The sequence below is a fragment of the Photobacterium iliopiscarium genome (assembly GCF_003026395.1).
In the GTDB taxonomy this organism is placed as follows: Bacteria; Pseudomonadota; Gammaproteobacteria; order Enterobacterales; family Vibrionaceae; genus Photobacterium; species Photobacterium iliopiscarium.
In genome coordinates this window covers 1-115,343 of the sequence record NZ_PYOO01000005.1, presented here as the reverse complement: position 1 = coordinate 115,343, position 115,343 = coordinate 1, and the positions used below count along the sequence as shown (strand labels likewise).

Here is a 115,343-nt window from a genome sequence, read left to right as displayed (position 1 = left end):
GCTTAGAATATTATACGAATCATCAGTGGGTAGCCGTTAAAGACGATGCTGTGTATACCTCAGTATCATCAGGGTATACCGCGACAGGAAAAGAAGGCTACGCTCCGTTGCTTGATTATGTTATAGAACCCCAAGCCCTTAATGTAACAATGGCTGAAGCGTTTGAAGCGTTTGCAAAACAGCAGCATGAGTTTAATAAACCAAGTGAGAATTTAACGGTATTTATTCCATGCGATAATCATTGCCATTGAGTGTTGTTCGTTATTATTTTGTAAGTTTAAATGGCACATTATTCGCTGTTAATATGGAGTGTTGTAGATTTAATAGTTAGATATTCTGTGCTGGTGGCGAAGAGTAAACGTTGGTGTTTAGGATTAGATTATCTAATCCTAATCGTTAAATAATGTCATTACTCAATCGCTTTGGTGTTACGTTATTATGCTGCCAATTTCATTGATAACGGTTAATCCGAAGAGGCAGTATGGCACAGGTATTTGATTTCGATTCTATTCCAACAGCAGTAATGGACGATCAAAAAACGTACTCACTGACGTTAAAAGGCTTGCTCGTCCACGCTCGTGATATTCTATTTAGCCGTTCAGTTTCAACGCCAACATTACGTAATGTTTCTGATTTACCATTACATATTCAAAAAGACATTGGTCTTTATCGTTAATTCTGTTGTATCGTTAATAGTATGACTATGTAAGCGTTGTGATTACGTTAATTATGAATCAAGAATACAAGAAACCAGCCGATGTGCTGGTTTTTTTATACCTGCAATAACGGTGGTCAGCCGTATCTGATTTTTTACATGTGATTATGGGGTTTAATTTATCACGATGAGATATTGCTATACATTGCCGACAAAGTGATTTGCTACAGTAATGGAAACATATAATATTGATTTTGTGATATAAAAATAATAGTTAGATCTGTTTTTATATCACAAGATAAAAGGATCCGTTAGCGTGGATACCATTGATAAAAGATGTTATTGATAAATTAAGATGAGGTAATGATGGGATTATTTTCTTGGTTATTTGGTAAAAAAACAGCAACAGAAACCGCAACAATTGAACCGATTGAGTATAACGGTTATTTGATTTATCCCGAACCGCAAATGGAAGGTGGACAGTTTCGTATTGCTGGACGCATTTGTAAAAAAAGCAATGACATTACGCAGACACATCACTTTATACGTTCTGATATTTTACCGTCACGTACTGATGCTGAAACATTTATGCTAAAAAAAGCACAAATGTTTATCGATCAAACGGGCGATCGAATGTTTAAATAAATACGCATATACAACATATTTCATTGCAATCATGTAATTAGCTGGGTATCTTATTTTCAGCGCTAAAATTTGACCGTTAAGTGTTATTTTTTTGTTAAATTAAGCGTGTTTTTAATATATTTAGAATCCGATTTATAGAAATATTAACTAAGTTGTTTTTTGACTTGTTTAATATAACTAACATTCTGTAATACATGTTTTTTAAACTATTTATCATGGATGAAAAGGTGCTTATATTTCAATAAAAAATGACGTCAATGTTATTTATTAATGAAATTTGTGGGATTTTTTGCTTTTAACTGTAAAAAGCTTGCTATTGCTTTTAAGGTTAGATACAAAATATTTATCTATAGCCAATGTTCAGGGAATAATAATGCAGATTGGTGTACCAAAAGAGGTTCTCGCGAATGAAACGCGAGTTGCTGCCACGCCTAAAACGGTAGAACAGCTATTAAAAATGGGGTTCAGCGTTGTTGTTGAACATGGAGCGGGTGCATTAGCGAGTTTTGATGATGCGGCCTTTGAGGCTGCGGGTGCTGAATTAGCAACAACTGAAGCTGTATGGCAAGCGGATCTTATCTTAAAAGTGAATGCCCCGCAGGTAAATCCTGCAACGGGTGTTGACGAGTTTGAACTCATCAAAGATGGCGCAAGTTTAGTGAGCTTTATTTGGCCGGCACAAAATGCTGAGCTATTAGAAAAATTAGCCACAAAAAATATTAATGTGATGGCGATGGATTCAGTGCCACGTATTTCACGTGCGCAAGCCTTAGATGCATTAAGCTCAATGGCGAATATTGCAGGTTATCGTGCTGTTGTTGAAGCCGCCCATGAATTTGGTCGTTTCTTTACAGGTCAAATTACTGCCGCAGGTAAAGTGCCACCTGCAAAAGTGTTAGTGGCGGGTGCTGGCGTCGCTGGTCTTGCTGCTATCGGTGCTGCCGGAAGTTTAGGTGCTATTGTTCGCTCGTTTGATGTTCGCCCTGAGGTGAAAGAGCAAGTTGAGTCAATGGGTGCTGAATTCCTTGAAGTAGATTTTAAAGAAGATACGTCAACGGGTGATGGCTACGCCAAAGAAATGTCGAATGAATTCAACCAAGCGGCTGAGCGTTTATATGCTGAGCAAGCAAAAGATGTTGATATCATTATTACTACTGCGTTAATTCCTGGTCGCCCTGCGCCTAAATTGATCACCAAAGAAATGGTTGATTCGATGAAGTCAGGCAGTGTGATTGTTGATTTAGCGGCTGCTAATGGCGGTAACTGCGCTTATACCGAAGCAAACAAAGTTATCACAACCGCGAATGGCGTTAAAATCATTGGTTATACCGATATGGTGGGGCGTTTACCGACACAAGCCTCGCAACTTTACGGTACTAACTTAGTTAATTTATTAAAACTGCTGTGCAAAGAAAAAGACGGTACGATTGATATTAACTTTGATGATGAAGTATTACGTGGTTTAACGGTGATCAAAGAGGGTGAAATTACATGGCCTGCACCGCCTATTAAAGTGTCTGCTGTTAAGCAACAACCCAAAACAGTAGAAAAGGTACAGCCTAAAAAAGCGGAGCCAATGTCACCGCTTAAAAAGTACGGCATGATGGCTGCTGGTATTGCATTATTTGCGTGGGTTGGTCATTACTCGCCACCAGAGTTCCTCGCTCACTTTACTGTGTTTGTATTGTCATGTGTTGTCGGTTATTACGTGGTATGGAATGTTAGCCATTCCTTGCATACACCACTGATGTCAGTAACAAATGCAATTTCAGGCATCATCATTGTTGGTGCATTACTCCAAATAGGACAAGGCTCAGGAATCGTTTCCGTGTTGGCTTTTGTTGCTGTTCTCATTGCTAGTATCAATATTTTTGGTGGCTTTACTGTCACTAAACGGATGCTAGAAATGTTCCGTAAAGATAAATAAGGAGTAATACATGTCTGCAGGAATCGTACAAGCGGCATACATTGTTGCTGCCGTATTGTTTATCATGTCACTTGCTGGATTATCCAAGCAAGAAACCGCCCGAAAAGGTAACTATTTCGGTATTGCGGGTATGGCAATCGCGCTTATTGCCACTATTTTTGGTCCAGACTCTCAAGCGACAGTATGGATCATTCTGGCGATGATCATTGGTGGTGCAATTGGTATTTTCTACGCTAAAAAAGTAGAAATGACTGAAATGCCAGAGTTGGTTGCAATGCTTCACAGTTTTGTGGGTATGGCAGCGGTACTGGTTGGTTTTAATACATTTTTACATCATCAGCCGCTAGAAGGTGCATTGTTAAACATTCACTTAGTGGAAGTTTTCCTTGGTGTCTTCATTGGTGCGGTAACCTTTACGGGTTCGTTGGTGGCTTTTGCTAAACTACGTGGCCTAGTGTCATCATCAGCATTGAAGCTTCCACATCGTCACAAGCTTAATCTTGTCGCATTACTTGTTTCTGCGGCATTGTTAGTGTGGTTTGTGAAGGCTGAAGGTTCACTTGCTGCATTAATTTTAGTGACATTGATTGCGTTTGCATTTGGTTATCACTTAGTTGCATCTATTGGTGGTGCAGATATGCCTGTTGTGGTTTCTATGCTTAACTCATACTCAGGTTGGGCAGCAGCAGCAGCAGGTTTCATGCTAGCGAATGATCTATTGATTGTTACGGGTGCATTAGTGGGTTCTTCAGGTGCTATTCTGTCTTACATCATGTGTAAAGCAATGAACCGTTCTTTTGTCAGTGTTATTGCTGGAGGTTTTGGTTCTGATGGTACCGCTCCTGCATCTGATGAAGAATACGGTGAACACCGTGAGACAACGGCAGAAGAAGTAGCTGAATTACTGAAAGATGCAAAATCTGTCATTATCACTCCTGGATACGGTATGGCGGTTGCACAAGCTCAATACCCTGTCCATGAGATCACGGATAAATTACGTGCGCAAGGTATAGAGGTTCGATTCGGTATTCACCCTGTAGCAGGGCGTTTACCAGGACACATGAACGTATTACTTGCGGAAGCTAAAGTACCGTATGATATCGTATTAGAAATGGATGAAATTAATGATGATTTCCCTAAAACTGATGTGGTATTAGTCATTGGTGCTAATGACACTGTAAACCCAGCCGCAATGGAAGATCCAAACAGTCCAATTGCTGGAATGCCTGTTCTTGAAGTATGGAATGCAGCCAATGTGATTGTATTTAAACGTTCAATGAATACTGGCTATGCTGGAGTACAAAACCCATTGTTCTTTAAAGAGAATAGCCAAATGCTGTTTGGCGACGCGAAAACAACTTGTTCTAAAATTTTAGAGCATCTTTAGTGTGTTTTAGATAAAATAAAGGAGAGCATATGCTCTCCTTTTTTCTGCTTGTTATTCAGTCCCGTATTTCTTGAAATCATACGCACAAAGTAAACGGCGATAATGGGTATCTTTCTTATCGGTCATTCCAAGCAAAAATTCTTCAACTTCATTTAAGTCTAAATTTTCGTACCATACAGACCAGAAAATTGCGTTAATTTTGTTAGCTCTGGTGATACTTTCTTCATTTATGATGTCAACAAGACTTGTTAGAGTGTTTTGAACATTAGAATTTAAAGTTCTAAGGTGTGTTTCAAGCTTCGCTATTTGTTGTACTTTTAGTGCTTGCGCTTTAGCTATATCAGGACAGACTCTATGAAATCCAAAGATTGGAAACCACTGAGTACTAGCAATGTTGATTTCGTTTATTAGAGTCAAAAGCTGAACGTTCGCTTCGTCTATAATATCAAAATAATTACTCATCATTCCTGCAGAATCTTGATGAGTATAAGTAATAGTCTTACTTGAACCGATAGCAAGAATCTTTGCATTGTTATCAAGTGAATCTAAGTCCTCCGTAATGTTGACTTTAATGCTGCCCCCTGAGTAAATTTCTTTAACAATGCTTTGTACCTTTCGAATGTCCATTGCAGAAACAGGTAAATTCAGATTAGAAAGGGCTTCGTATATTTCCACGAAATCATCGGTCTTAACCTTGTTGATTCGAATTGTAGCAAAGCCTTCAAGAACAATATCATGCTCACAGATTACATGTGAATTTGAACCTTCTTCGTATTCAACTAATAAAAAATTATTGCGAATTCGTTCAGCGTCTTCTGAATTATGTTCAACGTAAGTGAATATTGTCTTTAACAAGCTCTTTATGTTCTCGTCACCGATACCGTAGCCCAGAAAAATTATTGGGTTATGAATAAAGATAGACAGCAGTTGAGCACGAATAAGCTCGTACTTATCGTTGAATTTATTATAATCCTCTGTTGTGATAATCACTTTTGATGGATCAGTGTGGCAGCCATGAATCTTGTACACAGATCCGTATGGGTTACTTAATAGAATGTCATTACCTACTAGCGACTGAAACCCAAATACGTCTTCAACCAAACAGTCGTAATTAGTTGTGATAACTGAACCGATGTTCTTACGAATTTTCTTCAGCTCGGCAATTTCATGCGCCATTTCTTCACGATAATCTAGCTTACCTAATAGTTGTGAGATATAGATTTTAAAGCGGCTCAAGTTGTTTTCTTTGTCCATCTCCTCATAGAATATATCATTTACAGCCTTGAATTTACCATTACGATCTTCACTCAATGCTTGGTTGAACGCTTTTTCAAGCTTAGAAGCAACCATAGTGAAGTCGTACTTACCATCGACTTGGCACTGTGACTTAATATCTAGATAGAATTCACCGTTGCCAGTTAGCTCAATAGCAATTTTTTTGAGTAAGCCATCCCATGTGTATGAGTTATTCAAATATCGAAGACTAACGCCAGCACCAATAAAAAGCACTGGATGATTTCGATACTGTCCAATAAATTCGCGTATGTCCACGTTAGCCTCTGAAATTAATGATATTTGCTAGTAGAATAATACGCTAATCATTAGTCGCATAGCACTAGTTTGTATATTAGTGTTAAAAATGGTTATCTTGTTGGCTGCAAGTAGTTACTAACCGTCTTACAATTGATTTAATCATGTGGTTGATACCAAATGAACCAGTAATAGTTAAGTGGCTTATAATGGTTTTTAGCAAGATTGATAATGATGGTTTCTACTGAGCCATTGATTTTAAAAGGTGAGTGAGTCTATTTTACTTTTGGCAATGCAAAGCATCATACTTATCTATTCTTGAACATTTATAAAAATATCAGTAGTATAAATAAGGTCACTCAAGGTTGAGTGGCCTTTTTTTTAATGAATAATAGAATGTATTTTTAACGTAAATGTTACAGTTGAAAGCTATTGATTCAAGTCATTGCCGCTCTGACATTTTATTGACAAAACACGGTTCTACAATGTTAAGCTACAAGCATGAAAACGTATGTGTTAGTCTTTTCTTTATTTTTTTCTGCCGCATCATTTGCAGAATCTCAAACATTTCCAGAACGGTTAAATGCGGTTCGTTCTGATCTATTGAAACATAAGCCTTTAGCAACATACGATTTTCGTAAACTTCAGAGCTTATATCCAGGGCCCTTGTTAGTGCCTGAAACGTTATTACCGCAAACGAATGAATACCCATTGAGTGCATTGCGTCAGTTGTACCATAATTCGTTAAACTGTAAAGGGCCATGGCCATTATCACCATTAGTGACTCAACCTGTTGTATTTACTCGTGCTATTTGTTTTAAAACGAAATTACCGTCGAGTTGGTTTGTGCGTTCAGGGTATATTCATCCCGGTGGTGGTAGTTATGCATATCGTTATATTCAAAAACATCCGGATATGGCGATAAAATACAGTAAATATTTACATATAAAAGAACGTCCAATTGCGGCAGCCGCAACGATTCTAGGCCGATTGCAGCGAATGAATAATGATGAAATTCATGCATTTCTTTCAGGCGCTCAATTTTTTATATCAAATGGCGAACTGTGGGTTCGCAATGATAATGAATACCGCGTTTTTGGTCAGGTAACATGGACAAAAATGCTTAATCGCTATCAATTGCATTTTAAGCGTTTAGATAAAAATGATTTTTGTCTAGCGAAAAATGGTAATATTTGTTGGCGTGAAGATAATAAATCTCATGTAACCTATTATTTATTAATAGGCTTACTTGTGATGAATGCTGGTTTGTTATTGAGTTGGGTTATTTATCGATTCCGAATTCGTCGTCGAACGATGGAAGAGCGGATGCTAGTATTACAAATATTAACCCATGAATTACGAACACCTATTGCGAGCTTAGCAATGACGGTTGAAGGTTTTAGACGTCATTTTGATGAACTACCTGAAGGTTTATATGATGAGTTTCGTCGTTTAACTGAGGATTCTCGTCGACTCCGTCAATTAGCGGAAGCGAGTAAAGATTACCTTCAAGCAAACCAGCAACAGTTAAGTGTACAAAACGTTGAGTCATTGAATGAATGGCTAGGTTATATAACCGAAAAATATAACGTTATACTAAAATTAGAAGAAGATAGAAGTGTCCTTGTTAATATTTATTGGCTTGGTACTTGTCTTGATAATGTGTTATCTAACGCTCATAAATATGGCATAGCGCCAGTTAGCTTGTCGTCATCGTATAAAAATGGGACTTTGAAATTGGTTGTTCAAGATGAAGGACAGCTTAGTGCTAAAGATTGGTCTCGTTTAAGAAAACCATTTGTTAGTTCTCAAGGTTTAGGTCTTGGTTTAACAATTGTTGAATCGATGATTAATAGAATGGGGGGCCGTATGAAACTTATTGGTCCACCGACAACATTTATTTTGGAGATTCCGTGTGAATCAAACTCTGCTGCTGGTTGAAGACGACCGGAACCTTGCTGATGGTTTACTCGATTGCTTAAAGCAAGCCGGATACAATTGTTTATATGCTGATTGTGCCACTAAAGTTGATGCATTATGGCGAGACGCAGATCTTGTTGTACTTGATCGCCAATTACCAGAAGGTGATTCGCTTGACTACTTATCTGGTTGGTTAAAAAAGAAATATGTTCCTGTTATTTTGTTAACAGCGATGGTTTCAATTAACGACAAAGTGATCGGTCTAGACTCTGGTGCAAAAGATTATTTAACCAAGCCATTTGCTGAAGAAGAACTGCTAGCGCGTGTTCGTGTTCATTTACGTGGTGAAGATGGCGATATGGCTGCCATTAATATTATTTCTGTCGGTAATATTCGAATTAACCAAGAAAGTCGTGAAGTTTTTCATGGTGAAGAGAGTGTGACATTAACCCGCACTGAATTCGAATTGTTAGTATTTTTAGCTAAAAATGCAGGCCGTGTATTTACTCGTGATGAATTATTAGATCAAGTATGGGGTTACAATCATTACCCAACAACGCGTACTGTTGATACTCATATTTTGCAATTACGTCAAAAGTTGCCAGATATTGAGATTGAAACGTTACGTGGGGTTGGATACCGAATGAAACCATAAGGTTTAGGTACCGTATTCCATGAGAATAAACAAGCCAAAACGCTGGCTTATGGGATTATTGTTAGTGCACTCGACGTTATTTTCATCGAGTGCATTTGCAGCATCTGATTGGTTTATTTCAAAAGATCTTTATACGATGGCGCATAAAGAATTACTTGAAGATAATACAGCTGCTGTTTTTCAAACTATCATCCAAGCATGGCAACAATCGCCTAATAGTGTCCAAGCTAATAATCTCGATCAATTGCTTAATTTAGCTATTAGTGAAGATTGTGGGCACAGTCTTGAACGTAAAGTGTTACCTACTTGGCTGCCTAAGTTGTCAATTGAACGTCAGGTAGAGCAAAATCTTAATCAACAACTGTTAAAAATCTCTGTTGTTGGTCTTACGCGCAGTGATATTACTAATATTAGCCTGACCAAATGGCCCAATAAGCCGTTATTACAAGGTGCACCATTTATTGATGATGGTGGTTTTTTTTCTGTTGAAACACAACGATTAGGTGAACCTGTATCTGCGGGCTTATACAAGCTTTCAATTACAGCTGTGAATCAACCAGAGTGGGTTGGATGGATTGTTTTAACGGCACCCGCCGATAAACAAGAGATCAGTTGGAAAGACAGTAAGACATGGCGTATTGATAATATTGATAAAAATAGTGGTAACTGTCCATCACCGACGTTAAGCACTAAATTATATGATCTCAATGATACAACGTGGCATGCAATCTGGAGTCAAGAATCTGATTCTAATTGGCCAACAACGTTACCTAAATTAAGTTTTCCTGAAGGACGTTATTGGCTTAGTGTCGGTGTGATAAAAACACGTTGGCAAGGTGAAATATCAATCTTAGATATACAACGTATTACTCGTCCTGTTGATTATGTGGGCGATGATGATTGAGACAATTTATTATCGAACGGCTATTACATTAGTGTAATAGCCGTTTTTTTTCTTTAAATTCAGATAAATAAAAGTAAATCGAGAAAGAGTAGAAATAGAACTATAAACATGTATAATTTACACATGTTTATAGTGAGGCAATATAATGCAAATTATCGATCGAGCACAAGAAGAAAAAATCCCCCCATTATTTAGACTCGCTTTTCGTCCATTTTTTATTGGGGCAGCTATTTATGCTGTTATTTCAATTGCATTGTGGGGGATGTTTTGGGCGGGTAATAGTCATGTTAGTCAGTTTATGTACGGTAATCCGTTGTGGTGGCATAGTCATGAAATGTTATTTGGATTTTCGGGTGCGGTGATTGTTGGTTTTCTATTAACGGCAGTACAAACATGGACCGGACAAACAGGAGTAAAAGGGGCGAAGTTAGCCTTTTTATTTAGTTTATGGCTTATTGCTCGTTTAGGGTTGATGATTGCGACACCCAGTTATGTTTGGATGATCATTGATTGTGCTTGGATTATTGTGGCAACGCTTTTTTTAGCTATGCCTATTATTAAAGTAAAACAATGGCGTAATTTGTTTTTTGTACCTGTTCTAATAATGTTTACGTTGTTGAATATAAAATATCATTTGATGGTGCTTAAGGTGATCCCTTACGATTTAAAAGCAACCGCGTTAATGACATTAACGATCATCGCCGCTGTTGTCATTGTTGTTGGCGGTAGAGTGATTCCATTTTTTACGTCACGAGGAACAAAAACGGAAACAATTACCCGCATACCAATGTTGGAATATGCAGCCTTAATACCTATTTGGATATTGTTAATATTCACACTTTTGCCGGTTACAGTTCCTTCATCTCTATTAGCGGCAACATATCTTATTGCAGCAGTGACCAATTTAGTGCGCATGTGCCGCTGGCGTAGTTTTAAAACAATCACCGTGCCGTTATTATGGTCGCTACACGGGGCTTATTTATCAATGATCATTGGCTTAGCATGGCTTGGTGGAAGTTATATTAACCATAGTATGAACCCAACAATCGGCATTCATATCATCGCTATTGGTGGCATTGGTGCGATGATTCTGGCAATGATGGCTCGCGTTTCATTAGGGCACACCGGGCGGAAATTACAGATTGGTCGTTGGATGATTATTGCGTTTATTAGTCTATTCGGTTCGTTATTAGCGCGAACATTATTCGTCGTGGTTATGCCTGTAGCAACAATAGATGCTTATGTTATTTCTGCTGTTTTATGGGTAATCGCATTTACCATTTTTGCTATTGTTTATTTTCCGGTATTGACGAAAGCACGAGTTGATGGTCATCCCGGTTGATTTGTATTCAGTAAGGATAAACAGTGACATTGTTTCACTTTACTCCTAGAATACCTACCCGTTTACGAAGTTAAGAAGAATGATATGTATAATCACACGCCGACATTAACACACTCAGAGCAGCAAGTAGCTGCGGAGCGTATCCATGATCTTATGGCTACAGGTATTAGCAGTGGTGAAGCTATCATGATTGTCGCTAATGAGATTCGTGAAGCGGATATGAAGCGTCGTCAAGCTGCCGGTGAATTTTCAGCAGATGAAGAAGAATAACGCTGAGTTATCATTCCTAACGATGTAATTAATAGAAAGAGCCGAAAGGCTCTTTTTTTATTTTTGAATTATTTTATTCCAAATAAATGACTAGTAACAAGGAATGTATTACTTCTACAATGATCCAATAGAATAAGAAAGTACTGAGGATATAAAGATGGATAGCCGTTATTTAGCAGCACAAGAATTTGCAAAAGAACGCCATGGTGAGCAAAAATATGGCGATTTTCCATATACCATTCATCTTAATACTGTTGCAAAACTGGCTCAACCATTTGGGGTTGATGCAATGATTGTCGCTCAATTACATGATGTTATTGAAGATACAGATACTAATTTTAATGAATTAGTTGATCTCTTTGGTTTTACTATTGCTGATGCAGTTAATTCTGTTACTGATGTGAAATTAGAAGATCGTGCTAAAAGAAAATTAGAAATTAACCAACGTTTAGCTGCGTTAAATATCGAAGAAGATGCTGCACGTTTGGCTTTGATTGTGAAAGTTTGCGACCGTTTATCTAATGTACGATCAAGCAGTAAAAGTTCGCCACGACATTATAAAATGTATCAGCATGAACATTCGGCATTTAAAGATGCAGTATATCGTCCTGGCCTTTGTGATGATTTATGGAGAGAGCTAGATGCACTCATTATTGATCAACCAGAAACAGCGTTATGTGAGTAAATTATTTGTTGTTCGACGAAATAGAGGCCTAACATGATGTTAGGCCTTTTATTTTGGTGTTAACTCATCACAATATATAGATTGGTGTTAATCAATATCGTAAATAGTTGGAATAGGTTGACGTTTATGTTGGGTGGCACGATAAATATTGACTAGACGTTCGCGTACAAAATCATCAACGGGTTTACCTTCAAGAAAGTCATCAATTTGGTCATAAGTAACCAATAATGCGTCTTCATCTGCTTTTTGTGGTGCTAATTCTTCTAAGTCAGCCGTAGGTACTTTTGCAACAAGATGATTTGGAGCACCTAATGTTGCTGCAATAGAACGAATTTGACGTTTATTTAAGCCAAAAAGTGGAGCTAAATCACAAGCACCATCGCCAAATTTAGTGTAAAAACCAGTGATATTTTCTGCTGAATGATCGGTGCCAATAACAAGTCCACCAACTAAGCCTGCAATTTCATATTGAGCAATCATTCGTGCTCGCGCTTTAACATTGCCCTTTACAAAATCGACTTTAGCGGCATCGGTTGGAATTAACTTTGTAGCGTCTAATCCTAATAGAGCACTTGCATGTAACGCATCAACACCTGCTTTGATATTTACGCTAATAGATTGACTTGGTTGAATAAACTTTAGAGCTTGTTGTGCTTCGTCTTCGTCTTGTTGTTCACCATAAGGAAGACGAACAGCAATAAATTGATACTCATTATTTGTTGTTGTATTTAACTCATTGATAGCAAGTTGTGCTAAACGGCCACAAGTTGTTGAATCAACACCTCCGCTAATACCGAGTACTAAAGACTTACAACCAGACTGTTTAAGTTTTTTCTGGATGAAAGCAACACGGCGTTGAATTTCAAACGCAATATCGATAGTGGGTAGTACGCGCATTTGTTCACGGATAAGTTGTTCCATGGGTCATGAATCCTTAAGGCTTTTGCCCAAATATTAATCACTTAAAACGACATAATGGAAAAATGAGAACTCAGCCATTACACCTTTATCAAAATCATGCGATAACTCTAACCAAGTAAAGATTAATGCTCAAGCGTAAATTATTTTAAATAATGCTATTTTGGTGTTAGAACAATACGATACGAAGTGATTTTTCGCTATTTAGTGGATTTGGTAAGTTTATTTAGTAAGTTTTGCAAATAAGAGGTTAGTTGATTGAGATATGAAACAAACACTGGCAGTTTTTGGTAGCGCATTTAACCCCCCTAGTTTAGGTCACCGTTCGGTATTAGAGCGACTAAATCAGTTTGATAAAGTGCTATTACTTCCAAGCTATCAACATGCGTGGGGAAAAGTAATGCTCGATTATGAAGCTCGATGTGATCTTGTGCGTGCATTTATCGGTGATATTGGACAACTTAATCTAGAATTATCAACATTAGAGCAACAAATTGCTATTGATGATAATGCAGTCACAACATTTGCGGTACTTGAGGCTTTACAATTAAGGCATCCCGATACGAATATTACATTTGTTATTGGTCCTGATAATTTTCTGAATTTTCATCGCTTTTATAAAGCAGATTATATTCTTAAACGCTGGCAGATTATGGCGTGTCCAGAAACGCTTCCAATACGAAGTACAATGATACGTGAAGCATTAGTACATAATGATGACATTACTCAGTACACGACACCTACAGTGACAACAATGCTAATGAACGATGAGCGGTTTCAATTTACTGAATAACAAATGGATACTTAACATTGCGTATGAATAAAATTAAAGCCTTGATACTTATCATTATGAGTAACTTAATTTATTCATCATCTGCATATGCTTTTCCTTGTGATTTGACGCACAGAAGCACTATAAAAACAGACAATCAATTGTTTCAGCTTGATGATTCTACTTGCCTTTTGCCGAAGAATATAAGTACTGTTTCTTTTTCGCACATTAAGGATAATCCTTATGAGCGTGCTCAACGCTTCAGCGATTGGAAACAAGATCATCGTTATAACACTAATGAGTTTTGGAATCAGTGGAGCGATGATTTTGCTGATCATCCCGTTTTTACTGAACATAATGATTCAATGTATTACGGCTTAGGTTTTTGGTTACCAAGAAAATACGATAATGAAGACGTTGAAGATATTGTAGGGGCTGAACAATGGGTCTTAAATCATGGTGTACAAATGAGTGTCGGATTTGGTGATCCTGATGATGATAGTACCCGTGTACGATTAGATTATCGTTGGCATACTAAGAGCAGTGTCGATGATGGCATCTCTGTACAGGTACATGTACCGTTAAATTAGAATAATGCCCATTATGTTAATGGGCATTATTTTGAATAGCTGATTTTATTATTGGAAGGATTTACCTAAAATTGCAATAGCAAGTGCATCAAGTAATACGTCTGATGTTTTTAGCTGCGTTGCAATTTGCGGTAATTTTCTTCCTGAGCGGATTAACTTCACTGTTTCACGCATAATAATGCAGGATTCAAATTCTTTTAATGTCATCCCTAATACGGGCTCTATTGCTTGAATAGCCGATTTTTCGGTGATTTTATTACCATTACACAATAACGCCAGCGCACTATGGTATTGCTTGTTTATAGCAGGAGATAACGATTGTGTTGACGCTGATAGGGTTGATACTTGATCTGCGAGAACTTTAAGTAAGCGTCCTTCCACACCATCCCAATCATGTTTTTCAGCGGGTTGTTTTTCAAGTTCAACTAACAAAGCATCAATGAGTGGCGTAACCACAAAGAACCCTGTGTTACGGCATAGTGGTTGTCGTAAACGGATTGAAAAAGCAACTTTGAAAAAATGCGTACCCGGTAAAATAGTGACTGCATGTAAACAATCAAAGGGAACCCAAAAGCCATGCCCTTTGGACACGAGATGCTCATGTTTACCTAAGCGTATTAATATGCTGCCGCTAGTAACAACAATAAAATAGGCGTTGTTACTTTTACGACGAGAACCGACGAAAAGGAAAGGGTGCTCGTTTTTAGAAAACTCAATGGCTTGTTTCATAATGTCTCTCTAACTCGATATCTGGCACATATTCGGCTGTTTTTACTACATCGTCAACATTGCATAGGCGACAATAATCAAAATCAGTGTATGATTGGTCGTTTTTGCATTAGAACGCACTTTTTATGATTAATAGTGGTTGAAATTTCAACGACTAGACGTGGTTAGAACTCCAACCATATTCCTTATTGATTTAGGTTATTAGGTAAAATAATATTTGCCAATAAAATAACCAATTTTTTTCAAGATGAAGCCTTATTGTGTGTATAGATAACGATATTTATAAAGAAATCCGCCCTTACAACGATAACGAAGTTAAAGGGGCTATTAAACGCCTTATTGATGATAAAGATTTTATCAATGCTATTTTAAAATACCGCTTTCCTCATGCGTCAGGTATGTTTGGTTGGCTACTTATTCCATTAATAAAACGCTTTCTTGTTAATAAATGGTCAAATGTAGCGAGTGTTAAAGACGTACAAGATTATGTTGCGAAGTATATGCGAGCAACAATAGATCATTCATGTGACGGTGTAACTATAACCGGCTTGGATAAGCTCGACCCAAATAAAGCCTACTTATTTGTTTCTAATCATCGTGATATTGCAATGGATCCTGCGATGGTGAATTGGTGTTTATTTAATAATAATTTCACTACAGTTCGTATTGCGATTGGTGATAATTTACTCAAAAAACCATGTGCCACTGAATTGATGCGTTTAAACAAGAGTTTCATTGTTAAACGTTCATCAAAAGGCCCTCGCGAATTAATGAAGTCATTAGGTCTACTTTCTAGTTATATTTCTCATTCTTTAATGACAGGTAATAATATTTGGATAGCACAAAAAGAAGGCCGAGCAAAAGACGGTAATGATAAAACTGATCCTGCCATATTAAAAATGTTTTTTATGGAAGGACGTAAGCAGAAATTACCTTTTGCTGAGTTTATGAGTGGCTTAAATATTGTTCCTGTTGCGATCTCATATGAAAACGATCCTTGTGATTTGGCTAAAGCACAAGAGCTTTACCAAAAAGAGACAACCGGCACATATGAAAAATCTGAATTTGAAGACATTGAAAGTATTGTTCAAGGCATTGTTGGCCAGAAACGACGCATTCATATTAGCTTTGGTGATGTGATCACCGATGCACCAGAAACCCCCGATGAACTTGCGGCAATAATTGATAAGCAAATAACTGAAAATTATCATTTATTCCCGTCTAATTACATCGCTGCCGAGATTGAATCTGATCAAGTAACCGCAGCAGAAAAGCAGTTATTTTCTCAAAAGCTAGCAGATCAACCGCAAGGCGTACAAACTATATTACGTCGCATGTATGCTTTGCCAGCACAAAAAAAACAAGCGATAGAATAGTATTATTGATGTAACAATAAAAACGCGGCTATGATGGCCGCGTTTTTTATTGCTTTTCGAATTAATAAAATATTACGGTAGTATTGGCCGTGGTGTTTTATACGGTGCTTGTGCCATTCGCTCTGCCATAAAATCGATAAAGCAGCGGACTTTAGGTGCTAAATACTTTCGACGAGGATAAACGGCATAAATAGGTAAATCGACCGTCGTTTTCCATTGAGGAAGTAACTGAATTAATTTGTTGTTTTCAAGTTCATTAGTCATTAAATACGTTGATAAATACGCGATGCCTAAGCCGCTTACCGCCGCATCTAAGACCGCAGGTGCATTATCGATACGGTAATTACCTCTCACTCTAATCGATTGTTGAACGCCATCACGAGAGAAAGCCCAGTTAACATATTTACGTTCGCGGCTTTGGTAAGTAATGCAATTATGACGACGTAAATCGCTCGGCGTTTCGGGTTGACCATGTTGAGCGATATAATCGGGTGATGCCACTACAACAAACTCACAATTAGCTAACTTTCTGGCGACCATACCTTCAGGTGGATGTTCATGAATCGCTATCCAGCAATCAAATCCTTCTTCTAGCAAATTAGGTCGATGATCAAAGAGGCTAATTTCTAGTTCTAATTCAGGATTAGTCTTTTGAAATTCAGCTAAAGCGGATGTGATATGAATATTACCAAATGATTGTGCAATACCAATTCGTAGTACACCTTTAATTTCATTTCGATAACCGGCTACCATCGCTTCGGCCTCATTGACCGTATCTACGAGCTGTTGACCATAATCTGCATATTGTAGCCCGATTTCAGTCAAAGCAACGGTGCGAGTGCTACGTTGGACTAATTGACAACCTAAGCGTTCTTCTAAGTAACGTACTTGTTTACTTACTTGTGATTTAGAGATGCCTAATCTATCTGCTGCTCGAGTGAAATTTTGCTCATGGCCGATAGCTGCCAAGATGACCATTTGTTGAAGATTTTCTAACATAAGCATCTACTCTTGAAGAGAAAAGCAAAGTAGGGGAACGGTATATGACTTTGCTTGTTATTACATAAGAAGTATATGATTTCTATCATAGAGGATTCTGTTCATTATTAAAATGATATGGTGCAATAAAGCGATTAAACATCGATACTATTAATAATATGTATCTGTATAAACGATTTCAATAATAGAGGAGCAATCGTTACAATTATCACTTCACTATAGGAGATGTGATTAATGATAACGGTTTTTTGGCAGTTTTTAGTGTTAGGGCTATGTAGTTTCGGTGGTCCAGCTGCGCATATAGGTTATTTTCAACAAACATTTGTCGTAAAAAAGAAATGGTTGAGTGATGAAGATTTCACACAAGCGATTGCATTATGTCAATTTTTACCCGGTCCTGCGAGTAGTCAACTTGGAATGTATATCGGCTATAAAAAGTCGGGTCATCTAGGTGCGATTGTTGCCTTTATTGGTTTTACTTTACCTTCTTTTGCATTATTAACCTTTCTTGCTATTGCCAATAATAAATTTGGTCATTCTGTTATTGTTGAACATATTATTACGGCTGCAAAATTATTAGCGGTGGTGGTAGTTGCTGATGCACTATGGGGAATGGTAAAAAAGAATTTAACATCAATACCAACAGTGGTAACTGCGTTATTAACCATGATATGGCTTATGGTGAGTCATGGTTTACTTGGGCAAATATTCCCGATCCTTCTTGCGAGTATTGCAGGGTATTTATGGTCATTTAAAACACAACCAGTCCTTAATCAACATTTAATTAAACCTATTCGACCTCATATTGGATTAGTGGCTGTTTTTTTAGGGGTATTAATATTATTACCTTTAATCGCAACAACTAACGATGGGCTAAAATTATTTAGTATTTTCTATCAAGCGGGTAGTTTCGTTTTTGGCGGTGGGCATGTGGTATTGCCGTTATTACAACCTATGCTTGATGGAATGGTAACCGATAATACGTTTTTAAGTGCTTATGCTTCAGCACAATTAGTACCTGGACCTATGTTTACGATGGCGAGTTATCTAGGAGCGTCAGCAATGCCGTCAATGCCTCTTTGGGGGAGTGTGATTGCAACCATCGCTGTTTTTCTTCCTGGTAGTTTACTCTTATTCGCCTTTATTCCTGCATGGAAGGCATTGTTTAGCCATCCCCGTTTAACTCACGCTATTTTATTAATTAATGCTTGTGTCGTGGGTTTGTTAGGTAGCGCATTTATTAACCCAGTGATAACCAGTTCGATAAAATCAATAAGTGACATTGTTTTGGTTATTATTGGGTGTATTTTAATCAAAAAATACCAATGTCCAGTATGGTTATTAGCTGTTTTATTTTTAATCGCAGTAATTACTATTGTTTAATTTAACGCAGAGTTTTTATGACTCTGCTTTTCAATATAACTAATGCACTATAACTTTATATTGAAACAAAAAATAACACTCATCACAAAATTAAACCTAAGTAAGCTTAAATTCAGAAATGCTTGCTAGAATAAGATCGCTATTAATTAAACTGAATGTTTAAGATGGATAAAAATCAAAGAATACGTTCAAACATCACCAACTATGATGTATTACGGGCTGTAAAAGCAGAAGTTAAACTAAGTGAAGCGCGTATTACTCGGAGAATATATACCGTTGCTATTTTATCTGTTGCGACAATTATTTTTGTACTAATGCTTATTATTACCAGCCAAACCCCAACGACAAGAGATTATGCAGCAGAAGCCATGAAGCGTTCTTTTGAAGCAGAAAGATCTGTAAAAATGATAGATGAAACCTTGAATGAGCGTATTTTAAAACAGGAAAAAAGTAATGAATAAAAAGCTCTTATGATAAAGAGCTTTCTATATAAATATTAACTGATTACCAATCTAAAACTAATTTATGATTTTCAATAACTAATTCAGGCTTGGTTTTTTTCAAAAGCGCTTGTTCTATTTCATTATCATTCAATTTATAAACGGGTTTTGTTGATAACACCTGGCTTAAAAAAGAAACAATTGGAGTAATAACGGGTTTAGTTAATACATTATTTAATCGTTCAGGCGTGATCGCTAATGATTTTAAATGCATAACAAACCTTAACTATAACGATAGAAGAGCACCTAATGTGCTCTTCTAAATAATAGTAAACAATCTATCATGCTGTGTCAGCAAATAGTATCGAGATATCATAATTATCACGTTGAAGGTAATTACGAAGCTTTTTCAATGAAATAACTTGCAGCTGACGAATGCGTTCACGCGTTAATCCTACTTCATCAGCCACTTCTTGAAGCGTTTGTGACTCATAGCCAAATAATCCAAACCGGCGACAAATAATCTCTTTATCACGAGGAGGTAAAGCATTTAAAACAGAAGTGGTTATATTTTTAATATCCATTTGATCTAAATGCGCATCAGGTTGAATTTCTTTATCATTAGTGAGGAAAGCGGCAAGTGATTGTGAATTAGCATCATCATTGATTGTTTGATCATAAGATATTACTGGAGCATCGTAAGCTAACAGGGCTGTAATATCATTAACGTTACGATTTAATGTTTGAGCGATATCTTCATCGTTAGGTTCTTTATTCTGACTCTTCAATAACTGTTTGTGGGTACGTAAAATAGTATTAATTTCTTTGGACACATGAACGGGTAAGCGAATAGTACGACTTTGATTATGAATAGCACGCTCTATCGTTTGCTTAATCCACCATGTAGCATATGTCGAAAATCGAAAACCTTTTTCTGGATCAAATTTATCGACGGCTGTAATAAGACCGATATTTCCTTCATCAATGAGATCGCTAAATTGAATAGAACTACCACGGTAACGTTTCGCTATATTTACAACTAAACGTAAGTTACTCTCAATCATTATATTCTTTGCACTTAAATCGCCAGTTAATGCTTTGCGGCTATAAAGGATTTCTTCTGTTTTTGAGAGAAGTGGCTTCATTGAGATATCATGAAGATATAATTGAATGACGTCTGTTTCAAAAGTGCGTGTTTTGAGGTTTACTTCGGCTTCCATATTACATCCTTTTTCAATATCCATTTTGAATCATACTTACAGCGATTGATGTATATAATAATATTTATTCTTCACAAGAAATCTTACAAAAAGATGACTATTTTTATTTAGCCAATGTAAATAACCTTATATTTAATAAGTATTAATCTTTAGTCATAGAATGCGCTAAAGATATATAAATCAATATGACAATATCGATTTTTTAAAAAAGATAAAACACTCTTATACTTATTCTTGAAAAACGATCACAAAATTTTGAGGTCGATGACATTTTAAGCACTAAAAATGATAAAATTTACATTCTTTAACCAAAGGCATTAATACAATCAATAGGATTAAACTATCGTTATCTGACAACCCATAAGTGAAATCTAAGCAATCATATTTATTTATCAAATGATATTGATTCTCATTTGCATCTTGAGTAAAGTAAGCTCAAGACAAAGGAGTCGTTTATGAATAAAGCATCTATTGCACTTTATATGCAGCCAATCCCATTTAGCTTAAAGTTAAAAAAGAAATTACTTTTATTAGGCCCTGCATTCATTGCTGCTATTGGTTATATTGATCCAGGTAATTTTGCAACAAATATTGAGTCAGGCTCAGCCTTTGGTTATCAACTTTTATGGGTCGTTCTGTGGGCTAATTTAATGGCGATGTTGATCCAATATCTGTCAGCTAAATTAGGGATAGTCACAGGTAAAAATTTAGCTGAACATTTACGTGATCATCTTCCTAAATGGGCAATTGGTCCTTATTGGATTCAAGCTGAAATAATAGCGATGGCAACCGATCTTGCCGAGTTTATTGGTGCGGCTGTTGGCTTTCAATTATTGTTTGGTATTAGCTTAATGGAAGGGGCTATTATCACAGCAATAGCAACAATGATGATATTAATGCTTAATAACAAAAGTCAAAAACCACTTGAAGTCGTTATTGGTGCTTTATTATTATTAGTTGCCGTTATTTATATATTTGAATTATTTATTGCACCGCCAGCATCACATGCTTTAGTCACTGGATTAATTGTTCCAACATTAAACAGTCCTCACCAAATATATTTAGCCGCAGGTATTCTTGGTGCAACGGTAATGCCTCATGTTATTTATCTACACTCAGCATTATTTAAAAACACGTATGGTGAAAAAGTATCGACACGCTTACGGTCAACAAAATATGATGTATTAATTGCAATGGTCATTGCTGGATTTGTCAATATAGCTATCGTCGCTATGGCTGCCGCAGTATTCCATTATTCAGGTAATCAAGATGTCGCTGAAATAGAGACAGCATATAAAACATTAACACCATTAGTCGGTAAATCAGCATCTATATTATTTGGTATTTCATTGGTGGCATCAGGGCTTTCATCAACTGTAGTCGGTACAATGGCTGGCCAAGTTGTAATGCAAGGCTTTGTTAAATTTAGCATTCCAATGTGGGTACGTCGTTCAATTACCATGATCCCGTCATTTGTTGTTATCGCTTTAGCGGTTAATACAACTGAAATTTTAGTCATGAGTCAGGTTGTTCTAAGCTTTGGTATCGCACTCGCAATCATTCCCTTATTATATTTTACTAATAGCAAAGTCATTATGGGAAAATACAAAAACAATAAAATAGTTTCAACACTAGGATTAATTATTGTAGCTATTGTTCTCGCACTAAACTTATATTTAAGTTATACATTACTGGCTTAATTCTATTGTTCTGACTCCTTACTTAGCTCCCGTTAATATTATTATTAGCGGGAGTTTCGTTTATGACAATTCTTTTTCTTATATAATTCATTAAGTGCTTTATATTCTCGTTTTAAATCCTCATATTCTCTTTTAGATGCCGTCGATAACATCATCGATAATCTTTTTTCAAAGCTATCGATTCTCGTCTCTAACCCGGTGCAAGGTAATAAAGCATATTGCTGGGTATATTGTTGAAGTGTTAGAGCTGAACTTGATGCCGTAAAAGTAATGAGTGTCATCAATAATAATGTACGTATAAATATCAACATAATCAATCCAATTTGTTATTTTTCATACGATAACATTTCTTTTAATATATAGCAGAATATGATGCTGTTATTATACTTAGACTCAATTTTTCATAATAAATACTGAAACAAAAATTCTATAATGTGACATATTAACGTCCCGGTGTAACACCTTGTAATTCATCATCAGTACGACGGTCATAACGCTGGGTTGTTGTAATACTACTATGCCCCATAAACTTACTGACTAATAATAAATCATACCCTGAACGTAATAAATTAGTTGCGACTGAGTGACGAAAATCATGGGGAGAGATTTGTCGCGAAAAACCAAGCTGATATATCTGTTTGCAAAGGTCATTTAAGGTTTGAGTCGTTAAACGTTGCGATGTTAATTGTTGATACCGATTAACACCACAAAAGAAGCTCGATATTTGTTGTGGATGTCGAGAACGTACAATTAGCCATTGCTCAATTGCCGCATAAAGATCACTGCTTTTTGAAAAGGGGACATAACGTTCTTTATTACCTTTACCCATGACCCGTATCTTGCATAAATAAAGATCAATATCGTTAACATCTAGCCCGATCACTTCTGCACGGCGTAAGCCAGATTCATACATTAGCCAAAAAATAGCATTATCTCTTAATGCTTTTATTTTATTTGATTGTACCAAAGTTAGTGCCGATATTTGGTCAACATCTGAATAACTTAGGTAACGACCACTGGATTGTCGTGATCCTCGTGGCAGTTTTATGGCCTTAATTCGCTGCAATGTTTCAATCGAAATCGACTCAGATAGCCAAGCATGATAAGCGACACCACGTAACATTCTTAATAAGTTATCGGCAGTAGCGGGGGCATAATCTTGTTTTCTATCGCTACTTTTCATGGTTAAGCGTGAAGATAAAAAGGATTGCATTGACGTTTGTAGGACTGGTGCATAAAGAACGCTATACCAATCCATCCTTTCTATACACGGTCTTATACAAAAACAACTGAATGCTTCAAGCATAATTTTTGCTTGTGATGTAAATTCAATCGCTAAATTTTGCTCTATTATAAGAGGGGGAAGCCAACCTTGTTCTAAGGTAGTTGTTTGATTTTGAATTGAAAACGTCTCAATAGCATATTGCCAATCATGATACTGCGATAATGAAATTTGTCGCTGCTGATAAAAATAATCACCAACAATTAACAGTGCTTTTTTTAAAGGATTAATGTGCAAGTTTTTAAGTGATCGCTGCGGATCATAAAATAAACCTTTCATCTTAGCTTTTGTTTTTGCACGATGAATCAAAAAAGCCGCCATTGCTTTTTCAATCAGTGTTGGTGTCGTTAATACCATGATCCAATCAATTCGATCGAATGTTGATCCTAATAAAAACCGACTAAAACGTTCTATTGTATAGCGCGCATTTGCCTGACCACCGGTGGTATCAGTCGCTGCTAATGAATGTATATACGCCAATGCCGGATTTGTCATAAATTGATCACGTTGACGGATCTGTTGACTAACAGCAGTTTGTTGACGTAGCGTTCCAGGTCTTAAATTGAAGTCATTATGTACTAGCGCATTTGAAGGGTCGATCGTCATTACTTTTAGTCTTTATTCTTGATCTGCTATAAGAGATATTATATAAGACTGACAAATTAAAGCTATATAAATCTGTTAGTTAGCGAAAAATGAGAAGATCAATGGAATATCTGAAATAGGAAATTTTTGCTTAAAATAGCAGCAATCAATAGCGTCGATTATTTTTATATTGCCCATAATCTGTCGCTATTTAAATAAATATTAAAGTGTTACGTTGTCACTAACTGTAAGATCGTTAGCTCTAATCATGAAATGAGGTAGAAAGCGGGGACGGTTTAATATTGCGTGCGTAATATTAAACCGTATTAAAATCTGATTATTTAATATCATGATAACGGAATTTATATGATATGGGTGTTACATAGCAAGATCATCACTGGTGGTCATTATTTAAAACATCATCAATAAATGTTCTTTTAGCGAGTGAACTGCATACGGCACCAAGGCGCATTGCGGCATCAATACTTTTCTCAGTTTCGTTACGTTCTAACAAACTATTCACGTGAGAAGAAAGGCACATATGGCCACCATTCATTAATGAAACAACCACACACGCATAATGATAAGCGGTTTCATTTTTTATATTCAGTGCTTGTAATGGACGAAAATGAAGGCTGTTTAATGATCCACCTTGTTGAATATCAACAAATTGTCTAGACATAAAATAAGGATTGGTAACACCCATTCGTGAAATAGCATATTCAATATCTTGTAACGTATTCACATCTGGACGTTGAATATGTTGACTAATATTTTCAACAATATACTTACTTTGAGAATTGAGCGCCGCAGCCCAAGCTGCATAGATCAAATTATCATTATTTAATTCTGTTTGCTTTGTTAATAGCGATGACAGAAGGGCTATTTGATCAGTAATAACTAGCATAAATTAATACTCATTATATAAATGTAAGCAGATTAAAGAAATGTTGGTTGGATAAACCCAGTTAACGATTTAATGTTATTAAGCCAATTTTGAATATTTTTATAGTTATCTAAACTAAAAGAAGCCTCATCAATATAGAGCAGTGTTGAAGCCACAGCGATATCAGCAATGGTTGGCATGTCATTGACTAAAAATGCTTTATCTTCTAATTGTGTGTTTAGGATATTTAAAACGTCATAAGCAATAGTTTCACATTGAGGTAATAATGTATCAGGCAACATTTTAAAAGCTGTAATTAATCGCGCTTTTTCAATTCCTTCATATAATTCGTTACTGACTAAAGATAATAACGTATCAATCTTAGCGGCTGTTGCGATATCAGATTCAGGATACCAATGCTTGGTTTGAGATTTTCTGGCTAAATAACGCAATATAGCCATTGAATCACTGACAATTACTTGGTCATCAGCCATTACTGGAATTTTACCCAATGGATTAATAGCTAAGAATTCCGCTGATTTTTGCTCATTTTTACTTAAATCTATCACATGCTCTTCAGCATTGAATCCTAATAATGATGCAGTTAATCGAACACGGTAGCTAGGGATTGAATATGGGAAGCTGTATATTTTCATGTTATTCTCTTTTTACACAAGTCTGTGTAAATTATTATAGGCTGCTTTTTTTAAAACACAAACATTTTTACACAGATCTGTGTATAATTATTGGTAATAACATTAAGGTGATACAATAAATGACAAAACGACAAAAACTAATCACGGGGTTTCTTGAGCTAGCACAAAAAGAAGGGATCACTCTAACCGGCGTAGATACAATTGCAGAACATACTAAAATATCAAAGAAGACTATTTATAATAATTTTGGTAGTAAAGAAGGTTTAGTGATTGAGGCATTAACGTTATTTAGCAATAACATTCAACAAACTTGGGCTGAAGAATGGGATACCATTGAAGATAAAAGAGAATTGGTTCTTGCTAGGTTTAGCGAACTAGAAATGCTAGTTAAAAGTAATCAGTTTTATGGGTGTATTTTTATGTCCGCTTGTCGTGAATTTTCCGATGAGCAACATCCATTACATCAATTAGCCGTAAATCATAAGCGAGCGTCCTACACTGAAACGCAAAAAAGATTGATCGCATTTGGCATTGAACGTTCTCAATTAGCTTTCCATATTGAATTACTTTATGAAGGGCTTATTGTTAAATTAGTTGCCAATAAAGAGATAAAACTCATTTCTGACACTAAAGAAATAATACGCAGCCTCATGATCTAAAGAGGGAAGCTATTATTTATTATTGCAAAAAAGAATACCCACTCTAAAGAATAAAAATCCTGAGCGGTATTCTACTATCTATGAATAAGCTTACTTATGCTTTTGTGTACTCAGTATGATAACCACAAACACACAAAAGAATGCCTCTTCCTTCAAGATAATTTGATTGTCCACATTTGGGGCATATAAATTCTTTTATTAAAATATACATAAACACACCATATTATTTAACATATAATCAATATATAGCATTGAGTTATTGAGTCAGAATAGTTTTAATAACATGCGATAAAAACCACAAAATTAAAATAAATGATGCATTTTTTTCCTAAAGAATAACAAATGTATCCAAAAGTTATTACTAATCAACATAATAACTTTTGGATACATTGGATAGATACAAAAACTCTCACTAAATAGGTGAGAGTTTTATACAGACTAAGAATGACGGTTAATCATTACTTATCAACCTCAAAGCCGAATGTTTTATTTTGAATATAAACCATGTCGCAATCAGTAGTGTATACAACACTATGAATACGATTAGCTTTAATGTAGCCAGTTTGACCAGCAGTTAAGATCATTGGCTCGCCATCATCAACTAACTCGCCATCAACACGAAGGTGGAATTGAATTGCAATTTCACCAGTAACAATAATGGACATATCATCATGTGGATGATGATGGGGATCTTCAATTGTACCTGCTTGCCAACGTTCAAGTAATGCCGTTACACAATTAGCATTACTTTCATCAGTATCTCGAAAACTAAAACCCGGAAACTCAGGATCAGCAGTAAAATCTGACCAAATATCTTTTGAAATAAACGTGCTCATAATAAAGATTACCAATAAATAACAGTTTTACTATTATAGGCACTTATAGATAACGTCATCAGTATTAAATTAGCAAGCTCAATATGCAATTATAACGTACTACATATCGTAATTTGGCTGTTCTAGCCAATCATCAGCTTCATCAAACATTGCTTCAAGTTCTGATTCGACATGCTGTTTATCTTCTTTTAATCCACCTAATACGCTTAATTCGTTAGCTCCACCTAAACGTACTCGAACTAATGCGTCAGGCCAAGAAATTGCCATACGGCGAGTAAATTCAGATTCAACTTGGTAAAAAACATTTTCAGGGACGTTATTTTGATTAACCATTAATTCAATACGCATATAAGTCCATCTATTATACTGGATAAAATAACACTGATTATAAACACAGTAACCCTGAGTGACTAATTTAAATTATTTATGGTCTTGATTGGTAGTACTGATTAACGCTAAATTTTCACGCTATGGCATAATATTTAAAGTTAAACCTAATCAAAAAAAAGACGAAAAGTGTCATATCGACCTTTATATAAGATAACAATGACACTTTAAGGCTAAAAGTGATCGTGAAAATCTCGTATAGTAACGGCATAGACAATTAATACGAGAATATAATCATGTCAACATTTACAATGACAAGTAACAGCATTACTGAAGGTCAACATCACGAAAAGCGTTTTTCATTTAATAGCTTTGGTAATGATGGCGATAACATTTCCCCTCAACTTGCTTGGAAAAATGCCCCTGAAGGTACGCAAAGTTTCGCTGTAACATGTTTCGATCCTGATGCACCGACTGATTGTGGTTTTTGGCATTGGCAAGTTATTAATATTCCAGCATCAACACACGAATTAGCAGAAGGAGCATCAGCTAATCTTGCTGCGGGTTTAGAAATGCGTAATGACTACGGCTTTAATGGCTACGGCGGTGCATGCCCACCTGAAGGTCATGGTGTTCATCGTTATATATTTACAGTATGGGCATTGCCTTGTGAAAAACTAGAAGTGCCTGATGACGCATCATGTGCATTAGTCAGTTTTATGCTTAATGGTACAGCTCTAGCAAAATCATCTATTACCGCACATTATCAGCGTTAATAATAGCCATGCTAGCGTTAAAGAAAAGTCTCATTAGTAGTTATCTATTATGGGACTTTCTTTTTTGGTAGCATCAATAACATCACTTCGCCTAGAAAGAGAAATAGCATGTCAGCGCTTGTTCAGTGTATTCATTACACGGGTCAAAAATCACAATCATTACGTAATGTGCCATTTATCTATCCTTCCATTGTTTGGGTACAAGCCGGTGTGAAAAAATTACAATGGCAAAATGATTGGATCAATATTGATCCTAAAAATTGGCTACTCACAGCCGGACACTCACAACAAACATTTATTAATCAACCATCACAGACTGTATTTTCATCACTGCAATTATGTTTTTTAACACGACCCACCACCGAACTTATCACCCGTTCTCGCCAACAGAATAATCGTCATACCACACCTAATTACCAATTTGATAAAGCAGGAGAGTATTTGTTTATGAATCTGGTTAACATGCCAGGCACGTTACCGCGTAACGTTCAAGAATGTATGGTTAATGCTTTATTTGAATTCTTAGCCAATATAGGAAGATTACATCAACTCTTCAGTTATCAAGATTTATCATGGCGTGACAAATTAGTTGAATTATTTAGGCAACAACCAAGTGAACAGCATAATATCGAATCAGCTTGTCAGCATTTGGGTTTAAGTAAATCGACATTAATTCGTCGTTTACGTGAAGAGTCGACCCAGTTTAGAGAAATATTAGCAGAATTAAGAATGGGTTACGCGTTAACCTTATTACAACAGCAACACTACACACAGCTTGATTTAGCACAACTTTGTGGTTATCAGTCAGAGACACGGTTTGCACAACGATTTAAAAAACAGTTTGGTTTATCGTTAAAAGAATATCAGCAAACAATGGCCTAACGAGCAATAAAGGAGAAGTGAGTAGCTAGAGCGATCGTTATACCAATATAATTGATAAAAATCAGGTTATCATTTACTCTCATTATCATAATTTATTGTAATGATCTTCTGTGAGTAAAACATGATAAATCCCCAATGGTTAACCACATTTACAACTTTAGTAGACACTGGACATTTTACTCAAACCGCAGATCTTTTACATATGACCCAACCAGGTGTTAGCCAGCATATTAAAAAATTAGAACAAGCTTGCGGCTATCAACTGATTACACGCTATAACAAACAATTTGAAATCACAGAACAAGGGCAGCTTGTCTATCAATATGCCCAGCAACAAACACATCAATATCAAACACTAATGAGTAACTTACAAACAGACAGTCCTTATGAAGGAACTTGTAAACTCGCTTGCTCAGGATCATTTGCATTATCACTATATCCTCAGTTATTACGCTTACAGCAACAACATTCCAAATTGCATTTTCATTTAGAAGCCGCACCTAATTATAAAATCTTAGATAATATTGAAAATAATACGATTGATATGGGGATCGTCACTCAAAATCCAGCCAATACACACTTTAAAACGACGATGATAGGACGAGAGCCTTTATGTTTAGTATTGCCGTTACAATACGAACATCATGAACTAACCAATGAATTATTAATAGCATGTGGGCTAGTTGATCACCCTGATGCACAATATTATTTAACGAAATACTTCCAACATTGTGGTTATCATCATTTATCAAATATTAAGATTGAACACCTACCGATTACGAGTTACATCAATCAACTTAACCAAATTTTAGTTGCTGTTGCAGAAGGAATTGGCTTTACGGTTTTACCCAAAAGTGCCATTGATCATTTTACAGATAAGCATAAATTGTATGTTATATCACCACCGATATTAGTCACAGAACAGCTTTTTATTATTCAAAAACAGCACCGCCAATTACCTATCCGTTATCAAACAGTAACGTCATTACTGACATCATTATATTAACAAGCAATCAAATTGGTGATTAAACAAGCAATAACGTATTTATTTTATTACATAATTTGATCTTCTCTATAAAATAAGCATTAAATAGATGATACATAATCACCCGTTTTTTACTGAAGGGGATCACCCATGAAAAAATCAACAATATCTGCACTGGCAGTACTTAGCGGAATTGTAATCTGTAGCCTCGCGTTTACAATGAGCAAACATGAGCAAACCAAAAATAATGACACTACAGTTCAACAACCCACGCCAGCAACACTAATAAAAGATAAGCCGTATAAATGCAGTGATTTTGACCCTAAAACTGGCGGCTTAAAAGGGTGGACGGCGGATATGGGAATCGGGCCAGCCATACCTGAACAATTATTGCCTAAAGATTGTCCTGCACTTCAACAGTAATCGTTATTTAAACAAAAGCCCTTAATCTACAGGGCTTTGTTTTATCTCAACACCCGCAAAATACTTATAAACACCGTATTACATGCCAGTTATGGTATTACTTGTATCCAATATATTTGATTATTTATCGCTTTATTCATTTCTTTTTTAGATTTAAAAATCCTTGTTTAACCTTATATCAATAAGATACATCTTAATAACGTACACAAAACAACCAACGCTTAATATTAAGTTGCGTTTTACTGTAAAAGCTCAATAATACAACTTGAAAAATTAAAAATAAAAGAGTCAATATGTCTGGTAATAATCGTTCAAATATTCACGTTGGTCTAAATGTACAAATTGTATTAAAACAAGATCAACGTAGCGGCACACTTACATCTGGTACGGTAGAAAAAATCCTTACTAATTCACCAACACATCCTCATGGTATTAAAGTACGCCTCACCTCAGGTGATGTAGGACGCGTAAAAGTGATTATTTCCGAATAAATAACGCACAAAAATAGCCTTATTTTCAAATGATTAATTAAAACAAAGCCTAATCAAGCTTTGTCATTTCAACGCGTCAGTCCATTGATAAATTGATCGCATAATCAAAAAGAGAACACCGTGAATCAAACGAATATTATTCTACTTAGTGTCGCACTATTGCCGACGCTTGCATTTGCACAGTCGCCACAAGGTAACACCACCAACCAATCATTCAGCAAAGCAAAAAAGATCATGCAACAGCAGATCTATACTAATCCTGTTGATATGAAGACTATTTACTGCGGTGCTGATTTTAACAATAAAAAATACGTTACCTTGCCATCAGGCTTCACAACTGATGTGTATAAAAAGCGCGTTAAACGTTGGGAGGCTGAACACGTAGTGCCTGCGGAGAACTTTGGACGTTCATTTAGTGAATGGCGTGAAGGTTCAAAAGTATGCATTGATAGTAAAGGCAAATCATTTAAGGGCCGTAAATGTGCTGAAAAAGCCAACCCTGAATACCGCTTAATGCAATCAGACCTTTATAACCTTTATCCAGCAGTAGGGGCGGTTAACGCTGCTCGTCAAAACTACAACTATGTAATGCTGCCTAAAACAGCCAGTAAAAATTACCGTTCATTCGGTAGTTGTGACATGATCATTGATAAGAAAGATCACGATGCTCAACCACCAGAACGTGCCCGTGGTATTATTGCGCGTACTTACATGTATTTTGATGCAGTATATCCAAGTTACAAAATGAGTCGTCAACAACGCCAATTAATGAGCGCATGGGACAAGCAATACCCAGTATCAAAGTGGGAATGCCAACGCGCCGCTAAAATTCAAAAGATTCAAGGTAATGTTGATCCTATCTTAGCTTCGCGCTGTAAAAACATCGGTTAATAACACCAATAATTCAACCGTGATAAATCCACATTTAACGATGTGGATTTTTTTATATTTGATTTATGACAACACATTAACCACACTGACAATAGCTTATACATTCATCGTTAGTAGAACAGTATACTCAAAATATACAGTTAAATATGACCACATGATTCAAATTAATATTTACAATGCTATGTATGATCCACTCTAATTGTTAACAATTGGCAACATTCGTAATGCCAATGTTATGATCTTCGTAGGATTATCAACCACTGATAGCCTTAATAACGAGCGTCAGTTATCAAAAGCAAACTAAACTATATTAATATTTCATTATTTGTAGTCTTATATGCTACGCTATAAAGGTAACGAGCTAGAAATACAATAGCATTAACCGTTAAGTTAATTAACCTGTTGTAATGATATATAATTTAATTGTAGTCACACAGCAAATAACATCATTTATTGGAGTACCATTTATTAATGAGCAGCAATCGTAGAACCCAGAACCAATTAGCAGCACTTACAAAGAAACTTTCTAAGTTACAAGCTATGTCTAAGTCTACTAGAGATGGTGCAAGTAAAGCACGTTACACTGCTGATATTGAAAAAATTGAAATAGAGCTTAGTAAGCTTAAAGAAACTGAAGAATAGAATCTTTCTATTTATGACGTTTGGCCTACTACTATTTCTACAATAGTAGTAGGCTAGTCAGCCATACTAAGTAAAATCCCACCATCACAATTCAGATCACTAATAACGACTCCCCATACCAAACCGGTTTGACATGTCATCATCTATTCGACCACCTTTCCATCCACCTAAAACAAGCAGATTAAGCACATCCTGTCCGGTGTAATCATTCCCCTCAAAGAAATAGTGTGATATATCATTACGTAACAATTTCAGGGTAGGGTTTTCTTCAAAATTAATATCTTGCGGATCAACATACAAAGCGACTGCGATTTGTTGCTGACGGGCACTACACTCACTGGTACTGGCTGTGATTTGACCTAAAGAGAAAAAATCTCGACTGCCATAACCCTTTATCAACCTTGCCGAAAGCAACTTGATGACCTTTTTGATTCGGCGATGCTGAATAATTCTAAGCACTGTAATTCCCTTCATAAAATCAATCAATAGCGATCATATTACTGAAAGTAGCATCTCTCGTAAAATTAGTTAGATTATCCAACTATTCTACACTTAGGGAACGCAGGGCAACCTCAACACTGTTTCCCGTTATTCTCACTCCGCTTTGCTATACGTAAGTCTGATACTGACACACACAATGTAAAATACAGCGTCAAAAAAATTATTCTCATAAGAGTGAAATTTTTCTATGACTTCGATGTTCTATTACTGCAAGAATTAGTACATAGAGATCACTATGCTTAGAAATATCACAATCGCTTTGGGGGCAGGGTTTATTGGCAGTATCGCCAATGTACTCGCTATTTATCTCATCAACCCATTGCAAGGATTACCTCAACCCGATCATATTTTTATCTATAAACAAGTCTTTTGGGGCGGGTTATGGGCATTGCTTTATTGTTTACCTTTTTTAAAACAGAGATGGTTTATCAAAGGTATCGCAGTGGGCTTTATCGCAAGTTTATGCACTTTCTTTGTCTTTCAAACAATTCCTGTCACGTCAATTAATATCATAAAAGCGTTGATGGTAAATATTGTTGCATGGGGAGGATGCTCATCGTTCTTTTTTTATAAAGCAACAACGTCAGACAATACTTTATAACTACATGATTTTGAAAGGTATAAAATAAAAACCAAAGTGGTCAAGTAAAACTGACCACGGATTTGTATTCATTATAAAGCCTGTCTCTTAGACAAATTCTGCAAATGTAATTTATCTGTCTGCTCATTATCAGGCAAACGTAAATACTCCAAACGACCATAGCAAAACTGAATCCGATTTAAACTCATTACATCATCTTCATGTTGGTTCATCCAATCTCTAATACCATTTAATAACACCACATCTTTTGGACGTGGCGTTTTAAATTCCCCGTCACCAGTAAACACCACTAACGACTTAATGTGATCTGTTGGCACAAAATCGAATAGGGCTTGGATTGCTTTGATATGTTTGTAATTTTGATGAATAGGGTTCTGAAACCGTGAACGCTTTTTGAATAAGATCTGCATCCATTGTTTTTGTTTAGCATCACCATAAATCCAACCGCTATAGTGCTTAGTTTCAATAACAAACACACCTTTGGTACAAATTAGAACATGATCAATTTGGGTCGTACTACCATCAATGGATAAAGTTACGTTATTGACGACAATCCCTGTCACTTGCTCATGTATTAAATAAGAATTTACGCTTTTTGAAACAAGACGTTCACCAATGTTTAGCGTGTGTCCTTTCTGTTTCTTATGACAAAAGACAATGCCACAAATGAAAGCAACGAATAAACCCAATACATACCAAAAACTAAACATAATCAGCCTCATAAAATATGAGCATAAATCTATCACTACATACAAAAACTTACCATTAAATTAATGCATCTAGATTTATATGTTTTAAACACTGTGATTCAACACGACTGATTATTAAAGCATGATATAAAGATAAAAGAGTCAATTGGTTATATAACTTATCCGTTGCAAGGGATAAAAATCAAATATCCCCTATAGCGGATATAAATAGTATGGTGACCGGATGTAAATAACATCAGCGTGTTAACCGTTAGTTTAGATTAACCCAGAGTAGGATAATCAGTATAACCGTGTTCATTCCCACCAAATAGCGTAGTGCCATCCAAGTCAGCTAACGGTTGTTGGTGTTGTAACCGCGAAACAAAATCAGGGTTAGCAATAAACGGACGCCCGAACGCAACCAAATCAGCGTAGCCTTTGTTAAGCATTTCATCAGCACGCGCTTGAGTATAACGGCCCGCGACAATGATCGTATTGGTGAAATACTCACGCAACTCAATTCTAAATGGCTCAGGGATCACTGGCGCATCATCCCAATCCGCTTCCGATAAATGCAAATAGCCAATATCACGGGCTTGAAGCTGTTTTGCCGCCTCTAAAATAGTCGGCACAATATCAGGGCAATTCATGTCTTTAAAGGTAATGAAAGGCGCAAGTCGAACACCCACTTTATGCGCACCAATCACATTACTTACCGCATCAACCACCTCTAACAAGAAGCGAATACGGTTGTCTCTAGTGACACCGTAACTATCTGTACGATGATTAGAATTAGTACGTAAGAACTGATCGATAAGATAACCGTTACCACCGTGAATTTCGACACCATCAAAGCCAGCATCAATCGCACATTTCGCGGCATGAGCAAAATCAGCCACCACCCGATCAATATCAGCTTGGGTCATGGCTCTTGGTTCAACACAATCGACCATGTTGCCATTACCTTGTTCATCAGCAATCCACACTTTGGTTTCTACTGGTTTAAGTGCTGATGGCGCAATAGGTTTATCACCACGCTGAAAGGTAGGATGAGACACGCGGCCCACATGCCATAACTGACAAAACATTGCCGCACCTTGCGTTTTTGCCGCTTGAGTAACCGTTTTCCAGCCAGCGACTTGCTCATTAGTATAAACACCCGGAGTGAATGAATAGCCTTGTGAATCATCTGAAATCTGGGTTGCTTCCGAGATAATTAATCCCGCACTAGCACGTTGTTGGTAATAATTCGCCATCATCGCGTTTGGAATATTACCCGGTTGACTACTACGCGCTCGCGTCATCGGTGCCATCACAATACGGTTTTGTAAATTCAGTGCTTTAAGCTGTGTTGATTCAAAAAGCTTGCTCATCATCGACATCTTCATTTCCTTTCTGTCTAATCTTGTTTTGATGGTGTCAGTATATTGATTTGATAGAATTTGATAATTAGGTAAAATTTAAAAAGATTATTCGGGTGAGCTGAACAATAAACACAAGGAAAGGGCATGGATAAGTTTTCTGACATGACGTTATTTATCAGTATCGTTAAAAACCAAGGCTTAGCGGCAGCAGGAAGAGAGCTAGGATTATCACCAGCAACCGTTACCGCAAGGCTGCAAGCATTAGAAGATCGCTATGGGGTGAAGTTACTCAATCGCAGTACAAGGCATCTCTCTTTAACGGAATCTGGTGCAATGTATCATCAGGCCAGTTTAGACATTATTGACAGCGTTAAAGAGACAGAAAACTTACTCCAAACCGGTAGCCAAGAAGTGCGCGGAACGATAAAGATCGCAGCGCCACGAGACATAGGCAAGCAATACATATCACCAATAATTTCAGCGTTTTGCGAATTGTATCCAGACGTTGTGCCATACTTATATTTAGACGACAAACTCACCAACTTAGCGGAATCAGGCATAGATATTGTTATCCGTTATGGCGAACTAGCAGACAGCAACCTAATCTCGCGCAAACTGGCATCCAGCAGACGTGTATTGTGTGCAACACCTCAATATTTAGCCAATAAAGGCACACCGATCACACCGCAAGATCTCGCTGATCATCATTGTTTAGCCATGATACGCAGTAATGAAGAACTGAAAACATGGCATTTTAGCGACGACACCCAACACAACGTTATAACCGTATTACCAAAACGATTTTCAGATGATGGCGAAGTGATTCGTCAATGGGCATTAGATAGCGCAGGTATAGCATTAAAGTCGATATTAGATATTGAGCAAGACATAAAACAACAGCGACTGGTCACTGTGCTTGATGGATATATGAAAAACTTCAATGCATCGACATCATCAGCCAGTGCAGACTTAAATGTGATTTACCAAAGCCGCCAATACCAACCCAAACGGCTGCGATTGTTTATTGATTTCTTGATAGCGCGATTTGCGGGTAGGTTAGGGTAGTTGTCGTTATTTTTATCAGCGATAGTGAGTGACGCGTTTAATGAAAATGTACGCTTATCGTGAATTATCACCACTGGATGATGATTGGAAAGGGTGGAAAATATCCAAAGGAAAGTTGATTACTCCTGATGGTTGGCCGTTAACACCAAATAGGATCATCATGGGTAATGCACTAATAGAGATAGGGGCAGCGGATGAACTTCGATTTCAGCGTGAAGTGTTGAGAACAGCTAGGGTGTTGAAGAAACTTTAATAACATCAAAGAGCCTAATTAAAAATATTGTAAAAGGCTAATGAAACTTCACCCAAGGAGTCTGAGATTGGAACGGATAACGAGAAGAAACTAAGAGCTGAGATTATGAGGGTGTAAGACTTTAAAAAAACATATACACAAAAAGCCGATAATAATCGGCTTTAATATATCGATAGTATATATAAATTTTATTATATTATTTAAAGTAGCCTTGAAACCGTTATATTTCAAATCTATAAATAATATTTAGAAAAATATATTACGTCTTTAATAAAGTATTTGTGATCTTTTTATCACTAGATTTTTTTAATTCACTCTTTATATTGAATGGCAATTGAGGTTTAGATATTGAACTATCATAATGTTGCCTCATACACATATCAGCATGACAAAACCCAAGATTAATCAACATTCTAGTATCGTTATCTGAAAATCTATCCAGTTGAGTACCAAGCATATTTAAGTGTTTATATTTATATTCTTCACTTTCAGATAATAAAGGTGAAGCATTAATATAATTTTTAACTTGACTAGCTATTGACCAATAACTTCCATCATATTCTTTACCCTCATAATTCCTCATCAACATACGCTTACGCAGTGCTCGTTGTTGATTAATCATAATATCGGTCATTCTCATGGTTAATTTTAATTTACCACCTAGCCATCTCATCGTGAGTGGTGCTCCAGCATCACAACAAAATACGGTTTCATACTCTTTATGAGCCCCATGCTTCCATATCATCTCAAGCCCCATATTGTCATAAAGGCCACCATCACATAAATTTAGTTTTTCTCGAAGATGTGCTACATGGTCAATTGGTAATTTACTATAAATAGAATCAGTCCATTTCCATTTTTTTCCGCATAACGTTACAGGAGCAAGGACAGGAGGGAATCCACTCGAAATAGAAACGGCTTGTGCTAAAGTGATTTTATGATCTATTGCCGTTCCTATATGGTAATCTCTGATCTCATGTTTAGATATTCTAACACTAACACCTGTATCTAGATTTGTTCCATAAAAGACAAATTCAGGGGCTAGATGGTTATCAGGTACATCACTAAGACATATATTGCCAAATAACAACTTTTCATACTTTTTACATACTTCTTTTACTGCCGAAGTTGTTGGATTAAGGGTATGTAAAATTATTCGTGATTTATTTGTTATAGTTTGAGAACAAAAATCAATTATAGGATCCACAATAATTTCTTTAAAATTAGTTGCGCGATAGCGTCCTTCTCTAGCATCTATTTTTACAAAATTAAGCTCATTCCATTTAAGCATTAATAATCCTGCAGCAATCGACCCACCAGATACTGATGTTATTGTATCAAGTTCTGTTAATATGCCATCTTCGTTCATTCGCCATAGAGTACCTAATGCATAAAGTGTTGCTCTAAAACCGCCACCTGAGAGAGCTAATCCTTTTTTATATTGACTACACATTACAGCACCTTCTCATAAACTTTGATCTCATTTTCTGCAACAATCATTTGATATGCTGGCAAGCCATCATCCGATAAACTTATAGCTAACTCTTTAAGTTGTTCAATATCCAATTGACTCATTTGCGCAGATGCACCTTTAGGATGACTGTGCCATTCACCAATATAACCAACATTATTAGCGGTATAAGCAGCTATTCTCTCTAATTCTTCAATTACACCCGCAGTTCCTCTCAAAAAAGAAATAGGGGTACCGACGCTATCAATTGGAGCAGGAAGAGCGTCAACAATATAAACAGACTTTTGAACCATATCATGATATCCAATAAGTATTCCGCCAGTTTCATTGGGTAAATTATTATCTCTTAACTTTCTTACTCGCTTTTCAATACCTATATCCCAATGAATCTTGAATTTATCAAAATTATGATTTGATTTTGTTATATCTTTATGAGCTTCAGTTTTAAATGATACACGCTCACCAGTATCGAGATCTTCATGCCAAATCATAATTGCAGACTTACTCTGATTACTAATTTTAGCTATATGTTCAGATAATAAAGATGAACAGGCCATTACACGAGAATGAGACATAACAAAAGAATTATCACGACAAGTCACTCCAGAGCGGAATTGATCAAAAGAATTTAAAAGATGTTTATCTCCAATAAATTCATTAATTAATACTCTGTAATATTGTGCCTCAAGAGAAGCTAAACGTATTTTCCTTCGAGAATCCTCTGCTAATAAAACACAACCGTTACCAGTTGGAGTAAAAAAAGCAGCAATATGTCTAGGAGCATTTTTAATTGTACTAACAGCTCTTGGATAACTTAAGGATGCGCTTGCATCTATAACCAGTTCTACATTTTTTAAATATTCTTTTACAACAGGATCATCAAACTTTTTAGCATCAATATTAATACCTGTAAAATCACAATCTTTAAATCTAGATGAATAATAATGCGCTACTGCTTCAGCCTTATTTTTCCCTAAAAAAGACGGTGAAATTACATGACGAGTGAAATTATGGGGTCTAAATAAATCGTTATCAATAATAGTCCATGTTCCCCATCCAGATTTAACCCAAAGATCAGCTAATGCCCCTCCTAATGAGCCAGCGCCTATAATTGCACCACTCCCAAATGGTTTGTATGTACCTGATTGAAGTTGTCTTGACTTTTTACAGCTCTCTTTTAAACACTCCATGAACTCAATTGATAAATCAATATCATTACAGCTAAAAGGAAATAATCCTCCAATAAAATTCAATCTGAATTTATTTAAACTTTGACAAGGAACCTCAAATAGAACAACTAGTTCTGCTAATGATTTATTCGAAAAGAGAGCTACAGTTTGAGTATTCTCAACTTCACTGTCAGAAGATCGTTTAATAGGTAATGTTAAAATAAAAACTGTAAAATCTATATATAAGTTACATTTATTAGTGTTAATAATATCTAACAATTGGAGACGTATTAAATTAACAATATCAACATCTAAAGAATGAAATAACTTAGTAAGGCTAGATAATGTATTTACATTTAAATTGATTACACCATGAACAATAGGTTTAGTTTTAATTGTAACAATATTTAAATGCAAACTATTATTTAATGATCTGTTCTCATCCCAATCAGTTACAATAAAAAATCCATCTTTAGTATCATTTCTATCCCTAGAAATAACATTTAATTGCCGTCCAAAATTTGATTTAAAATCAAAATCAAATGGTAAGACAATTGTTAAAGAAGGATTATAAAATAATTGTTCAACACCTTGATCATTATGATGTAGCTTTTCAATTGCCGTTTTTTTTAGCCACCAATTAGTTCTTTTTATATGTTTTTCTGCCGTCCATGATGCTTCTACTACATCACTAGGCTCAAGATATAGACATAGTGATTTGGCTGAATCTTCAGACGGTGCATTTTGATGCATTGTTATAGGAAAGTCCTGACGGAGAGCCAGTGTTAAAGGTAACGACTCTTCTTCAATAAATACGAAACAAATTCGTTCTCTATAGTTGATTCCGATAACATTGCGAGATGGAATCTCATCATTACAGATATCAACAGTAATAAACTCAATTCTTTTGCCTTCCTTGATATTTAATCGTATATCAATAAGCGTTACATCTGAATTTTTGTTGATAGCAGCAAGCATGGCAGTGGAGCCACAAAGCTCCACCTTATCCTGATTAATTTCATCTGCATTTACAGGGAAAAAATTAATCATATATATTATCCTGCCCGAGCTGGAGTAGCAGCAGCAGTTGCTAATGCCGCTGCCATTTTATAACTTTTTTTTGTCAAGCCTGAAGACGAAAATTCGATAACCACAGGAGCAGGCTTAATCTTACTTTCATTCTCCATTGTCACTATTAAACTTCGACCATTTACATCACGTAAATAGTGTTCATAACAACGTTTTGCTTGTAGGTGAGGAGGTTGAATTGAATTTAAAGCATCAGATTCTACTGTTTCAAAGGCATTACTTGAACAAATCATATAAGCATCTTTATTGCCCATTAAAAGAAGCTCTTCAATCTTCTCTTTTGGCTTTGTTTCTTTTTGACCTTTATCATCAGATAAAGCAAGATAGCTGCTATGATGAGGAATATTTAATAAGTCCCAACGTAAACGGTCTTCATTTTGATAGTATTGAGTTATAGATACTATCTCTTCCATAACTTCCCATGTTGAGTCTCCAACAGCTAAAAAATTAAATAACTCGCCATTCTCGTTAAATCGAATATTGAATACTAATGATGCTTCGTTTCGTACTTTCTTAATATCTTTCCCTGACTCTTCGCAATGTGTCATAAAAGGGGAGTGTACAAAAAATTCAACATTATCGTTTGCTAATGAAAATGTATCTACAATGGTACCAGCATCAACAATTAAATCTGAGAAATCATCTATTTTCATATCCCATTTCTCAACCAACTTAACAAGTTCCTCTGGTTGTGAAAATACACGAATACCTTTCTTGTTTTTAAAACGATGTTTAGATTCAGCACGCCAGATAGCAAACTCTGAGGATAATTCATCCTTTGGAAGAGACTCTAATAACATCGCAGCAGGAACCCATAGTTGATCTATTTTTATTCGGCCACTATCTTGGTATTTATTAGCATGCTCTAAATAAAAAAATTCTGTACTACCTTCAATATGATCAAGATCCGCATGTGTAAAAGCTAAGACATCGATACTATCTTTTTTTGCATCAGCCAAAATTGATTTAATATCTGTCGCTATATCAAAATGAGGCTTAGTACTATCTGTTGCTGAACTATGCTGACGATAGTCCATTAAAATATGCTTATTATTTTGTAGTGTGATTAAACTAGTATCACCATTACCAACGGGATAAAATTTTATTGTTGCCATTCCTTTCACCTATAAATCTAGTTGCATTTAAAATCTGTAATATAATATACCTGCGGTAAATTGTTATCAGCAACATATTTAATATGATTTCTAGTCTTTTCCTTTGCTTGTAAAAAGATTATTATTAGTTATAGGTTGTTAAGTAGATAATAATGAGGATTAAAGTAAATTATTTAACCCGCCATGTGGATAACAAAAAAGCGCGTTATCCACAATCCTAATGAAGTGGGGAACGCGCTTTTAGTTTTGGCCTCCGGCCATCAAAGTTTTCTTTTTTTTTAAGACAAAAGCTAAATGATACTGACCTTTATCAATACAGATAATTGATTGTTGATCTCTCTGTCTGATGTAGAGCCAAAGAGCGAGCCTATTAGTGGTATCTCTTTTAGAATCGGCACTCCCGTATCATTGTTTCTTGATTCCTCACCAACCAAGCCACCAAGTATGATTGATTGACCGTCTTTAGCTTGAATCACTGTTTATATCGACGGTTATTGGTAATTGGACTGACACTCTTATTATCGATATACAGCAAATCATATAACTTGGTCTTTGGTGGTACAATAACCAATGAAACGTTTTTATCACGATTGGATAATCTACGTTATAAGGTAATAATATGACGATACAAAAGATATATTCTCAAAAGGCTGTTAGTGTCACTTACGCTGGAAGTCATATAAAAGAGTGTTTAGATAACGGTACAACAGCACTTTTAAACAATAATAAAGTAACAGGATACATAGTTAACGCTGAAACTTTTGAGTCAATGATGAATATTTTGGATGGTTTTACATCAATCAAAAAGCAACTAAGCCCTGATATTGAATCTAAAATAATCCGAGCCCAAAAAGCACTAAATGGGATTCAGAGTAAAAGCGCTAGTGATTACGAAAAATATAAACATATGTCTGATGATGAATTGTTTGAGTAGTTGCCATTTCTTATAACTGTATTTTATTTAAAATACCCTCATTATTCCCCGATTAAAATGTCTTATTTTAAATGCGGTTTGTTTTTGCATCCCGTTTACTGACATGAAACACCGTATGTCGATCACTGTAAAAAGCAGTTGGCTTGATATACCAAGGCGACAAGAACAACGTAGGCAATCACGAATGAATCCAGTGATGTAAATAACAAAGCTCGGTCACTTAGAAAAAGTGACATTTCTAAGTGGTTGCAACAATCAGTTTATAAATTTGGTAGTCCCAAACATAAAGTTAGATCAGTTCTATACCTAAGCAATAATTGTGATGAAATCACCTCAAAAACACACACCACTCAAGTATAAACGTGATTAAACTCATACCTTTTCTTGTTGATTTTATTTTTTTATAACTTCCTACCAAAACAAGCGTATAAAAAATATGCAACATGTTCATATTTCACTCACTTCAAAGAAGGGTTATTAACATGAAAAAATATTTTTTTAAGTTGCTTTGTTATATCTCTAGTGGGACTCGAAAAGTGCTAATTGCATCTTTGTTTTTAAGTAGTTTTGCTAATGCCGAAATCTTAATTTTAGGTGGTGAAACACCTATTTCTAATGGTATTAAAAATCATTTTGATAATAAAATTATTTTATTCGGTGAAGAGACCGTTCCAATTTATGAACACCTCGTTTATGCTAATTTTGGATTAATGTCAGATGATGATCTATTAAAACTAAAGCAAAAAATAATAAATAAAAATCTTGTTGTGTTAGATTTTAATCATATTCAAAATCCTGAAAATATAGAAAAATACACTAAAGACTTAACAGGTCTTGGTTTATCCTCAAAATATATTGTTGTAGGTGAACTTAACGGTGATTATATTTTCAACGTTATTCTTACAGAAGATAAAAATAGCAAGATGACAACAAAACAAGTTGATAAGAACACAGTTAATTCTTTTGTTTATGTTTTGAATCGTTTTGGTTATGGAGTAAAATCATGAAAAATAAACTCTTACCCTTATTTCTATTATTATCCAGTAATGCAATAGCTGAAAAATATCTTCCCATTGTACAAACTGGAATAATTATAACTAAATCTGGAATATCTTGCGAGTTACCTAAAAATAAAGAACACACTAGTTATTATGATTTTTGTGGTGGACAGGGATCTTTAGATCTACGTTTTAACTTAATTCAAATGAGGTCTGTACAATCAGCAACATCACAAGGAATAACTGAAAATAAAAAATATGTACAAATTACGTTAGATAGCAATAAATCGGGTGCAGGTATTCATCTAGCTAATAACGTATCACAAGGTTTTTCTTGGTTTCAAAGTTGGGCACATCGTTATGAGTATTTAGGTGGATTTTCTCGTAGCTATGATATTAATATAACTCCACAACCTTATTCTTATGTTCCATTTATGTTGAAACAATTACCTGATAATGAAAATAAGAACTATCAACATCAAGATACGTCTGGTTTTACTGTAGGAATTTCTGGGAATATAGGGGCGGAAGTCGGTAATCAAGGACCTACGGGCTCTATTGGGATCGAAGCATCTTATTCTTACACTAACTCAAGAACTCTTATTTATGATACACAAGATTATAAAATTGTAAATCGCAGTTCGGGTTCAGAATTAGATGTATCTTTCGTTTATGATGTTAATTTATGTAATTCTTCAATTGGTGGTTCTGGTGTATATGGATGCAGTTGGAATGATGTTTTAATGGGACAAAGTTGGGTATACGATAAGCATAAGATATCGCCTATTGCATATGCAAACTTTAAACCAAATGTAGAGGTGATTTATGAAGCTCCAGTTGAAGAAAATGGTCCTTCGGTACTTTCAATAGCCGCTATTTTCTATCCTCATGTTGTGTTTGGAAGGATTGAACCCGCAGCACTTGTTCAATTAGCCAATGCTGATGGTATGGAAGAGACATTAAATGCAGGTAATGTCAATGTAACAATTGATTGGGGACATCCATTGTTTGAAGCCGAAGCTCATGTTGTATTGCAATCTTTAGATGCTAATAACATTTGCCTAAAGTCTAATAATGGCATGGTAGAAACAAAAGTTTGTGATAATAACTGGGATAACATTTGGGGACTAGATAGTAATTTCCGTTATCGCACACGTACAGCTCAAAATACTTGTATGTCAGTAAATGATGATTTACGAGTATCAACAACTACATGTGATCATTCTTTGAATCAAAAATGGTATTGGGAAGGTGATAGTCTATTTAGCCGTTATCAAGACGGATCTGACTCTAGATTTGTTTTAAGTATTCCTAATCAGTTAGGTCAAACTTTACATGTTGTAAAGGATAATGGCACCGGAAATTCACGAATAATGCCTCGATTAACTAACATTTCATTGTAATGAAATTAAACTGTTAAAATTATTGAAAGTCTAGTTGCTTGGCGACTAGGCTTTTTCTTTATTACTATTGGATTGCAAAGATAGCTGAATATTCGATCCAGTCTCTTTAATTTAGCTTTGCAGAAAAGAGACACTTTGCCTTGGGACCTACAACCTCTGTCTTTCCCAGTTTAAAATGTCCTCATTATTCCCCGATTAAAATGTCTCCTTTTAAGATAGTTCATTGTGGTAAAAATGGATTATAGAGTAGGGAAGTCATGGCTTTTTTCTGGTGCTCGGTCTAAATTGTTCTGGGTGAACTAACACTGGATTTATTTCTTCAAGTTGACGGATTGCCCGTTGTTGGGCAGTACGTTTAGGGGCGCTTTTACTGCGACTACGCTTTTGTTGTTGGTCATATTGTTGCTGTTTTGCTTGGGCAAATTTTAATACTGCACCCAAACGTTTGTTATCAACTATCTGACCTTGGTCAACGTCTTCGAGTTTATCAAACACTTTAAAATCCAATTTTCGGTGACCATATTGGATCGCGATGGTGCCATCTGGACGATCAATAACCTTAACGACTTGATGCACAAGTCGTTGATTTTCTTCGGTTGGATCAATCAAATAGATAACTTTGTCGTATTGAAATGTCAGTGACTTTGAGACTTTTCTTGGTTCTTGCCATGAGAAAATATCATGTAATTCATCTACTGATTCTCGTAATGGTCGATGCATGTCTTTAGGATATTGAGCAGCTTTAGCAAAACGATGGTTAAAATCAGCGATAAAGTCGGGGAGCCATACATTAGCTTGTTCAATATTATCAATGTGTTGTAATCGCATTTCTTTGACTAAGCGATCTTGTAATGTTTTATTGGCACGTTCAACACGACCTTTAGCTTGAGAGCTATTTGCACAAATTAATTCAATGTTTAACTCATGCAATACACGACCAAACTGAGTCATGCGGTTTGTTTTTGCATCCCGTTTACTGACATGAAACACCGTATGTCGATCGCTGTAAAAAGCAGTGGGCTTGCCATGTTGCTCAACATATTCGCGCGTTGTCACCATGTAATCAAACGCAGATTCTGTTTCGCTAAACCGCAAGTTCATCAGTTTGCCGGTAGCATCATCAATGAAAACCAACAAACAACATTTGTCGCTGCGGCCTTCAAACCAATCATGATGTGAACCATCTATTTGAATTAACTCACCATAACAATCGCGACGATAGCGAGGTTGATAAATGCAAGGCTTACGTTTGAAATGCGGAACCCAAAGGCCATCAGCGATCATCCATTGACGTAACGTTTCTAATCCGATCTTAATACTGTGGCGTTCAATCAGTTTTTCACGTGCCAATGTGGGTCCGAAGTCTGCGTAATATTCGTGGATGAGATTTAAAATACGCAGCCTATGATTATCATCATAACGATGATTACTTGGCACGCCGCGTTGCTGTGAAAGTAATCCGCCAGCACCGAACTGAGTAAAGCGTTTTACTAATCGTGATACTTGACGACAACTCAAGTTAAGTCGACGGGCAGCTTCAACACCAGTAATTTGTTTATCACAAACATCTTGAATAACTTTGATTCGGCTTAATTCATTTTCAGTCATAGTGAGCAACATTTATTGATTCCAGTTCATAGCAAAACCTATGATCTGAAGATAGTTCAACATGACATTTCTAACGGGTTCAAACCGGACATTTCTAAATGGGACCTACAACCTCAGTGCGCATTATGTACCTTATGTTAAATAGGATATCTGGCATTAATACTATAATGCCATTACAACTAGGCTATTGATTAATAATGGATAATAATAATGGATAAAGGCACTCTCCTACAATTTACTACTTGTGTATTTAACAGTATTGGCTATTTACCATAAAGTACATAATTAACACTTATTCTAAGATGCTACCTCAGACATTCTGTATTCGGTAGCCCCTTAGAAACATGTAATTATTAAAGCTAATTTGATCAGGTTTACAAAATAGATCACTACAATGTAAACGCAAAAAATAACCCTGTTTCGAAAAACAGGGTTTAATTTTATTACAAACTTAATTCATCAGCTATTTTGCTTACTGTGGGTTAAGTCCTAGTTTTTGTAGCACTAGCTTAAAGTTGGCTTGACGTTCTTTAATGTTATGAACATCGCCTGTCGAACAAGTTGAATCTGGACAGCCACGGTTCACAATACCAGAAACATCATCAATAAATTCAGTTCCTTTCAGGCCACTATTTACATACTTTTTCAGTTCGTTGTAATAGTTCCAATCAGCATAGTCACCGCCTTCATTTGAGTATGCCTGTACTGATGTTACCCAGTAGAATAAGCCTGCAATCCATTTGATCTCTTTATTCTTCTCAGAGCTACAGATTAAGCCAGGGTTTGAACAGAAATCGAGATCTGAATATAACGGATTTACAGGTGGCGCTTCAACCATTACACCATCAATGGTTTGACCAATTGTTGCAGGATCAACGTGTGAACGGCCTAAATAATGGTTTAACGTACCAAAGTTTTGGCGGCCTGTGGTTTGAATAACGCCACGTCCCCACCAACCACAGCCTTCAACACTTTCTTGACTGCTGCCATCCCATAGGAATGTACCGGCTTTTTGACCAACGTAGATTTTACACTCATCACGTTCCCATACTTGCTTTGAAGTATCGATTTTGTCTGGCACTGCATTACAGTGACCATTGTTAGTCCAGCGTCCCACATGACCATTAACCAGTAAGCCTTGCTCTTCTAATACTGCATCGGGAGCTGCAAATACAGGTGCTGGTGCGCCGTACCATTTAGCGTGGGTTAATGCGCTGACTTCCATTTTGTTATCACGCGGACAAGAATAAGCATAATCTAAGCCTGATACTGGGTTAACGCCATAGTCTGCGTATTTTTGACCTAACTGACCACAACTCGCTGACATTGGGTAATCGGCAGGCGCGCCATATTTAATTTCAGACCAGTTATTTTCATCACATGCGTTATAACGGATTGTCTCTTGCATGCTTTGCGCTAAGAACGCAGCAATGGCGACTTTGGCATAAATAATATTGGTTGCATCATCTGCTTCGTCAGTCAATAACCAGAACTTATTACCCGCGACACCGATATTGTGCATCGCATTAAGGCCATCAAGGAAGTCATTCCATTTATAAACGGTCGATGGCACCCACTGTGACTGCGGTGTTTCATAGAGGAAGGCTTCATTATCCATGACATCTGAGGCATTCGTTAACTCAGTATTAAGTGCTTCAATACGTGTTAATGAGCCTTTTTCGAGTTCTTGACCTATATAATATAAAGGTACTTTCGCGCCTTGGTAGGCTTCAATTTTACTGGTTAAATCTGCGCTGTCTGTATCAAATAAAATCGCAAATATATTGCTGTGAGCCGCTTTACGAATTTGCTGATCACGTGTTGTTTGACCCATAAAATAATTCGCAGCTTGCTCGGTTGGAATATTAGCAAGCATTGCAGGCGTCTTAATATAATCAGTAACTTGTTTTACATATTCAAGTGCGTTGTGCCATTGCTCAGTTGATAATGCAGCGGTTGTTGTCGATTTGGTAAAGCTAATAAAGTCAGCTTTGGTTAATGACTCTGCTTTGTAAACATCGAGAGTATTTAATAGATCTGCGGTGGCACTTGACGCAGCATTCCATACTGCTTGTCGACCAGAATGGGTATCAAATGCAAAATCACCAATGCTGAAAGACCAGCCAAAACTCGCTTCAGGAGCAAGTGTCGTTAGAATTAGGTTGTGAGCTTGTGCCCAACCTTTCAAATCATTACTAAGTGCATTGATTTTATCAATATCAATTTTACTCGCCGTTGTATCAACGGCTTTGAGTAATGCCTCTTTAACGGCAATAACACCCAGAGACTGACCTTTATCTGGTGTCGCTTTATCAAGTACATCACTACTAATGATGACAGATGAACTTCCCGCTTGTGTCGCCACTTCAATGATAGAAACAAACTTAGCAGTTAACTTATTAACATCTGCTAATTCTTCAGTAGCACTCGTTGCAACGGTTATTGTTGTTGGCGCTATTAATGATGGACTCGCAACAACAAAATCATTTGGCCATCCAGCAACTTCAAGGCGCACAGGATCCATTGGATTAGGTAATGAAAGTACAGCAGCAGTACCTGGCTCAGTTCCATCACAATTAAGATGCAACTTCCATGAGCTATCACTTCCAGGAACAGATTGAGTCCAATAAACAGCAGAATAAGCAATATTTTTGTTAACCATTATATCGCCAGTACCAGCATGATCACCCCGCGTCCAATCAGGATAAACATTAAATTCATCACATAATCCCGCAGAAGCCAAAGGTGCAAGACTTGATATCTGATTAACATCAGACGCACACACATAACCGCTAAGCATAGTACTGAATATCGCTATTGTTATTTTATTTATTTTTCTCACAAATTAATTCCTTCTATGTTCATGCGTTTAAATAGATCAAAAATCTAATCTGAGTAGTTATTAGCTAAAAATATTGTTCATTGGCTATAAACACAGCACTGCATGTAACAATTTTTTAATTATTTACTAACTTATTTATCATCGCAAATTAAAAGTAACAATATGCAACCACTCAATATCAATGAAATATGATCGTTTGATCAAAGAAAAAAACAGTAAGAAGAGAGTGTGGATTTTATAAATGTGAGATTGAGCCTAAACAATAAAAGATGTAGCTAACTGTTATAAGTATCCTTTTCATCAAAAAATAACCGAATAACAGCACTCAATTATTGTTAATTGAGTGCGCTGTTTTAAATCCTATATTAGAAATTAATGGTTTGCGTTTGTGGTCCATTATGGACAAACGTAACTTGATCCATTACGACTGGAACATCTGCTGATGGATTATTTGAATAACCGAAGTTTTCAATTGGCATTCCGTCGTTACCTTTAGTTAGATCATAATTGCCATCGTTATCTTGAAATGCAAACACGGCATAATTGCCAGAAGGTAATGCGTTAATCGAGATCCCTTTGACCAATTCTTGTGGCGAAAACGTATTCATATAAATCGTGGGCCGTTGAGATAAGTTATCCTTTTCATCAAACACCAATACTAAAATGGATGTTTTCGTATCATTGATATTGGTAATTTTAATCGTCAATGGTGAAACATTATCATCAGTAAGTACATTACCCAGCATTACGACACTAAACATAACGCTTAAACCACTCACCCAATGTAATCGACTTACCGTATGCGCATTGTATTTCTCTGATAATAATGCCGCTAACCATAATGTTGCTGCAATACTGACGATTAATACACTGTAATAAGGGGCTAAACGTAAATTATGCAGTAATGGAGCACTTAAATAGACAATAACAACCTGCCAACTAAATACGCGTAATGAATGACGGCCAATATAACTCAATGCTTTACTATGAAGCGCATTAGGATAACGTTGAATGATGACGGCAATCAGATATATCCACACAGTAATATTTAACGTTCGCAACCAACCGAGTTCCGGTTTATTTGCATACGAATACAGTGTCCAACGATGAATACCGTAGCTAGAAAATGCACCATGATGAGCAACAAAAATAATAGTCGCAATAATCACCGCAAGAATAGTTAATATAGGATGCTGCCAACGTAATGTTTTATTTTGCAGCATAAAGCCAAGGGCAGATCCGCCGACAAACAATAGTTGCCACGCAAAAATATTAAAATAACCCAGTTGAAGTTTAAAACTCGAAAATACAAACGAAAATAAAGGTAACAGTATTGTTGTATTAAGCTCTTTACTAAAAATACAAGCCCCAATACTAATGCTAATAACTAACCACCCTTGCCCTTTACGGTATGCCACTATGAGTAAAGGCAATAACAACATAAAGACAATATACAATGGAAGAATATCAAAATAGTTAGGCTGGTTAACCAATGCAGCACTAGCTATAAAGGTTTTAAATGGACTTTCTACAATATAATGTGCACTTTGTTGAAGTGTCGGTGAAGCAGATGGTAAAAATTGTGATGCGATAAGAATCCAAATAAAAACAATGAACAAACAGCCTATATGATACCGATAAATACTAAATGCTCGGTGCCATGCTTTGGTAATGGTCTGAATGTTGGTTAATGACTCTCGGCTATATATCGCGCCTGCAAGTAATCCTGATATAAACACAAAACATTCTGCTGCGCCAAACTGCCCCAATGGCTGTAAAGTCACGGTTTGAATGAGAGAATATCCGCCACTTATCCATATTAAGTGGTTAATGGTCATTAGTAATAGTAACAAGCCACGAATACTATCTAATGCTGCAATCCTTTTCATTGTTGTTACTCTACTTAACTGTATTTTCGTATTTTTATCAAAAAATGTGCCTTTTTATAGACCTAATTATCTTTTAATCTAAAACTTGAATTAACGCCTCATATTTTAAGTGTAACAAGCAGAATATTGCACCCATAAAAAACCACACCAAAGGAAATCAGAGGCTTAATCAGTAACAAATGCGAATAGTAATGATGATTGTTATAAATAATATTACTCTTTGCCTTGAATAATCCGCGTTAGTTTAGGCGCAATAAGCAATGTAAATACGGCGATTGCAGCGGTAACATACCCAATTTCACCAAAAACTTCCGCATAAAGAATAAGGCTTTGAGTAGGTTCAACAATCCCTTCGGGCGCAGCCGTTAAACTTGCAATCCAACCCGCTAAAATGGCGGCTGTTGCTGATGTTAAAAACCACATCCCCATTGCAAACCCCATCATTCGCTGTGGCACTAACTGTGCAATCATGGCTAAACCTAACCCTGACACCAATAACTCCCCTAACGACTGTAATAAATAACTCACCACTAACCAATTTGAGTTGATGATCCCTTGCGAATTTGCAAACCCCGTTGAGAACTTTAGAATTAAAAAGGCCAAGCTACATAACACCATCCCAAACGCAAACTTAAACGGCATTGCAAACCGTTCACCGAGTTTATTATAAAGAATGGCTAATAATGGGCTCGCAATCATGATCCAAAATGGATTCAATGCTTGGAATTGTTCAGGTTCTACCTTAAAGCCAAATAAATCATGGCTGACATTATGAATAGCGAAAAAGTTAAGCGAAGTGGGCATTTGAAAATAGAGTGCAAAAAATACGATCCCTTGTAGCATTAAAACAAAAGCGACAAACATCTTCGCCCTTTCAAGTCCCTGGGTTTTAAAGGCTTCTTTAAAATAAATAGCCACAATAGTTATTCCGATAACAACTAAAATAGCATGTGCATAAAACAAGTGTTGCAATAAAAAGGCACTCAAAAAGCTCAACGCCACCGTTGCAACCACAACCATAAAATAATAACGTTTATTAACGGGCGACATATCAGGCTTAGAACCTATATTTTTAACGATACGCCCCATCACCATAAAGTTAACCATAGTGATTAATAACCCGATCGCACTTACCCCAAATGCCATGCCATAGCCCATCTTTTCGGCAATCCAAGGGCTTAATAACATAGAGAAAAATGAACCTAAGTTAATCGCCATATAATACATGGTAAACGCGCCATCAAGACGCGGATCATTTTCCTCATACGATTTGGCAAGTAAGCTTGAAGGGTTGGCTTTAAATAAACCATTACCCATGGTAATAAAGCCCATTGCTATATAGATGAGTTCTTTGCCGCCAACGTCACCTGCTGCTGATAATCCTAATAAAGAGTAACCAATGGTTAGAATGAAAGCACCGAGCGTGATTGTCCGTTTTGTACCAAGGATCTTATCCCCAACCCAGCCACCAATTGCCACCGAACCAAAAATTAACGCAGAAAACGCACCAAATAAGGTAAATGACTCAGCCTCTGACATGCCAAGAATATTGACCATGTATACAGTAAGAATGGCCTGCATACCGTAGAATCCAAATCTCTCCCAAAATTCTACTGAAAATATGAGATAAAACGGTTTAGGTTGTTTAAATACATTTACCTCTGACATACGCCATTCCTTAAATCAGTCGCAATTGTTTTAATAGTAGTCGTTATATTTCAAGTGCGAGTCGTGAGGCTGATTCAAAGACCAGATACTATCGAATTAGGTTTATTTAGTTTGGCGAGAAGGTTAAGAAGAGAAATAACAGCGTGATTAAAAACAGATAACGTTACAATGCTGGTGGTTATGTATATACGAATAAAATGAAGGCAATAATCGTTTAAATTATTGCCTTATATAAACGAATAATCGCTTTAATTCTTTAGCGTATTAATCATTGACGATCAACCACCTGCTAATTTAACCGTGTGGCCTTTTTTCTCAAGATGCGCTTTTATTACATCACGCTTATCACCTTGAATTTCAATTTTACCGTCTTTTACTGAACCACCACAGCCACAAACTTTTTTCAATTCAGCAGCAATCAGCTTCAATTGGGTATCTTCAACATCAAGCCCAGAAACAATACAAACACCTTTACCTTTACGGCCTTTTGTTTCGCGCTGAATACGAACAATACCATCACCTTTTGGGCGTACTGGTTGTTCTTTTTCTTCTTTAATTCGACCGGTTTCGGTTGAGAAAACTAAACGGTTACTATCACTCATTGTGCAATCTATCTCACTTGGTTGCTTGATTGTGTGAATACCATTAAAAGTTAGCACATCAATCTTGCGAAATACTCATGAACCAATACTATCAATAAATGGTACTCTAACGGAACATCTTATGATTCGTAATGTGATTTTTGATTTTGGCGCAGTACTATTTGAGTGGAATCCACACCATATTGTTAATAGTTTCACCACATCACAACCAGAACGAGAAATATTATTGCGTGATGTATTACAACATTCAGATTGGTTATCACTTGATCGTGGTACGATGCTTATCGCAGAAGTGATCCCTAAATTTTCAGCGCGTACTCAAATACCGTCTCAGCGTATAGAAGACTTTATTACTCATATTCAACTTAGCCTAACTAAAATCCGACAAACTGAAATACTCTTTAATCAACTAACACAACAACCCTATTCTCTTTATTACCTGACCAACATGTGTAGTGCTTTTTTTGATACTTTATATGAAAAGCATCATTTCATTTCATTTTTTGATGGCGGATTAGTCTCAGGAAAAGAATTGGTAATGAAACCAGAACAAGAAATATTTATGCGGCTATGCGAACGTTATCAATTAACACCACAAGAAAGCTTATTTATTGATGATAATAGTGAAAATATTCAAATAGCCTCTGCGCTTGGTTTTAATACTATTCAATTTAATCAAACACAAACATGTTTTCAGCAAATAGAAAAACAACTTTTGCCACATTAAATTCAAATAATTCACTAAATTTTACACAAAATTGAACACTTTTATAACGACTCAGTCTATCATCTATAATTAAGAGTTAAGAATATCAGGAGTTTATGTGAAAAAAGTTTTTATTTCTGCGATGTTAATTGCCGCTGCAACAGTCTCAACCATGAGCTACGCTGCCAACGAATGTAATGGAAAGTACATTGTCGGTCCGATTGAAACCATCCACGTTAAAGATCTTAATATGGATTTCAAAGCACGGATCGATACAGGGGCAAATACAACATCGATTAATGCTTATGATTTACATGTCATCGATGGAAATAATAACCCTACAGATACCAAAAAAAGTTGGCAAGAAAATCTTGGTAAAATGATCAGTTTTAAAACAGCTAACGCGCAAGGACAAGAACAAACACACTCGAGTAAAATAATAAAAATCAGTAAGATACGAAATGCTCAAGGTGTTGAACGTCGCTACGCAGTGGTTATGGATTTAGTTTGGAACGGCAAAAATCACGCGATTCCAGTCAATTTGCGAGACCGTAAAAAACTAGAATATAAATTACTTATCGGTCGTAATTGGCTAAATGGCCGTTATTTAGTTGATGTATCAAAACACGACGATAATGATTAATTCATCAACAAATAACTAAATCAGTGCCTGTAATCAATAGGCACTGTTTTTTAGGATATGATTGTTTTATCTACATACTTTTTGAGTGAAACAATATCCCCTTTAACTAGCTGACCGCGAACAATAACGTACCACTCGTTAGCTTTACCGTTATCATTCTTTAGAATAATCCCTCGATACTGCTCAGACGTTGCCATTGAGATTACTTTTTTGGTTTGTGCCTGAAGATTAAATCTTTCTGGTGGCATAAAAGCTTTTGTGTCACACCACCAATCTACACTCTTTTTAATATTAGTGATCATTCCTTTAACAGTTTGTCCGTTAATGATCGTTTTCCAGTCGGATGTAAGCCCGGTACTATTTTCAATAATATAACCACGATGAAAAAGGCGTTTTTTCATTGTCCTGCTCTCTACTTTATTAAAGTATTAGTTTCTTTAATAATCATTACGTTATCTACTTATATAATAATAAGACTTACATAGCTAAGCCAGTTTTTTTGTGATTATTCTTTCGTTTTATGATGATCGTTGTTATTATTTAACTATATAAAGTTATAGTGCATTAGGTGTTATTATGGCAAAGAAAATCACGGTTATTGAAGATGAAACCGTTCGCGAAGCAAGTATTACTGATTTTTCAGCCATTGCTGAATCAATTACGGTTTGGGAACGACTAACGCACCAACAATATGCGAAAAATACATTGGTTGCGTTTAAAAATGATTGGAATAGCTTTTTACTTTTTTGTATCCAACATCAAACATCAGCATTACCCGCATCGGCTGAAATTGTACATCGCTATATAGAAAAAATGGCACAAACGCGTAAGTTAGCCAGTCTTAAACGTTACATTGTCACTATCAGTTTGGTGCACCGCTGCCATGCATTACCTAACCCCTGTTTAAGCAATGAAATAAAACTTGCCATGCATAAACAGCGTCTTGATAAACATGATGATTACACTAATGCTCATGGCTTTCGTGATAACCATTTGCAAAATCTTCTGGAATCATTTTCGCACGCAACTAAAGCCAAAGATGTACGCGATATGGCGATTTGGGCAATGACCTTTGAAGCAATGCTAAAGCGTTCAGAAGTAACCGCGTTAACAATCAATGATATTGAAATCACGCCGGAGGGTTTAATTACTTTATCAGTAAATGGTACTTTAATTGCGTTAAGTAATGTCGCCTCTCAAGCAATTAATCGTTGGTTAACATTATCCATGATTGATAGCGGTTTTGTTTTTCGACGTATAGATAGACATAACAATATTGGTGATAACCCTCTTGATCACTCATCTATCTACCGTATTTTTAGACGCGCAAGCCAAGAGCTAGAGCTTCCAACGGATGTGATATTTTCAGGACAATCACCACGTGTGGGCGCGAGCCAAGATTTAGCTGACGCGGGGCTGTCTATTCATCAAATACAGCATCAAGGTCGATGGCGAAGCCCTGCTATGCCGGCTCAATATATCGGTCAACGTGCTAAACGGGATAACACCTTGAAGAAATTTGCCAACAAAAGTGGCAAATAACACACATGTACAATAAAAGGCACAAAAAAGCCAACCCCAATATTCTTTCTGGTTGAAAGCGTCATAAGAGGTTGGCTAATTCTGTACGTTGTTAGACTTATTTAACGGCGTTTTTAATCGCTTTTTCAATAAAATCTGTAACGTTATGGCCATAGTTCTCTAGCATTTTAGGGAACATTGAAATTGGCGTCATACCTGGGAAAGTATTGATTTCATTTAATAGGATTTCATTATCTTCACTTAAAAAGAAATCAATACGTGATAAATCTTTAAGCTTCATTTGTTCAAACGCTTTACGTGCATAATGCTGAATCGCTTCAATTTGCTCTTCAGTTAAATTACGCGCTTCAACCTGAGTGGTTGATAAGCTATCAGTGCTATATTTTTCTTCATAGCTATAAAACTTATCATCAGGGCATGATACTTCACCCGGTTTGGTGATAATAAGTTGATCACCATATTGATAAGCCGCAACTTCTAACTCACGAGGCTTAATGGTTTTTTCAATTAGTACTTGGTTTGAATAACCGAATGCGTTGTTAACCGCTGTACGTAATTCTTCTGCGTTCTCAACACTATAACAACCAACAGATGAACCTTGGCATGCTGCTTTAACAAACACCTTGCCCCACTTGTTCAGTGCAGCTAATGCTTGTTGATGTGCGTCTTCCGTATTTTCACTCAAGAAAACATAAGGCGTATTAGGAATATTCAACGCATCAAACCACAACTTAGTGGTGATTTTATTAAAACAGTTTGTACTCGCTTCAGCGCCACAACCTAAATAAGGTAAACCTGCTAAATCAAATAATGATTGCAAATCGCCAGTTTCACCAGGAAAGCCATGCACACAAGGGATCACGTAATCAATCGTGACAGGTTGCTCACCGACAGCGGACAATGTTTTATCCAAATTCAATTCGCAAGAATGTTGATTTTCATTTAACCAACCTTCATTTTTAGTCATTTCAACACGTGTATAGCTAACGCCATCAATCGCTTTTAATTGTTGTTCAATAAAGTTTGCAGACACGAGAGAAACTTCATGCTCAGCGCTACCGCCGCCGCATAATAATAAAACATGGATAGAACTCATTATCGTTCCTTAATTATACCAATCACAATACAATGCAGATCACAAAAACCTTGATAAACTACCAAGGTCAAAAAGAATAAGGCATTCACGGCTGAATATAGTAATCAAAAAACTAATGTGAATGTACCCTCTACATCATCATATCGTGATTTATTTTTAAAACACGCTAAGTTCGTGCCAAATATGGTGAATTAACCACCATTTATATGCCATCTATCACTGAATTATTGCAATTGTTTCAGTTGTGGCGAACGAGTATGCTCAATTTCATAAAAATTCCGCACAAATGCCCCGTTTTGTTGTATCGCTTGAGGCAGTAACTCTAATGCTGCTGTTGCTTGATCATGATTAGAATAATGACCAAGCAGCAATGTATAGACCTGACTGCCATTGATCATTTTTTTGTTAAGCCAAGCGGGTTGCTGACTATCTAAAAACAATAATAATGTTGCTAATGCGTTCTCGTCTCTAGAAGCCGTAATTTGCACACTGTACCCATCCATATCGACGATTTGATAGTCATCATCGGTAATAGGATTTTCTAACAATGTCAAATCATCAACCTCAGTATTCATAGCAGGATCAATAGGTTCTGGCTCAGCTATCTCTATCGTATCGGTTGTAGGTTCTGTCGCCATTGTTGGTTCTGTAACCATAACCGCATTGGGATCGGTAACGGTGATTTCATCTGTTATTGATAATGAATCACCATTCGTCGCCAGTGCCGCAGCCATTGCACTCTCAGTGTTAACAGCGTCTGTCGTCGCGGTATCAGCCTCTGTTACTGTATCAGCCTCTGTTGCTGTATCAGACTCTGCTGCTGTATCAGACTCTGCTGCTGTATTAGCCTCTGTTACTGTATTAGCCTCTGTTACTGTATCAGACTCTGCTGCTGTATCAGCCTCTGTTGCTGTATCAACATCTGCTGCTGTATCAGCCTCTGTTACTGTATCAATATCTGTTGTTGTATCAGCCTCTGTTGCTGTATCAATATCTGCTGCTGTATCAGCCTCTGTTGCTGTATTTACTGGCTCAGTGCTTTCTACCGATACTGGGGATTGAGCAATGGGTTGTTGCTCAATAACTTGTTCACTCACTGCTATCGAATCTATAGATTGATATAAAGGATCTGTTTTAACGGAAGCATCCAATTCAGCGACAATCGTCGGCTCTACAAACTTTTCAGGCGTTTGATTAGTATTAATCGTTTCAATAGGCGTTTGTAATGGTGTTTTAGGCGGCATCAATTGAGCACACCCCACTAAGCTAGATAGCAGGCTCAATGCGATAATTTTTTTCATTTTATTCTCTCTTATTCATAATCGAATATTGAATGTGCTCATCATAAAAACAATTGAATGACAAATGGTTAGTAATAGTTTGCCGTAGCTTTTGATTACGATCAAACAGTTCATAACGATAGATCAATCGAACGGCATTTATGTTACCATGATCACTATAAATATTGTTTTACTAACAATAATATCACCCTATTTTTTATTATTATTTTTTGGCGACTGCCTAGGAGCCTCAATGGCTGATCCACATATTAAATGCGATCTTGATATACTTGATAAACTCACTGTTATTCTATATCGCTCTGCATTCACTCTTGCCGCTATTATCATGGCGATCATTGCGACAGAAACTAATGCGACAACACCCTTTCTTATTATGGTCGCTTTATTAGCATCAACAACAGTGCACATTTATGACAAACGTTTTCGTTGGTTAATTCAAGGTGCGGGCCTGTTTGCTGCCATTTGGTTTATGTCTGGATTATGGCAACCATTAGCATTAGGTGCGGCTTTGTTTGTCTTTAGCGCACTTTCAATAAAAGAATACTTCTGTTTTAAAGTAAAAATACTCTTACTAACCCCGATTGCTCTAGCGGGTTTTTGGTTCTGTTTAGTCTTTAATGCCATAAATATTGCAATTGGGTTTGCAATGGTTGGTGCAGCGCTACTTGCATTTGCAGCCTTTAGTAAATGGCGGATGCCGCTACATTTTGATATTGGTGATAAAAGCCGTTATCAGGTGTAAATTACTGATAATATTTAAGCCACCAGCTTATTATCCACCAGCAAAAAAGAGAGATCATTTGATCTCTTTTTTGTTATCCTTTGCGTGCATACTTTTGCTCATACATCGCTTTATCCGCCTTATTCAGCGCTGAATTTATATCACCTTCTATTTCAACCACGCCATATGAAAAACTCAATTGTAATTGTTTAACTGCAAAATAAGCTTCAATATTCGCTCGAATAATTTCTATCCGTTGTTGAACCGCCAACCGTGACGTACCCTCTAGTAATAAAACAAACTCATCACCACCAAAACGTACCACCGCATCACTGTCTCTCAACATATATTTCATCGTTTTCGCAAAATCACGTAAAACCTCATCTCCTTTACTATGCCCATAAAAATCATTAATCACTTTAAAACCATCTAAATCAATAAAGATCAAGGTTTGATAATTTAACGCATGTTTTGATTCTAAATAACTACGTTGATAACAGCCGGTAAGATCATCAATATTGATACTGTCGTTAGCTTCATAAACACTACAAATAATAAAAGCTTTATTAAAATGCGTTATTTTTTGACGATATGTCTTAAAGCGTTGTTTTCCATGTTCAGTTTCAACACTTTCATTAGACACCATAAAACAAGTATCACCACTAAGTAATCCTTTATCTAACTCAATACACGTACTGTAATCAGGAAAGCGCTCACAAGCTTGTTCTGCTGTATATTTAACAAGATCCGCCCCTAAATATTTGATATGTTTTTCATTATTATAAATAGTCTGCCCTTCACTATCCCGAATAATAACTAATGCGTCACATGTACTAATTAACGAAGAAACTAACAAAAAATGCGGACTACTCCTTTTTTCAAGTAATTCATTATAATTTTCATTAATTCTTCGTTGCTCACTATAAACATCAAAAATATTGGGACTAACACCAATAATATTATAGTTATCTAATTGGATTAAGCGCGTAATTGCCGTCTTAATTGCTTGGGGATTTTGAGCTCGATTTATATTATAAATAGCTTGATCAAGTTGATTACAAAATGACTTAGAATCTATTTTATGTTTGTATGAAAAAGACTTGGTTGGTTTTACCTTATCAATATCCAAAGGCTCAGAAAAATAAAAGCCTTGATAAGTCATGTCTCCAAATTGCTTCAGTAGATTCAATTGCTCAAAGGTTTCTATGCCTTCAACAATGACATGCTTACCTAGCACTTTGGCTATTTTATCATACGTCGTTTTAATTAATGAATAAGCAATATAGCTTTGATCAACTTGCTTAATCAGTTTTTTATCAAGCTTAATATAATCAATATCAAGGTGTAAAAACATCTCACTATTCACATATCCCTTGCCATAATCATCAAGGGAGAACAATACACCTTGCACTTTTAGATCTTTTATAGCCTGTTGAATGCGATCAAAGTCATTGGTCTGATCATGCCGAGTTAATTCTAAAATGACCTTTTTCTCATGTTCAAAAATGATCATACAGGCTTTAACAAATGCATCATCCAATAAACTTGAAATAGAGATATTAATCGATAGCTGTATCTTTTCACCATGAGATAAAAGTGAACGCTGGTTAATAACAAATTTAATAACAGCTAAATCAAAAACAGCATGATCATCGATATGATCTATATAGTCTTCAATGTTAGACGCTGTTGTTCTTAATAGAGCTTCATAAGAAGATATTTCACCGTTATAGTATTGAGGCTGAAATTTAAGGTAACAATCTGATAGCATTAAATTATTCTTTTTATAATTTTTTTTGAGAATAATCGAAAACCACATTAACCCCTAATGGATTTTATAATTAATTAGCACCTATTCTAAAGAGGAATTATTTGCTCATTCAAATACTTATTTGGCATTAAAACAACGTTTCACCTAATAAATAATCTTATCATTACATATAAAAAAACTTATAATATACAACAAGACTAATACTCTTTGGTCTTTATCGTTTCCGTTGTGACTTTTCTTTATACATTGCGATATCCGCTTTTTTAAGTGCTAATTCAACCCCGTCTTGTAAAGATGCAACCCCATATGAAAAACTTAATAACCGTTCTTTTTCACCAAAATATCCTTCAATATTTTGTCTTAATTGCTCAATCCGTTGATGAACATTTTTTATTACATGACTATTTAATAAGATAACAAATTCATCGCCACCAAAACGGACAATAACATCTTCATCACGTAACATTTCTTTAATCGTTACTGAAAAATCACGTAAAACCTCATCACCAATATAATGACCAAAACGATCATTAATTTCTTTAAAACCATCTAAATCAATAAAAACGAGTATCTTATGCTGACTCATGTAATTTGATGATAAATAATTTTTTTGGTAGCAAGTGGTAAGCTCATCAACAATAATCGTATCTACTGCTTCATAAACAGAACAAATAATAAAGTTTTGATCAAAATGGGATACTTTCTGTCTATAGGTATGAACAAGCTCGCTACCGTTTTTAGTTTCGATAACTTCATCCGACATCATAAAGCATGAGTCACTTAACAGAAGTTCATTATCTATATTTAAACACGTACGGTAATCAGTCACTTTTTCGCAGGCTTCATCAATCGGCATATCAACCAAATCAAGACCAATGTAATCAATAAAATGTTGATTATTAAAAATTACATTACCGTCTTTATCTCGAATAACCACGGCACCATCACTACCACACACTAATGATGCCGCTAACAAAAAATGTGATCTTGTTTTGTTTTTTATAATTTCTCTATAATTTTGATTAATTCGTTGACGCTCACTATGTAAATCAAAAATATTAGGCGTTAAACCAATAATATTGTATTTATCTATTTCTTTAATATTATCGATAGCCTGTTGTATATTTTGGGGGTTTTGCGAACGATTTAAATCAAAAATAGCTTCATCTAATTTAAGGGAAAATTGCTTTTTAACATCCGCTTTAGGTAAATCTATCGTGTTTATTTGTCTAATTTCAGTAATCGCTATTGGCTTTGAAAAATAGAAGCCTTGATAGTACATATCGCCAAACTCTTTAACTAAGTTAAACTGTTCAAATGTCTCTATACCCTCAATAATAACCACTTTTCCTAGCACATTAATAATATGATCATATTTAGCTTTAAGTACCGAATAAGTTATATAGTTAGTATTAATATTTCTTATTAGCTTACGATCTAACTTTATATAATCAACATCAAGATACAAGAAATTATCTGTATTTAAATAACCTTTACCATAATCATCAAGTGCAAACTTAACCCCTTTATTTTTAAGAAGTAATATTGATTTTTGCAATCCATTAAAATCATCAGTTTGATCATGATTGGTTAATTCTAACGTGATGTTCTTTTCATCTTCAAATATTTCTAGACATTGATGCATGAATTTTTCGTCAAGCAAACTTGCAATAGAAATATTCAATGAAATAGAAACATCATCACATATATGCAATGACTTTCTGTCTTGAAGCACTTTTAAAATGATATTCAAATCAAAACTAGCAGAACATTTAATAGAATAAACAAAAGCTTCTACATTAAAATTATCAATATGACTTCTTAATAATGCTTCATACGAAGATATTTCACCGTGATAGTACCTTGGCTGATATTTGAAATATAATTCATCAGTCATATCTTTTAGCATCCCAATATTATTAACGCTTACACCTTAGTAACACATATATAACCAGCATTATCAATGTTAAACGTATATAATTATTTTATTACAAAAAAATATAACTATAGCGAATAATGATTTTACTTTTAGCATAATATGTTATTGGGATTTGAGTCATTAATGTTCAGTTAGATCACATTATCTTTATAAAAAAAACGTTTATTTCATATTTAGGAATACAGTATCACTACGACAGATAGAGATAATTACCTTATGAATAATATGGCCGCGTTTTTAAAACCAACCAGTGTCGCAGTGATTGGCGCTTCAAACAATCCACACCGTCTCGGTTATGTTGTGGTCAGCAATCTGTTAGCGGGTTGCTTTAATGGCCCTATTATTCCAGTCACGCCAAAATATACCGCTGTCGCAGGAATTCTAGCGTATAGCCACATTGAAACAATGCCGATTATTCCAGATATTGCAATCGTATGTACCCACGCTGCGCTTACGCCAGAGATAATCAATCAACTAGGACGCAAAGGGGTAAAAGCGGTAATTGTTATTGCTGCGGGTATGAGCCCCTCTGCCCACCATAAAGAAACCATTAACCACCAGCAACAAATGCTCGCCAATGCAAAACATTATAATATGCGCATTATTGGCCCTAATAGCATGGGGATCATTTTACCGTGGTTAAACCTTAATGCTTCTGTCGCCCCTACCCGTGCAAATAAAGGCAATATCGCGTTTATTTCACAGTCAGCCTCTATATGTACGACCATCCTTGATTGGGCGCAGAACAAACACATCGGTTTTTCTACTTTTATCTCTTTAGGGGATGCCTGCGACATCAATTTTGCCGAGCTACTTGATATTTTAAGCCAAGATACAAAAACTGAAGCGATCTTGCTTTATATCGACAATATTAAAGATGCACGGCAGTTTATGTCAGCAGCACGCGCAGCAGCTCGTAATCGACGCATCTTAGTATTAAAGAGTGGCCGTACAAGTGTGGGACGTTCTGCTGCATTATTATCGCCAAATGACACCCTTGGTATTGATGTCGTTTACGATGCTGCCATTCGCCGTTCTGGTATGTTACGTGTACATACAACCCATGATCTCTTTGCCGCTGTTGAAACATTAGCGCATTCAGTACCATTACGCGGAGAACGCTTGGCTATTCTTACCAATGGTGGGGGTCCCGCTATTATGGCATTGGATACATTATCTGATTGCGGTGGCAAGCTAGCACAATTAAGTACCGACACGATGGCTAAGTTGTCCCTCGTTTTACCCGCCTATTGGTCACAGACAAACCCGATAGATATTATGGGTGATGCAAATCCAGCGCGTTACCAACAAGTGATGAACATTTTACTTGATAGTGATGATTTTGATGCGTTACTTATTATGCATAGCCCTTCTGCGATAGCTCATAGTTCTCACACCGCCAACGTTATTATTGATACCCTCCACCAGCATTCTCGCAGTCAACGGTTTAATATTTTAACTAATTGGTCTGGTGAAAATGACGCCGTTAACGCGCGAACACTTTTTACTCAAGCACGTTTACCGACTTATCGTACACCTGAAAGCGCGATCTCAGCTTTCATGCATTTAGTCGAATACCGTCGTAATCAGCGTCAATTAATGGAAACGCCACAATCTATTGGTGAAGTTACCGCTGATCCTCATTATGTACGTCACGAAATACAGCGTTTGCTTCAACAAAATATTCATCATCTTGAAACTCATGAGATACGACCGTTACTAGAAAGCTATGGTTTTACAACATTGCCAACATGGATAGCCTCTGACGCCGCTGAAGCAGTACATATTGCGGAACAAATTGGGTATCCCGTGGCGGTAAAATTACGATCTCCTGATATTCGGCATAAATCAGATATTCATGGTGTCGTATTATACCTACGTGATGCCAATGAAGTGGCTAATGCCGCTGATGCTATTTTGTCTCGTGTCGCACTACATTATCCCAGTGCACGTATTGACGGGTTATTAATCCAACGTATGGCGAATCGATCTGGCGCACAAGAATTACGGATCGGTGTCTATAACGATCCTATTTTTGGCCCAGTGATCACATTAGGAGAAGAAACCATTGATTGGAATATTGAACGAGATGCCGTCGTTGCCTTACCACCATTAAATATGGCGCTTGCCCGTTATATGGTGATCAATGCGTTAAAGCGTAACAAAATCAAACAACGTGGTAGCTTAGAGAAGATATCTCTGCCTGCGTTATGCCAATTTTTAGTGACTATTTCTCAAATGATCATTGATTGTCCTGATATTAACGCCTTGGATATTCACCCCTTACTGATCTCGGGCGATGAATTAACAATTATTGATGCTTCAATGGATATCACAACGTTTAATGGCGATATTCAACAACGATTAGCGATTCGACCTTACCCTAAAGAATATGAACAGCAATGCCAACTTAAAGACGGTAAATCAATCTTGTTGCGTCCGATATTGCCAGAAGATGAACCAACCCATAAAGCCTTTATTAGCCAAGTATCAGAAGATGACCTCTATAAACGCTTCTTCTCTGATGTCGGTGAGTTAAATCATGAGGCCTTAGCCAAATTCACCCAAATCGATTACGACCGTGAAATGGCTTTTGTTGCTGTTTATGATGAGATGATTATTGGTGTTGCACGCGCATTATCAGATGCTAATAATGCAGATGCAGAATTTGCGATTCTTGTGCGTTCTGATCTTAAAGGCATTGGTTTAGGCGGAATATTGATGCTCAAGTTGATTGATTATGCCAAACAACGCGGGCTTGAGACTCTAACTGGAATAACAATGCCAACCAACCGTGGCATGATCACTCTCGCGCAAAAAATGGGGTTTGAGATTGATGTACAGTTGGCGGACGGTATCGTCGATATGCGTTTACGACTAAAATAAGCCCAAACAATATAAAACAATATGCAGTGAACCATTAATGGTCATAAATAAGGCATTTTAATGCTTTTATAGCGTTAGTTATTGTCTCATCCGCTATAATTATCACTTATGATACAGTTATAGCAGTATGAGGTGACAACGTGCATGGATACTATTTCACTGATAATCAAACTACTGACGCCAAATATTCGCATTTATCATCACTAACAAGGCTTCTATTTGGCTTATTCTGCCTAACATTCGCTAGCTTTAGTGATGCGGGTACAGATCAACCAACAGGCGGCAGCTATGGTTTAGCCTTAGATCCCGTCCCTACCGTTAACTTTGTCTTTCTAACCCCATCTAATACGCAACAGCAACAAGCAAAAGACATTATTCAACATTCCTCTATTCTCGCGACCATTAAGCAATTAAGCCAAACTCGGTATATTTTCGCCCCCAGCGTAGATATCGTTTTTGGTAGTGACACAGGACCAAATTTTGATTTAACGCAACAACAAATCCAAATCCCTTATCAATACATTAATCAACTACTACAACAGATTACGACAACAGGCGCTTACCCAACCCAGCAGCAACGTTACCAAGCAACCACTGATGCCTTATTACTGACGTTACTGCATGAAATTGGACATGCTTATATTTTAGATCGCGCTATTCCGATATTAGGCAATAGCGAAACAACCGTTGATAATTTTGTGGTTATTTTACTGCTTAATGATATCCATCGTGGTGATGAGATTGCCATTAATGCCTATCAAATCTTCAGTAAACAAGCGCTGAATAACTCGATACTTAGCAACAACAGCTTTATTCAACAACATAGCCTTAGCCAGCAACGTTATCAGCATATTGTGTGTCTGGTTTATGGCAGTAATCCAGCCCGTTATCAACGCGTGTTTGATTCATTATCTTTAACGCAACGTCAGCAACAACAACGCCAATGTCGGGATATTTACTCAACAACCTATGCAGGATGGTTGTATTATTTGGATAATTAGCACAAACGATTAAAATGCATATAAATTCAAATCAAAAGATGTAATACCGTAATTTTTGTAACGAAAAGCATAAATAGTCATTTTTAGATGGAATAATATTGGATTATTTTCATTTACAACGCACTAATCATAAAATCTGGTATATGTTTAAAGATGAAACTGGTGATCATCATTTAAAGCAATCGGTTATTGCTGGTATTACGTTATTCTTTTATCAATAGGTGAGCTATCGCTGTGAAATCCCCTTCGCACAATACTGAATCGCCACCAGCAACAGAGGCCAAATCGTCGTGGTTACGCAATAGTACAAAAATCGGTTTATCACTATTAGCCATCGTCCTACTCATACCGATAGTCGGCATTGTATGGCTTCACATTAATAATATTACACTGACAGGCATCAAAGGGCTCCGCTATGATAAAGGTATACATGCCGAATACATGTCATTAAATCTATTCAGTTACAATGTCACCTTTCATCAGCTCTCGTTGCACCATTATATTGATCCTAAAAACGCTCTTGATAGTGGTAGTTATCGCCTGTTTGCCAAAAAATATGAAATAGAGCTTCCTTCAACAACAACGGCGATGTTAGAAAAACAGAATATTCATTTACGCTACATTCACTTTTTTGATGCTACGTTTAGATTTGTTGATTTTGCATCACCATTAGCCATTAATGCTCATGCTCGCAAAGTTACCGCATCAGCAGCACACAGTGATGGTAAAGAAACAGCAGCGACCCAAATTATTGAACACGTTGATGTTACTATCACAAATAGCCCACATTTAAAGATTTCAGGCCACGCCGCAAAAGGGAAACTAACGCTCTTCTTTCCACACTATCAGCCATCGCCTCATTACTCACTACAGTTCAAAGAGAGTCAATTCGCGATTGAGATGCAAGATAATCACACTCCAGTGTCTGTTACTATCGCCTCACTCCACCCACAATGGGCAACGCTTAATAATTCTTTATCTGAACAAATTATTTCTCAATTATCGTTAACGTTTGATCTTAACCGTAGTTTACCGACAATGATGTTAGTCGCGCATACCATCAAGCTAGAACAACCTAAAGACTTACCGGCGTTTATTAATCGTACGGATATTGATAGCAAAGGTATTCATCTTGGGCAAACTTTGGCTAATCTATCTCGACTTCCCATTAACAAACTCAAAATATCATCATTCACTTACGGAGATTTATTGATTGATGCAAAAGTAATATTAAAAACACCAACCATCGCAACCACTCAAACAGCAACATTACCCAAAAAAGCCGTAATGATAACCGATGACAATCAACAACAACGTCAACGCCGAAAACAAGCACGCCAAACAATAGAACAACAAGCAAAAGAATTAAATATCGCCACAGAGAACAATACCCAAGCCCGTTTTATTGTAAGAGGCAAAGCGTTAGCCCCCAATCCTTATCAAATTGATGTCAATATCCATCATCTATCAAAAACAGATGCCCGCGTTCACGCCATTATGACCCGTAGTGACGGCAATAATCTTAATTGCGATGCAAAAATAATATTTAATCAACCTTTACCACGCTATTTAAATTGCAATGCTAACTTTAAAAATACTAACGAATTTACTGATCGTTTAGGCTTATACGATGTGCCTGATGCTCAAATAAATGGTCCTTTACGTTTTTATGCCAAACAAATTGTTGCTGACAAATCAAAGACAAATCAACCGATGGTGATTAATAATAAAATTGTTGATGCCCATTATTTAATTGGGATTGAATTACCGCCATCTTTAACGATTGAACTTAACAAATATGCCATTGAAGCCCCTTTCTTTTATGCTAAAGATGACATGCCCCTACATAATAATCCGCCTAAACATGTCGCCAATATTCAAATGGACAGTGATGGCAAAATAAATTTCAACGTCAGTTATCAAAATAAGCTATTCAGCATCGATTTAGGTGATAAAAGTGAGACTATTCGTTTTAAAAATGCCAAAACGAAGTCTGAGTTACAGTTTTTAATTCGTGATTTCAATTGTTTATATCCTGATTTACAATGCCACCTTAATACTAAAATCAATGCCCGTATTAAGACGTTACATCCCACCATTGACAGTAAAATTGATAACATTCTTTTTAGTTCTCAAATAAAAGCAACATGGGCTAATAATTATTTACTCTCACAATTACAACACACCCATTTTCAAGCGGAAAAAGTATCACTTAACGCCATTCCCCTCTTAACAAATAACACGATTAAAAATATGAATTTCAGTTCAAACCTATTAGTTGGACAACTTGAAAAGAAAGCGCATCGCCTTGCATTAACCTTATATCAGCCTCAAAGTACTCCAACGAAAAATACTCAAGCACAATTAGATGCTCAGTTATATACTCGCCATCAACTTGAAAAGGAGTCACCATCAGTAGACTACAACGCACACTTAAAGATTGATGTTGACCAGTTTATGTTACGCCATGAGATATTATTCAATCACAGACCTCAATCTGATCCCGTTGCGCCATTAGCCTTATCAAGTAACATCAAAATCACCATTGATTCCACTCAACGTAACCAGCATCCATTACTTCCTCCGCTCTATCTGCACAGTCAATTTCATTTGGCTAACAATAAACTGCAAATAGCCTCTGCATTAACTGATTCTGATGATAATACTTTAGCTAACGTCGATATTAACGCGAATTTAATCACCAAAAAAACGCATGTTAAATTACACCGTAATACTCTTTATTTTTCGAAAGTTAACAGCTTAAAAAACAATTATTTTCCTGAGCTCTCTTTACCCATCGATATAACTGAAGGCAATATTACCCTTAGCGCAGCGTTTGTTATTGATCGTAATAATCAAATAACAGGCAGTACGAAGATTGCGACTGATCGCCTTTCTGGCCATTATCGCGGTATCGATATTACACAACTAGATAGCAACGCTAATATTGCGTTCACCCCCCAAGGCATTCAAACCCTGCATCCTATTTCGTTATTTGCACAACAAATTAAAGCCGGCGTAACCGTAACTAAACCGAGTATAGTGATTGATGTTGACACCCAAACAAACCAATATACGTTGCATCGCATCTCGGCCTATTTACTTGGAGGAAGTTTAAGTGCTCATAGCATTCACTTAACAAGTCTGCATAATCTGACCACGATCCCTATTACAGTCTTTGGTCTTAATATCAATGAAATAACAGATCTTATTGATCATGAAGGAATTGAATTCACAGGGATCCTTGATGGAACGATCCCGATCGCAATCATTAATGGTCAGCTTGAGATTCATAATGCAATACTTCACTCCCGCTTTCCTGGTGGCGTCTTACGTTATATGACAGACTCAATCATTGATCAAAAAATCAAAGCGGCAGGTCATCAAAGCCCATTAATGGTAAGTGAAATTCTTAAAAATTATCATTACCGTACCTTATCCATCAAAATTAACTATGCTAAAGATAGTGTGTTAAAAACTCGAGCTCAATTCAAAGGTTATAACCCTGATTTTCAGTACGGTCGCCCAATTCATATAAACCTAGCAATTGAAGAAAATATGCTTGAACTCATTAAAACAATTAACATACTTAATGCATCAAACATTGAACAAAAAATTAGTGAGCATTTTAATCGTCAATAGCATTTAAGGTTATGCGCATGAATCATTTACAAGGAACACTGTCACAGTCAAACCTTCATTACGGACTCATTATCGTCGCAATACTATTGCTTAAAGGGTGTACTCCAACCATACAAGTTGCAGCATCAAACAAACCCATAGAAATTAATCTTAACGTTAAAATTGAACATGAAATAAAAATAAAAGTGGATAGAGAAATAGAGCAGTTATTTGATAACAAAGCCGTCTTTTAATGTGTTTATTACTCTATATAAAAGGTATAGCCATATGAAATATAATTACTTTAACGCTATACTGATTAGCTGTTGCTTGATCTTGTTTTGTTCACATTCAGTATTTGCCATGACATTACAACAAGCCAAACAACAAGGGCTTGTGGGTGAAGCTAAAAATGGTTTTATTGCCGCAGTTAAGCCAAGTAATAATACGGCGGTGACTCATCTGATAAACACGGTCAATAAACATCGAAAAGAAACATTCCAAACGATCAGCCAATCTCATGATCTTCCATTGAATATAATCAAACAACGGGCTTATCATAAAGCCATAGAAAAAACTCAAGTCGGTAATTTTTATCAAAATAATCAAGGATCATGGCAAAAAAAATAACCCTAAACATTCAATTACTTTTAACCCTCGTTTCAAAATATTTAACTAAACTAAATAGAATGACGTGCGTATAATTTGAGATCTTATCAACAATCTGATTTCAACCACAAAATGACATTAAATCAAAAAATTAGAAACCTTCAACCAACTGACATTGTCTTTATAATAGCCGCAATTATATGTTTAGCACCTTTCATTAGCTCACCAATAGCATTAATTCTTGGTTTTACTCTTGCCAGTTTTGGTTTTGTTCCCACTCAATTTAATCTTGCCGCTTTAACCAAAAAACTTTTGTCATATTCCATTATTGGTTTAGGGTTTGGGATTAATTTAAACGAAGCCATTGAAGCTAGCCGTCAAGGGCTCGGACTGATTATATCGTCCATTTTCTTTACGTTATTTTTAGGTTGGTTGGCGACCCACTTTTTAAAATTGGATAAAAAAACAGGCCACTTAATCGCAGCAGGTACGGCTATTTGTGGTGGCAGTGCCATTGCCGCAGTATCACCTGCGATCAATGCGCGTGATGACCAAACCTCATTGGCTTTAGCGACCGTGTTTGTACTAAATGCAGTAGCTTTATTTCTGTTTCCAGCAGTTGGGCACTTATTAGAAATGAGTCAGCATGCTTTTGGTACTTGGGCGGCGATTGCCATTCATGATACATCGTCAGTGGTCGGTGCCGCAGGATCTTATGGTGATGAAGCATTAAAAACAGCGACAACCTTGAAACTCGCTCGTGCGTTATGGATCATTCCCGTCGCGTTTGGTAGTGCTTTAATGTTTAAAGGGGACAGTAAGAAAATCACTATTCCTTACTTTATTCTTTTTTACTGCCTAGCGATTTTAATTGCCCATTTTGTTCCACAATTTCACTCAACCTATATTCTTATCTTTGACGCATCAAAACGTTTATTGGTGGTATGCCTATTCTTAATTGGCTCAGGCATCACAGTGAGTAAATTACGTAATGCCGGACACAAGCCTTTATTATTAGGTGTGATCCTCTGGTTAGCGATTGGTACTGCTTCACTAACCTATATTGAGTTGTTTCTTTAACGCTTGTTGACTCTTTATCTTGTCATAAAAAAAACCTCTATTCTTCAATATTAAACATGAAGATATAGAGGTTTTTTATTTAATTTAATTTAATTTACTTTATTGTTTACAGGGTTTCTACCGTATTTTTTACAAGACAAAACTTGCAAAAATAAAGCCAAAGATAATACTGAATACCATGCTTAATAGACCGGGGATCATAAAGCTATGGTTAAAGATGTAGCTACCAATCTTTGTTGTTCCTGTGCGGTCAAAATCAATTGAAGCAATGATAGGACCGTAGTTAGGAATAAAGAAGTAACCATTAACCGCTACAAACGTTGCGATAATGACTTCAGGTGGTAGACCTAGTGTAATAGCAACAGGCACAAGCACGGCTGTTGTTGCACCTTGGCTGTTAACCATCACAGATAAACCGAATAAAGCAAAAGCAAATGTCCATGGCGCAACTTCTACTAAGCCAGACACCGCTTCTTTCACCATTTCACTGTGACCAGCTATAAACGTATCACCTAACCAAGCAATACCAAAGATAGCCACAATCGCACGCATACCAGCATGGAACACGGATCCTTGAGAGATCGCATTACCGTCAGGCTTACAGATCAAGATGATCAAAGCAGCAATTGCTAACATCACGATCTCGATCGTGTGTGCCATGCCCATCGCTGATCCATTAAAGTTAGGACGTAACCCTGGGAATGCACCCATAACAACGACAGCTAATGCGCCAAATAAGAATAAACCAACCGCTTTCTTTGCTTCTGGTTTAATAACAATCTCTTCTACTTTGACTTCTTGTTCCATTTCTTGACGGAAAGCAGGATCTTGCATACGACGTTGATATTCAGGGTCATCTTTTAGATCTTTACCCATTTTATTAACGACAACACACGCTAATGCTAAACCACAGAAAGTACCAGGAATTGTCACCATTAACACATCGGCTAATGTAATGCCTTGAGGTTCTAAGAAAGCCACTAATGCAACAACCGCCGCGGCAATCGGACTTGCAACAATCGCAAACTGAGAAGCAATAACAGCCATACCCAGTGGACGCTCAGGACGAATACCACTACGACGACTTACTTCTGCAATAACAGGTAATACCGAATAAGCCACATGGCCCGTACCGGCTAAGAAGGTAAACATATAAGTTACTAACGGCGCAATAAAGGTAATATGACGCGGATTTTTACGAAGAATATTTGACGCAATTTTAATTAAGTATTCAAGACCACCCGCCGCTTGCATTGCCGCAGCCGCAGCAACAACCGCCATGATCATTAGCATGACATCAATCGGTGGACTGGTTGGTTGCAAACCAAAAACAAAACTTAAAATAGCAAGGCCGATGCCCCCCATTACACCCAAACCAATACCGCCGATTCGAGCACCCACTAAGATACACACAAGTACAATCAAAAATTCTACAATAAACACATCAATACTCCCTAATAACAGCGTTTACATTACTGAGTAATATTCAGTAAAAATTCGAGCTGATAATAAAGATTATATAGAAGCAATAATTAGCACCCAATCACACTTTATTAAAATATATATAGATAAAAGTATTAATATAAATGATTGATTGTTTTTATGTTTTATTTAATTTGCACAATTGTATGTTTATTGTTTCTCTTTTAACAATAATACGCTGTAGCGTTACTTCATTCCCTGCCCAAATACGTCATTATTATGGCTCAATTTTGATTTTTGACGAAGGTATTACGCTTTCATAAGGCCGATTGCCTATTGGCGATTCGCGTGACCTTAACCATAGAACACCCCACAGAAGAGTAAATGCACTTAAATCACATAACGCACTAATGATGCCTGTTGTTGCCAATGACACCGAAATCAATAACATTGTAATAACCGTAGCTGTAATCAAGCGTTTATGGTCATTAACGCTAGATGACCTCTCTTTCATAATGCAGACCTATTTAAAACTCAAATTGTTATTAATATGTTAACTAATAATCTGTGTTTTAAAAAATACCATTTACCTCTATGAAAGAGTAAAAAAATATATACTCCATTCAAACATTAATTATCAGCATAAATATAACCTATTCTCATTTAGCATAGTAACGCTGATTAAAAAACATACATTTAACCGTAAATATGTAATTATCATGTCAATATTTTGCCGTTTTTCGCTACAATACATTTCAAGTATAAAGACATTTGTTAATAGTGATATTTGCGTCATGAAAAGTCATGAATACTGCTACCACATTTACAAATTATTAACTATTTTTCGGAGAAAATAATGACATCTCGTACGCTAAAGGCAGCAGTTGTCTTAGGTTTATTCGCATTATCTGGTTGTGCATCATCAGACAGCCCTTGTGATTCAGGTTACCTATTACCATCTAAAGTCGACAATGAAAACCTACAATGTCAACAACCACCAGTAGTAACCTCTACACCCATTGAAACTGTCGCTCCTGAAACAACGAACGAGCCAGTTATTGATAGTGATTACATTAACAATGATGACGCTCATCTTGCTGATGAAGAGTCAATGACTAACGATCAAGCATTTGGTGATATTAACCCTTCACACTTTACCGTTCAGATTTTGGCATTAAGTGAAGAACGTAACCTACGTGGTTACCTTCAGCCAATTACTAGCAATCAACCAATTTGGGTTAACTGGAAGCATGCATTAGGCCGTAACTGGTATGCGGTTATTTACGGTAATTACGCAACCCGTGAAGAAGCAAAACAAGCTATTCAGACATTGCCAGCAACAGTTCAAGCACAAGGTCCATTTGTATTAAGCTTTGCGGCTGTTAAAGCGGATAAAGAAGGTCAAGTGTACCAATTACGTTAATCGTATTGCGACACTAAGTGTGACTGCTACTCTACTGATGAAATGCAGTAACAAAAAAACCAGACACTAAGTCTGGTTTTTTTTATGCTGTTTATTAAACGTATTAATAATGCGGCATGCAATCTATTAACGGTTCTTAATCGTCAATTATTGATCGTCGTTGCTCACATCAGTATTACGTTTTTTCTTAGGGATAAAGACATCGTTACCCACAGCTTGGTTTTCGTAAAAACGCTTATCAACTCTCTTCGTTGCTCTAGGTGCTTGCGCTTTTTTAGCGGCACCTGTCGCATTGGTTGTCGTTTTCTTAACAATCTTCTTCTTCGGTGCAGGTTTAAGGCCTTTAAACTTACCCGTTAAGCCTTCAATGGTTGTGAACTCAATCTTTTGTTTCAAGAATGCTTCAACCGCTTTAAAGCTCTTCCAGTCTTTAGGACCTACTAATGAAACCGCATCACCTTTGTTACCCGCACGACCAGTACGGCCAACACGGTGAACATATTCTTCTGCGTGTTTTGGCATATCAAAGTTAATAACCAGCGATACGCTATCGATATCAAGACCACGAGAGGCGATATCTGTTGTCACTAGAATTTTATGACAATTACGCTCAAACTGACTCATGATGCTATTACGTTGCGTTTGGCTCAAATTACCACTTAGTGCAACCGCTTTTAGTTTACGTTCATTCAGCTCAGCGGTTAAACGATCAGTATCAGCACGAGTTGCAGTAAAGATAATAACTTGATTGTAATCTTCTACTTCTAATACTTTATCTAGCAATGCTTGTTTATGATCTAAATGATCACACAAAATAAAGCGTTGAGTAATATCGGTATGTTCTTCTGCTGAGTGACCAATTGAAATACGCTTTGGCATATCCAACATCTCAGATGCAATTGACATCACATCAACGTGATCCATGGTTGCAGAGAACATTAATGTTTGACGACGACGGTGGTTAGCCGCTTCGTTAATACGACGAAGTTGTGGTTCAAAACCCAGATCAAGCATACGGTCTGCTTCATCAAGAATAAGCATCTCTAAACCATCAAGGTGTGTACTGCGGTGCTCAAGGTGATCGGCAAAACGACCTGGCGTTGCAACCACAAACATGGGGTCATTACGTAATGCTTTAACTTGGTCGTTAAAGTTTTCACCACCAACAATCAAGGTTGCATCGTAAGGCGTACCAGCATTAAGCGTACGTAATTGTGCGAAAATTTGTTTCGCTAACTCACGGGTCGGCGTTAAAATTAATACGCGGGGATCACGACGAGTGAATGGCTTACCACGATACATACGCTGCATTGCAGGTAATAGAAATGCTAGAGTTTTACCGGAACCCGTTTTCGACGACGCCAAAATATCTTTGCCTGCAATAGCAACAGGGACGGCCGTTTGTTGAATTTCGGTTGCTCGATCAAACGCTAAATGATTCAATTTATTTAATAAGCGTGCGTCTAAGCCAAGATCTTTAAAATGCAAAATGATGCTCCGGTAAAAACAACTCAATTTATGAGTATGTCCTGTCAAATATGATGAATATCACAATATTGTGAAAACATAAGCTGGAAATTATAACACAAACCAATTTTAAAAAACCTAAAATAAGTCATCACGCCAGTGTTAACATATTGATAATCTTTCTTGCTATATATACAGCAAAAACGTTACCCTTTGGCTCAATTTGTTACTATAAGGAATTGAAATGATTAAGAACAAATACCCTAAATGGCTCGCATTATGCTACATAATCTTCTTTATTGCGCTTGGGCTTAATCCCGCTTTTCGTGCCGTATGGATTGCCGAAGCGATCCCCCTTGCCATTGTATTTTTGTTTTTAGTTCTTAGTTACCGTTATTTTGTATTCAGTAATCTTGCTTACACTTTAATGGCAGTATGGCTGGTATTACATAATATTGGCGCCCATTACACCTTTGCAAATGTCCCTTTTGACTGGATTAATCATCTATTAGATTCAAACCGTAACCATTTTGATCGTTTTGCACATTTTTCGATAGGTCTATATGCCTTTCCAATCGCGGAGTTTCTAGTACGTAAAAATCATTGCAAACCGATTATCGCCGCCCTTTTTGGGTTATTTGCCATTATGGCAACAGCTGCTGCTTATGAAATTGTAGAATGGTGGTATGCCATCAGCGCTGGTAGTGAAGCGGGTATTGAATTTTTAGGATCTCAAGGCGATATATGGGATGCTCAACAAGATATGCTGGCGGATACTCTGGGGGCAATAACGAGTTTGATTATCTTCTTTATTGCCAAACCGTATAACAATAAGAAACACTAAGAAAAAATAACGTTATTTTCAAATAACAAAAAAGGCGCTAATTTAGCGCCTTTTTCATTTAATCCAGGTTGAACTTACTCTGCGTCAGGGTAGCCATTTGGATTTTGTGACTGCCAACGCCATGTATCTTGCGTCATATCATCAAGTGTTAGTTTAGCTTCCCAGTGCAATTCAGCTTTTGCTTTCGCAGGATCAGCCCAACATTCAGCAATATCACCAGCACGACGTGGTGCAATTTTGTAAGGAACTTCGACACCAGAAGCAATTTCAAACGCTTTCGCCATTTGCAATACACTGTTACCGTTACCAGTACCTAGATTGTAAATATGTAAGCCAGCTTCACGACCTTTATGTGTTAATGCTGCAAGGTGACCATTAGCAAGGTCTACCACGTGAATGTAATCACGCACACCAGTACCATCTACTGTTGGGTAGTCGTTACCAAAAACAGATAAGAACTCACGACGACCAACCGCTACTTGAGAAATAAATGGCATTAGGTTGTTAGGTATACCTTGAGGATCTTCACCCATAGTACCTGATTTATGTGAACCTACTGGGTTAAAGTAACGCAGTAATGTCACACTCATTTCAGGATATGCATGTTGAATATCACCCAAGCACTCTTCTACCATTAGCTTACTACGGCCATATGGGTTAGTTGCACTGGTTGGGAAATCTTCAGTGATCGGCACAGAGGCAGGATCGCCATAAACTGTTGCTGATGAACTAAAGATAATTGCATTAACGCCAGCTGCACGCATCGCTTCAACAAGCACCAACGTACCACTAACGTTATTGTCGTAATACTCTAATGGCTTTTCGACTGATTCGCCGACAGCTTTAAGTCCTGCAAAGTGAATCACAGCATCAATTTTATTTTCAGCAAACACACTGTCTAAAAATTTACGGTCACGAATATCACCTTTATAAAAAGCAGGTGTTACGCCAGTTAAGTTCTTAATGCGTCCTAATACGGTTTCTTTACTGTTGTACAAATTATCAACAATAATCGGGGTCATACCCGCTTCAATCATTTGTACACAAGTATGACTACCAATGTAGCCCATGCCACCAGTAACTAATACACGCATAGTGTCTCCTAGTCGTTAATACGTAATTTGAATCTAAATATTAATACATATACGTATGGCAATAATACGATTTTGTATAAAAATTTATTATAGAAAAATATTATGCTATCGATTGTTTTCTTTAGCAACATACTGATTAACATAAATTTGAATTTTGACATAATGCTAACTCAAAAAATAAATACAGATATCACATTTTTTATTTTTACCGTTATCGATAAATATTCTTACCAACCGCAATAAAACATCGTATAATTAAAGAATTCCTCCATTGTTTGAGTTACCTATGAAACGATCCTTCTCTTATTTTATTCTTTTATGGACACTCTTTTTTGTAACGACAGGCTGTGAAGTTGTCCATTGGAAAACAGAATACGATCAGTCATCATTGAAAAAAGAAGGCTTTAGTAAACATCAACTAACCCTCAATGAAGGTGGCAAATTAACCTATTGGGAAGGTGGTCAAGGTCAACCGCTACTGTTATTACATGGATTCGGTGGTACGGCAGCGGCAACATGGAAAGCAGAAATGCTTCAACTAAGTAAAAAATACCATGTCATTGCGCCTGATTTACTCTGGTTTGGTGAGTCATACAGTGATAATACGGCTCAATTAGCAACCCAAACCAGCGCTATGTGGCAGTTAGTCGATAAATTAAAATTAAAAAAAATTGATGTCGCGGGTATTTCGTATGGTGGGTTTATTACCTATGACATGATGCTAACACCTGAACGCATCAATAAAGCAATAATCATCGCCAGCCCTGGCCCATTATTTAATGATAAAGATTTACAAGATTTAGTGAGTCGAGCCGAAATTCAATCACCTGAAGAATTATTTGTACCTAATAATGGTGATGATGTTAAACGCCTTTATGACAATGTCTTTATTGAGAAAAAAATTATTCCTGATTTCATCGCGAACCAAATCTATCTTGATTATTTTTCACAATGGAAATCACAACGAACACAATTAATTAAAACACTACTAACAGATAGAAACCGCATTCAACGATATGATCCTAAAAAATTACCTCAAACACTAATAATATGGGGACAAAATGATAAAATATTCCCACTTAATAGTGGTATAAAATTAAGCAAATATATTCAAGCTCCTATCATTGTATTACCTAAAACAGCTCACGGCATTACTAATGAGCAACCTCAAATAACGGCTGATTTGATTGATAATTTCTTATCATCGTTATAAATCCAATATAGCTGCAATAAAAAAGAGAAGCCGACAACGCTTCTCTTTTTTTATTTATTATGCTTTTTGTTGTAAATAAGCAAAGATTTCATCTTTTAATAACAACTTTTCTTTTTTCAATTGCTCAATGAGCGTTTCATCAAAACCACTCGCGGCAGTCATTACATTAATTTTATCATCTAACTCATTATGCTTTTTAAATAGACGATCAAAATGCACATCATGACCTTTTAGTGCTGAAATTAAGCTTCTATATTCTGGAAACATTGTCGCTCCTACTCATCTTGAAACACTCTTTATTTATACTCAATTAGAATAATAATTCGTAGTTATAGATCTCATTTTCAATCATTTAAGCTAAAAAATTAGTTTCTGTCTCAATGTATAAACACATATCATCAATTTTTATACTTTTTGTATCATATAGTTATCGACTTCACCGCTTACTTTTACCATCGATGGTGATAACAACATCTCTTTTTAATATATTATTTTACATTAAAGTTGAAAAATAATTAGACATCAATCGCAATACTGATATGCTTCCAAAAAATGCATCATATGTTGTATTTATCTTCGTGTTGTTATAAAGGTTTTTTCCATATCATGGCTACATTGATTAAAAGTACCCAACTGCAAGCAACAAACTTTGCCTATATTGAACTTAGTGAGAAAACATTAAAAAAACAACTTTCATTATTATTCCCTTTCGCTGGCGCTATCTGTGCCATTATTGCCTTTACTTATTTTGTCTCACAACAAGCACATTATTTTACCATTGTCGGTATACTTGGTATGACATTGTGTTACACCCTTGCAGCATTAAATCGAACTCTCTTTTCTGCCACTATTCTTTTTTGGATCTTTTTAATCGCAACCACCTTTATTTGTTCTACTGGCTTTTATTTTACTGGGGCGCGTCATATCAGTAATACTATTGGCTTAACCATTCCATTATTATGTTTTTTCGCTTTACAAATCAGAACGGCCGCTTGGTATAGCGCTATTTTTGGATTTTTATACATCATATTAAGCGTTTCTGAAATAACCACTAAACAGATGCAAATTTCATCTGCACTCCAAAATATTTGTGCTTACTCTATTATCTTTGTGATGGCATTTTTATTATCTCGCCACCGTTATGATGCTATTTTACAAGTAAAAAGAACCACGACTAATGATTTCCTCACCGGATTATTAAACCGTGATGGACTATTACCTCTTTATCAAAATGAATCATCTCGCTGCAAGCGTTACCGTCGTGATATATCAATGCTATTAATTAACATTGATAAATTTAGAGACGTTAATGATCGTTTTGGACTTGATGCGGGTGACAAAACCCTCATGATGATGGCTAAATGCCTGCGTGAGACTTGTGGCAATAATATGCATATTGCGCGTTTAAGCAGCCAAGAGTTTTGTATTATAATTCCAGATGCTAATATTCATGCAGCAGAAGAATTTGCAATTAAAATTCGTGATGAAATTAGTCAATGGATATTAGAATTAACCACTGGTCATCAAATTAAGATCACGGTGAGTATCGGTATTACTAATATTGAGTATCAAGATTTTAGCTATGACTATATAAAAGCGGAAAGTGCATTGATGCGTGCAAAACGTTGGGGCTATAATCAAATAGCAACCAACGAATAGAGAACAATCATGCGCATAAAAAAACACTATCAATGGAAATGTTTTAGCATTGAGGAACAAGCTCATTTACTGCCTGATGGTAGAGAAATATCATGTACCAGTATAAAACACCCAGGCGCCGTTATTATTATACCTATTGATAGTAATGGCGATCTCGTCCTTGTACATCAATATCGTCCAGCCGTTAGCCAATGGTTATTTGAATTTCCTGCGGGTACGCTTGAAGCTAAAGAAGATATTTTTGGTTGTGCACAACGAGAATTAGCAGAAGAAACAAACCTCGCCGCTAGCCAATGGCACCCTCTTGGTCAGTTACTGCCAGCCCCTAGCTTTTGCGATGAAATACAATATCTTTATGTTGCTCAAGGATTATCAGCAACAGATGGTGAACTTGATGATGACGAAATCATTAATGTTGTCACGCTATCCGTTAGTGAAGTAGAACAAAAAATTGCAGACAATCAAATTCAAGATAATAAAACCTTAGCCGCCTTTCTAAAAGCACGCATCCTTGGTTTCATTTAAATGACTGACACGATAAACATATTGTGCGATTAGATAATAAATTGCGCAATATGTTTAAACTAACTCATATCTGAAAAATTACTATTCACACAAATACATCGCGTTAAATTTCATTTCAGTTTATAAAAGCATTTTTACGAGATGAACTATCGTGTCTTTCTTACTCGCTTTAATATTTTCTCTTTCATCGAATCTCGATAATTTCGTTATTGGCCTGAGTTATGGTGTAAAGAATGAAAAAATCCCATTAACAGCCAATGCTATTATTGCATTTATAACCGCACTCATTACTTTCATTTCAATGCTAGGCGGAAAATTAGTAACTCAACTTATTCCTAATTATGTATCGAATGAGCTTGGTTCAGTGATCTTTATTCTAATGGGGGGATGGTTTATTGGCAGCGATCTTCTAAAAAAACAACAACAGCAAAAACAACATACTGTGCTCAATTTTAAAGGCGCGGTAATGTTAGGCTTATTATTATCTATCAATAATATCGGTGTCGGTATTTTAGGCAGTATTACGCATTTAGACATTACACTGGTCGTTACACTTACTTTTATTACCGGCATGTTTTTAACTTATGCGGGTAATCATATTGGTCACAGTACTATTGGCAACATCGTGGGTAAATATAACGACTTAATTTCAGGGAGCCTACTCATTATGTTGGGAATGTTATCATTATTATTTAAGTTTTAAGCCATGTTTAGATCTATATTTAACCCAATAAAAAGCCCAGTAATATACTGGGCAACAATATGCATTATCAATTAAAAACGAATAACCATTACAATCTAATTTGCCAACGTTTAAGCGGCTCATTATGATTAATGCCTACACGCCCCCAGCGATCAACACTATCAATCACCATCACATTCACGCCTTTAGGTAATAATGCTTGTTGCGATGCCGTTAATTTCTTTGTACTTAATAACCATAAGCTGTCATCTTCTGCTAATAACGCTTTCAATTTTTGCTTATCTTTCTCTGTCCATTCTAATTCTGGCGTCGTTAGCCTATCAACAACAAATAGCTGATTTCCTGAAGCAAAATCTTCAAGTTCCGTTGACAGTAATATCACAGAATCAATTCCGGCATCAATTAAGACCTGTTGCTGGCTATTAATCAATTTACGAACATTACCCATTAGTTGCTGCTGATTCTTTTCAATTTGTTGCGCTTTTTCAGGCCATAAGCGCTGTAAATCATCACTGACAATGGCGGCCATTCGGCTAAGATTTGTTGGGTTTAGCCATGAATAGATTGACATTGTGCCATCACTTAAACGCAATGCGGCAACACCTTGTCCTCGTGGCGAAATAGCTTGTGATGCATCAATTTCAACGATCTTAATATTGCCCTGACGCGCATAAACATAAAGCGGATCTTGCGGCCAAACAGCCCCTAATGTCACTACGGCTTGGGCTTTTTTACTCTCTTCATTAGTTACCACGTCACCTTTAGAGGCAAACCAATTAGGCAATCGAGATACCCCGTAACGTTTAGGTGGTAGATATTTTGTCGTGATCCCGGTGTCATGGGTCAATTCAGATGCCAGCATATAAGTAACAGGCGTTGTCGTTAAAATATCTTCTGCCTTTACTGAATGACTATAACTGCCGCCGGTAACGATAATCGCAACAGCACAAACCGATTGAATCAGTGAACGTATTGGGTGAAGCTGAAGATGACTCATGATGATTCCTTAAAAAATACAGCGACTACCCTTTACGAATAATGCGATAACAAGTGGCGATTAAAAAGAAAGTAGCAGCAACAATAATAATTGCCGCTCCTGATGGAATCGGTAATTTAAGCTCCATCGGTAGGACAGTACCCACCACACAACTGATAGTGGCTAATAAGGATGACAATAAGACAAAACTGCCCATATTTTTAGTTAGCAAACGTGCCGTTGCCCCCGGAATAAGCAACAAGGCACCGACTAATACTGCGCCCACAATTTTAACGGATGCAATGGTGACAAGCGTTATCATAATAACAAACAGATAGTCATAGAAATTCGTTTTATAACCACGAACACGGGCAATATCAGGGCTAATACAAGTTAACAATATTCGATTAAAAGTGGGTATTAATAACAATATAATCAACCCACAACTTATTGCTAATACCCACAAATCTTGATCGGTTACGGTTAGAATTGAACCAAACAATACATTTTCTAACATATGGATATTAATTTTTCGCGCCACATACATCAGTAATGCCGCACCAACCGCTAACGCCAATGCTAAAAACACGCCCACCAGCGTGTCATAAGGTACATTGGTTCGATTACGGACAAAGTGGAGTAATAACGCAAAAATCATGCAAAAACTGAATAACCCAATAAACGGATTTTCAGGTGGCTCGCCTAACAACACCCCAAGCGCAATGCCTGTTAATGCCGCATGACCGACCGCTTCAGAGAAAAAAGCCAACCGTTTAGCGATCACTAATGTCCCTAAGCCACCTAATAACGGCCCTAATAACAGCGCAGCAACGATCGCATTAACCATGAACGCATATGAAAAACTGTCACTTAGAAAACCCGCATCAACACCTAATTGTGCCCAATGACGTAATAACTCCATTACGCAACCTCGTGTTGATTTGCCACAATCGGCGCATGACTGTAATGATTAAATAACCGTTCAATTTTTTCAGGAACCAACACTTCAGAGTGATGACCAGAATCAACAACAATACGGTTAACCACATGTACTTGCGCATCAAGGCGTCGAACGGCGGTTACATCATGATGAACGGCTAATACGGTTTTTCCTTGCGCGACAAATTCATGAATCAAGGACTCTAAATAACGAACCCCTTGCTCATCCATGCCTGTTGTAGGCTCATCAAGCACTAATAAATCAGGATCATCCAATAACGCTTGAGCAAATAAAACCCGTTGTTGTTCGCCACCAGATAATTGCCCCATGCGACGATCAGCACGATTGGCCATGCCGACACGTTCCAATTGGCTTAATGCAAACAACTTATCTTGTTGACGTTTACGCCAAAATAACGGTGATCGGGTTAAATTTAATAAAATAAAATCCATCACTGTTAACGGTAAACTTTGTTCAAACATCGCTTTTTGCGGCACATAACCAACAGATCCGGGTTTACCATTATTGGCAGCATCATCCCATAAAATATCAACATTGCCTTTGAACGGTGTTAAGCCCAAAATTGAGCGTAATAATGATGTTTTCCCACCGCCATTTGGCCCCATCACCACATGGCATTGCCCTGCTGCAAAACGATGGTTAATATTAGATAAAATATGATTTTCACCGTATTGCAACTCTAGGTTGGCAATCTCAATCCGAGGGCCAAAACTCATACTTGATCCTTACTAACAGCAAATTGCATTGCGTCAACTAACGTAGTTAAATTTTGCTGCATCTCAATTTCTACTTTGTCCACTTGATATTGACCATGCGTCATATGTGAAAAACGGTATAACTTCACCCCTGTCGCTTTTTCTATGGTGTCGACGTAACGATTAGGCATATTTAATTCATAAAACAACACATCAATACCTGATTGCTTTATTTTTTCTATTGTCTCTTGTAACTGACTGGCACTAGGTTCAACCCCGTGGGCAGGTTCAATTACCGCTGCAACATCAACACCAAATTCTTGTAATAAATAACCGTAAGCATTGTGTGTTGTCGCAACCTTCATACCCGAGGTATCTAAATCACCTAGCGTTAGCATTGCCTTACGTTTCATTAATCGAAACTTTTTTGCATAATTTCGAGCATTCTTACGGTATTCACGAGCATTGTTAGGATCAAGCTCTGCCAATTTATTCGCAATGGTATACACTTTTTGAATCGTGGTTGATAAACCAACAAAGGTATGAGGGTTTACCGCACCATCACCCACAGACTGCCCCATCGCAGGTAATAAAGGCACATCGTTATTGGCTTTAATCACCACCAAATCATCACGATTAGCCGCAGCAATCACTTTTAGTGCAAAGTCATCATGACCAATACCATTCACAACAATCACATCCATTTGTTTTAAACGACGTAAATCATTAGGTTGTGGTAAATAGTTATGGGGGTTAAAACCAGCATCAACTAACGGTAAAATATCCGCTTTATCGCCAACCACGGCTTTTACATAGCTGTAGTAAGGTTGCAATGTTATGCCGATAGTTAATTTTTCCGCCGCTGCACTAGAGAAGCTGACAAATAAAGCAACAGCAGTCAGTACCGTTTGAATGACTATTTTCATAATATTTTTACTTCAACGTTAAGAAATGAATACATCGCAAGCTATACACGATAAGTAAAACAAAAAAGATTAATGAGCCAACGCTTGATTATTACTGTCGTGATTAAACACAATTTGCGTCCAACCACTATCAATCAATTGTTGCGGTTCAAAAACAGCATTGTCGTTAATAACCAGAGGTGTCGTATCTTGAGAAAGTGCTAACCAAATATCAGGATCCGAACTATTACTGTTCAAAACCACTGACGATGCCCCTTGATCTTCACTGCGAATACCTTGATAAAGTGCGCCATTAAGATGCTGCCACTGATGACGCCCTTTACGCTCCCAACTTTTATCTTCAATAAATGGTGCTAACCACAGCTCAGATAACTCAGCCATATTGGGCCAATGATTCTGATGATCAATATCACGACTATCTTGATGTAAATTACGGATTTCTTCATGGGCAAGACGCAATTCAGCCACCATTGCGAGTTCTTCTGAACTTAACTCAGTGATCGCTATTTGGTGAGTATCCAATGGCGGTGTTTTTGTTTTATTCTGATGGTACGGTAACAACACCGTGGCAAGTAATAGAATTGAAATGATAATACCGCCAACCCACTTTCCTTCCTTTCCACCATTATTTGAAGGAACGGTTTGACGGATCATTTTTCTTTAATCTCAACAACATCGACTTCTACTGGGCTTTCATGCCCTGAATCAAACACTAAATAGAAATCAGCTTCCGGCTTAGTAAATTCAGCAATAGATCGTTTATCTGTGTTCACTTTGGCAATAAGGTTATCGTCGTAATCATACATATTAACGTTGTAATCAACCGCTTTACTGCCATCACTGTAGCTGGTTTCACATGCCACTTTGTCACTTTCAAACCAACAACTCATTAATGGAAAATGCGCTTGAGCAGCACTTGAAAATAATCCTAACGTTAAGAGCGATAACGTGATCATCGGTAAATGATTTTTCATAACAACCTCAAACCTGCCTATATTGTGGGTAGCAGTAATAAATAATGATTAGCGGTAATAAAAAGTGCTGCTTTAATAACAGAAACAGCACCGAGGGTAATTATTTTAGCGATGCTTCAAAAGTGATATGCACGTTAACGTTAGCGGTATCAACCATTGGATCATTGGCAATATCACCACGGTAATTCGCTTTCATAATATAGCGACCCGCTGTTTCAGGCGTAAAGCTCACCTTACCGTCTTTATCACTCACCACATCAATTTGCTGCTGGTGGTTACGGTATAACGTCCCTTCACGGGTGACTTCAGCCACGACACCCGCTTGAGGCTTACCATTAAAATAAAATTGGAAGCTAACAGGCTCACCTTCAACAATATCGGCAGGGTGAGTAATCGGCAGTAACTCTAAATATTTTCCCGTAATGTCCATTGCTTTGGTACTTGGCTTACCAACAGTGACATACGTTTCAGCGCGGGTATAACCGACCTGAGTGACAACGTCACGTGATTTAGGTGGTAATACAGCATCACGTTCAACTTTGTTCGCTGCTATCCATTTCACCGTGTCGCGACGGCCTGCTTTATATTGCGTAAAATAAACAGGGGTTTGATTCACTTGAATTTTATGAGTACCTTGCTCTTCAAAATAGAAGTCAAAAATAGCACGACGTTTACCCCGAATAGTAAAATTAGGGCGCTCAATACGTCCATCAGGCATGATCACTTCAGCGGTTTCTGTACTTGCTGGCTTATCATAAATAAAGGTGCCGTGTGACGCGGTAACATCAAAAGACAACCAATCGCCACCCTCTTTTGATACGGTAAAATGTGACGGTAATATCCAACGCGGATGTGCATTCGCCGAGGCTGATACCGCTAATCCTGCAATAACCGCACATGCTAGAGAAAACGCTTTCATTTTGTTATTTTTCATAATGTTACTATTACTCAAAGTTTATAATTAAGTTGAATAGCACCGGTTTCTTCCGTCGGTGCAATAACATGGCTAAACGCGTTTTCGCCTAGCTCGATTTTTTGACGCAAATAATTACGACCACCGTGTTCACGCACAACTTCAACGTAGAAGGTATAATTGCCTTGTTCTACTCGCTGGCCTTTATCATTCAAACCATCCCATACAAAGGTATATTCACCCGCAGGACGGGTTGCAGAAGTTACCGCATCAACTAACTCACGATCATAACGACCCACTTTTCGCCACCAGCTGCGTAAATCTTTCAACCATTCATCTTTACCCACCCACAACTGCACGGTACGTACAGGTTTTCGATCTGCATCTTCAACCCAAACCGCAACATAAGGACGGGCATACATAGTGGTATCAATAGCAGGTAGTGCAAAACTCACCTCTAATTGCGCCGTTTCCGGTACGGGTTTTGCTATTGCACTGGCCAATGGTGTTAACAATAACGCGACCAATAATGGTTTTTTGATGATGTGAAACACGGTCATAATGAACCTTTAATAAAATCGACAATCAAGTACTGGCTTATGGCACAGCAACAATATAAATCAGTAAACTCACCGCAGAACCCAGCCCCATCCATTTCAATGAAGTGCGAAAGGTTTTCTTTTTAGGGATCAATAAGCACACACCGGTTAAAACAAACATCACCATCAATAAGGCGGTAATATCAATAAACCCGCGCCAGACTTCACCACTATTACGCCCTTTATGGAGATCATTAAGCACCGCAATCACACCATAATGGGTACTCTCAATGGTTGCTTGCGCGGTTGTCATATCAATAAACACCGTGGCGTTATAACCAGGGCCTTTATAATCCAGTGAAATTTCACCTTCAACTAACTCATCACCATCAACATCGGTAAAAATATCAATTGCCGATGGCGTTCCACGAACATCACCATGCTTAGCTAAATACGCAATTAATGCTGAACGATTAGGCGTAAACGGCCCTTTCTCTGAACCCAATAATTCAACAGGAAGTGAAAGCTGTTGTTCAACGATATTCGGTGATTGACTCACAAACAGATGCGGTCGATTTAATGTGATGCCTGTGATAGCAAAAAATAACACCACCAGCAGCAGTGCCATTGAAATATAAATATGTAATCGGCGCGCCCATAATTGCACGGCTTTATTTTTTAACACCATCACTAACATCATGCATAAGAGTAACTTGGATAATGATAATTTAATTGATAATCGTTCTTATTGGCATTCAATTTACATTGTTTACGTTGGTTAGAAATGCGTTACAAGAAACAAGGTGCGAGGTGCGAGGTGCGAGGTGCGAGGTGCGAGGTGCGAGGTGCGAGGTGCGAGGATAATAAAGGCGATAAAAAATAAACCCCTAATAAAAAATCATTAGGGGTAATTTGTAAGATTTAACGTTGATCCATATAACCCGTCTAATGAGTACGACACTGACGGAAAAGATCTTGCTTCGGTTTATAAACAGACGTATTTACATTCATAATACCTAACATAGAACTAAACACATTATCTTGTGAATAATCCCCTCTCTTGGCATTGTTCGCTATATTCTCAAGACAAGTGAGATTTAAACCGCGATCTTGAGTAAAACTTTTTGAGAACCACATCATCATTGGCACTGTTGTTTGGTATTTAGGCGCTAAACTATAAGGCGTACCATGTAAATACAGCCCACCTTCACCTAATGATTCTCCATGATCTGAAATATAGAACAATGCCGTATTGTATTTATCACTGTAACCTTTTAACTGTTGGATCAATTGACTGATCATATAATCGGTATACAAAATAGTATTATCATAACTATTCACTATTTGTTCTTTGGTGCAGTTTTCAATATCCGAACGCTGGCAATCTGGTTTAAAAAACGCGCGATCTTTAGGGTAACGTTTGTAATATGTTGGCCCATGGCTTCCCATAATATGTAACGTAATAAACTTATTACCCTTCATATTCGCTACTTCTTGATGAAAGTTATTCAATAACGCCATATCAAGACATGATTCGCCATCACATAAAGGATCTGTTGCACTATGGTTTAAGGTTATCTTTTGAATACGATCTCCAGCACCTTTGTCACCACCATCATTTTCTTTCCACAGTATTGAAATACCCGCACGATGCAGAATATCAATAAAGGTATCTTGATTATAAGCAATGGCTTTTTTATAGTTGCTGCGATTCATTGCAGAGAACATACACGGCACAGACACAGCGGTTGCCGTTCCACATGAAGTGACATTCTTAAACGAAATCATATTATCAGATTGAGTATATTGATTGGTGGGGCGAGCATAACCGTTGGCTTGATAATTTTGAGAACGTGCGGTTTCACCGAGAACAAACACAAATAAAGTAGGCTTACCATTAGATGTTGCCGTCGTTACCAACTTAGCATCTGTCCCAATTTTTTGATAAGGGATAGGTTTAGTAAAATAGGTTCTATCAATATACTTAATGCCAGTATACACGTAAGACGGATTAATCACGCGATTAAGATATTTATTATTACGCCCTACTGACGCATAATCTTTATAAAACAAAGCCGCAATTAAAATGATGATAAGAATGGATACGACAATTGATATTAATTTATATATTACAAACGTTTTAATAAAATATTGTTTTTTTATCTTTACACCAATAATAAACAAACAAGGAACAACACCAATAATAATAATAGCGATAAAGCCAGATAAGCTAAAATAGGATGCTGCTTCACCACTATTGGTCTCGAAAATGTTCTCCATCATTCCATAATCAAAAATAATCCCATAATGATATGACGCATAAGCAGTAATAGCTGAAACAAAAGTAAGCACACTAAACAAAACACGCCCAATATAAGGCCATGCTAAAAGTTGGAATATAATATTAAGAGCCGCAATAAGAAATATAGGCAGTGATATTATAAATCCCACACTCACTATCTCTAACTTTGACAGTATTTCATAAAATGTTTGCCATAATGGAATATTTAAAACAATCCCAAAATATATAGCGATACAGAAAACTAAAATATTATAATTCATTTCTTTATTGAAAACAGAAGAAGAACACTTCATTTATTTAACCTAAAATAATAGCATAGCCAAATGTCAGAGAAGACACGTTTTATGCGCACAAGTATACTTATATGCTCATATGAATAATAGCATTAAATAGCTATACGTAAGAAGTATTTACCCGTATAGAAACTACACCAGTAAATAGCTCTATATAGTTTCATGATCAATAACCTGCACCATCTCTTTTGATAACCAGCATTCGTTATTATTATTAAAGAGTTCTAATTTCAGGTAATGATAAAGAATACATGTTATTTACTATAAACAGAAAAAAGTATCAGCCTGTCTTATAAATAAGAAAAGCGAGCTCAATGGCTCGCTTTTCTACAAATAACAATCTCTTTAATCATTACAATATCTATTTAAGCATTTACATCTATTTTTCGCATTTGGCCTAAATATTTAATCCAACTTTTCGCCGCAGAAGATGGTTGAATGTTATTTGCTTGTTTAGCGTGAATAATCGCTTGATCGAGATTATTCATTTTGTAATAAACCCTAACTTTCGCTAATTCTACCACAGCCTGTTTGTCTTTACGTTTAACTCGATCTAACTCAACCAAGGCTTGTTTATAATCACCTTCTTGAACTAACAATTGTGCTAACTGCCAACGGTAGTGGTTATCTTTCGCCGCAACTTTTGTCCATAGTTTGATTGCTTTGTTCCATTCCCGAGCCATTTGCCAGTAATTAGCTTGTTCAATTAATAACGTCTTATCACTATTGGCATCTTTCAATGCGGCTATTTGTTCCGCTGCACGTTCTGGAATACCACGTTGAGCATACAATTGGGCTAATACTTTAAGATCTTGCTGACTCAGTGCCACCCCTTGGTATTTTGCTAACTTTAATGTCGCTAATGCATCAGCATTTTTACCTGTTCGCATTTGAATACTGGCTAATTGCTGCCACCAAATTAACTTATTTGGTTCAAGTGCGATTAAACGATTCAATGTTGCCGAAGCACCTTGCCACTGTTTAAGTTGTAGCTGTGCCCCAAGCTTAATCGATAACGGTGACATCGTGTCTTTAAGACGATAACCATCATAATGCTTCATCGCGGTTAACACTTGCTGCCACTGTGATTGCTGATAATGCGCTTGAGCAATGCGTAACCACAACTCATCCCCTTTTTGTTTGGCAGGAATATTTTTGGTTAACTTATAATAATGCGGTAATGCTTGGCTATATTTAGCATCAGACAACAAAATATCCGCCAACATGCGCTCAGTCGTCCATGCTTGATCGTCATGCAACAAACCACTGTTCACCGCTTTTGTTAACAGAGAAATAGCTTGTGACTGTTTCCCTTGCTGCCAATAAAACACCCCCAGCATTCGTTGCACATACGCTTTATCGTAAGCAGAACGTGGGTTCATTTCAGCTAACAGTGCAATGGCTTGAGTAAGCTTATCATTTAATTGTAAGTCATTAGCGCGTTGTACCTTGTGGGCTGTCGCTTGTGATAACTGACCACCACTTGCATAAGCATTTGATAATGGCAGTGAAGCCGACAAGGTTAACGCGATAATAAAAGCTAATTTTTTCATTATTGATTTAACCTAAATTCAAGGCGCACTGTCTGCCCTTGTTGTGCCATTGCGGTGCCATTAACAACTTGTGGTTGGTATTTCCACTTGCGTAATGCGCGGATCGCTTCTTTATCAAATAAACGATGGGGCTTGGCATCCATGATCGTAATATCGATTGGTCGACCTTGGGTATCAATGGTAAATTTAAGCACCACATACCCTTCTTTACCTTGACGTAAAGCACGTGATGGATAACGTGGCTCTACGCGATAAAGAGGCATCGCCTGTTGAGATTTACCTAATCCGTTACCTATCGCGGCAGCACTACTGAAATCAGTAAATTTAGGCGCATTAACCGCTAAACCATGAATAGACGTATCTAAACCTAAGCTAGGAATTGACGCCATTGGCATCGTCGTTGATGTTGCCGCTTGTGACTGCGACGGTTGCGCTTCAGGTGGTGGCGTTGGCGTTTCTGGCGGTGGTGGTGCAACACGCTGACGACGCTGTGGCGCTTGTTCGTGTTCTACCATCACCATATTAAACGCTAACGGCGGTGCATTATCTTGAGGTTGATGATTACCGTTATCGACCATCCATGCCATCAGCGTAAACAGACCTAAAGCCACCGCGAGCGCCAATGGCAACGCCATCAATATGCGCATCATTAGTTTTTCTCCGCAGCCAAGGCAATATTTTTGACTCCAGCACCTTTTGCAGCATCCATCACCTTAACGACCGTACCGTTATAAGCATGTTCATCCGCTTGAATCACTAATGCCGCATCAGGTTGTTCTGTTAACATGTGTTCTAAGGTTGCTTGAACACGTTCAGGATCAACCACTCGCTTATCGATGTAAATATCATTTGCTGCGGTAATAGCGACAAAAATACCCGCATCTTTTTGGCTAACCACATGGCTTGCTTGCGGGCGATTCACTTCAACCCCAGATTCACGCACAAAAGAACTAGTAACAATAAAGAAAATCAACATGATGAAAACGATATCTAACATCGAGGTTAAATCTATTTGTGCATCTTCACGCACTGACGAGCGACGGCTGAGTCTCATTGTTGACTCCTTAATGATTTTTCTAATTTCAATTCACGCATTTGACACGCTTTTGCCAATCGAGCATGAATAAACATCCCCGCTAGTGCTGCCACCATGCCCGCCATAGTTGGCAGTGTAGCCAGTGAGATCCCTGACGCCATCAATCGCGGTTGGCTACTGCCTTGGGTTGCCATTACATCAAACACTGAAATCATACCCGTAACCGTACCAAGTAAACCTAACATGGGACAAATAGCGACTAACACTTTAATAAAATTAAGGTTTTTGTTTAACGCTATTTTAGCATCACTCAACCAGCCATCTCGAATTGCATGAGCATACCAAGATTGATGATCAGCACGTGCTGCCCATAATGCTATCCATTGTTGCTGTTGTTGTGGAAAGTAAAACACAAGGTAAATAACCCGTTCAAACACCAATAACCACAACACCGCAACCACAGCGGCTAACCACCATAAAATCACACCGCCTTGCGCCATAAAATGCGACAGTGATAACCACCACGTTTGTAATACGCTGCTATCCATTAGGCGGCCTGTTCAGTTGTCATGCCAGAATTTTTAATACCGCTTTGGTCATTTTTCTCGGCTTGTTCCGCCACTAAGCTAATACCTTGTTTTTCAAGGATCATACGAATATTTTCAGCTTGCGAACTTAAAATGTTATGCGCCAATAGCAATGGCATTGCCGCCACTAAGCCTAGAACCGTAGTCACCAGTGCCATTGAAATACCCCCCGCCATTACTTTTGGATCACCATTACCAAACTGAGTGATCACTTGGAAGGTTTCAATCATACCGGTTACTGTACCTAGCAAACCTAACATCGGCGCTAACGCAGCAAACAGTTTCAGCATTGACAGACCTTTCTCTAATCCTTGCTGTTCATCAACAATCGCTTCTAATAAACGTAATTCTAACGCTTCAACGCTACGGCTTTGTTCTTTGTTATAAACAGCTAAAATATGACCTAATGGATTATTACCCGGCTTAGAAGGTTGTTTTAATTGTGCTTTAATTTGTTGACGAATAATGGCTAATTTCACACCACGGAAAATCGCAATACCTGCACCAATAGCCAGTAGCAATAGAATGATTTTACCAACCGCGCCACCTGCTTGTAGACGATCCATTAATGTCGGTGCTTGGGCTAATTGCTCTAGCATCACCCCACGTGAAGGATCGACCACCAGCATGTCATTGCCCGTAGAGATTAATTGATCATAATCATCCAATGTCGGTGCATGTTCAGGTTGCTGTAAATACGCCATTGCTACATGTTGGCTGCCATCCCAACGTAAATAACCATTGTCGCCGACTAAACCAATACTGCCTAAACGCAATGCCTGAATATCACTTTGTTCACCATCACCGTTAATGTACGGCACAGTGACTTTAGCAATTTGCCCGCTCGCAACGATCTGATCAGTCATTGCTTGCCATAAACCTTGCAATTGCACCATTGATGGTAAGACTTTCGCCGCGACAATCTCATTCACAACGGCATTATCTTGGCTGTTATCAATCGCAGTTACAGCATGTTGTTGTTCAGCTTGTACTTCTTTGGCGGTTTGACGTACAACACCAAATAACTCGCCTAAGCTGCCGCTTTCTAATCGTAATTGTTGTTCTAACGTCGCTAAACGTTGTTCATTCGCACTAAAGGTTGTACTTAATACTTCTGTGGCAGCCTTTAATTTATTACGCTCAGCTAATAACGCATTGTATTGCGCTTTAATATTATGATGAGTGCTATTAAAACCCGCTTCACGTTGAACATTATGCTGAGCCTGCTGGCTATGCTCTTGCTGAGCTTGTTTTACTACCGATTCGGCATTAACGGTCAATGGCAAACTTGCGATACATAATGCGGCAACTAACGTTTTTAATTTCATGTTATTTACTCTCTACGCTAGTTGATACGCCTGAAACAGGTAAGGTAATTAAGCTGGGTGCAGCTTGGTTATCAGCAATCGCAAACGCTTTATCGATGTTTGCACCATCACTTGCATCAACAGGCTGCCATTGTTTAGCGGCAGTATTCCAGCTCCAGTAATGGCTACCATTTAAGCTTCGAGCCACCAAGGCAATGCGACCTAAATGCAACACATTCACTTCAATCGTTTTATTATCAGCAAGGGTGATTTTCGCTTGGTAAGCAGCAAGCTTGGTACCGTAATCCATTTCAATTTGGTAGGCTTCTAAAATACGACGGAATTTTTCAGCATCGCTAATATCAGCTTGTGACATCATGGTTTCAAGTTTATTGACTCGGGCTAAACGCGCTTGGCGTTTAATTGGCTTATCGTTCTCAATAATGGTCTTCAATCCATCAATCATTTGGTACATCAATGGCACCACACCTTGACGAGTCTGCTTAATGTCGGTGATTTGTTGATCAATAGACGTCACTTCTTGCGCTTGATTTTTAACCAATCGCGCTAAGTGATCATGATAAACCGTTAAGTTTTTCACTTCTTCTTGCAGTTGTTCCATGCTGGCCTTCATTGCCAATGCAGAATCTGCACTTTTATCGATCTTATTTTGACTCACAGCAGATGCGGTATTGGTACTATTTTCAATCGAACGCGCATTATCAAGATTAGAAGCGTGAGCACCCGTGGTGACGCTGAGAATAACAATAGCAAGGCTAGTTTTAATAAAATTCATAATATTTAATCAATCGTTATCTGTAATAACCAAAAAAAACAAAAAAGGGAATGTTAAAAATAAAAAGTATCCAAGATTGGCGAACTATAAACAATAACTATTATGATTAACAGTTTATAGGCCACCACATTCAGATCACAACAAGGGGAAGTTAATACTTCCCCTTAAATATTCAACTACTTATTAATACTTAAACTCAATGGTTGCCATAAAGTTACGCCCTTCACCAAGCGTTACACCTGTTGCGCCCACATAGTCTTTGCTGGTTGAACCGCCACCCGCCATGTAATCAGTATCAAATAAATTCTCTACATTTACACGACCAATGATATCCAATTTACCGTCATATTTATAAGTATGAGCGACACCCACATCAACACGTGTATAACCGTCTTTCTTAAAGGTATTGGCGGCATCACCAAAACGTGAACCTTCATAGATAACCCCAAGGTTGACATCTGTCGCCTGTGTCACGTTATAGGTTGACCACACACTTGCTGCAAACTCAGGCACATCAACAGGACGATTACCTTCATAATTCTGATCTTTAGTGTATTCCGCATCAAGGTACATTGCAGAAGCATTCATGCTTAGTTTATCAGTAATGTTACCTTGTAACGCAAACTCCACACCATTATGTACCCGTTCACCCGCTTGGGTTAGCGTTTGATTATTGTCAGGTCCAACGGCAATCTTTGAATTTTCTTGCGTAATATTAAATACTGCGGCTGTTGCAAATAAACGCTTATTCAATAATTCCCACTTCGTGCCTAGCTCATATTGCTTACCACGTAGAGGATCAAGGTTATCTCCCGCATTGGTGTAATCAGATGACACCACCCCTTGAGGCTCAAAACTTTCAGAATAAGCTAAGTAAATAGAGCCATTCTCTGCTGGGTGGTAAATTGCGGCTAATTTAGGTGATACCGCTTCTTCAGCAATGCCACTCTTCACTTGACGATCAAAACGAATGCCAGCCAGCACTTGCCAGTTATCATTCAAGGTGATCATATCTTGCGCATAGAAACCCCAAGCATCGTATGAAGAATTTGATACTTTCGGATCTTTATTTGAATACACAGGTGCGGGTGTTGTTTGACCCGGCTTAACATCCACGGAATCAAATGAACGCTGGAAACGATCGTAGCTATAGCCTAACCAGTTTGCTCCCACTAGTAACTGATGTTGCATGCCTAACGTATCAAACTCACCCACAAAATCGGTGTAAGCTGTTTTAAATGCCCACTCATCATGGCGATCACTACCACCTTGTTTAATCGTGCCATTTTCTTCAAATTTACTAAAATTAGGGTAACTTTCTTTGTCATTACGCACAAAATCTTGGTAGTTAAAGCCCGTATTTAATGCCCATGTATCAGTTAGCTGTGCTTTTACATCAAAACCTGTATTTTGAACATCGTTATCAATTTTAGACCATTGGGCATCCCATACATGATCTCGACCCATTACCGGCTTGCCATCGACAATATACGCGCCAGAATCCACACTGCCCTTATCTTGAGTACGATCATAATGCAGTGACACCGTCACGTTATCGTTAACATCATAATCAAGGAACATACCACCAACAAAGCGATCCGTTGATGGCGTTGAACCATCACTAAACTTACGCCATGAATCGTAATCTTCTTTCGCTAATACCACGCGTCCACGTAATGTTTGATCGGCATTTAGCGAACCACTAACATCTAACACACTGCGGGTATGATTATTGGAACCCACATCTTGGCTGAAATTCATTTGTGTTTCATAGGTTGGCTTCTTTGACACCATGTTAACTAAGCCACCGGGTGCTGATTGCCCATAAAGCAAACCCGCAGGGCCTTTCATGACTTCAACACGCTCTAATAACTCAACCGGTTGGCGGTAATGCGACCAATGCTGGTGGCCATCACGTAAGAAACCACTACTACTGCCTAACTCAAAACCACGTAAAGAAAAACGTTCACGGTTACGACTGGTGCCACCCGCTGAAATACTGGCATCGTTTTGTAACACTTCACCTAGCGTACTTGCACGTTGCTCATCAATTAGCTTCTCATCGATAACGGCAACTTGTCCTGGAGTTTCTAATTGGGTCATCTCCATTCGCATTGCGGTCGAATTCGTGTCAGCCTTATAGCCATAATCACGTCCAGTGACCACCATATGCTCATCGGTGTCTGTCATTTCTGCATGAGCCATCGGCGCTGATAATAGCGCACCAATCAATAGTGTTAGCTGACTTTTAGAAAACATATTCCGTTATCTCCAATTACCGTATCTTTGAGAATAAAACCAATTGAATTGTGTTGTTACTTAATACCGCATCTTTAAAAGCGAACCTCTGTAGGCTTTTAAAGATACTCAATATCAGCACCGACTCACTGTCCAAGTAGTCTTGATTGTTTGTCACCATCAAATGATGCCGCCAAACTCAGAACAAGAATATAAGTGATAACCATTACCATTTGCATTAAATTTACATTCTTTGCATTCGTAAATTTTTTGTCAACAAATACAATTGATAATCAATTCACTATCAATAAATACAATCTATTCTCAAATCAGGCAGTATTCGCCCTCTAATAACTATTAATTATTCCGTACTCAGTACTGTTTTTTCGAAGACATTTAGAACAAACGAGCGTATAATTCGGCCGTTTTTATTGATTTCTGCGGTATTAAAAGTGACTCAATTAAGTCTTGAAGCTATTCATCAACAACTAGAAGAACGCAATTTTATTGCCGAGAAAGTCCGTATTGTAACGGTAGAGGCAATGGATCCTGAGGTATTAGCGGCCTGTACTACGACTGAAAATGAAACATTCTATAATAGTTATATGAATGTGATTTATTGTCGTGGTGAGCGCTATGTTTTAGGTTATCGCTGTAATGAAGCAACAATCATTGACCAAGCGATTATTTTTAAAGATGGTAAGTATTACGATCCTACTTTACAAGCAAATGGCGAAGGTGAATTTATCCCTTATTCCTTTGCTGTCTTAGCGGAATTTAAAGTCTTTGACATGATGACACATGCTAAAAACAATAAAGACTTCCCGCCAGATGTAGACTTCTTATTTACACGTAAGAAGCACTTCAAAAACGTTATTCGATAGCGATATCTGTACCCGTTATTAAGCTTTAATGGCGGGTATTTCTTCTTTAGCCGACCCAATCTATAAAATTAGCATAATTTGTCACATCCCTTCCCCTTTATATAATGGCATAAACTGTTTCAGTCTTGATACGCCATAAGCAAATAAACGTACGAACTATCCATTCAGCCCATCAAACACTTGAGAATAACCACAATAAATGTACTATTTTAATATACACCGTTTTATATTGGACATCAGTATATGGATCAGGCAAAAGGATTAAGAAACTACTTTGTAGACAATAAACGTCAGGATATTTTTATACAGCAAGAGCACGTTCGACAATTAATCATTCAAAAACAAGACAAAGCTAAAATCACAGCCAGTCTCATTGAATTAGAAAAAGCGTGGATCGAATTTGAACATGAGAATAATCAGTAAACAGCATGTAACTGACAACATAAAGTCCAGCGAATGGTGGACTTTATGGTTAACCTTTTGATTTAAATCTAACCGCTTCACCCCTCCATTCAATTTATCGTTATCGTTATGCCCTTCCTGTTTAATAATCTACCAGTACCGTAGTTAACATTTACAAGCTCAAAGCCAATCGCATTGAATGTTGCTAAGCTGCCTGTGCGGCAGTGAACTGTATAGGTTTTTAAACACATTCCCATCTTCATTTCTAAGCTGCCTGTGCGGCAGTGAACTCATGTCAACAGTGGCAATTTCCGTTTGAGCTTTTCTAAGCTGCCTGTGCGGCAGTGAACCAAATTACAACGGTATCATTGGCGCTGCATTCTTTCTAAGCTGCCTGTGCGGCAGTGAACGGGTGCATCAGGGCATCATGATGGAGCTGTCTTTTCTAAGCTGCCTGTGCGGCAGTGAACATGACCTTAAGCTAGCAGAGCCATCCCCGACATTTCTAAGCTGCCTGTGCGGCAGTGAACATCTTCAGGCGCATTACCTTGCATGCGGATACTTTCTAAGCTGCCTGTGCGGCAGTGAACATTCAACACGTCAGCGTTAAACCCTTTAATATTTTCTAAGCTGCCTGTGCGGCAGTGAACACTACAGTGCCAGCCGCCCCTGATAGTAATTGTTTCTAAGCTGCCTGTGCGGCAGTGAACGTTTAAATTTTGCGTTTGCTAAATTACTATCTTTTCTAAGCTGCCTGTGCGGCAGTGAACTAAGGTTGAGGATGTAATCACCGATAGATGACTTTCTAAGCTGCCTGTGCGGCAGTGAACAACGTATGACGGGTGAAATTGCAGACATGAATTTTCTAAGCTGCCTGTGCGGCAGTGAACAAGTGATAAGGCTAGTTTATGTTTAATATAGCTTTCTAAGTTGCCTGTGCGGCAGTGAACGAAAAAGATAATCTTATGTCATTACCTGATGTTTTCTAAGCTGCCTGTGCGGCAGTGAACATAGTGTTTCTTCTGAATTCCGTTTACGTCTTTTTCTAAGCTGCCTGTGCGGCAGTGAACAAAATCGATGGTTCACTAGCAATAAGTGATAATTTCTAAGCTGCCTGTGCGGCAGTGAACTCATTTATCTGTTTGGCGAAGTTTTGTTTTGTTTTCTAAGCTGCCTGTGCGGCAGTGAACTTTGATGTGGCAATTAAGCCAACCTTTACTAATTTCTAAGCTGCCTGTGCGGCAGTGAACTGATTGGGGAGTAGCTATAGAAGTCACATTTCTAAGCTGCCTGTGCGGCAGTGAACTCGCGCATGATGCCGTGTCATGGGGTGCTAGCTTTCTAAGCTGCCTGTGCGGCAGTGAACGTAAGCGCATTCGTAAAAAGTTCGCCACAAAATTTCTAAGCTGCCTGTGCGGCAGTGAACGTGAACTTTTTAAAGTTAGTTCTCACTTTGTTTTTCTAAGCTGCCTGTGCGGCAGTGAACTGCGCTGTTGCTGCTGTGTCCGGTATGCTTTCTTTCTAAGCTGCCTGTGCGGCAGTGAACAACTTTAATGGTTACTGAGTGATTACCAGAAATTTCTAAGCTGCCTGTGCGGCAGTGAACATAAAACTCTTTAGTTGTCGTTCTGATACTCTTTTCTAAGCTGCCTGTGCGGCAGTGAACTTCGTAGTCCAGCGCTTTTTTCAGCACCGTCATTTCTAAGCTGCCTGTGCGGCAGTGAACCCGATGCTGAATCATTGGGTGCATTCTTCAGTTTTCTAAGCTGCCTGTGCGGCAGTGAACAAATAAGTGTGAGATTTATTACCACCATGTACTTTCTAAGCTGCCTGTGCGGCAGTGAACAACCACTAAATAAATCAGCTTGGTTTCTTAATTTTCTAAGCTGCCTGTGCGGCAGTGAACATATATAGACACAAAAAAGCCCCTTATTTCTATTTCTAAGCTGCCTGTGCGGCAGTGAACGGTTTAAGCCAATTCAATAAAGTAATGGCAAAGTTTCTAAGCTGCCTGTGCGGCAGTGAACGCTGAGACCGGTTAAGAGGTGGTATGTTAGTGTTTCTAAGCTGCCTGTGCGGCAGTGAACGTACGCCTGTTTAAATCCGTCAAGTACTAGCTTTTCTAAGCTGCCTGTGCGGCAGTGAACACCAGAAATTAAAAAGACTGATGATGATTCATTTTTCTAAGCTGCCTGTGCGGCAGTGAACGTTACAATCCGTGGGTTAACGGAATTATCGGTTTTCTAAGCTGCCTGTGCGGCAGTGAACAAAGCTTTTTTTGATTCAGCTTGTCTTGTGAATTTCTAAGCTGCCTGTGCGGCAGTGAACGTGTATCGAAACTCTTTCGAATTCATATCAACTTTCTAAGCTGCCTGTGCGGCAGTGAACTAGACGAAATATTAGAAGAATTAAAGCTAAGATTTCTAAGCTGCCTGTGCGGCAGTGAACGTATTGACTTTGACTCAATATACAACGGGCGTTTTCTAAGCTGCCTGTGCGGCAGTGAACTACGAGAAGCTAAGACGGCTTATCTAGATGCTTTTCTAAGCTGCCTGTGCGGCAGTGAACTGAAGCTTAACTATAATAAGCGATTGTTTAATTTAAATAAAACCCTAAAAACCCTCTTTTACCCCTTTTTTATCTGCTGATTATAAGTCATTGATTTTAAATACAACTAATAACGGCTAAAAAAAAGGGTTAAATGACTACTCATCTAACCCATTATTGCTATTACAATCAAAACAGCACTTAAAATACAGGGATCGTTGCGGTGGCACTTAATCCATAGCTACTAAATACACCGTCAGTTGCAGCACTCACAACTTGGCTGTGCTCAATAAATACTCGCATCACATTCTGATTAGATAAACTCTGTATTTGAACATAAGGCAAAGTTAACTTACGCTCTGCTGTATCAGGAATAGCATGGATCGCTTCATCAGCACTGATCCAACCTTTAGCAATTGAACGCTTACGCTTATTATTGGCACTTTTAGTCTGTACACGCTTAACGGTTTGATAACCTTTGATGTCACTCGGAATTTCTGTAATAGTCGTTACATGCGTGTAATCTCTTAGCCCTTTAAGCCAAGTATTCGCCATCATTTGTTCAAGTGCTATTTGAGAACCGTGTAAACGTAACGTATCACCTAATGTTTTATGCACATTAGGAAAACTGATCCCCACAGCACCATTACCAACAGTTGCTATTTGACGATGTAATTTAGCAAATAAGTTATTCATTAATACTGCCGCAGAAGTTTCCAAATCTGGTAGCACTTGAATATCAATGTAATACAACATAATCGCTATTCTCCAAATACACCGCCGCGCACCAACATCGCCATCACATAATGTTGTTGCTCTAATTCAGGCGCTTTATCTTTTAATAACCAGTTATCTAATAAGTTATAGAAATCTGTTTTTTCTTTAGGCTGACGGTACGCTTTACCGCGATTAGTGACCGAGCCATAAGGTTCAACGGCAATCGGTCCAACTTCTTCTGTTTCAGGATGCCATGTATCAATGGTGCGTAATGCATTACCAATTTTTTGAGAGTGCATTGCCGCTTGACCATTTAGTTGATACAGATACTTACTCTTATCACCAGAGCCCGTATTCATAACCAATTCTTGAGATGGGAATACTGTTTGTCCATGACCTAATTGTACAAAAGCAGTCACGGTTAATAAGGTTGCTTTTTCGCCAAGTAATCCTTGCTCAATCACCGCTGATAATGCCGCTAAATCACCTTTTGCAGCAGTAAATTGACGTAGGCTGTAATCTAAACTGTCAAACGTCCACTGTTGATCATGGTGCTGTACTGTCACCATTACATTTTCAGCCCCAACGCGGTTACGCCATAAAAAACGACCATTAACGAGATTAGTAGCATAACGTGTTGCTAATTCTTTAAACCCATGCTCAGTAACATAGCCTTTAATCAATTGACTTAATGCCGCTTGGTAATCAGGGCTATTACACGTAGATGGCACATTTAAATCACCGAGAACACGCAACGTAAAGGTTAATTTAAGCGTATCGCAATCAAACGGTAACGCAGCATTATCTACTGTTTGTAAATTTGCCTTTTGAATTTCAGCATCTAATTTAGCCGGATCATTCGCTTTAGGCCCTTTCATACGGTTAGAGATCGTACCGCGTACTGATTTCTCATTAACTACGATAGGCTGCCAATTTGCGCTAGTGGCTATTTCATTCCAATTACCCGCTGCCATTACGGCATCTGAGCAAGCCAATTTGCCTTCAAAAGCTAATACTGATGGTGTGGTTAACTTCGTTGTCATTGTATACATCCTTGGCTATTTAATAAGAAAAGTCGAAATCTTCATTACTTTCAATAGAATGAATAGATTGTTGGGCGCGGCATAAGTAATACGGTGAACTATATTGATAACGCCATAAGATTTGATTGATAGATTCAACCCGACTCGGACTGCCTATCCACTCACCGACACTATAAACAGCCTCAGTAAATGCAAATGGGGTTGTGTTATCACGAACGTTAGCCACCTCTCCGGCAGCAAATACATCGCTAATTTGTTTGTAACCAATCATCAGTGGTACTAAATAGCCGCTTTGAGGCTTAGTTATAGACTTCCACTTGCCTTGTTCCGCTTCTACATTGTCACTATCAGTGGGCATTTCATAGCGATAACCTACTGCAATAAAATCGAGCCAATTCATGATCATATTTTGACTATCATTTTTATTTTCAGCATGTTGCTGTAGATAATCGCTACGATCACATAAAATAAATCCAGGTAACAATGGTCGTAAAAGTTTGCGACAATCACTTTCCTCATTCGGCATTGGTTTAAATTGACACGCTTCAATATGGGTAATACGTCCACCAGCACAACGTTGACTTAATGCCAGCGTTTTTATGGCGTCACTGATGCGTTGTTCTTGGTCGCTGTTACCGCCACTGAAGCCTTTGCATTCAATCAGTAACGACACACAAAGATTCATTTTTCCTTCTTCAACAATAGGCGCTGTTTTACCGTCTTTCGCTAACGGATTACGGGTTAATGAAAAACCATAATCATCCCAATCACTGCCCCGATAAGCATGCACTTGATGTTGGTGGCACATCACGGCACAACCATCAAAGCTGATCCCATGTTGTGGCTCAACTTTGCGTGATAATGCATGCGCAAACCCTAAAAACTGAGTAATAGCAGGAAAACCATAAGTAAAACCTGCAATCGCATTTGCACCTTCAATGTGCATATTTTTAAGAATAAATAAACTCATCGTCCTGCCTCACGAATAGCGTCATGACATAATGCTTGCCAATGTTGTAATGCTTCACTGCCTAACATTAATTGTTGCTGGCTGGCCTTTTCTAAACGATTATTGAGCCATAAACCAAAATCACGACTGATCTCAGTTTGCCAATCACCGCTATAAAGGTGTTCGGCTTGTGGATCAAGCCAGCATTGCTGTGCTGGTGATAATTCACTGGTTTCGCTCCAACCTTTTGCATTCACTTGATGAGGCGCTGCCAAGGTTAAAATACTATCAAGGATCTGATCAGCTAATTGATCACGGCGTTGACGAATACGAATGTTGCTATCTAAGAGTTTCACTTTAACTAAAAACTCAGCCAGTAACTTAACCAGATAATAGGTATCACGTCCCACTTCTCGGCTATCAAACCAATTAGAACCAAACATGGGTGGTTGATATTGGCTTTTCCAATCAGGCGCAGTACAAGGGAATAAATAGGTTTTACCGTAACGCTTAGAATTCAATTGCGAGATATTTTGGGGCTTTGACCCCCCACTGATCGTTACCGCTAAATTAGAGTAACGCACCACATCAACATCACTTGGTTGATTTTTCTTACGCGCATCCCTCGCGGCTTTCATCTCATCACTAAAACGGGAATGTTGTACCTGATGAAATAATTCATGGGCTAAAGCAGAGGAATATAACGGGCTAATAAGATGATATTGATTATCGCCAATAGGGAAATAAATTTGTTTGGCTAAGGTATGACTACTGGGTGTTTTAACTTCCAATGCTTGACGCAACCCATCAGCCCACAATTGACATTGTTCATCACTACTCGCTAGAGGACGTAAAACATGATCGTCCCCTTGTGATAAATAAACAGCCAATGTAGCATTTCTATCATCAAGCTGGAGTAACTTCGCCACATCTAATGCAGCAGCATTACCCACAGCATCGACTGCGGGAGTTACTATTGCTGAAGAATCAAGATATGGCGCATCAGTATTAGAAGCTAATGCTAAAATATTACTACCTTTCGCACTACCATGAGTAAACTTCACCGCATGAGTTGCCAAACTGATTTGTTTAGCTCTCACGGCAGCACTTGTCAGCCATATTTGTATATCAAAATCTTGATAAGCTGTTTGAATCTGTTCATTCAAGGTCGCTAATTCAATTTCTGACACTCCATTTTTGACATTCTTTTTCTTTTCTATTTCATCAAGTTTCGTTTGACGCCGTTGTTCAATATACGCTTGAATCAATGTGCTGATGTGTATTGGCATAGAAACTCCCTATTTCACCTTTAGCAAAAGATATCGCCACTACTCTCTAAATCTAAAATAAAATATCAATAATCCAACGGAGACACTGGATAGCTAATTGACTACAGACTTTAGTCAAAACTTTCAACATAAAATCTAAAAACCTTGTTTGCCTTGCACTCATTCATATCACCTATATATACAATAAACTATGCATGATAATACATAACAAAAAAATAAAATCAACCTATGTAGTACTAAATAATTTAATCATGTATTTGTCTTTAACTGATACAATGAGTACAATGAAAAAACTGCCGAACAAGCAGCTTAGAAGTATGTTGTACTTATTTATACTACCGTACAGGTAGCAATGATGAACTAGTAGTATCTAGTTCATCATATTCAATTTTTTGAATGCCTATATTTACCCTCAAATACACCTAGCCACGGAAGGTAATAAAATCGGGGTGTTTTATTCGAATCATTAAGATTAATACCACCAAATAATTCACTGATCTGCTCACTGTCTTTATCAAAGATGTCACTTAACTCGTCATACACTGCGTTGTATTGACAATCAAACCACGCTTGATTTCCACTCGCAATATTGTCTATCGCCGCAAGGTGAAACAGCTCGGTTTTATTTACAAAATCACCGCTATATTCATCACGCACTTTAATGCTCAGTGCTTGATCTTCATTATCGATAAAGAAATGGTATTCCGTTTGCGGTCGAGATTGTCGAAACCGTGTTTGGCTCTGATATTCGCCGAATAAGTGTAAATAAGGTTGTAACCACCAATATTCGACTTTTTTAGCGCTGTCTTTAAATAAGGTATAAATCAGTGCGTAGTGTTCTAACTCAATTAAACTAAATGGTGGCTTTAATGTTGTCGGTTCCATAAATCGTGGATAAGCGGAGATAACTTGATAATCATCAGCCATTAATAGCTGAGTCAGATCATGCTGATTTAACTGCAAATGGCCTTTATTTATGTCATTTTTTGGCTGTTCAAATCCTGGCTTACAATAAGCAACATCTGCACCTAATAACGCTTTAATATTTTTGCTTAATATCATAATATTTGGCGAATTAGGCACACATTGACGATGACGCTGAATACGCCCTGCCAGCTGAATAATTGACCGCATTGAACTAGGTTCAACCACAGCCCAATCATAATCATGATCGCGCCCAACTTCTGCTACCGCAGTGGCGACCACCACAAAAATATGATGTTGTTGAGGCTGTTGTTCTAATGCAGTTTTGATTTGAGGTAACTCTAATATCGCTTGTGGATCATTAGGATCGCGCATTAACACCGCGTCTAACTGTTGCTCTATATGCGCTCTGACTGCCATTGGATGTTGGCTATGATAAAAACAATAATGAATACAGGTATTATCTGGTGTCGGCATTGATAATAACGACTCACCCACCGCAATTAAGGGTTCAATATTTGCCATTCTCACTAAGCCAATCGAGATGGTTTTACCGTTTGGTGCAACTTGACGATGGCGTTCATCTAAGGTGTAAATTGCCTGTTGAATATGGCTTGATAGATAATTAACCGCATCGGTTTTTGTTAATTTTTCCACGTCTAAAGGCACTAACTCAGCTTGACGTAAGGGTAATGATTTACGGCTTAACGTTTTTGATCGTTGAGTAATAAATTGGATATGCTGCTGTTTAAAATCAGCATCATCAATACAAGCTGCTTGCACATTAAATTCATCAAACCAACCACATTGCACTGTTGTTTCGGTAATGCCGTGGCTATGGTTATATTGCTGACGACCATGAGAATAGGCTTTAAATAACGCAGTAATTAATGACGGTGCTAACGTCGCTGATGACAATAAGATGCGTGAACCTAACATACCCGCCCAATGCACTAAACGGCATAATGCGGGTAAATCTTCTAAACCAAAATCATCAGGCTCATCAAGAATGAGATCCCCTGTAAATAATCGCAACATAGGTGCAATTTGCTGTCCGCCACGCGTACCTTCTGTGGCTGGCATTAAATAATCAATGGTGCTTACTGTAATTGGCGCACTGACCAATTTATGGATAGTGGGTTTTTGTTTGAGCCACTGGCTAAGGTGACCATCATCAAGGCTGCCGTCATAACTGACATACATATGCTCTGAAAATAACGCTTCCGACTCGCTACCTGTTTGTTGCTCTTTTGCTTGTTGCTGAGTTGTGAGCTTACTTTCATGAAGATCTTTAACCGCTTGCGATCCGACTAACACCGCTAAATCATCACTATCCAGTTTTAAACGATCTTTGAGTGCATCCCCTGTTTGTAGGGTTAATGTTCGCAGTCCTAAAGCAATGCTAAATCGACAGCCTTGTTGTTGATTGGCTAATCCATACATAATTCGCGCATTGGCAAAGGTTTTACCACACCCTGTTGACGCCATATTGACCCCAAAAAAGCCGTGTACCTCAGAAATATCACGCACCGAACACGCCAAATCATAGGCTTTATCTTGCCAGCGAAATTTATTGATTGTGGTACGTTTTTTAAATAACGAATGCCGAGTAATCGCAGGTAGACTCAACCGTAATTTAGGCAAGCCTAAGCTTAATCGATAGGCTAATTGCGCTACTCCGATATTATGTTCATCTAATTTTTGTTTTAATTTCCCCGTTTTACGATCGGTATTTGCATAAGCTTTATAGAGAGGATCTTGCCAAGCAATAACAGGCATGCTTGAGGAATAACAGTGATCAGCAAGCATTAAACATAATCGTGCCATGTGCAGTGGAAATGCGTTCTCACACCGCCCAAAATTACGCAGATTAGGATGTGCCAATGCCCGTTTCGCCAATTGTTGGGCTTTGTTTTGCCATGTTTGACTTTGTAGTGGAATTCCATGAGGGAAAATAAAGTTATCCGCTATTTTTGCGATTAACTCAGGGTTTTTATGATTTTTTGCATTCCACTCAGGGCACAGTTTTTGTTCTAACCAATCATCTGAATCACCAATTGTCGGCTTAAAGTCTGACAGTTGATAGGTTGGTAAGCGGTGGTGAGAAACAATTAACCATCCAATCGTTTTTGCTAATTCGGTTAAGCCAATAAACGGTGACAACGCTGGGGTATAGTGTACATCATTAACAATCTTGCTAATTTTTTGTGGTGATAAATCCGCTAATTCTGTTAGCCATTGATCATCGGTTTTATTCTTTGCAAATGCTTGAAAAACCAACAACGATAGCCATTCATGCCGCAATGGCTCGGCAATGCTGCCTTTACCCGTTAGTTTGTGTTGAAATAAGCTGTTAGCTTTACCTACATCATGAAATAAACCCGCCAGTGATGCCATTAACGCAACGGCATAGTTACTTTGCCAGCCATTTTCATCTTCCGAACGCAGAATATTACGCTCAGTTGTATTTGTGGGTACTGTACCCTGTTCATTAAAACGACGTTTATTACCGACAATCCACATTAGTTCGGTATTATTTGCGCCTCGAATCCAGTGACAAGCCACCGCAGTATTCCGCCTAGCGGTTTGCTTTAACAACTGACGTAATGTTTTTAACCCTTCTAAGGTAATCGGCGTTTGCCATGTGCGATCACCTTTACGTTCTGCAAATTGATCCAGCACTTTACGGGTTTCATCAAGGGCTTTTTTATTACATTGAGAGATAAGAAGAATATTCATTTATAATTTTGCAACCGCTTGTGCTGTGTCTTTAATGGCATCGATCATCACATCTAATGCATTGGCTTTTCTAAATCCATTTAGGCATCGTTGACGAAATTCTTGCTCATCATCCCCGGCCATTGCGGCAATAAAAGCATTTGGAAGCACTATCGCATCTTTAATTAAATCAGCAACATCAAACACTAATCCGCCTCGACGGGTTTTTCCGTGTAAAACGGCTAACCCATGTGGCAATCCAATAACCCAACACGCGGTCGCCCCTAAGCCATACGCTAAATAGTTACCGTGATCTAAAAAGCGATTGGCAATATCGGTACTATTTCCTCGCGACGAACGAGTAAACTCACCATATTTCACCGTATTGACTGCGAGTTTATATAAGGCTTTGGTCATGACGGCTTCTAATAACAATAAATCAGTGCTGTTCTGGCAATGACTGAGTTTATTTTCAAACGCCGATAAAATATGGTTCAGTTTGTCTTCTTCAATAATGAAATGATTATCACGCTGCATGGTTGCTGATAACCACACTTTCTTTATTTGTTGTAATCGGACTCTCTGGAATAGGATCGCAGCTTCTAATCGTTTCGTATCATCAAACCAAAAACTGACCCACCATTGAAGATATTCGGTTGGTCGATATTCTGATTGTGGTGTTAACCAACTAACATCAGGCTCTACTTCATTAGCTGAGAATAACGGCGTTCCGCCACCACCGCAAAAACCGACTAGCACGCCAGCTTTAGCTAATTCGCGCATTGCGGCCTGAGTAATGGACGTGCCAGTTCCGAGCATTATGGCTGTCGTGTTTGCTATGGGGATATTCCAATATAATGATTGCTTACCTTCGTCAGTGACATATTCAACCCGCCCACCATTCACTAATACGCGGCAATGCTGTAAATAATAAAGATTGGCACGTTTAGAATGAATAATCGTTTTTAGCTCACTCGGTGTGAAAGACTTAGCGCACATAGCAATCACCAACAATAAAAAAACGAATTATATACATAATGCGTATAATTCGTTTAGAGTGTAATCACAAATACCCTTTTTTATTTGGCACTTATTCAAACCATATAAAACAACAACTTAAAATATCAGTTTAAAAAAGGGTTTTTAGCGAGGATTTGTGGTTTAGCTTTTATAAGCAATCACTTATACTAATTACGCTTCAGTTCACTGCCGCACAGGCAGCTTAGAAAAGGGGATAAATGTATTAGCCATAAGTCCCCGCGTTCACTGCCGCACAGGCAGCTTAGAAATGCTACTGGCTCTATATATGCACCATTAGAAAGTTCACTGCCGCACAGGCAGCTTAGAAATGAACGTTAACGAAGTCGCTATTTTTTGGGTTGTTCACTGCCGCACAGGCAGCTTAGAAAGCTGGATAGGCGCAGCTATTTTAATACTTGAAGTTCACTGCCGCACAGGCAGCTTAGAAAAATGTTGAGAACTTAGCCGCAATACTTCCATTGTTCACTGCCGCACAGGCAGCTTAGAAAGTATTTCAGCTGACATGCTTGAATACTCAGAAGTTCACTGCCGCACAGGCAGCTTAGAAAGTTCTGTATGATTGGCATAGTTTAGCGGCTGCGTTCACTGCCGCACAGGCAGCTTAGAAACATAAGAAACAGTTGAGCAAGCAAGAAGATGAGTTCACTGCCGCACAGGCAGTTTTAATTACTTGCTGCTGCCATCGCTTCTTTGATTTCATCTGAGCCATAACCTTTTGATGACAGGTAGGCATAGGCTTTACTTTTATCTTTAAAATTCGACAAATCAAACCGCTTTTTCGCTAACACTAATTGGCAGTTTTCATAAAAATCGACCTCACCCGCTTCCTCTAAATCATAGAAGACTTGCTCAAGGTTAGTAATATCAACATGCTTCATTTTAAGCTCTTGCTTGATGACTGTTTTGCCTTTGAGCTTTCTCACCAATTTCAATACTTCGGTTTCAAGATCAGCATTCATGCCTTTAATTTTAGCTTTGCTCAATAGCGTATCGGCGGCATCATGCTCAGAAATTGCTCTTGAAATATCTTGAAAGCTGTACCCTCGCTTAGTGAGATCGTTGGTTATTTTCTCTTTGGTGGTTTGACTAAAATCATCATAACTATCTAAACGACTTTTGATCATATCAAGTTCAGACACTTGTTTTTTCTCCATAATATCAATTAATGCTTCTTCAATGATTGTTGCAGGAATACCTTTACCTTTTAATTTCTGTTTAATGTACTGTTGTCCATGTTCATTAGAAAAAGCCATCTCACTAAAGTGCAGTGCAAATTGAAGATCTTCTTTTACATAACCAAAATCTTTCATTTGTTGCAATACAGTCTCTATCCAATCTTGTTGCTCTGTTTTAGCTTCTAATTTTTTTCGCAATTCATACTCAGTATGATCCCGTAAATTTAAATGATAAATCGCACTGTTAATCACATTTTGGATGGTTTTTGCAGGATACGGTTTCTTCATATTATTAGTCTTTATTAGTAATGAAAAATACGCGTCGATATATTATTTAAGAGGAATATTACCGACGTATGGTTGCTCGCACTGTAATCGCAGTTAGACCAATATAATAAATAGCAATTAATACCGCAGGTAGCGCATCACGATCAAATGCAGAATGAACGGCAAATAAGCAGTAACTGATAATAATCGCCGGAATAATATACATGCTGTTATTACGTGGATATAGGTCAAAGACCAAAAATAATTTATGAATGCCGGCTAATACTAGCGGCAACGTTATCATTAAAAACCACAACATAACCAATCTCTTTGAAAAGGAAATACCTTTAATTATTATTAAAACAGCCTATTTAATAGGTTATATATTTGATCGAATAGCTAAGCAATATTTATCCTCTACTTTAGATAGAATTAAACTATCAAAGCCATCAATAATCAAATCGGCCTCGGCTAAATCAACTACATCATGGCTGGTAAGAAGAGCGATGGTATAGCAACCAGCCGTCTTGGCGGATTTTATTCCTACAGGAGAATCTTCAAAAGCGACACATTGTTCAGGAGACACGTTTAACATCTTCGCCGCGACCAAAAATGGTTCAGGCTCGGGTTTACCTTTACTCACTTCCTCGGCACACACCATCACAGGGGGCAGTTCAAAACCAGCAGCATGTAAACTGGTAGATGCTATCTTTCTAGGGCCACTGGTTGCAATTGCCCATGAACCTTGATCTAATTTAGAAACAAACTCCAGTGCACCCGGGATTGCCGTCGCTTTCTTCATTTCATTAACAGCAATCGATTTAACAGCTAATATCTGCCCGTCATTAGCCAATACACTATTCACACATCTTAATGTTTCTTCAATTTTTCGACCATGAATATGCTGCTGTACTAAAGAAAAATCAATACCAACACCCTTCGCCCATGTTTTCCAAATGTTATCAATCACGGTTTCTGTATCAACCAACGTCGCATCTACATCAAAAATAAAACAATCGAATTTAATCATTCACATCATCTCCTTAATTTCATTGAAGAACACATTACCGATTAAACCTTACAAGGTAAATATCTGATGCCAACTCCTGTAATCAACCTAGTGATCAATCATGGCGACATTAACGACTTACCTTCAAAAAATGAACTAATATAATAAAGTAATAAGCATCGTTATTCTAAAAACAGAGTACCTATTAGCTGAAGAATAAAGGAGCAAATAATAGTCAAAAAAGCAATTGTTTACACTCATTCTTATCATTATGTGATTAATATCTCAGACGTTTACCCATTTGGTAGATATAACCCATACACAACCCATTCAATAATTAAGGAACGACTATGGATAACATTGCTAGTCTTATTTATGACACTTTGATAGATCTATCGAATAATGCACCAGAACAACATGCAAAAATTCGTCAGAACTTATACGACCAATTAGATCTACCATTAAATAAACAAAGAGACTTATATTCAAACGCACTTGGTCCTGCAAGTTCAGGACTACTTGAGAGCAATGCTGATGTTAATAATACTTTAAACATTGCCATTAAAGCACTTGAAACACCTGAAAAATAAATCAACAAAAATCACTCAAAATATAAAATAAGCATTCTAGATTTAACTAGGGTAACAAGCGCTTAAATCAACACAATAAATAGTATTAATTATATTTATCAAACATATAAATAAACGCCTAAGGTTATTATCCTTGGGCTACTCTCTTAAGTCACCTAATTGTGGACAGCCATATATTTTAGTTATCAAATAACACTAATTGTGGACAATAACCTAATTGTGGACAGCCATATATTTTAGTTCTCAAATAACACTACTAATTGTGGACAGCCAAATGTTTTAACTCTTAAATAGAGTCCTCAAAAAGCAAACCATTCCACCAGCAATAAACTCTCAAATCTAAAATTTACAGTTCATTATGATAATTCTTTGTTAAATCAGTCCTATTCCCATATTTCAGGATCAACAGCGCCCACAATCCTGATGGTTATTGCAGTATGTTCATCTAATTATAAGAAACTATATTTAATTAGGATGTAACTGATGGCTCGCGGATTTTCCTTTACACCAATGTCCACCAATACGTTGTTTGAAGGCACACACCTAATTGTGGACAGCCAAATGTTTTAACTCTTAAATATAGTCCTCAAAAAGCAAACCATTCCACCAGCAATAAACTCTCAAATCTAAAACTTACAATTCATTATTGATGATTATTTGTTAAATCAACCCTATTCCCATATTTCAGGATCAACAGCGCCCACAATCCTGATGGTTATTGCAGTATGTTCATCTAATTATAAGAAACTATATTTAATTAGGATGTAACTGATGGCTCGCGGATTTTCCTTTACACC

106 protein-coding genes, 1 pseudogene and 2 CRISPR repeat arrays (1 of these 109 running past the window's edge) are annotated in these 115,343 nt (G+C 37.4%); of the genes and pseudogenes, 49 read left to right on the top strand and 58 right to left on the bottom strand.

Annotation, left to right across the window (positions count from 1 at the left end):
* The 5 genes from C9J51_RS09940 to pntB all read left to right on the top strand — a co-directional run.
* On the top strand, positions 1-251 hold the 3' end of the coding sequence (locus tag C9J51_RS09940) for a bifunctional metallophosphatase/5'-nucleotidase (protein WP_045040067.1). It extends 1,501 nt beyond the left edge of the window; 251 of the gene's 1,752 nt are visible here — the last part of the coding sequence; its start codon lies off the left edge, out of view; the stop codon is at positions 249-251.
* A gap of 230 nt (positions 252-481) precedes the next feature.
* Positions 482-676, top strand: coding sequence for a hypothetical protein (locus C9J51_RS09935; RefSeq protein WP_045036951.1), 195 nt, complete (start codon positions 482-484; stop codon positions 674-676).
* Positions 677-1,021: 345 nt separating this feature from the next.
* Positions 1,022-1,300, top strand: coding sequence for an HlyU family transcriptional regulator (locus C9J51_RS09930; protein WP_045036971.1), 279 nt, complete (start codon positions 1,022-1,024; stop codon positions 1,298-1,300).
* 373 nt (positions 1,301-1,673) lie between these two features.
* Complete coding sequence (locus C9J51_RS09925) at positions 1,674-3,227, top strand: Re/Si-specific NAD(P)(+) transhydrogenase subunit alpha (RefSeq protein WP_045040025.1); 1,554 nt, start codon at positions 1,674-1,676, stop codon at positions 3,225-3,227.
* A 10-nt stretch (positions 3,228-3,237) separates the two neighbouring features.
* Positions 3,238-4,614 (top strand): Re/Si-specific NAD(P)(+) transhydrogenase subunit beta, encoded by a 1,377-nt coding sequence (pntB, locus tag C9J51_RS09920; protein ID WP_107275002.1) that lies wholly within the window; start codon positions 3,238-3,240, stop codon positions 4,612-4,614.
* A 51-nt stretch (positions 4,615-4,665) separates the two neighbouring features.
* On the opposite strand, the gene C9J51_RS09915 is transcribed toward pntB, so the two are convergent.
* Positions 4,666-6,165: an SIR2 family protein gene (locus C9J51_RS09915; RefSeq protein WP_045040024.1), complete on the bottom strand. Its 1,500-nt coding sequence runs from the start codon at positions 6,163-6,165 to the stop codon at positions 4,666-4,668.
* Between the two features lie 480 nt (positions 6,166-6,645).
* Between C9J51_RS09915 and vxrA the strand changes: the two genes are divergently transcribed.
* The 6 genes from vxrA (at position 6,646) to C9J51_RS09885 (ending at position 11,920) form a co-directional block, all read left to right on the top strand.
* Positions 6,646-8,085 (top strand): sensor histidine kinase VxrA, encoded by a 1,440-nt coding sequence (vxrA, locus tag C9J51_RS09910; RefSeq protein WP_045040023.1) that lies wholly within the window; start codon positions 6,646-6,648, stop codon positions 8,083-8,085.
* Positions 8,060-8,719 (top strand): response regulator transcription factor, encoded by a 660-nt coding sequence (locus C9J51_RS09905; RefSeq protein WP_045036954.1) that lies wholly within the window; start codon positions 8,060-8,062, stop codon positions 8,717-8,719. The genes vxrA and C9J51_RS09905 overlap by 26 nt, the downstream gene beginning before the upstream one ends.
* Before the next feature lie 19 nt (positions 8,720-8,738).
* Entirely contained in the window at positions 8,739-9,623 is an 885-nt protein-coding gene (locus C9J51_RS09900) for a DUF2861 family protein (protein WP_107180452.1), read from the top strand.
* A gap of 145 nt (positions 9,624-9,768) precedes the next feature.
* Positions 9,769-10,965: an NnrS family protein gene (locus C9J51_RS09895; RefSeq protein WP_107275001.1), complete on the top strand. Its 1,197-nt coding sequence runs from the start codon at positions 9,769-9,771 to the stop codon at positions 10,963-10,965.
* Positions 10,966-11,049: 84 nt separating this feature from the next.
* Positions 11,050-11,235: a YoaH family protein gene (locus C9J51_RS09890; protein WP_045036956.1), complete on the top strand. Its 186-nt coding sequence runs from the start codon at positions 11,050-11,052 to the stop codon at positions 11,233-11,235.
* Between the two features lie 157 nt (positions 11,236-11,392).
* Positions 11,393-11,920 (top strand): HD domain-containing protein, encoded by a 528-nt coding sequence (locus tag C9J51_RS09885; RefSeq protein WP_045040022.1) that lies wholly within the window; start codon positions 11,393-11,395, stop codon positions 11,918-11,920.
* An 87-nt stretch (positions 11,921-12,007) separates the two neighbouring features.
* Here the strand turns inward: C9J51_RS09885 and nadE are convergent, their stop codons facing one another.
* Positions 12,008-12,841, bottom strand: a complete 834-nt coding sequence (nadE, locus tag C9J51_RS09880) for an ammonia-dependent NAD(+) synthetase (protein WP_045036958.1) — start codon at positions 12,839-12,841, stop codon at positions 12,008-12,010.
* A gap of 262 nt (positions 12,842-13,103) precedes the next feature.
* Here nadE and C9J51_RS09875 point away from each other — a divergent pair, with 262 nt between their 5' ends.
* Both C9J51_RS09875 and C9J51_RS09870 read left to right on the top strand, forming a co-directional pair.
* Positions 13,104-13,631 (top strand): nicotinate-nicotinamide nucleotide adenylyltransferase, encoded by a 528-nt coding sequence (locus C9J51_RS09875; protein WP_045040021.1) that lies wholly within the window; start codon positions 13,104-13,106, stop codon positions 13,629-13,631.
* Between the two features lie 56 nt (positions 13,632-13,687).
* Positions 13,688-14,200 carry a hypothetical protein gene (locus C9J51_RS09870; RefSeq protein WP_128081781.1) on the top strand — a complete coding sequence of 171 codons (513 nt, stop codon included), beginning with the start codon at positions 13,688-13,690 and terminating at the stop codon, positions 14,198-14,200.
* Between the two features lie 48 nt (positions 14,201-14,248).
* On the opposite strand, the gene C9J51_RS09865 is transcribed toward C9J51_RS09870, so the two are convergent.
* Positions 14,249-14,929, bottom strand: coding sequence for an AraC family ligand binding domain-containing protein (locus C9J51_RS09865; protein WP_045036960.1), 681 nt, complete (start codon positions 14,927-14,929; stop codon positions 14,249-14,251).
* A 260-nt stretch (positions 14,930-15,189) separates the two neighbouring features.
* Here C9J51_RS09865 and C9J51_RS09860 point away from each other — a divergent pair, with 260 nt between their 5' ends.
* Entirely contained in the window at positions 15,190-16,305 is a 1,116-nt protein-coding gene (locus tag C9J51_RS09860) for a 1-acyl-sn-glycerol-3-phosphate acyltransferase (protein WP_045040019.1), read from the top strand.
* 72 nt (positions 16,306-16,377) lie between these two features.
* Here C9J51_RS09860 and C9J51_RS09855 read toward each other — a convergent pair whose 3' ends face one another.
* The gene (locus tag C9J51_RS09855; RefSeq protein WP_045036962.1) at positions 16,378-17,304 is read right to left on the bottom strand and encodes a LysR family transcriptional regulator; all 927 of its coding nucleotides are present in this window, start codon (positions 17,302-17,304) and stop codon (positions 16,378-16,380) included.
* Between the two features lie 234 nt (positions 17,305-17,538).
* On the opposite strand from C9J51_RS09855, the gene chrA reads away from it, so the two are divergent.
* Both chrA and C9J51_RS09845 read left to right on the top strand, forming a co-directional pair.
* Positions 17,539-18,687, top strand: coding sequence for a chromate efflux transporter (gene chrA, locus C9J51_RS09850; RefSeq protein ID WP_107275000.1), 1,149 nt, complete (start codon positions 17,539-17,541; stop codon positions 18,685-18,687).
* A 164-nt stretch (positions 18,688-18,851) separates the two neighbouring features.
* A complete protein-coding gene (locus tag C9J51_RS09845) occupies positions 18,852-19,148 on the top strand; it encodes a hypothetical protein (RefSeq protein WP_045036964.1) in 297 nt (98 codons plus the stop codon).
* A 43-nt stretch (positions 19,149-19,191) separates the two neighbouring features.
* Here C9J51_RS09845 and C9J51_RS09840 read toward each other — a convergent pair whose 3' ends face one another.
* Positions 19,192-19,401 (bottom strand): DUF1439 domain-containing protein, encoded by a 210-nt coding sequence (locus C9J51_RS09840; protein ID WP_052668045.1) that lies wholly within the window; start codon positions 19,399-19,401, stop codon positions 19,192-19,194.
* A 67-nt stretch (positions 19,402-19,468) separates the two neighbouring features.
* Complete coding sequence (gene rpoS / locus C9J51_RS09835) at positions 19,469-20,371, bottom strand: RNA polymerase sigma factor RpoS (RefSeq protein WP_082301482.1); 903 nt, start codon at positions 20,369-20,371, stop codon at positions 19,469-19,471.
* A 431-nt stretch (positions 20,372-20,802) separates the two neighbouring features.
* Between rpoS and C9J51_RS09830 the strand changes: the two genes are divergently transcribed.
* On the top strand, positions 20,803-22,047 hold the full coding sequence (locus C9J51_RS09830; RefSeq protein WP_373455731.1) for an Nramp family divalent metal transporter: 1,245 nt from the start codon (positions 20,803-20,805) through the stop codon (positions 22,045-22,047).
* 442 nt (positions 22,048-22,489) lie between these two features.
* Here C9J51_RS09830 and C9J51_RS09825 read toward each other — a convergent pair whose 3' ends face one another.
* The 3 genes from C9J51_RS09825 to C9J51_RS09815 form a co-directional block, all read right to left on the bottom strand.
* Entirely contained in the window at positions 22,490-23,935 is a 1,446-nt protein-coding gene (locus tag C9J51_RS09825; RefSeq protein WP_045040017.1) for a tyrosine-type recombinase/integrase, read from the bottom strand.
* A gap of 373 nt (positions 23,936-24,308) precedes the next feature.
* A complete protein-coding gene (locus C9J51_RS09820) occupies positions 24,309-24,821 on the bottom strand; it encodes a carboxymuconolactone decarboxylase family protein (protein ID WP_107274999.1) in 513 nt (170 codons plus the stop codon).
* A gap of 32 nt (positions 24,822-24,853) precedes the next feature.
* Positions 24,854-25,456, bottom strand: a complete 603-nt coding sequence (locus tag C9J51_RS09815) for a glutathione S-transferase family protein (RefSeq protein WP_045038556.1) — start codon at positions 25,454-25,456, stop codon at positions 24,854-24,856.
* Positions 25,457-25,575: 119 nt separating this feature from the next.
* On the opposite strand from C9J51_RS09815, the gene C9J51_RS09810 reads away from it, so the two are divergent.
* Complete coding sequence (locus C9J51_RS09810; protein ID WP_045038555.1) at positions 25,576-26,115, top strand: TetR family transcriptional regulator; 540 nt, start codon at positions 25,576-25,578, stop codon at positions 26,113-26,115.
* A gap of 458 nt (positions 26,116-26,573) precedes the next feature.
* On the opposite strand, the gene C9J51_RS09805 is transcribed toward C9J51_RS09810, so the two are convergent.
* Together C9J51_RS09805 and C9J51_RS09800 are read right to left on the bottom strand one after the other, a co-directional pair.
* Positions 26,574-26,951, bottom strand: a complete 378-nt coding sequence (locus C9J51_RS09805; protein ID WP_045038554.1) for a cupin domain-containing protein — start codon at positions 26,949-26,951, stop codon at positions 26,574-26,576.
* Between the two features lie 99 nt (positions 26,952-27,050).
* Complete coding sequence (locus C9J51_RS09800) at positions 27,051-27,299, bottom strand: DinI-like family protein (protein ID WP_045038553.1); 249 nt, start codon at positions 27,297-27,299, stop codon at positions 27,051-27,053.
* Between the two features lie 275 nt (positions 27,300-27,574).
* Between C9J51_RS09800 and C9J51_RS09795 the strand changes: the two genes are divergently transcribed.
* The 6 genes from C9J51_RS09795 (at position 27,575) to C9J51_RS09770 (ending at position 31,726) form a co-directional block, all read left to right on the top strand.
* The gene (locus C9J51_RS09795; RefSeq protein ID WP_045040015.1) at positions 27,575-28,054 is read left to right on the top strand and encodes a YbhB/YbcL family Raf kinase inhibitor-like protein; all 480 of its coding nucleotides are present in this window, start codon (positions 27,575-27,577) and stop codon (positions 28,052-28,054) included.
* A 108-nt stretch (positions 28,055-28,162) separates the two neighbouring features.
* Positions 28,163-28,936, top strand: a complete 774-nt coding sequence (locus tag C9J51_RS09790; RefSeq protein ID WP_045040014.1) for a helix-turn-helix transcriptional regulator — start codon at positions 28,163-28,165, stop codon at positions 28,934-28,936.
* Between the two features lie 121 nt (positions 28,937-29,057).
* Positions 29,058-29,942: a LysR family transcriptional regulator gene (locus C9J51_RS09785; protein WP_107274998.1), complete on the top strand. Its 885-nt coding sequence runs from the start codon at positions 29,058-29,060 to the stop codon at positions 29,940-29,942.
* A gap of 129 nt (positions 29,943-30,071) precedes the next feature.
* A complete protein-coding gene (locus tag C9J51_RS09780) occupies positions 30,072-30,344 on the top strand; it encodes a hypothetical protein (RefSeq protein WP_045040013.1) in 273 nt (90 codons plus the stop codon).
* A 293-nt stretch (positions 30,345-30,637) separates the two neighbouring features.
* Positions 30,638-30,835: a YwbE family protein gene (locus C9J51_RS09775; RefSeq protein ID WP_045040012.1), complete on the top strand. Its 198-nt coding sequence runs from the start codon at positions 30,638-30,640 to the stop codon at positions 30,833-30,835.
* Between the two features lie 120 nt (positions 30,836-30,955).
* Entirely contained in the window at positions 30,956-31,726 is a 771-nt protein-coding gene (locus C9J51_RS09770; RefSeq protein ID WP_082301480.1) for an endonuclease, read from the top strand.
* Between the two features lie 741 nt (positions 31,727-32,467).
* Here the strand turns inward: C9J51_RS09770 and C9J51_RS09765 are convergent.
* Positions 32,468-32,827 carry a DUF6559 family protein gene (locus C9J51_RS09765; RefSeq protein ID WP_045040063.1) on the bottom strand — a complete coding sequence of 120 codons (360 nt, stop codon included), beginning with the start codon at positions 32,825-32,827 and terminating at the stop codon, positions 32,468-32,470.
* A gap of 277 nt (positions 32,828-33,104) precedes the next feature.
* Here C9J51_RS09765 and C9J51_RS09760 point away from each other — a divergent pair, with 277 nt between their 5' ends.
* The gene (locus C9J51_RS09760; RefSeq protein WP_107274997.1) at positions 33,105-33,470 is read left to right on the top strand and encodes a hypothetical protein; all 366 of its coding nucleotides are present in this window, start codon (positions 33,105-33,107) and stop codon (positions 33,468-33,470) included.
* A 71-nt stretch (positions 33,471-33,541) separates the two neighbouring features.
* Here the strand turns inward: C9J51_RS09760 and C9J51_RS09755 are convergent, their stop codons facing one another.
* Entirely contained in the window at positions 33,542-34,180 is a 639-nt protein-coding gene (locus C9J51_RS09755) for a nuclease-related domain-containing protein (protein ID WP_052668041.1), read from the bottom strand.
* A 260-nt stretch (positions 34,181-34,440) separates the two neighbouring features.
* A complete protein-coding gene (locus tag C9J51_RS09750; protein ID WP_045040061.1) occupies positions 34,441-35,532 on the bottom strand; it encodes an alkene reductase in 1,092 nt (363 codons plus the stop codon).
* A gap of 135 nt (positions 35,533-35,667) precedes the next feature.
* On the opposite strand from C9J51_RS09750, the gene C9J51_RS09745 reads away from it, so the two are divergent.
* Together C9J51_RS09745 and C9J51_RS09740 are read left to right on the top strand one after the other, a co-directional pair.
* Positions 35,668-36,588: a LysR family transcriptional regulator gene (locus C9J51_RS09745; protein WP_045040010.1), complete on the top strand. Its 921-nt coding sequence runs from the start codon at positions 35,668-35,670 to the stop codon at positions 36,586-36,588.
* A 40-nt stretch (positions 36,589-36,628) separates the two neighbouring features.
* Complete coding sequence (locus C9J51_RS09740; protein ID WP_052668038.1) at positions 36,629-36,841, top strand: DUF3653 domain-containing protein; 213 nt, start codon at positions 36,629-36,631, stop codon at positions 36,839-36,841.
* 259 nt (positions 36,842-37,100) lie between these two features.
* Here C9J51_RS09740 and C9J51_RS09735 read toward each other — a convergent pair whose 3' ends face one another.
* The 4 genes from C9J51_RS09735 to C9J51_RS09720 form a co-directional block, all read right to left on the bottom strand.
* Positions 37,101-38,294: a patatin-like phospholipase family protein gene (locus C9J51_RS09735; protein ID WP_045040009.1), complete on the bottom strand. Its 1,194-nt coding sequence runs from the start codon at positions 38,292-38,294 to the stop codon at positions 37,101-37,103.
* Entirely contained in the window at positions 38,294-40,531 is a 2,238-nt protein-coding gene (locus C9J51_RS09730; RefSeq protein ID WP_107274996.1) for a ThiF family adenylyltransferase, read from the bottom strand. The genes C9J51_RS09735 and C9J51_RS09730 overlap by 1 nt, the downstream gene beginning before the upstream one ends.
* 5 nt (positions 40,532-40,536) lie before the next feature.
* On the bottom strand, positions 40,537-41,685 hold the full coding sequence (locus C9J51_RS09725; protein ID WP_107274995.1) for a ComEC/Rec2 family competence protein: 1,149 nt from the start codon (positions 41,683-41,685) through the stop codon (positions 40,537-40,539).
* Between the two features lie 290 nt (positions 41,686-41,975).
* The gene (locus tag C9J51_RS09720; protein WP_082301479.1) at positions 41,976-42,161 is read right to left on the bottom strand and encodes a hypothetical protein; all 186 of its coding nucleotides are present in this window, start codon (positions 42,159-42,161) and stop codon (positions 41,976-41,978) included.
* A 143-nt stretch (positions 42,162-42,304) separates the two neighbouring features.
* On the opposite strand from C9J51_RS09720, the gene C9J51_RS09715 reads away from it, so the two are divergent.
* The 3 genes from C9J51_RS09715 (at position 42,305) to C9J51_RS09705 (ending at position 45,020) form a co-directional block, all read left to right on the top strand.
* Complete coding sequence (locus C9J51_RS09715) at positions 42,305-42,619, top strand: type II toxin-antitoxin system Phd/YefM family antitoxin (protein ID WP_045040006.1); 315 nt, start codon at positions 42,305-42,307, stop codon at positions 42,617-42,619.
* A gap of 482 nt (positions 42,620-43,101) precedes the next feature.
* Entirely contained in the window at positions 43,102-43,626 is a 525-nt protein-coding gene (locus C9J51_RS09710) for a hypothetical protein (protein ID WP_045040005.1), read from the top strand.
* Positions 43,623-45,020 carry a leukocidin family pore-forming toxin gene (locus C9J51_RS09705; RefSeq protein WP_107237232.1) on the top strand — a complete coding sequence of 466 codons (1,398 nt, stop codon included), beginning with the start codon at positions 43,623-43,625 and terminating at the stop codon, positions 45,018-45,020. Before C9J51_RS09710 ends, C9J51_RS09705 begins: the two co-directional genes overlap by 4 nt.
* Positions 45,021-45,275: 255 nt before the next feature.
* On the opposite strand, the gene C9J51_RS09700 is transcribed toward C9J51_RS09705, so the two are convergent.
* The 5 genes from C9J51_RS09700 to yciH all read right to left on the bottom strand — a co-directional run bounded on the left by C9J51_RS09700 (position 45,276) and on the right by yciH (position 53,629).
* Entirely contained in the window at positions 45,276-46,628 is a 1,353-nt protein-coding gene (locus C9J51_RS09700) for an ISNCY family transposase (RefSeq protein ID WP_107275062.1), read from the bottom strand.
* A 472-nt stretch (positions 46,629-47,100) separates the two neighbouring features.
* Positions 47,101-49,470, bottom strand: coding sequence for a cellulose-binding domain-containing protein (locus C9J51_RS09695; RefSeq protein ID WP_045040636.1), 2,370 nt, complete (start codon positions 49,468-49,470; stop codon positions 47,101-47,103).
* A 365-nt stretch (positions 49,471-49,835) separates the two neighbouring features.
* On the bottom strand, positions 49,836-51,359 hold the full coding sequence (opgC, locus tag C9J51_RS09690; RefSeq protein WP_107274994.1) for an OpgC domain-containing protein: 1,524 nt from the start codon (positions 51,357-51,359) through the stop codon (positions 49,836-49,838).
* Positions 51,360-51,572: 213 nt separating this feature from the next.
* Positions 51,573-53,027, bottom strand: coding sequence for a dipeptide/tripeptide permease DtpA (gene dtpA, locus C9J51_RS09685; protein WP_045040637.1), 1,455 nt, complete (start codon positions 53,025-53,027; stop codon positions 51,573-51,575).
* A 278-nt stretch (positions 53,028-53,305) separates the two neighbouring features.
* Complete coding sequence (yciH, locus tag C9J51_RS09680) at positions 53,306-53,629, bottom strand: stress response translation initiation inhibitor YciH (RefSeq protein WP_045037779.1); 324 nt, start codon at positions 53,627-53,629, stop codon at positions 53,306-53,308.
* A gap of 121 nt (positions 53,630-53,750) precedes the next feature.
* Between yciH and C9J51_RS09675 the strand changes: the two genes are divergently transcribed.
* A complete protein-coding gene (locus C9J51_RS09675) occupies positions 53,751-54,356 on the top strand; it encodes an HAD family hydrolase (protein ID WP_045037778.1) in 606 nt (201 codons plus the stop codon).
* A gap of 97 nt (positions 54,357-54,453) precedes the next feature.
* Positions 54,454-54,978 (top strand): putative ATP-dependent zinc protease, encoded by a 525-nt coding sequence (locus C9J51_RS09670; RefSeq protein ID WP_107237490.1) that lies wholly within the window; start codon positions 54,454-54,456, stop codon positions 54,976-54,978.
* Positions 54,979-55,028: 50 nt separating this feature from the next.
* Here C9J51_RS09670 and C9J51_RS09665 read toward each other — a convergent pair whose 3' ends face one another.
* Positions 55,029-55,379, bottom strand: coding sequence for a DUF3319 domain-containing protein (locus C9J51_RS09665; RefSeq protein WP_045040638.1), 351 nt, complete (start codon positions 55,377-55,379; stop codon positions 55,029-55,031).
* A gap of 175 nt (positions 55,380-55,554) precedes the next feature.
* Between C9J51_RS09665 and C9J51_RS09660 the strand changes: the two genes are divergently transcribed.
* On the top strand, positions 55,555-56,520 hold the full coding sequence (locus tag C9J51_RS09660) for a tyrosine-type recombinase/integrase (protein ID WP_045040639.1): 966 nt from the start codon (positions 55,555-55,557) through the stop codon (positions 56,518-56,520).
* A gap of 97 nt (positions 56,521-56,617) precedes the next feature.
* Here the strand turns inward: C9J51_RS09660 and C9J51_RS09655 are convergent, their stop codons facing one another.
* Together C9J51_RS09655 and C9J51_RS09650 are read right to left on the bottom strand one after the other, a co-directional pair.
* Entirely contained in the window at positions 56,618-57,616 is a 999-nt protein-coding gene (locus tag C9J51_RS09655; RefSeq protein ID WP_045037775.1) for a D-alanine--D-alanine ligase, read from the bottom strand.
* Between the two features lie 224 nt (positions 57,617-57,840).
* On the bottom strand, positions 57,841-58,917 hold the full coding sequence (locus C9J51_RS09650) for an SPOR domain-containing protein (RefSeq protein WP_107274993.1): 1,077 nt from the start codon (positions 58,915-58,917) through the stop codon (positions 57,841-57,843).
* Between the two features lie 232 nt (positions 58,918-59,149).
* On the opposite strand from C9J51_RS09650, the gene C9J51_RS09645 reads away from it, so the two are divergent.
* Positions 59,150-59,659, top strand: coding sequence for a DUF2301 domain-containing membrane protein (locus C9J51_RS09645; protein ID WP_045040641.1), 510 nt, complete (start codon positions 59,150-59,152; stop codon positions 59,657-59,659).
* 73 nt (positions 59,660-59,732) lie between these two features.
* Here C9J51_RS09645 and C9J51_RS09640 read toward each other — a convergent pair whose 3' ends face one another.
* Both C9J51_RS09640 and C9J51_RS09635 read right to left on the bottom strand, forming a co-directional pair.
* On the bottom strand, positions 59,733-61,409 hold the full coding sequence (locus tag C9J51_RS09640; protein ID WP_045040642.1) for a GGDEF domain-containing protein: 1,677 nt from the start codon (positions 61,407-61,409) through the stop codon (positions 59,733-59,735).
* 214 nt (positions 61,410-61,623) lie between these two features.
* The gene (locus C9J51_RS09635; RefSeq protein ID WP_045040661.1) at positions 61,624-63,306 is read right to left on the bottom strand and encodes a GGDEF domain-containing protein; all 1,683 of its coding nucleotides are present in this window, start codon (positions 63,304-63,306) and stop codon (positions 61,624-61,626) included.
* A 258-nt stretch (positions 63,307-63,564) separates the two neighbouring features.
* On the opposite strand from C9J51_RS09635, the gene C9J51_RS09630 reads away from it, so the two are divergent.
* The 6 genes from C9J51_RS09630 to C9J51_RS09605 all read left to right on the top strand — a co-directional run bounded on the left by C9J51_RS09630 (position 63,565) and on the right by C9J51_RS09605 (position 72,545).
* The gene (locus C9J51_RS09630) at positions 63,565-66,234 is read left to right on the top strand and encodes a bifunctional acetate--CoA ligase family protein/GNAT family N-acetyltransferase (protein WP_045040643.1); all 2,670 of its coding nucleotides are present in this window, start codon (positions 63,565-63,567) and stop codon (positions 66,232-66,234) included.
* 140 nt (positions 66,235-66,374) lie between these two features.
* Complete coding sequence (locus tag C9J51_RS09625) at positions 66,375-67,235, top strand: DUF4344 domain-containing metallopeptidase (protein WP_045040644.1); 861 nt, start codon at positions 66,375-66,377, stop codon at positions 67,233-67,235.
* Between the two features lie 234 nt (positions 67,236-67,469).
* Entirely contained in the window at positions 67,470-70,877 is a 3,408-nt protein-coding gene (locus C9J51_RS09620) for an intermembrane phospholipid transport protein YdbH family protein (RefSeq protein ID WP_128081796.1), read from the top strand.
* A 17-nt stretch (positions 70,878-70,894) separates the two neighbouring features.
* Positions 70,895-71,110 (top strand): YnbE family lipoprotein, encoded by a 216-nt coding sequence (locus C9J51_RS09615; RefSeq protein WP_052668188.1) that lies wholly within the window; start codon positions 70,895-70,897, stop codon positions 71,108-71,110.
* Between the two features lie 34 nt (positions 71,111-71,144).
* The gene (locus C9J51_RS09610; protein ID WP_045037767.1) at positions 71,145-71,486 is read left to right on the top strand and encodes a YdbL family protein; all 342 of its coding nucleotides are present in this window, start codon (positions 71,145-71,147) and stop codon (positions 71,484-71,486) included.
* 111 nt (positions 71,487-71,597) lie between these two features.
* Positions 71,598-72,545 (top strand): YeiH family protein, encoded by a 948-nt coding sequence (locus tag C9J51_RS09605; RefSeq protein ID WP_045037766.1) that lies wholly within the window; start codon positions 71,598-71,600, stop codon positions 72,543-72,545.
* 129 nt (positions 72,546-72,674) lie between these two features.
* On the opposite strand, the gene C9J51_RS09600 is transcribed toward C9J51_RS09605, so the two are convergent.
* Entirely contained in the window at positions 72,675-73,988 is a 1,314-nt protein-coding gene (locus C9J51_RS09600; protein ID WP_045037765.1) for an anaerobic C4-dicarboxylate transporter family protein, read from the bottom strand.
* A gap of 835 nt (positions 73,989-74,823) precedes the next feature.
* On the opposite strand from C9J51_RS09600, the gene C9J51_RS09595 reads away from it, so the two are divergent.
* Positions 74,824-75,390: an SPOR domain-containing protein gene (locus C9J51_RS09595; RefSeq protein ID WP_045037763.1), complete on the top strand. Its 567-nt coding sequence runs from the start codon at positions 74,824-74,826 to the stop codon at positions 75,388-75,390.
* Between the two features lie 147 nt (positions 75,391-75,537).
* Here the strand turns inward: C9J51_RS09595 and C9J51_RS09590 are convergent, their stop codons facing one another.
* Positions 75,538-76,878, bottom strand: a complete 1,341-nt coding sequence (locus tag C9J51_RS09590; protein WP_045040646.1) for a DEAD/DEAH box helicase — start codon at positions 76,876-76,878, stop codon at positions 75,538-75,540.
* Between the two features lie 223 nt (positions 76,879-77,101).
* On the opposite strand from C9J51_RS09590, the gene C9J51_RS09585 reads away from it, so the two are divergent.
* Positions 77,102-77,701: a DUF2238 domain-containing protein gene (locus C9J51_RS09585; protein ID WP_045040647.1), complete on the top strand. Its 600-nt coding sequence runs from the start codon at positions 77,102-77,104 to the stop codon at positions 77,699-77,701.
* A gap of 74 nt (positions 77,702-77,775) precedes the next feature.
* Here the strand turns inward: C9J51_RS09585 and galE are convergent, their stop codons facing one another.
* Positions 77,776-78,795 carry a UDP-glucose 4-epimerase GalE gene (gene galE / locus C9J51_RS09580; protein ID WP_045040648.1) on the bottom strand — a complete coding sequence of 340 codons (1,020 nt, stop codon included), beginning with the start codon at positions 78,793-78,795 and terminating at the stop codon, positions 77,776-77,778.
* Positions 78,796-79,081: 286 nt separating this feature from the next.
* Between galE and C9J51_RS09575 the strand changes: the two genes are divergently transcribed.
* Positions 79,082-80,008: an alpha/beta fold hydrolase gene (locus C9J51_RS09575; RefSeq protein WP_107250153.1), complete on the top strand. Its 927-nt coding sequence runs from the start codon at positions 79,082-79,084 to the stop codon at positions 80,006-80,008.
* Positions 80,009-80,065: 57 nt separating this feature from the next.
* Here C9J51_RS09575 and C9J51_RS09570 read toward each other — a convergent pair whose 3' ends face one another.
* Entirely contained in the window at positions 80,066-80,275 is a 210-nt protein-coding gene (locus tag C9J51_RS09570; protein ID WP_045037758.1) for a DUF465 domain-containing protein, read from the bottom strand.
* A gap of 339 nt (positions 80,276-80,614) precedes the next feature.
* Here C9J51_RS09570 and C9J51_RS09565 point away from each other — a divergent pair, with 339 nt between their 5' ends.
* The 3 genes from C9J51_RS09565 (at position 80,615) to C9J51_RS09555 (ending at position 82,895) form a co-directional block, all read left to right on the top strand.
* Positions 80,615-81,667, top strand: a complete 1,053-nt coding sequence (locus tag C9J51_RS09565) for a GGDEF domain-containing protein (protein ID WP_045037757.1) — start codon at positions 80,615-80,617, stop codon at positions 81,665-81,667.
* Between the two features lie 9 nt (positions 81,668-81,676).
* Positions 81,677-82,192, top strand: coding sequence for an NUDIX hydrolase (locus C9J51_RS09560; protein WP_045037756.1), 516 nt, complete (start codon positions 81,677-81,679; stop codon positions 82,190-82,192).
* A 151-nt stretch (positions 82,193-82,343) separates the two neighbouring features.
* On the top strand, positions 82,344-82,895 hold the full coding sequence (locus tag C9J51_RS09555; protein WP_045040649.1) for a manganese efflux pump MntP: 552 nt from the start codon (positions 82,344-82,346) through the stop codon (positions 82,893-82,895).
* A gap of 88 nt (positions 82,896-82,983) precedes the next feature.
* On the opposite strand, the gene C9J51_RS09550 is transcribed toward C9J51_RS09555, so the two are convergent.
* The 17 genes from C9J51_RS09550 to C9J51_RS09470 all read right to left on the bottom strand — a co-directional run bounded on the left by C9J51_RS09550 (position 82,984) and on the right by C9J51_RS09470 (position 99,012).
* Complete coding sequence (locus C9J51_RS09550; protein ID WP_045040650.1) at positions 82,984-83,892, bottom strand: metal ABC transporter substrate-binding protein; 909 nt, start codon at positions 83,890-83,892, stop codon at positions 82,984-82,986.
* 25 nt (positions 83,893-83,917) lie between these two features.
* On the bottom strand, positions 83,918-84,793 hold the full coding sequence (locus tag C9J51_RS09545) for a metal ABC transporter permease (protein WP_045040651.1): 876 nt from the start codon (positions 84,791-84,793) through the stop codon (positions 83,918-83,920).
* Positions 84,793-85,548 (bottom strand): metal ABC transporter ATP-binding protein, encoded by a 756-nt coding sequence (locus tag C9J51_RS09540; protein ID WP_045037752.1) that lies wholly within the window; start codon positions 85,546-85,548, stop codon positions 84,793-84,795. The genes C9J51_RS09545 and C9J51_RS09540 overlap by 1 nt, the downstream gene beginning before the upstream one ends.
* The gene (locus C9J51_RS09535; protein WP_045040652.1) at positions 85,545-86,453 is read right to left on the bottom strand and encodes a metal ABC transporter solute-binding protein, Zn/Mn family; all 909 of its coding nucleotides are present in this window, start codon (positions 86,451-86,453) and stop codon (positions 85,545-85,547) included. The genes C9J51_RS09540 and C9J51_RS09535 overlap by 4 nt, the downstream gene beginning before the upstream one ends.
* A 69-nt stretch (positions 86,454-86,522) precedes the next feature.
* The gene (locus C9J51_RS09530) at positions 86,523-87,107 is read right to left on the bottom strand and encodes a DUF6162 family protein (protein ID WP_045040653.1); all 585 of its coding nucleotides are present in this window, start codon (positions 87,105-87,107) and stop codon (positions 86,523-86,525) included.
* The gene (locus C9J51_RS09525) at positions 87,104-87,427 is read right to left on the bottom strand and encodes a hypothetical protein (protein ID WP_045037749.1); all 324 of its coding nucleotides are present in this window, start codon (positions 87,425-87,427) and stop codon (positions 87,104-87,106) included. Before C9J51_RS09525 ends, C9J51_RS09530 begins: the two co-directional genes overlap by 4 nt.
* A gap of 100 nt (positions 87,428-87,527) precedes the next feature.
* A complete protein-coding gene (locus C9J51_RS09520; RefSeq protein WP_197076368.1) occupies positions 87,528-88,364 on the bottom strand; it encodes a DUF4198 domain-containing protein in 837 nt (278 codons plus the stop codon).
* 11 nt (positions 88,365-88,375) lie between these two features.
* A complete protein-coding gene (locus tag C9J51_RS09515; RefSeq protein ID WP_045037747.1) occupies positions 88,376-88,900 on the bottom strand; it encodes a DUF2271 domain-containing protein in 525 nt (174 codons plus the stop codon).
* Positions 88,901-88,937: 37 nt separating this feature from the next.
* Positions 88,938-89,567, bottom strand: coding sequence for a PepSY-associated TM helix domain-containing protein (locus C9J51_RS09510; RefSeq protein WP_045037787.1), 630 nt, complete (start codon positions 89,565-89,567; stop codon positions 88,938-88,940).
* Positions 89,568-89,824: 257 nt separating this feature from the next.
* Positions 89,825-91,474: a phosphoethanolamine transferase gene (locus C9J51_RS09505; RefSeq protein ID WP_107274992.1), complete on the bottom strand. Its 1,650-nt coding sequence runs from the start codon at positions 91,472-91,474 to the stop codon at positions 89,825-89,827.
* 365 nt (positions 91,475-91,839) lie between these two features.
* Positions 91,840-93,027 (bottom strand): tetratricopeptide repeat protein, encoded by a 1,188-nt coding sequence (locus C9J51_RS09500; protein WP_045040654.1) that lies wholly within the window; start codon positions 93,025-93,027, stop codon positions 91,840-91,842.
* A complete protein-coding gene (locus tag C9J51_RS09495; protein WP_045037745.1) occupies positions 93,027-93,677 on the bottom strand; it encodes an energy transducer TonB in 651 nt (216 codons plus the stop codon). Before C9J51_RS09495 ends, C9J51_RS09500 begins: the two co-directional genes overlap by 1 nt.
* Positions 93,677-94,081, bottom strand: a complete 405-nt coding sequence (locus tag C9J51_RS09490; RefSeq protein ID WP_045031104.1) for an ExbD/TolR family protein — start codon at positions 94,079-94,081, stop codon at positions 93,677-93,679. Before C9J51_RS09490 ends, C9J51_RS09495 begins: the two co-directional genes overlap by 1 nt.
* On the bottom strand, positions 94,078-94,611 hold the full coding sequence (locus tag C9J51_RS09485; RefSeq protein WP_045037744.1) for a MotA/TolQ/ExbB proton channel family protein: 534 nt from the start codon (positions 94,609-94,611) through the stop codon (positions 94,078-94,080). The genes C9J51_RS09490 and C9J51_RS09485 overlap by 4 nt, the downstream gene beginning before the upstream one ends.
* Positions 94,611-95,978 (bottom strand): MotA/TolQ/ExbB proton channel family protein, encoded by a 1,368-nt coding sequence (locus C9J51_RS09480; protein WP_045037743.1) that lies wholly within the window; start codon positions 95,976-95,978, stop codon positions 94,611-94,613. The genes C9J51_RS09485 and C9J51_RS09480 overlap by 1 nt, the downstream gene beginning before the upstream one ends.
* Before the next feature lies 1 nt (position 95,979).
* The gene (locus C9J51_RS09475) at positions 95,980-96,753 is read right to left on the bottom strand and encodes a DUF3450 domain-containing protein (RefSeq protein WP_045040655.1); all 774 of its coding nucleotides are present in this window, start codon (positions 96,751-96,753) and stop codon (positions 95,980-95,982) included.
* 183 nt (positions 96,754-96,936) lie between these two features.
* A complete protein-coding gene (locus C9J51_RS09470; protein WP_045040656.1) occupies positions 96,937-99,012 on the bottom strand; it encodes a TonB-dependent siderophore receptor in 2,076 nt (691 codons plus the stop codon).
* 431 nt (positions 99,013-99,443) lie between these two features.
* Here C9J51_RS09470 and C9J51_RS09465 point away from each other — a divergent pair, with 431 nt between their 5' ends.
* Together C9J51_RS09465 and C9J51_RS09460 are read left to right on the top strand one after the other, a co-directional pair.
* Entirely contained in the window at positions 99,444-99,875 is a 432-nt protein-coding gene (locus C9J51_RS09465) for a hypothetical protein (RefSeq protein ID WP_045037786.1), read from the top strand.
* A 243-nt stretch (positions 99,876-100,118) separates the two neighbouring features.
* Positions 100,119-100,298: a hypothetical protein gene (locus C9J51_RS09460; RefSeq protein ID WP_045037740.1), complete on the top strand. Its 180-nt coding sequence runs from the start codon at positions 100,119-100,121 to the stop codon at positions 100,296-100,298.
* Between the two features lie 181 nt (positions 100,299-100,479).
* Positions 100,480-102,845: a CRISPR direct-repeat array (repeat unit 28 nt; unit sequence TTTCTAAGCTGCCTGTGCGGCAGTGAAC).
* 180 nt (positions 102,846-103,025) lie between these two features.
* Here the strand turns inward: C9J51_RS09460 and cas6f are convergent.
* The 9 genes and pseudogenes from cas6f to C9J51_RS09415 all read right to left on the bottom strand — a co-directional run bounded on the left by cas6f (position 103,026) and on the right by C9J51_RS09415 (position 113,977).
* A complete protein-coding gene (gene cas6f, locus C9J51_RS09455) occupies positions 103,026-103,580 on the bottom strand; it encodes a type I-F CRISPR-associated endoribonuclease Cas6/Csy4 (protein ID WP_045040660.1) in 555 nt (184 codons plus the stop codon).
* 5 nt (positions 103,581-103,585) lie between these two features.
* Complete coding sequence (csy3, locus tag C9J51_RS09450; RefSeq protein WP_107237471.1) at positions 103,586-104,584, bottom strand: type I-F CRISPR-associated protein Csy3; 999 nt, start codon at positions 104,582-104,584, stop codon at positions 103,586-103,588.
* Positions 104,585-104,603: 19 nt separating this feature from the next.
* On the bottom strand, positions 104,604-105,554 hold the full coding sequence (csy2, locus tag C9J51_RS09445) for a type I-F CRISPR-associated protein Csy2 (RefSeq protein WP_045040659.1): 951 nt from the start codon (positions 105,552-105,554) through the stop codon (positions 104,604-104,606).
* Positions 105,551-106,822: a type I-F CRISPR-associated protein Csy1 gene (gene csy1 / locus C9J51_RS09440; RefSeq protein ID WP_107274991.1), complete on the bottom strand. Its 1,272-nt coding sequence runs from the start codon at positions 106,820-106,822 to the stop codon at positions 105,551-105,553. Before csy1 ends, csy2 begins: the two co-directional genes overlap by 4 nt.
* Positions 106,823-107,206: 384 nt before the next feature.
* Positions 107,207-110,485: a type I-F CRISPR-associated helicase Cas3f gene (cas3f, locus tag C9J51_RS09435; protein WP_045040658.1), complete on the bottom strand. Its 3,279-nt coding sequence runs from the start codon at positions 110,483-110,485 to the stop codon at positions 107,207-107,209.
* On the bottom strand, positions 110,486-111,463 hold the full coding sequence (cas1f, locus tag C9J51_RS09430; protein WP_045040657.1) for a type I-F CRISPR-associated endonuclease Cas1f: 978 nt from the start codon (positions 111,461-111,463) through the stop codon (positions 110,486-110,488). It lies immediately after the preceding gene.
* A 202-nt stretch (positions 111,464-111,665) separates the two neighbouring features.
* Positions 111,666-112,173: direct repeats of the CRISPR family, unit length 28 nt; unit sequence GTTCACTGCCGCACAGGCAGCTTAGAAA.
* A 24-nt stretch (positions 112,174-112,197) separates the two neighbouring features.
* Positions 112,198-112,815: pseudogene (locus C9J51_RS09425) on the bottom strand (RecX family transcriptional regulator); the annotation flags it as partial.
* Between the two features lie 211 nt (positions 112,816-113,026).
* Positions 113,027-113,266, bottom strand: coding sequence for a hypothetical protein (locus C9J51_RS09420; protein WP_045040989.1), 240 nt, complete (start codon positions 113,264-113,266; stop codon positions 113,027-113,029).
* A gap of 60 nt (positions 113,267-113,326) precedes the next feature.
* On the bottom strand, positions 113,327-113,977 hold the full coding sequence (locus C9J51_RS09415) for an HAD-IA family hydrolase (RefSeq protein ID WP_107274990.1): 651 nt from the start codon (positions 113,975-113,977) through the stop codon (positions 113,327-113,329).
* Between the two features lie 338 nt (positions 113,978-114,315).
* Between C9J51_RS09415 and C9J51_RS09410 the strand changes: the two genes are divergently transcribed.
* Entirely contained in the window at positions 114,316-114,546 is a 231-nt protein-coding gene (locus C9J51_RS09410) for a PAS factor family protein (RefSeq protein ID WP_045037784.1), read from the top strand.
* Positions 114,547-115,343: the final 797 nt, after the last annotated feature.

Coding starts and splice junctions, on each gene's coding strand:
- C9J51_RS09585 (WP_045040647.1), top strand. CDS start 77,102: ATGATTAAGAACAAATACCCTAAATGGCTCGCATTATGCTACATAATC.
- C9J51_RS09500 (WP_045040654.1), bottom strand. CDS start 93,027: ATGAAAAAATTAGCTTTTATTATCGCGTTAACCTTGTCGGCTTCACTG.
- C9J51_RS09645 (WP_045040641.1), top strand. CDS start 59,150: ATGGCTGATCCACATATTAAATGCGATCTTGATATACTTGATAAACTC.
- C9J51_RS09575 (WP_107250153.1), top strand. CDS start 79,082: ATGAAACGATCCTTCTCTTATTTTATTCTTTTATGGACACTCTTTTTT.
- C9J51_RS09650 (WP_107274993.1), bottom strand. CDS start 58,917: ATGAAAAAAATTATCGCATTGAGCCTGCTATCTAGCTTAGTGGGGTGT.
- galE (WP_045040648.1), bottom strand. CDS start 78,795: ATGCGTGTATTAGTTACTGGTGGCATGGGCTACATTGGTAGTCATACT.
- opgC (WP_107274994.1), bottom strand. CDS start 51,359: ATGAAAAGGATTGCAGCATTAGATAGTATTCGTGGCTTGTTACTATTA.
- C9J51_RS09675 (WP_045037778.1), top strand. CDS start 53,751: ATGATTCGTAATGTGATTTTTGATTTTGGCGCAGTACTATTTGAGTGG.
- C9J51_RS09655 (WP_045037775.1), bottom strand. CDS start 57,616: ATGAGTTCTATCCATGTTTTATTATTATGCGGCGGCGGTAGCGCTGAG.
- C9J51_RS09660 (WP_045040639.1), top strand. CDS start 55,555: ATGGCAAAGAAAATCACGGTTATTGAAGATGAAACCGTTCGCGAAGCA.
- C9J51_RS09515 (WP_045037747.1), bottom strand. CDS start 88,900: ATGACCGTGTTTCACATCATCAAAAAACCATTATTGGTCGCGTTATTG.
- dtpA (WP_045040637.1), bottom strand. CDS start 53,027: ATGTCAGAGGTAAATGTATTTAAACAACCTAAACCGTTTTATCTCATA.
- C9J51_RS09855 (WP_045036962.1), bottom strand. CDS start 17,304: ATGTTAGAAAATCTTCAACAAATGGTCATCTTGGCAGCTATCGGCCAT.
- C9J51_RS09510 (WP_045037787.1), bottom strand. CDS start 89,567: ATGGTGTTAAAAAATAAAGCCGTGCAATTATGGGCGCGCCGATTACAT.
- vxrA (WP_045040023.1), top strand. CDS start 6,646: ATGAAAACGTATGTGTTAGTCTTTTCTTTATTTTTTTCTGCCGCATCA.
- C9J51_RS09550 (WP_045040650.1), bottom strand. CDS start 83,892: ATGAGTCATCTTCAGCTTCACCCAATACGTTCACTGATTCAATCGGTT.
- cas3f (WP_045040658.1), bottom strand. CDS start 110,485: ATGAATATTCTTCTTATCTCTCAATGTAATAAAAAAGCCCTTGATGAA.
- C9J51_RS09700 (WP_107275062.1), bottom strand. CDS start 46,628: ATGACTGAAAATGAATTAAGCCGAATCAAAGTTATTCAAGATGTTTGT.
- C9J51_RS09785 (WP_107274998.1), top strand. CDS start 29,058: ATGATAAATCCCCAATGGTTAACCACATTTACAACTTTAGTAGACACT.
- csy2 (WP_045040659.1), bottom strand. CDS start 105,554: ATGAGTTTATTTATTCTTAAAAATATGCACATTGAAGGTGCAAATGCG.
- C9J51_RS09610 (WP_045037767.1), top strand. CDS start 71,145: ATGAAATATAATTACTTTAACGCTATACTGATTAGCTGTTGCTTGATC.
- C9J51_RS09710 (WP_045040005.1), top strand. CDS start 43,102: ATGAAAAAATATTTTTTTAAGTTGCTTTGTTATATCTCTAGTGGGACT.
- C9J51_RS09875 (WP_045040021.1), top strand. CDS start 13,104: ATGAAACAAACACTGGCAGTTTTTGGTAGCGCATTTAACCCCCCTAGT.
- C9J51_RS09900 (WP_107180452.1), top strand. CDS start 8,739: ATGAGAATAAACAAGCCAAAACGCTGGCTTATGGGATTATTGTTAGTG.
- C9J51_RS09485 (WP_045037744.1), bottom strand. CDS start 94,611: ATGGATAGCAGCGTATTACAAACGTGGTGGTTATCACTGTCGCATTTT.
- C9J51_RS09535 (WP_045040652.1), bottom strand. CDS start 86,453: ATGAAAATAGTCATTCAAACGGTACTGACTGCTGTTGCTTTATTTGTC.
- C9J51_RS09470 (WP_045040656.1), bottom strand. CDS start 99,012: ATGTTTTCTAAAAGTCAGCTAACACTATTGATTGGTGCGCTATTATCA.
- C9J51_RS09865 (WP_045036960.1), bottom strand. CDS start 14,929: ATGAAACAAGCCATTGAGTTTTCTAAAAACGAGCACCCTTTCCTTTTC.
- C9J51_RS09565 (WP_045037757.1), top strand. CDS start 80,615: ATGGCTACATTGATTAAAAGTACCCAACTGCAAGCAACAAACTTTGCC.
- C9J51_RS09545 (WP_045040651.1), bottom strand. CDS start 84,793: ATGGAGTTATTACGTCATTGGGCACAATTAGGTGTTGATGCGGGTTTT.
- C9J51_RS09525 (WP_045037749.1), bottom strand. CDS start 87,427: ATGAAAAATCATTTACCGATGATCACGTTATCGCTCTTAACGTTAGGA.
- C9J51_RS09560 (WP_045037756.1), top strand. CDS start 81,677: ATGCGCATAAAAAAACACTATCAATGGAAATGTTTTAGCATTGAGGAA.
- csy3 (WP_107237471.1), bottom strand. CDS start 104,584: ATGACAACGAAGTTAACCACACCATCAGTATTAGCTTTTGAAGGCAAA.
- C9J51_RS09780 (WP_045040013.1), top strand. CDS start 30,072: ATGAAAAAATCAACAATATCTGCACTGGCAGTACTTAGCGGAATTGTA.
- C9J51_RS09760 (WP_107274997.1), top strand. CDS start 33,105: ATGCTTAGAAATATCACAATCGCTTTGGGGGCAGGGTTTATTGGCAGT.
- C9J51_RS09630 (WP_045040643.1), top strand. CDS start 63,565: ATGAATAATATGGCCGCGTTTTTAAAACCAACCAGTGTCGCAGTGATT.
- C9J51_RS09820 (WP_107274999.1), bottom strand. CDS start 24,821: ATGCTAGTTATTACTGATCAAATAGCCCTTCTGTCATCGCTATTAACA.
- C9J51_RS09840 (WP_052668045.1), bottom strand. CDS start 19,401: ATGCATTTAAAATCATTAGCGATCACGCCTGAACGATTAAATAATGTA.
- C9J51_RS09895 (WP_107275001.1), top strand. CDS start 9,769: ATGCAAATTATCGATCGAGCACAAGAAGAAAAAATCCCCCCATTATTT.
- C9J51_RS09845 (WP_045036964.1), top strand. CDS start 18,852: ATGGATAAAAATCAAAGAATACGTTCAAACATCACCAACTATGATGTA.
- yciH (WP_045037779.1), bottom strand. CDS start 53,629: ATGAGTGATAGTAACCGTTTAGTTTTCTCAACCGAAACCGGTCGAATT.
- C9J51_RS09925 (WP_045040025.1), top strand. CDS start 1,674: ATGCAGATTGGTGTACCAAAAGAGGTTCTCGCGAATGAAACGCGAGTT.
- C9J51_RS09740 (WP_052668038.1), top strand. CDS start 36,629: ATGAAAATGTACGCTTATCGTGAATTATCACCACTGGATGATGATTGG.
- pntB (WP_107275002.1), top strand. CDS start 3,238: ATGTCTGCAGGAATCGTACAAGCGGCATACATTGTTGCTGCCGTATTG.
- C9J51_RS09570 (WP_045037758.1), bottom strand. CDS start 80,275: ATGTTTCCAGAATATAGAAGCTTAATTTCAGCACTAAAAGGTCATGAT.
- C9J51_RS09790 (WP_045040014.1), top strand. CDS start 28,163: ATGTCAGCGCTTGTTCAGTGTATTCATTACACGGGTCAAAAATCACAA.
- C9J51_RS09825 (WP_045040017.1), bottom strand. CDS start 23,935: ATGACGATCGACCCTTCAAATGCGCTAGTACATAATGACTTCAATTTA.
- C9J51_RS09595 (WP_045037763.1), top strand. CDS start 74,824: ATGACATCTCGTACGCTAAAGGCAGCAGTTGTCTTAGGTTTATTCGCA.
- C9J51_RS09480 (WP_045037743.1), bottom strand. CDS start 95,978: ATGAAATTAAAAACGTTAGTTGCCGCATTATGTATCGCAAGTTTGCCA.
- C9J51_RS09775 (WP_045040012.1), top strand. CDS start 30,638: ATGTCTGGTAATAATCGTTCAAATATTCACGTTGGTCTAAATGTACAA.
- C9J51_RS09490 (WP_045031104.1), bottom strand. CDS start 94,081: ATGAGACTCAGCCGTCGCTCGTCAGTGCGTGAAGATGCACAAATAGAT.
- csy1 (WP_107274991.1), bottom strand. CDS start 106,822: ATGCCAATACACATCAGCACATTGATTCAAGCGTATATTGAACAACGG.
- chrA (WP_107275000.1), top strand. CDS start 17,539: ATGATAACGGTTTTTTGGCAGTTTTTAGTGTTAGGGCTATGTAGTTTC.
- C9J51_RS09890 (WP_045036956.1), top strand. CDS start 11,050: ATGTATAATCACACGCCGACATTAACACACTCAGAGCAGCAAGTAGCT.
- C9J51_RS09745 (WP_045040010.1), top strand. CDS start 35,668: ATGGATAAGTTTTCTGACATGACGTTATTTATCAGTATCGTTAAAAAC.
- C9J51_RS09930 (WP_045036971.1), top strand. CDS start 1,022: ATGGGATTATTTTCTTGGTTATTTGGTAAAAAAACAGCAACAGAAACC.
- C9J51_RS09420 (WP_045040989.1), bottom strand. CDS start 113,266: ATGTTGTGGTTTTTAATGATAACGTTGCCGCTAGTATTAGCCGGCATT.
- rpoS (WP_082301482.1), bottom strand. CDS start 20,371: ATGGATATTGAAAAAGGATGTAATATGGAAGCCGAAGTAAACCTCAAA.
- C9J51_RS09795 (WP_045040015.1), top strand. CDS start 27,575: ATGTCAACATTTACAATGACAAGTAACAGCATTACTGAAGGTCAACAT.
- C9J51_RS09810 (WP_045038555.1), top strand. CDS start 25,576: ATGACAAAACGACAAAAACTAATCACGGGGTTTCTTGAGCTAGCACAA.
- C9J51_RS09705 (WP_107237232.1), top strand. CDS start 43,623: ATGAAAAATAAACTCTTACCCTTATTTCTATTATTATCCAGTAATGCA.
- C9J51_RS09715 (WP_045040006.1), top strand. CDS start 42,305: ATGACGATACAAAAGATATATTCTCAAAAGGCTGTTAGTGTCACTTAC.
- C9J51_RS09495 (WP_045037745.1), bottom strand. CDS start 93,677: ATGATGCGCATATTGATGGCGTTGCCATTGGCGCTCGCGGTGGCTTTA.
- C9J51_RS09815 (WP_045038556.1), bottom strand. CDS start 25,456: ATGAAAATATACAGCTTCCCATATTCAATCCCTAGCTACCGTGTTCGA.
- cas6f (WP_045040660.1), bottom strand. CDS start 103,580: ATGTTGTATTACATTGATATTCAAGTGCTACCAGATTTGGAAACTTCT.
- C9J51_RS09540 (WP_045037752.1), bottom strand. CDS start 85,548: ATGAGTTTTGGCCCTCGGATTGAGATTGCCAACCTAGAGTTGCAATAC.
- C9J51_RS09475 (WP_045040655.1), bottom strand. CDS start 96,753: ATGAATTTTATTAAAACTAGCCTTGCTATTGTTATTCTCAGCGTCACC.
- C9J51_RS09615 (WP_052668188.1), top strand. CDS start 70,895: ATGAATCATTTACAAGGAACACTGTCACAGTCAAACCTTCATTACGGA.
- C9J51_RS09830 (WP_373455731.1), top strand. CDS start 20,803: ATGAATAAAGCATCTATTGCACTTTATATGCAGCCAATCCCATTTAGC.
- C9J51_RS09725 (WP_107274995.1), bottom strand. CDS start 41,685: ATGGCAACAATAAAATTTTATCCCGTTGGTAATGGTGATACTAGTTTA.
- C9J51_RS09870 (WP_128081781.1), top strand. CDS start 13,688: ATGAGTAACTTAATTTATTCATCATCTGCATATGCTTTTCCTTGTGAT.
- C9J51_RS09505 (WP_107274992.1), bottom strand. CDS start 91,474: ATGAAGTGTTCTTCTTCTGTTTTCAATAAAGAAATGAATTATAATATT.
- C9J51_RS09635 (WP_045040661.1), bottom strand. CDS start 63,306: ATGACTGATGAATTATATTTCAAATATCAGCCAAGGTACTATCACGGT.
- nadE (WP_045036958.1), bottom strand. CDS start 12,841: ATGGAACAACTTATCCGTGAACAAATGCGCGTACTACCCACTATCGAT.
- C9J51_RS09640 (WP_045040642.1), bottom strand. CDS start 61,409: ATGCTATCAGATTGTTACCTTAAATTTCAGCCTCAATACTATAACGGT.
- C9J51_RS09755 (WP_052668041.1), bottom strand. CDS start 34,180: ATGTTTAGTTTTTGGTATGTATTGGGTTTATTCGTTGCTTTCATTTGT.
- C9J51_RS09805 (WP_045038554.1), bottom strand. CDS start 26,951: ATGAGCACGTTTATTTCAAAAGATATTTGGTCAGATTTTACTGCTGAT.
- cas1f (WP_045040657.1), bottom strand. CDS start 111,463: ATGTGCGCTAAGTCTTTCACACCGAGTGAGCTAAAAACGATTATTCAT.
- C9J51_RS09935 (WP_045036951.1), top strand. CDS start 482: ATGGCACAGGTATTTGATTTCGATTCTATTCCAACAGCAGTAATGGAC.
- C9J51_RS09800 (WP_045038553.1), bottom strand. CDS start 27,299: ATGCGTATTGAATTAATGGTTAATCAAAATAACGTCCCTGAAAATGTT.
- C9J51_RS09530 (WP_045040653.1), bottom strand. CDS start 87,107: ATGATCCGTCAAACCGTTCCTTCAAATAATGGTGGAAAGGAAGGAAAG.
- C9J51_RS09750 (WP_045040061.1), bottom strand. CDS start 35,532: ATGAGCAAGCTTTTTGAATCAACACAGCTTAAAGCACTGAATTTACAA.
- C9J51_RS09665 (WP_045040638.1), bottom strand. CDS start 55,379: ATGAAAAAACGCCTTTTTCATCGTGGTTATATTATTGAAAATAGTACC.
- C9J51_RS09460 (WP_045037740.1), top strand. CDS start 100,119: ATGGATCAGGCAAAAGGATTAAGAAACTACTTTGTAGACAATAAACGT.
- C9J51_RS09730 (WP_107274996.1), bottom strand. CDS start 40,531: ATGATTAATTTTTTCCCTGTAAATGCAGATGAAATTAATCAGGATAAG.
- C9J51_RS09415 (WP_107274990.1), bottom strand. CDS start 113,977: ATGATTAAATTCGATTGTTTTATTTTTGATGTAGATGCGACGTTGGTT.
- C9J51_RS09605 (WP_045037766.1), top strand. CDS start 71,598: ATGACATTAAATCAAAAAATTAGAAACCTTCAACCAACTGACATTGTC.
- C9J51_RS09735 (WP_045040009.1), bottom strand. CDS start 38,294: ATGTGTAGTCAATATAAAAAAGGATTAGCTCTCTCAGGTGGCGGTTTT.
- C9J51_RS09885 (WP_045040022.1), top strand. CDS start 11,393: ATGGATAGCCGTTATTTAGCAGCACAAGAATTTGCAAAAGAACGCCAT.